This is a genomic window from Caballeronia sp. LZ032, assembly GCF_031451315.1.
Lineage (GTDB): Bacteria > Pseudomonadota > Gammaproteobacteria > Burkholderiales > Burkholderiaceae > Caballeronia.
The window spans coordinates 563021-677912 of the sequence record NZ_JARUXP010000001.1 but is presented as its reverse complement, the minus strand read 5'-3'; the positions used below and the strand labels follow the sequence as shown (position 1 = coordinate 677912).

The 114892-nt window shown below is 64.8% G+C and carries 105 protein-coding genes, 1 tRNA gene, 1 other RNA gene, 1 pseudogene and 1 riboswitch (1 of these 109 only partly in view); of the genes and pseudogenes, 59 read left to right on the top strand and 49 right to left on the bottom strand.

The features are described from left to right. Positions 1–68 precede the first annotated feature (68 nt). Entirely contained in the window at positions 69–2669 is a 2601-nt protein-coding gene (locus QCE69_RS03140; protein WP_309929426.1) for a glycosyl hydrolase family 18 protein, read from the bottom strand. Positions 2670–3064: 395 nt separating this feature from the next. Here QCE69_RS03140 and QCE69_RS03135 point away from each other — a divergent pair, with 395 nt between their 5' ends. Next, complete coding sequence (locus QCE69_RS03135) at positions 3065–4201, top strand: winged helix-turn-helix domain-containing protein (RefSeq protein ID WP_309929425.1); 1137 nt, start codon at positions 3065–3067, stop codon at positions 4199–4201. 88 nt (positions 4202–4289) lie between these two features. Here QCE69_RS03135 and QCE69_RS03130 read toward each other — a convergent pair whose 3' ends face one another. From QCE69_RS03130 to apbC, 4 genes are all read right to left on the bottom strand, one after another. After that, positions 4290–6575: an arginine/lysine/ornithine decarboxylase gene (locus QCE69_RS03130; protein ID WP_309914367.1), complete on the bottom strand. Its 2286-nt coding sequence runs from the start codon at positions 6573–6575 to the stop codon at positions 4290–4292. A gap of 105 nt (positions 6576–6680) precedes the next feature. Further along, complete coding sequence (dcd, locus tag QCE69_RS03125; RefSeq protein WP_309914366.1) at positions 6681–7250, bottom strand: dCTP deaminase; 570 nt, start codon at positions 7248–7250, stop codon at positions 6681–6683. 168 nt (positions 7251–7418) lie between these two features. Then, on the bottom strand, positions 7419–7952 hold the full coding sequence (locus QCE69_RS03120) for a superoxide dismutase family protein (protein ID WP_309929424.1): 534 nt from the start codon (positions 7950–7952) through the stop codon (positions 7419–7421). A 118-nt stretch (positions 7953–8070) separates the two neighbouring features. Then, complete coding sequence (gene apbC, locus QCE69_RS03115; protein ID WP_309929423.1) at positions 8071–9159, bottom strand: iron-sulfur cluster carrier protein ApbC; 1089 nt, start codon at positions 9157–9159, stop codon at positions 8071–8073. A 263-nt stretch (positions 9160–9422) separates the two neighbouring features. Here apbC and QCE69_RS03110 point away from each other — a divergent pair, with 263 nt between their 5' ends. After that, positions 9423–10079 carry an OmpA family protein gene (locus QCE69_RS03110; RefSeq protein WP_309914358.1) on the top strand — a complete coding sequence of 219 codons (657 nt, stop codon included), beginning with the start codon at positions 9423–9425 and terminating at the stop codon, positions 10077–10079. Positions 10080–10314: 235 nt separating this feature from the next. Here QCE69_RS03110 and QCE69_RS03105 read toward each other — a convergent pair whose 3' ends face one another. Together QCE69_RS03105 and QCE69_RS03100 are read right to left on the bottom strand one after the other, a co-directional pair. Then, the gene (locus QCE69_RS03105; RefSeq protein ID WP_309929422.1) at positions 10315–10734 is read right to left on the bottom strand and encodes a type II toxin-antitoxin system HicB family antitoxin; all 420 of its coding nucleotides are present in this window, start codon (positions 10732–10734) and stop codon (positions 10315–10317) included. Between the two features lie 35 nt (positions 10735–10769). Continuing rightward, positions 10770–10949: a type II toxin-antitoxin system HicA family toxin gene (locus QCE69_RS03100; RefSeq protein WP_309929419.1), complete on the bottom strand. Its 180-nt coding sequence runs from the start codon at positions 10947–10949 to the stop codon at positions 10770–10772. Between the two features lie 220 nt (positions 10950–11169). Here QCE69_RS03100 and metG point away from each other — a divergent pair, with 220 nt between their 5' ends. After that, on the top strand, positions 11170–13335 hold the full coding sequence (gene metG, locus QCE69_RS03095; protein WP_309929418.1) for a methionine--tRNA ligase: 2166 nt from the start codon (positions 11170–11172) through the stop codon (positions 13333–13335). Between the two features lie 89 nt (positions 13336–13424). On the opposite strand, the gene QCE69_RS03090 is transcribed toward metG, so the two are convergent. Next, positions 13425–17570 (bottom strand): translocation/assembly module TamB domain-containing protein, encoded by a 4146-nt coding sequence (locus tag QCE69_RS03090; RefSeq protein ID WP_309929414.1) that lies wholly within the window; start codon positions 17568–17570, stop codon positions 13425–13427. 37 nt (positions 17571–17607) lie between these two features. After that, positions 17608–19413, bottom strand: coding sequence for an autotransporter assembly complex family protein (locus tag QCE69_RS03085; protein ID WP_309929413.1), 1806 nt, complete (start codon positions 19411–19413; stop codon positions 17608–17610). 418 nt (positions 19414–19831) lie between these two features. On the opposite strand from QCE69_RS03085, the gene QCE69_RS03080 reads away from it, so the two are divergent. From QCE69_RS03080 to panD, 4 genes are all read left to right on the top strand, one after another. Next, positions 19832–20020 carry a DUF3460 family protein gene (locus tag QCE69_RS03080; protein WP_309811417.1) on the top strand — a complete coding sequence of 63 codons (189 nt, stop codon included), beginning with the start codon at positions 19832–19834 and terminating at the stop codon, positions 20018–20020. A gap of 116 nt (positions 20021–20136) precedes the next feature. Then, positions 20137–20922, top strand: coding sequence for a ScpA family protein (locus tag QCE69_RS03075; RefSeq protein ID WP_309919587.1), 786 nt, complete (start codon positions 20137–20139; stop codon positions 20920–20922). Positions 20923–20991: 69 nt separating this feature from the next. After that, positions 20992–21825 carry a pantoate--beta-alanine ligase gene (panC, locus tag QCE69_RS03070; RefSeq protein ID WP_309914340.1) on the top strand — a complete coding sequence of 278 codons (834 nt, stop codon included), beginning with the start codon at positions 20992–20994 and terminating at the stop codon, positions 21823–21825. 38 nt (positions 21826–21863) lie between these two features. Continuing rightward, entirely contained in the window at positions 21864–22250 is a 387-nt protein-coding gene (panD, locus tag QCE69_RS03065; protein WP_309929409.1) for an aspartate 1-decarboxylase, read from the top strand. Between the two features lie 170 nt (positions 22251–22420). Here the strand turns inward: panD and QCE69_RS03060 are convergent, their stop codons facing one another. Continuing rightward, positions 22421–23047: a ParA family protein gene (locus tag QCE69_RS03060; protein ID WP_309914332.1), complete on the bottom strand. Its 627-nt coding sequence runs from the start codon at positions 23045–23047 to the stop codon at positions 22421–22423. Between the two features lie 222 nt (positions 23048–23269). On the opposite strand from QCE69_RS03060, the gene QCE69_RS03055 reads away from it, so the two are divergent. Beyond that, the gene (locus QCE69_RS03055; RefSeq protein WP_309914330.1) at positions 23270–23689 is read left to right on the top strand and encodes a PaaI family thioesterase; all 420 of its coding nucleotides are present in this window, start codon (positions 23270–23272) and stop codon (positions 23687–23689) included. Here the strand turns inward: QCE69_RS03055 and QCE69_RS03050 are convergent. After that, a complete protein-coding gene (locus QCE69_RS03050; RefSeq protein WP_309929405.1) occupies positions 23683–25179 on the bottom strand; it encodes a cobyric acid synthase in 1497 nt (498 codons plus the stop codon). The two genes, QCE69_RS03055 and QCE69_RS03050, sit on opposite strands and share 7 nt — an antisense overlap. A gap of 58 nt (positions 25180–25237) precedes the next feature. On the opposite strand from QCE69_RS03050, the gene cobU reads away from it, so the two are divergent. Genes cobU through QCE69_RS03030 form a run of 4 tightly spaced genes read left to right on the top strand, consistent with a single transcriptional unit; the run spans position 25238 to position 28661 of the window. Further along, positions 25238–25786, top strand: coding sequence for a bifunctional adenosylcobinamide kinase/adenosylcobinamide-phosphate guanylyltransferase (gene cobU / locus QCE69_RS03045; RefSeq protein WP_309929402.1), 549 nt, complete (start codon positions 25238–25240; stop codon positions 25784–25786). A gap of 16 nt (positions 25787–25802) precedes the next feature. Continuing rightward, a complete protein-coding gene (cbiB, locus tag QCE69_RS03040) occupies positions 25803–26744 on the top strand; it encodes an adenosylcobinamide-phosphate synthase CbiB (protein ID WP_309807520.1) in 942 nt (313 codons plus the stop codon). 1 nt (position 26745) lies between these two features. Then, positions 26746–27768, top strand: a complete 1023-nt coding sequence (cobD, locus tag QCE69_RS03035; RefSeq protein WP_309929400.1) for a threonine-phosphate decarboxylase CobD — start codon at positions 26746–26748, stop codon at positions 27766–27768. Continuing rightward, positions 27765–28661: a cobalamin-binding protein gene (locus QCE69_RS03030; protein ID WP_309914321.1), complete on the top strand. Its 897-nt coding sequence runs from the start codon at positions 27765–27767 to the stop codon at positions 28659–28661. The genes cobD and QCE69_RS03030 overlap by 4 nt, the downstream gene beginning before the upstream one ends. Here the strand turns inward: QCE69_RS03030 and QCE69_RS03025 are convergent, their stop codons facing one another. Genes QCE69_RS03025 through QCE69_RS03000 form a run of 6 tightly spaced genes read right to left on the bottom strand, consistent with a single transcriptional unit; the run spans position 28662 to position 34789 of the window. Beyond that, positions 28662–29237: a histidine phosphatase family protein gene (locus QCE69_RS03025; RefSeq protein ID WP_309929397.1), complete on the bottom strand. Its 576-nt coding sequence runs from the start codon at positions 29235–29237 to the stop codon at positions 28662–28664. Continuing rightward, a complete protein-coding gene (locus QCE69_RS03020) occupies positions 29222–29983 on the bottom strand; it encodes an adenosylcobinamide-GDP ribazoletransferase (protein ID WP_309914315.1) in 762 nt (253 codons plus the stop codon). Before QCE69_RS03020 ends, QCE69_RS03025 begins: the two co-directional genes overlap by 16 nt. A 1-nt stretch (position 29984) precedes the next feature. Beyond that, the gene (gene cobT / locus QCE69_RS03015) at positions 29985–31052 is read right to left on the bottom strand and encodes a nicotinate-nucleotide--dimethylbenzimidazole phosphoribosyltransferase (protein ID WP_309929396.1); all 1068 of its coding nucleotides are present in this window, start codon (positions 31050–31052) and stop codon (positions 29985–29987) included. 10 nt (positions 31053–31062) lie between these two features. Continuing rightward, the gene (locus QCE69_RS03010) at positions 31063–31857 is read right to left on the bottom strand and encodes an ABC transporter ATP-binding protein (RefSeq protein ID WP_309929395.1); all 795 of its coding nucleotides are present in this window, start codon (positions 31855–31857) and stop codon (positions 31063–31065) included. Continuing rightward, on the bottom strand, positions 31854–32876 hold the full coding sequence (locus QCE69_RS03005) for an iron ABC transporter permease (protein WP_309931534.1): 1023 nt from the start codon (positions 32874–32876) through the stop codon (positions 31854–31856). Before QCE69_RS03005 ends, QCE69_RS03010 begins: the two co-directional genes overlap by 4 nt. Before the next feature lie 26 nt (positions 32877–32902). After that, positions 32903–34789, bottom strand: a complete 1887-nt coding sequence (locus tag QCE69_RS03000; protein ID WP_309929394.1) for a TonB-dependent receptor domain-containing protein — start codon at positions 34787–34789, stop codon at positions 32903–32905. 110 nt (positions 34790–34899) lie between these two features. After that, positions 34900–35234, bottom strand: a riboswitch (cobalamin riboswitch). Positions 35235–35518: 284 nt separating this feature from the next. On the opposite strand from QCE69_RS03000, the gene QCE69_RS02995 reads away from it, so the two are divergent. The 5 genes from QCE69_RS02995 (at position 35519) to QCE69_RS02975 (ending at position 37898) form a co-directional block, all read left to right on the top strand. Next, positions 35519–35905 carry an ATPase gene (locus QCE69_RS02995; RefSeq protein WP_309914303.1) on the top strand — a complete coding sequence of 129 codons (387 nt, stop codon included), beginning with the start codon at positions 35519–35521 and terminating at the stop codon, positions 35903–35905. Next, complete coding sequence (locus QCE69_RS02990) at positions 35902–36216, top strand: cell division protein ZapA (RefSeq protein WP_035508245.1); 315 nt, start codon at positions 35902–35904, stop codon at positions 36214–36216. The genes QCE69_RS02995 and QCE69_RS02990 overlap by 4 nt, the downstream gene beginning before the upstream one ends. Before the next feature lie 128 nt (positions 36217–36344). After that, a non-coding RNA gene (gene ssrS / locus QCE69_RS02985) (6S RNA) lies at positions 36345–36526 on the top strand. A gap of 95 nt (positions 36527–36621) precedes the next feature. Then, positions 36622–37080 (top strand): EVE domain-containing protein, encoded by a 459-nt coding sequence (locus QCE69_RS02980; RefSeq protein ID WP_309929392.1) that lies wholly within the window; start codon positions 36622–36624, stop codon positions 37078–37080. An 89-nt stretch (positions 37081–37169) separates the two neighbouring features. Then, positions 37170–37898, top strand: a complete 729-nt coding sequence (locus QCE69_RS02975) for an SIMPL domain-containing protein (RefSeq protein ID WP_309929390.1) — start codon at positions 37170–37172, stop codon at positions 37896–37898. 34 nt (positions 37899–37932) lie between these two features. On the opposite strand, the gene lgt is transcribed toward QCE69_RS02975, so the two are convergent. Both lgt and QCE69_RS02965 read right to left on the bottom strand, forming a co-directional pair. Continuing rightward, positions 37933–38835 (bottom strand): prolipoprotein diacylglyceryl transferase, encoded by a 903-nt coding sequence (lgt, locus tag QCE69_RS02970; RefSeq protein WP_309914295.1) that lies wholly within the window; start codon positions 38833–38835, stop codon positions 37933–37935. A gap of 58 nt (positions 38836–38893) precedes the next feature. Next, positions 38894–39853, bottom strand: a complete 960-nt coding sequence (locus QCE69_RS02965; RefSeq protein ID WP_309914292.1) for a LysR family transcriptional regulator — start codon at positions 39851–39853, stop codon at positions 38894–38896. Between the two features lie 108 nt (positions 39854–39961). On the opposite strand from QCE69_RS02965, the gene ilvD reads away from it, so the two are divergent. Beyond that, entirely contained in the window at positions 39962–41635 is a 1674-nt protein-coding gene (gene ilvD / locus QCE69_RS02960) for a dihydroxy-acid dehydratase (protein WP_309914289.1), read from the top strand. A 135-nt stretch (positions 41636–41770) separates the two neighbouring features. Continuing rightward, entirely contained in the window at positions 41771–42103 is a 333-nt protein-coding gene (locus tag QCE69_RS02955) for a c-type cytochrome (RefSeq protein WP_309914287.1), read from the top strand. A gap of 16 nt (positions 42104–42119) precedes the next feature. Here QCE69_RS02955 and QCE69_RS02950 read toward each other — a convergent pair whose 3' ends face one another. The 3 genes from QCE69_RS02950 to QCE69_RS02940 all read right to left on the bottom strand — a co-directional run bounded on the left by QCE69_RS02950 (position 42120) and on the right by QCE69_RS02940 (position 44535). Then, entirely contained in the window at positions 42120–42458 is a 339-nt protein-coding gene (locus QCE69_RS02950; protein WP_309929386.1) for a DUF2486 family protein, read from the bottom strand. A gap of 103 nt (positions 42459–42561) precedes the next feature. After that, positions 42562–42987, bottom strand: a complete 426-nt coding sequence (locus tag QCE69_RS02945) for a DNA polymerase III subunit chi (RefSeq protein WP_309929383.1) — start codon at positions 42985–42987, stop codon at positions 42562–42564. A gap of 18 nt (positions 42988–43005) precedes the next feature. Next, positions 43006–44535 carry a leucyl aminopeptidase gene (locus QCE69_RS02940; protein ID WP_309929382.1) on the bottom strand — a complete coding sequence of 510 codons (1530 nt, stop codon included), beginning with the start codon at positions 44533–44535 and terminating at the stop codon, positions 43006–43008. 169 nt (positions 44536–44704) lie between these two features. Here QCE69_RS02940 and lptF point away from each other — a divergent pair, with 169 nt between their 5' ends. The 5 genes from lptF (at position 44705) to QCE69_RS02915 (ending at position 48702) form a co-directional block, all read left to right on the top strand. Further along, a complete protein-coding gene (gene lptF / locus QCE69_RS02935) occupies positions 44705–45802 on the top strand; it encodes an LPS export ABC transporter permease LptF (RefSeq protein WP_309929381.1) in 1098 nt (365 codons plus the stop codon). A 4-nt stretch (positions 45803–45806) separates the two neighbouring features. Beyond that, a complete protein-coding gene (gene lptG / locus QCE69_RS02930; protein WP_309807497.1) occupies positions 45807–46955 on the top strand; it encodes an LPS export ABC transporter permease LptG in 1149 nt (382 codons plus the stop codon). Positions 46956–46981: 26 nt separating this feature from the next. Next, on the top strand, positions 46982–47353 hold the full coding sequence (locus QCE69_RS02925) for a CbiX/SirB N-terminal domain-containing protein (protein WP_309914270.1): 372 nt from the start codon (positions 46982–46984) through the stop codon (positions 47351–47353). Positions 47354–48034: 681 nt separating this feature from the next. After that, entirely contained in the window at positions 48035–48280 is a 246-nt protein-coding gene (locus QCE69_RS02920) for an AbrB/MazE/SpoVT family DNA-binding domain-containing protein (RefSeq protein WP_309914267.1), read from the top strand. Next, positions 48280–48702, top strand: coding sequence for a type II toxin-antitoxin system VapC family toxin (locus QCE69_RS02915; protein WP_309914263.1), 423 nt, complete (start codon positions 48280–48282; stop codon positions 48700–48702). Before QCE69_RS02920 ends, QCE69_RS02915 begins: the two co-directional genes overlap by 1 nt. Positions 48703–48771: 69 nt before the next feature. Here the strand turns inward: QCE69_RS02915 and cobA are convergent, their stop codons facing one another. From cobA to QCE69_RS02885, 6 genes are all read right to left on the bottom strand, one after another. Then, on the bottom strand, positions 48772–49527 hold the full coding sequence (gene cobA, locus QCE69_RS02910; RefSeq protein WP_309931532.1) for a uroporphyrinogen-III C-methyltransferase: 756 nt from the start codon (positions 49525–49527) through the stop codon (positions 48772–48774). A 34-nt stretch (positions 49528–49561) separates the two neighbouring features. Continuing rightward, the gene (locus QCE69_RS02905; RefSeq protein ID WP_409021160.1) at positions 49562–50875 is read right to left on the bottom strand and encodes a sulfate adenylyltransferase subunit 1; all 1314 of its coding nucleotides are present in this window, start codon (positions 50873–50875) and stop codon (positions 49562–49564) included. 27 nt (positions 50876–50902) lie between these two features. Next, complete coding sequence (gene cysD / locus QCE69_RS02900; RefSeq protein ID WP_309914259.1) at positions 50903–51865, bottom strand: sulfate adenylyltransferase subunit CysD; 963 nt, start codon at positions 51863–51865, stop codon at positions 50903–50905. A gap of 84 nt (positions 51866–51949) precedes the next feature. Continuing rightward, entirely contained in the window at positions 51950–52681 is a 732-nt protein-coding gene (locus QCE69_RS02895; RefSeq protein ID WP_309929378.1) for a phosphoadenylyl-sulfate reductase, read from the bottom strand. 3 nt (positions 52682–52684) lie between these two features. Then, positions 52685–53224 carry a DUF934 domain-containing protein gene (locus tag QCE69_RS02890; RefSeq protein ID WP_309914254.1) on the bottom strand — a complete coding sequence of 180 codons (540 nt, stop codon included), beginning with the start codon at positions 53222–53224 and terminating at the stop codon, positions 52685–52687. A gap of 10 nt (positions 53225–53234) precedes the next feature. Further along, positions 53235–54911 (bottom strand): nitrite/sulfite reductase, encoded by a 1677-nt coding sequence (locus tag QCE69_RS02885; protein WP_309929375.1) that lies wholly within the window; start codon positions 54909–54911, stop codon positions 53235–53237. A gap of 227 nt (positions 54912–55138) precedes the next feature. Between QCE69_RS02885 and QCE69_RS02880 the strand changes: the two genes are divergently transcribed. The 3 genes from QCE69_RS02880 to QCE69_RS02870 all read left to right on the top strand — a co-directional run bounded on the left by QCE69_RS02880 (position 55139) and on the right by QCE69_RS02870 (position 57536). Next, a complete protein-coding gene (locus tag QCE69_RS02880) occupies positions 55139–56080 on the top strand; it encodes a CysB family HTH-type transcriptional regulator (protein WP_309807489.1) in 942 nt (313 codons plus the stop codon). Between the two features lie 70 nt (positions 56081–56150). Next, positions 56151–57311: an ABC transporter substrate-binding protein gene (locus tag QCE69_RS02875; protein WP_309929372.1), complete on the top strand. Its 1161-nt coding sequence runs from the start codon at positions 56151–56153 to the stop codon at positions 57309–57311. A gap of 140 nt (positions 57312–57451) precedes the next feature. Further along, positions 57452–57536 (top strand) — tRNA-Leu (locus QCE69_RS02870). A gap of 144 nt (positions 57537–57680) precedes the next feature. Here the strand turns inward: QCE69_RS02870 and QCE69_RS02865 are convergent. Next, entirely contained in the window at positions 57681–57887 is a 207-nt protein-coding gene (locus QCE69_RS02865; RefSeq protein ID WP_309929370.1) for a hypothetical protein, read from the bottom strand. Then, positions 57881–58309, bottom strand: coding sequence for a hypothetical protein (locus QCE69_RS02860; protein WP_309929368.1), 429 nt, complete (start codon positions 58307–58309; stop codon positions 57881–57883). Before QCE69_RS02860 ends, QCE69_RS02865 begins: the two co-directional genes overlap by 7 nt. 331 nt (positions 58310–58640) lie before the next feature. Between QCE69_RS02860 and QCE69_RS02855 the strand changes: the two genes are divergently transcribed. The 5 genes and pseudogenes from QCE69_RS02855 to QCE69_RS02835 all read left to right on the top strand — a co-directional run bounded on the left by QCE69_RS02855 (position 58641) and on the right by QCE69_RS02835 (position 63004). Continuing rightward, positions 58641–60542, top strand: coding sequence for a hypothetical protein (locus QCE69_RS02855; protein WP_309929365.1), 1902 nt, complete (start codon positions 58641–58643; stop codon positions 60540–60542). Between the two features lie 122 nt (positions 60543–60664). Beyond that, a pseudogene (locus QCE69_RS02850) lies at positions 60665–60940 on the top strand (TIGR03118 family protein); the annotation flags it as partial. A 111-nt stretch (positions 60941–61051) separates the two neighbouring features. Further along, on the top strand, positions 61052–61774 hold the full coding sequence (locus QCE69_RS02845; RefSeq protein ID WP_309929363.1) for a 16S rRNA pseudouridine(516) synthase: 723 nt from the start codon (positions 61052–61054) through the stop codon (positions 61772–61774). Between the two features lie 84 nt (positions 61775–61858). Next, positions 61859–62722: an alpha/beta hydrolase gene (locus QCE69_RS02840; protein WP_309929361.1), complete on the top strand. Its 864-nt coding sequence runs from the start codon at positions 61859–61861 to the stop codon at positions 62720–62722. A 105-nt stretch (positions 62723–62827) separates the two neighbouring features. Beyond that, complete coding sequence (locus QCE69_RS02835) at positions 62828–63004, top strand: hypothetical protein (RefSeq protein ID WP_309929359.1); 177 nt, start codon at positions 62828–62830, stop codon at positions 63002–63004. Between the two features lie 13 nt (positions 63005–63017). Here QCE69_RS02835 and QCE69_RS02830 read toward each other — a convergent pair whose 3' ends face one another. After that, a complete protein-coding gene (locus QCE69_RS02830; protein ID WP_309929356.1) occupies positions 63018–64037 on the bottom strand; it encodes an NAD-dependent epimerase/dehydratase family protein in 1020 nt (339 codons plus the stop codon). A gap of 84 nt (positions 64038–64121) precedes the next feature. On the opposite strand from QCE69_RS02830, the gene QCE69_RS02825 reads away from it, so the two are divergent. The 3 genes from QCE69_RS02825 (at position 64122) to QCE69_RS02815 (ending at position 67044) form a co-directional block, all read left to right on the top strand. After that, positions 64122–65153: a CDP-6-deoxy-delta-3,4-glucoseen reductase gene (locus QCE69_RS02825; RefSeq protein WP_309914227.1), complete on the top strand. Its 1032-nt coding sequence runs from the start codon at positions 64122–64124 to the stop codon at positions 65151–65153. 287 nt (positions 65154–65440) lie between these two features. Next, on the top strand, positions 65441–66625 hold the full coding sequence (locus QCE69_RS02820) for an acetylornithine transaminase (RefSeq protein ID WP_309914224.1): 1185 nt from the start codon (positions 65441–65443) through the stop codon (positions 66623–66625). Continuing rightward, positions 66622–67044: a GNAT family acetyltransferase gene (locus QCE69_RS02815; RefSeq protein WP_309914221.1), complete on the top strand. Its 423-nt coding sequence runs from the start codon at positions 66622–66624 to the stop codon at positions 67042–67044. The genes QCE69_RS02820 and QCE69_RS02815 overlap by 4 nt, the downstream gene beginning before the upstream one ends. A 54-nt stretch (positions 67045–67098) precedes the next feature. Here the strand turns inward: QCE69_RS02815 and QCE69_RS02810 are convergent, their stop codons facing one another. The 7 genes from QCE69_RS02810 to QCE69_RS02780 form a co-directional block, all read right to left on the bottom strand. Further along, positions 67099–67803, bottom strand: coding sequence for an ABC transporter ATP-binding protein (locus QCE69_RS02810; protein ID WP_404984706.1), 705 nt, complete (start codon positions 67801–67803; stop codon positions 67099–67101). An 18-nt stretch (positions 67804–67821) separates the two neighbouring features. Next, entirely contained in the window at positions 67822–68598 is a 777-nt protein-coding gene (locus QCE69_RS02805) for an ABC transporter ATP-binding protein (protein ID WP_309914219.1), read from the bottom strand. A gap of 15 nt (positions 68599–68613) precedes the next feature. After that, complete coding sequence (locus QCE69_RS02800) at positions 68614–69783, bottom strand: ABC transporter permease subunit (protein ID WP_309914218.1); 1170 nt, start codon at positions 69781–69783, stop codon at positions 68614–68616. 24 nt (positions 69784–69807) lie between these two features. After that, complete coding sequence (locus QCE69_RS02795) at positions 69808–70758, bottom strand: branched-chain amino acid ABC transporter permease (RefSeq protein ID WP_309914216.1); 951 nt, start codon at positions 70756–70758, stop codon at positions 69808–69810. A gap of 225 nt (positions 70759–70983) precedes the next feature. Beyond that, positions 70984–72201, bottom strand: coding sequence for a branched-chain amino acid ABC transporter substrate-binding protein (locus QCE69_RS02790; protein ID WP_309929355.1), 1218 nt, complete (start codon positions 72199–72201; stop codon positions 70984–70986). A gap of 429 nt (positions 72202–72630) precedes the next feature. After that, on the bottom strand, positions 72631–73599 hold the full coding sequence (gene ispH, locus QCE69_RS02785) for a 4-hydroxy-3-methylbut-2-enyl diphosphate reductase (protein WP_309914212.1): 969 nt from the start codon (positions 73597–73599) through the stop codon (positions 72631–72633). A gap of 3 nt (positions 73600–73602) precedes the next feature. Then, on the bottom strand, positions 73603–74058 hold the full coding sequence (locus tag QCE69_RS02780; protein WP_309830868.1) for a peptidylprolyl isomerase: 456 nt from the start codon (positions 74056–74058) through the stop codon (positions 73603–73605). Between the two features lie 294 nt (positions 74059–74352). Between QCE69_RS02780 and radC the strand changes: the two genes are divergently transcribed. From radC to nadB, 4 genes are all read left to right on the top strand, one after another. Beyond that, positions 74353–75120 (top strand): RadC family protein, encoded by a 768-nt coding sequence (radC, locus tag QCE69_RS02775; RefSeq protein ID WP_404987233.1) that lies wholly within the window; start codon positions 74353–74355, stop codon positions 75118–75120. 271 nt (positions 75121–75391) lie between these two features. Next, entirely contained in the window at positions 75392–75625 is a 234-nt protein-coding gene (rpmB, locus tag QCE69_RS02770; protein WP_008351171.1) for a 50S ribosomal protein L28, read from the top strand. 11 nt (positions 75626–75636) lie between these two features. Then, positions 75637–75804: a 50S ribosomal protein L33 gene (rpmG, locus tag QCE69_RS02765; RefSeq protein ID WP_006478046.1), complete on the top strand. Its 168-nt coding sequence runs from the start codon at positions 75637–75639 to the stop codon at positions 75802–75804. Positions 75805–75997: 193 nt separating this feature from the next. Further along, the gene (gene nadB, locus QCE69_RS02760; RefSeq protein ID WP_309929354.1) at positions 75998–77596 is read left to right on the top strand and encodes an L-aspartate oxidase; all 1599 of its coding nucleotides are present in this window, start codon (positions 75998–76000) and stop codon (positions 77594–77596) included. On the opposite strand, the gene nadC is transcribed toward nadB, so the two are convergent. The 6 genes from nadC to purN form a co-directional block, all read right to left on the bottom strand. Then, on the bottom strand, positions 77593–78465 hold the full coding sequence (nadC, locus tag QCE69_RS02755; RefSeq protein ID WP_309929351.1) for a carboxylating nicotinate-nucleotide diphosphorylase: 873 nt from the start codon (positions 78463–78465) through the stop codon (positions 77593–77595). The genes nadB and nadC overlap by 4 nt on opposite strands. After that, positions 78465–79592 (bottom strand): quinolinate synthase NadA, encoded by a 1128-nt coding sequence (gene nadA / locus QCE69_RS02750; protein ID WP_309929348.1) that lies wholly within the window; start codon positions 79590–79592, stop codon positions 78465–78467. The genes nadC and nadA overlap by 1 nt, the downstream gene beginning before the upstream one ends. 118 nt (positions 79593–79710) lie before the next feature. Then, positions 79711–80907, bottom strand: a complete 1197-nt coding sequence (locus QCE69_RS02745; protein WP_309914203.1) for an acyl-CoA desaturase — start codon at positions 80905–80907, stop codon at positions 79711–79713. 263 nt (positions 80908–81170) lie between these two features. Further along, positions 81171–82535 carry a mechanosensitive ion channel domain-containing protein gene (locus QCE69_RS02740; RefSeq protein WP_309929345.1) on the bottom strand — a complete coding sequence of 455 codons (1365 nt, stop codon included), beginning with the start codon at positions 82533–82535 and terminating at the stop codon, positions 81171–81173. 12 nt (positions 82536–82547) lie between these two features. Next, complete coding sequence (locus QCE69_RS02735) at positions 82548–83849, bottom strand: RsmB/NOP family class I SAM-dependent RNA methyltransferase (protein ID WP_309914198.1); 1302 nt, start codon at positions 83847–83849, stop codon at positions 82548–82550. Next, on the bottom strand, positions 83846–84496 hold the full coding sequence (purN, locus tag QCE69_RS02730) for a phosphoribosylglycinamide formyltransferase (RefSeq protein WP_309914195.1): 651 nt from the start codon (positions 84494–84496) through the stop codon (positions 83846–83848). Before purN ends, QCE69_RS02735 begins: the two co-directional genes overlap by 4 nt. A 183-nt stretch (positions 84497–84679) precedes the next feature. Between purN and QCE69_RS02725 the strand changes: the two genes are divergently transcribed. From QCE69_RS02725 to QCE69_RS02695, 7 genes are all read left to right on the top strand, one after another. Then, entirely contained in the window at positions 84680–85675 is a 996-nt protein-coding gene (locus QCE69_RS02725) for a bifunctional riboflavin kinase/FAD synthetase (RefSeq protein ID WP_309807450.1), read from the top strand. A gap of 104 nt (positions 85676–85779) precedes the next feature. Further along, positions 85780–88611, top strand: a complete 2832-nt coding sequence (gene ileS, locus QCE69_RS02720; protein WP_309929343.1) for an isoleucine--tRNA ligase — start codon at positions 85780–85782, stop codon at positions 88609–88611. Next, complete coding sequence (gene lspA / locus QCE69_RS02715) at positions 88611–89117, top strand: signal peptidase II (protein ID WP_309807447.1); 507 nt, start codon at positions 88611–88613, stop codon at positions 89115–89117. Before ileS ends, lspA begins: the two co-directional genes overlap by 1 nt. A gap of 70 nt (positions 89118–89187) precedes the next feature. After that, entirely contained in the window at positions 89188–90399 is a 1212-nt protein-coding gene (coaBC, locus tag QCE69_RS02710) for a bifunctional phosphopantothenoylcysteine decarboxylase/phosphopantothenate--cysteine ligase CoaBC (RefSeq protein WP_309929341.1), read from the top strand. A 4-nt stretch (positions 90400–90403) separates the two neighbouring features. After that, positions 90404–91405: an LLM class flavin-dependent oxidoreductase gene (locus QCE69_RS02705; RefSeq protein ID WP_309914186.1), complete on the top strand. Its 1002-nt coding sequence runs from the start codon at positions 90404–90406 to the stop codon at positions 91403–91405. Positions 91406–91416: 11 nt separating this feature from the next. Continuing rightward, a complete protein-coding gene (gene dut, locus QCE69_RS02700; RefSeq protein ID WP_309929339.1) occupies positions 91417–91863 on the top strand; it encodes a dUTP diphosphatase in 447 nt (148 codons plus the stop codon). Positions 91864–92182: 319 nt separating this feature from the next. Then, the gene (locus QCE69_RS02695) at positions 92183–94696 is read left to right on the top strand and encodes a hypothetical protein (protein WP_309929337.1); all 2514 of its coding nucleotides are present in this window, start codon (positions 92183–92185) and stop codon (positions 94694–94696) included. An 89-nt stretch (positions 94697–94785) separates the two neighbouring features. Here QCE69_RS02695 and clpA read toward each other — a convergent pair whose 3' ends face one another. Together clpA and clpS are read right to left on the bottom strand one after the other, a co-directional pair. Further along, positions 94786–97089, bottom strand: coding sequence for an ATP-dependent Clp protease ATP-binding subunit ClpA (clpA, locus tag QCE69_RS02690; protein WP_309807442.1), 2304 nt, complete (start codon positions 97087–97089; stop codon positions 94786–94788). Continuing rightward, positions 97086–97400 carry an ATP-dependent Clp protease adapter ClpS gene (clpS, locus tag QCE69_RS02685; RefSeq protein ID WP_016344488.1) on the bottom strand — a complete coding sequence of 105 codons (315 nt, stop codon included), beginning with the start codon at positions 97398–97400 and terminating at the stop codon, positions 97086–97088. Before clpS ends, clpA begins: the two co-directional genes overlap by 4 nt. Positions 97401–97926: 526 nt before the next feature. Here clpS and cspD point away from each other — a divergent pair. Further along, on the top strand, positions 97927–98133 hold the full coding sequence (cspD, locus tag QCE69_RS02680) for a cold shock domain-containing protein CspD (protein WP_008351201.1): 207 nt from the start codon (positions 97927–97929) through the stop codon (positions 98131–98133). 169 nt (positions 98134–98302) lie between these two features. Here cspD and icd read toward each other — a convergent pair whose 3' ends face one another. Beyond that, positions 98303–99559 carry an NADP-dependent isocitrate dehydrogenase gene (gene icd / locus QCE69_RS02675; protein ID WP_309914180.1) on the bottom strand — a complete coding sequence of 419 codons (1257 nt, stop codon included), beginning with the start codon at positions 99557–99559 and terminating at the stop codon, positions 98303–98305. Between the two features lie 232 nt (positions 99560–99791). On the opposite strand from icd, the gene QCE69_RS02670 reads away from it, so the two are divergent. The 10 genes from QCE69_RS02670 to QCE69_RS02625 all read left to right on the top strand — a co-directional run bounded on the left by QCE69_RS02670 (position 99792) and on the right by QCE69_RS02625 (position 110946). Continuing rightward, positions 99792–100367, top strand: a complete 576-nt coding sequence (locus tag QCE69_RS02670; protein WP_309914178.1) for a pseudouridine synthase — start codon at positions 99792–99794, stop codon at positions 100365–100367. A gap of 396 nt (positions 100368–100763) precedes the next feature. After that, entirely contained in the window at positions 100764–100967 is a 204-nt protein-coding gene (locus QCE69_RS02665) for a hypothetical protein (RefSeq protein ID WP_309807438.1), read from the top strand. A 264-nt stretch (positions 100968–101231) separates the two neighbouring features. Beyond that, positions 101232–101711 carry a DUF192 domain-containing protein gene (locus QCE69_RS02660; protein WP_404987349.1) on the top strand — a complete coding sequence of 160 codons (480 nt, stop codon included), beginning with the start codon at positions 101232–101234 and terminating at the stop codon, positions 101709–101711. Positions 101712–101909: 198 nt separating this feature from the next. Then, positions 101910–104015: an elongation factor G gene (fusA, locus tag QCE69_RS02655; RefSeq protein ID WP_309929335.1), complete on the top strand. Its 2106-nt coding sequence runs from the start codon at positions 101910–101912 to the stop codon at positions 104013–104015. Positions 104016–104149: 134 nt separating this feature from the next. Continuing rightward, positions 104150–104632, top strand: coding sequence for a cupin domain-containing protein (locus QCE69_RS02650; protein WP_309807436.1), 483 nt, complete (start codon positions 104150–104152; stop codon positions 104630–104632). 138 nt (positions 104633–104770) lie between these two features. Further along, entirely contained in the window at positions 104771–106435 is a 1665-nt protein-coding gene (locus tag QCE69_RS02645; protein ID WP_309929332.1) for an ABC transporter substrate-binding protein, read from the top strand. Between the two features lie 22 nt (positions 106436–106457). Next, on the top strand, positions 106458–107489 hold the full coding sequence (locus tag QCE69_RS02640; RefSeq protein ID WP_309914172.1) for an ABC transporter permease: 1032 nt from the start codon (positions 106458–106460) through the stop codon (positions 107487–107489). Next, positions 107486–108352: an ABC transporter permease gene (locus QCE69_RS02635; protein WP_309914169.1), complete on the top strand. Its 867-nt coding sequence runs from the start codon at positions 107486–107488 to the stop codon at positions 108350–108352. Before QCE69_RS02640 ends, QCE69_RS02635 begins: the two co-directional genes overlap by 4 nt. Next, the gene (locus QCE69_RS02630; RefSeq protein ID WP_309929330.1) at positions 108349–110415 is read left to right on the top strand and encodes an ABC transporter ATP-binding protein; all 2067 of its coding nucleotides are present in this window, start codon (positions 108349–108351) and stop codon (positions 110413–110415) included. The genes QCE69_RS02635 and QCE69_RS02630 overlap by 4 nt, the downstream gene beginning before the upstream one ends. 99 nt (positions 110416–110514) lie before the next feature. After that, the gene (locus tag QCE69_RS02625; protein WP_309914164.1) at positions 110515–110946 is read left to right on the top strand and encodes a hypothetical protein; all 432 of its coding nucleotides are present in this window, start codon (positions 110515–110517) and stop codon (positions 110944–110946) included. Positions 110947–110970: 24 nt separating this feature from the next. Here QCE69_RS02625 and QCE69_RS02620 read toward each other — a convergent pair whose 3' ends face one another. Beyond that, positions 110971–111816, bottom strand: coding sequence for an aldo/keto reductase (locus QCE69_RS02620; protein WP_309929328.1), 846 nt, complete (start codon positions 111814–111816; stop codon positions 110971–110973). 510 nt (positions 111817–112326) lie between these two features. Here QCE69_RS02620 and QCE69_RS02615 point away from each other — a divergent pair. Further along, positions 112327–113379: a LysR family transcriptional regulator gene (locus tag QCE69_RS02615; RefSeq protein ID WP_309931526.1), complete on the top strand. Its 1053-nt coding sequence runs from the start codon at positions 112327–112329 to the stop codon at positions 113377–113379. An 82-nt stretch (positions 113380–113461) separates the two neighbouring features. Here QCE69_RS02615 and QCE69_RS02610 read toward each other — a convergent pair whose 3' ends face one another. Next, positions 113462–113959, bottom strand: coding sequence for a plasmid fertility inhibition factor family protein (locus QCE69_RS02610; RefSeq protein ID WP_309914158.1), 498 nt, complete (start codon positions 113957–113959; stop codon positions 113462–113464). 264 nt (positions 113960–114223) lie between these two features. Here QCE69_RS02610 and QCE69_RS02605 point away from each other — a divergent pair, with 264 nt between their 5' ends. Continuing rightward, on the top strand, positions 114224–114892 hold the 5' portion of the coding sequence (locus tag QCE69_RS02605) for a ligase-associated DNA damage response exonuclease (RefSeq protein ID WP_309914155.1). 387 nt of this gene lie beyond the right edge of the window; 669 of the gene's 1056 nt are visible here — the first part of the coding sequence; it begins with the start codon at positions 114224–114226; its stop codon lies off the right edge, out of view.

Here is a 114892-nt window from a genome sequence, read left to right as displayed (position 1 = left end):
CTCTTGAAGACGCCGCCGCGCGGCCGCTCCGGGACAGCGTCAGCCGCCCCGCCCGGCCGGACCGCGCGTCAGACCGCGCCCTTGTCGATCCACGGCTTGGCGTCCGCCGCGGTCTTGCCCGTGCAGGCCGGATTGCCCGGCTCGTCGTACGACGTGGCCCACCACTGCGTCACGTAGGTGTGCAGCCCCTGGCCTTTGTAGTTGTGCGTCACGGTCGAACCGCCCGGATAGTCCTGCGGCACCCAGGTGCCTGTGTCGCCCGCCGGCGCGACGGTCACGGTCGTCGTGGCGGTCGAAGCCGGACCGCTGCCGCCGTTGCCCGTTACCGTGAGCTGGACCGGATACGCGGTCGTGCTGCTGACCGCCGGCGCCGTCACGTTCACGCTCATGCCGCGCGACTGGTCGAACGGCAAGCCCGGTGCGCTCCACAGATAGGTCAGCACACCCGGACCCGTCGATGCCGCGCCCGACAAGGCCAGCGGTCCGCCCGCCTGGACGTTGGTCGTCCCGGTGATCACGGCAGTGACCGGCGTGGACACCGGCTTCGCTTCGAGGCACACCGTCTCGCTCGCGCTCGACGTGCCGTCGCTCACCGAAAGCTGCACGAGATAGTCGGTCACCTCGGTGACAGCCGGCATCGACGCCGCGACGCTCACCTGCGTGGAGCCGTCGAACGGCAGGCCGGGCGCGTTCCACAAGCAGGTCAGCGCATCGCCGTCAGGGTCGGACGACTGCGCACCCGACAGTTTGAACGGCGTACCCGCATCGAGCTGCACCAGCAGCTTCGCGACTGGCGGATGATCGCTGTCCGACTGCACGTCGAGTTCGAGCTTCGCGGTATCCGTGCCGCCTCGGCCGTCGTCGACCGTCAGGCTGACCGTGTACTTCGGCGCAGCGTTCGCCGGCACGGCGCCGCTCACTTCCATCGTGGTCGCGCCATCGAACGACAGGCCCGGCGCCGACCAGCGGAACGTGAGCGCGTCGCCGTCGGCATCGCTGGAACGCGCGCCCGTATAGGTCACGGTCGCGCCCGCCGCGGCCGTGGCCGGACCGTCGATGACGGCGACCGGCGGATGATTCTCGCCCGTCACGTTGATGCCCTTGAAGTAGAACGGCTCCATGTCGACATGCTCCACCTCGATCTCGTTGCCGAGACCCTCGCGCGCCGCATTGACGAGCAGGCCGTTATCCAGGTCGATGGTCCACGTGAACAGTCCGGCCAGCCCGCGCTCGCGCACGTACTCGCCCTTGGCCTTCACGGTGCGAGGCGTATCGACGGACAGGAACAGCCGCGAGTCCGGGCTGTAGAGATAGTCGGCATCGGCGATTTCGTCGGTGTAGACGTTGTAGCCGTTGATGCCCGCCTGGTTCTCGAGATCGACATAGTTGTAGATCAGGTCGTACCACTCGGTGACGCCCGACTCGAAGCTGCCGGTGGTCGTGCCCTGGCCCGGATCGTAGCTGCCCTGGAGCGGTGAGAAGCTCGCGATGTTCGCATTGCGCCCGCTGCGGCTGTAGGCGGCGTAGCCCAGCGCGACCCGCTCGAGCGGAATGCCGACGGTCTGTTCAAGATAATCGACGGCGGCATCGATGCTGAAGCCGTCGGCGTTGAACGGATGCAGGTTCGTGTGATGCGCGAGTCCCTCCGACCACGGCGTGCCGAAGAAGTCATAGGTCATCAGATTGAAGCCGTAGACGCCGGCCTCCAGCATCTTGTCCAGATGAGCGGCCTTCATCTTGTCGACGTCCGCCGACACCGCGATGCTGATCTTCACGTCCTCGCGGCCGGCCTGCTTCAGCGCCGCGCTCAGTTCGCTCACGAGGGTCGCGAAATTCGGCGCGTCGCTGGCGTCGTAGGTGTTGCCCGTGTTGCCTTCCGCGCCCGGGTATTCCCAGTCGAGATCCAGTTCGGTGAACATCGGGAAGCGCGACAGGATGTCCAGCACGCTACTGATGAACGTCTTGCGCTTGCCGGCGTCGGCGGCGACCCAGTGGAACGCCTCGCTCATGGTCCAGCCGCCGATGCTGAGCGCCATCACGAGATCCGGGTTCTTCTCGTGCAGCTTGCGCAGCCCGCCGAGCACGCCCTGCGCCTTGTTCTGATAGAACAGCTCCGTGTAACTGCCGCTGGCGGGCGTCGAGAAACCGCAGTCGATATACGAGCTCACGTCGCCCCATGCATCGACGAAGGTGGCTTCGTTCGGGCTGCACGCGAAGTCCTGCGCGGCCTGCTGGATGGGCGCGCAGTTCTCGCCCTTGTCACCGACGATCCCCAGGAAGCCGATGATGAGCTTGTCGTAGGCGAACGGATCGAGCGCCATCAGGTCGATGCCGCGGCCGCAATCCGCGTCGCCGAAATCGCCGAGGTAGCGGCCGTCGTACTGCGACCAGTCCGTGTAGTAGCCGGACACCTTCTTGTCGTTCGACTTGTAGCGGTTGTACACGCGCTTCGCCACGCGGCCGGACGTATAGCTGAAATCCTGTGTTTCCGTTTTCGGATCGTAGGCGTTCATGCCGTACTTCTTTTCGGTCGCGCCCTTCGCGCCATAGGTGTTGCCGGGATCGCCGTTGTAGACGAGCTTGCTGTTCGGGCGGCCGCCTTCGACATTGCGGTTCGTCATGACCTCGTTCGATACGGCGTGGTTCGTTGTCTTGCATGTGTTGCTCATTGCATTCCTCCTGATCCAGTATGAAAAGGTTCGTCTGCCCGGTGCGCTTCGTGCCCCGGGGTGACAGGACCATGTTCAGGAATGCAGGCGAACAATGACATGGGAAACGTGTGGAAGACTCAATGTCCGCCGCGCGTCGCCGTCGTCCACATCGACAGGCCCGTGCAGGCGGCCTGATTTCATTCGGGAACTGCAACCGCGCCTGGTCAAGCCCTGCTCGACGCCTTGAAGACACGTCTGTCGAAATGCATGCGGGTCTTCAACGCCAGGACAGCGCCATCGCCTTGGGTGTGTCCCTCCTATGTCCGTCCCTCGTGCGCAAACGTGTCAGTTCTTCCATGGTCTCCGACCCGCCTCTGTTGCTACGGTAAGCGTCTTCAACGCACGAGGACATGATGGACAACGCAAGGAGCAGCACACGATTCGACTGGCAACACGACCGCGTCTGCAGCGGTCAGGTCGCCGCCCGCATATCGGGTCAGGAAAAAGAAGTCCTGCGGCTGCTGGTGACGGCGCAGGGACGCGTGTGCGAACGCGAGGAACTGATGGATGCCATCTGGGGGCCGCGCGCCGCCTACATGGACGATCTCTATCTCACGCAGTTGGTGTATCGCGTGCGCAAGGCGCTGAAGCCCTTGGGCCTGTGCGAGCGCATCGTGACCATGCCGCGCATGGGCTATCGCTTCGATGCGGAGGGCTTGCAGCTGCAGGACCTGCCCGGTGCGGAAGGCATGGACGAGCCGCCCGCGCACCAACTGCGTGGATGGCGCGCGCTGCTGGAGAGATGTCGCCCGGCGCGGCGCGATGCCGGTGCGAACCGCGTATTGCAAGCCGCACCGTCCGTACCGGGCGGCCTGCCGGTCATTCACGCCCGGCTCGGGACCGTGACGTTCGCGGGCACGACCGGCCATCTCACCGGCTTCGAACGCGCACTGCTGGAAGCCTTCGTCGAGCAGCCCGACGTCACGCTGCGGCGTCAGGAGTTGATCGTGCGCATCTGGGGCAACGAGGAGAACATCGACGTGCACCGGCTCACGCGTCTCGTGTCCCGCTTGCGACGCTCGCTCGAACCACTGGGTCTTGCTCATCGCATCGTTCACGTGCCGGGCGTCGGCTATCGCTTCTGCGCGATGGAGCCCGCAGCGGAAGCGCACTCCGCGACGCACGGGATGGCGCGCGACGAAACATCCTGTACGCCGTCGTTGTCGGGACGGGCCGGCGTGCGGCTGCCCGGATTACCCGCGTCGGCCACACTGGCCATGGCGGTTCTGCTGACGCTCTCCAACAGCCATCCGACACCCGCGCACCAACGCGCCCTGCGCCCGGTCAGCCTGACGCGATGCGACCGGCAGGTCGTGCACGATGTCTTCGTTCGCGACGTGGCCGCGTCACTGTCGATCAAACCGCATGGCTCGATGACCGAAGCCGTGGACGACGCCTGGTGCGACGTCATCAAGGACCTGCACGCGGCCGGCTGCCGCAGCGTCAGCGACATGCCCGCGTCCTATTCCGCACACAGGCTGGGCAGCTGACATGGCGCTGCGACACTCATAAAAAAAGCCCGCGCAGGCTGTCGGGCCTGCGCGGGCGCCAGATGCCAGACCTGCGACGCGCTATGGATCAGCCGCGCACGCAGTCGACGAAGTATTCGACCCGGCCGTTGATCATCTCGCCGACCAGCCCGTGGATGTCCGTATGGAAACCGGGGAAGCGCTCGTTGAACTCGCGCGCGAAGCGCAGGTAATCGACGATCGTGCGGTTGAAGCGCTCGCCCGGGATCAGCAGCGGAATGCCCGGCGGATACGGCGTCAGCAGGATGGAGGTCACGCGCCCTTCGAGTTCGTCGATGGGCACCCGGTCGATCTCGCGGTGCGCGAGCTTGGCGAACGCTTCGGACGGCTTCATCGCCGGCTCCATGCTCGACAGGTACATCTCGGTGGTGAGGCGCGCGATGTTGTTGGCGCGGTACACGCTGTGAATCTGCTCGCACAAATCACGCAGGCCGATGCGCTCATACGACGGATGCTGCGCGACGAACTCGGGCAGCACGCGCCACAGCGGCTGGTTGTTGTCGTAGTCGTCCTTGAACTGCTGGAGTTCGGTGACCATCGAGTTCCAGCGGCCCTTGGTGATGCCGATCGTGAACATGATGAAGAACGAATACAGCCCGGTCTTCTCCACGATGATGCCGTGCTCGGCCAGATACTTCGTGACGATCGCGGCCGGAATGCCGGTCTCGCCGAATTCGCCGTCCACGTCGAGCCCCGGCGTGATGATCGTCGCCTTGATGGGGTCGAGCATGTTGAAGTTCTCGGCGAGCGCGCCGAAGCCGTGCCAGCGGTCGTTCGGCTTGAGCATCCACTCCTCGCGGTCGCCGATGCCCTCTTCCGTCAGCGCCTCGGGGCCCCAGACGGTGAAGAACCAGTCGTCGCCGTATTCGGCGTCGACCTTGCGCATCGCGCGGCGGAAGTCGATCGCCTCCGCAATCGATTCTTCCACCAGCGCCGTGCCGCCGGGCGCTTCCATCATCGCGGCGGCCACGTCGCAGGACGCGATGATCGCGTATTGCGGCGACGTGGACGTGTGCATCAGGTACGCCTCGTTGAAACGATGGCGGTCGAACGTGCTGTTCTCGCTGTCCTGCACGAGGATCTGCGACGCCTGCGAGATGCCGGCGAGCAGCTTGTGCGTGGAGTGGGTCGCGAACACGAGCGCGCCGGTGCGCGGACGGCCCGCGCCGATCGCGTGCATGTCCTGGTAGAACGAGTGGAACTCGGCGTGCGGCAGCCAGGCTTCGTCGAAATGGAGCGTGTCGAGCATGTCGCCGAGCAGGTCCTTGATCATCTCGACGTTGTAGATCACGCCGTCATAGGTGCTCTGCGTGATCGTCAGGATGCGCGGCTTGATCTTCGGGTTCTTCGCCAGCGCCTCGCGCGCGAACGGATTTGCCTCGATCTTCTTGCGGATGTTCTCCGGCTTGAACTCGTCGCGCGGAATGGGCCCGATGATGCCGAAGTGATTGCGCGTCGGCGTGAGGAACACCGGAATCGCGCCGGTCATCGTGATGGCGTGCAGGATCGACTTGTGGCAGTTGCGGTCCACCAGCACGATGTCGTCGGGCGCGACCGTCGCATGCCAGACGATCTTGTTCGACGTGGACGTGCCGTTGGTCACGAAGAACAGGTGGTCCGCGCCGAAGATGCGCGCCGCGTTGCGCTCCGAGGCCGCGACCGGGCCGGTGTGGTCGAGCAGCTGGCCCAGTTCCTCCACCGCGTTGCAGACGTCCGCGCGCAACATGTTCTCGCCGAAGAACTGGTGGAACATCTGCCCCAGCGGATTCTTCAGGAACGCGACGCCGCCCGAGTGCCCGGGACAGTGCCACGAGTACGAGCCTTCGTCCGCGTACTGCACCAGTTCCTTGAAGAACGGCGGCGCCAGCGCATCGAGATAAACCTTCGCCTCGCGGATCACGTGGCGCGCGACGAACTCCGGCGTGTCCTCGAACATGTGGATGAAGCCATGCAGTTCGCGCAGGATGTCGTTCGGCAGATGGCGCGAGGTGCGCGTTTCGCCGTACAGGAAGATGGGGATGTCGGCGTTGCGGCGGCGCACCGCCTCGATGAACGCCCGCAGCGCGACGATGGCCGAGGCCAGCTCGGGCGTGTCGCCTTCCACGACGACGTTGTCGGCGTAAGGCAGCAGTTCGTCGTCGTCGATGGACAGGATGAAGCACGACGCGCGGCTCGACTGCTGCGCGAACGCGGCCAGGTCGCCGTAGCTCGTCAGGCCGAGGACTTCGACGCCTTCCTTCTCGATCGCCTCGGCGAGCGCCCGGATGCCGGAACCCGAGATGTTCTCGGAGCGAAAGTCTTCGTCAATGATGACGACGGGAAAGCGAAACTTCATGAGGCGATTCTCCAAATGGAACGACCGCTGTCCGGGAAGCAATCCCGAAGCCAGCGGTCTTCGACCAAACGTCTGCCGTGTGCGTCTCGAAACGCGCGGCGATGATCAGGTTTTCGGCAGCGTCACGCCGTGCTGCCCTTGATATTTCCCGCCGCGATCCGCGTACGAGGTCTCGCACATTTCGTCGCTCTCGAAGAACAGGACCTGCGCGACACCTTCGTTCGCGTAGATTTTGGCAGGCAAAGGTGTCGTATTCGAGAATTCGAGCGTCACATAGCCTTCCCATTCCGGCTCGAACGGCGTCACGTTCACGATGATGCCGCAACGCGCGTAGGTGGACTTGCCGAGGCACACGGTCAGGCACGAGCGCGGAATGCGGAAATATTCCACCGTGCGGGCCAGCGCGAACGAATTCGGCGGGATGATGCAGACATCGCCCTTGAAGTCCACGAACGATTTTTCGTCGAAGGCCTTCGGGTCGACGATGGTCGAATTGATGTTGGTGAAGATCTTGAATTCGTCGGCGACGCGGATGTCGTAGCCGTAGCTCGACGTGCCGTAGCTCACGATCTTGCGGCCGTCCTCGGAGACCCGCACCTGATCGGGCACGAACGGCTCGATCATCTTGTGCTCTTCGGCCATGCGGCGAATCCACTTGTCGGACTTGATGCTCATAGGGGACGCTACTCAACGGTGAACGGCTCCGGTCTGGCGACCGCCGCCTGCTGTCAAACGAAGCCTGGCGCGCGGCGGCCTGTCCTGCCCCTGCCGCACCCGCCAGACGAAAGCGCGTATTTTACGCGATCGGGGCGCGGCGCCCGAGACACCGCGCGAGGCGCGCGCCTAGCGGCGAATCACGCCGCAGGCGAGCGCCGGTCCCACGTTGTGCGGCGCGCTCGCGTACGGGTCCATGGCCTCGCGGTGCAGCATGATGGCGCGGGAAATGACCGAGCGCACGCCGTCGAGCGAGACGTCCGTCGCCACGATGAAACCGGTTGCCGCGCCGTTCGCATCCGCGTGAATGTTGCCGAGTTCTCCCTCGAGACGGCTCGACGCGCGCCTGCGCTCCGAGGGCAGCGCGAATACCGGGCTGGTGTCCTGGTCGTTGACGGCGATGCAGTCGCCGCGCTCATGCACGGTCAGCGCGTGGTCGCTGTTGGGCGGCATGTCGGTGAGGCTGTAGGAGACTTGCACGCCGTCGGCGCGCTCGATCAGCGTGATGGTGCCGCGCGCGGCATTGCCGGGCGTCGGCTGGAGCACCGCGTCCGCGCGTTTTTCGTGGTTCTGGAAGATGAGGCCGCAGCCGCTCAGCATGAAGCTGCACGCGGCCGTCGCGATCAAGGCGTGGAGCGCCTTCCCGTCGAATCTGATTCTCATGCGATCCTCTCGGCGGCCCGCTGACGCCCTGTGCATCCACGCTGCCGCGCATCGAAGGCGACATGATACCGCGAGCCGCACCGCACAAGGCTCGCGGTGATCCGTTGCTGCGCTCCGCTCAGGTGTTCTGCACCACGATGCTCGGGAACTTCGAGCTCATGTCGCGCTGCCGGTCGGCCACCGCGATCGCGACGCGCCGTGCAATCGCGCGATACGTCTCCGCAATGCGGCTCTCCGGCTGCGACACGACAGTCGGCTGCCCGGCGTCGGTGCGTTCGCGGATGGCGATATCGAGCGGCAGCTGCCCCAGGATCTCGACGCCGTATTCCTTCGCCATGCGCTCGCCGCCGCCCGCGCCGAAGATGTGCTCTTCATGGCCGCAGTTCGAACAGATGTGCGTGCTCATGTTCTCGACGATACCGAGAATCGGAATGCCGACTTTCTCGAACATCTTCAAGCCCTTCTTGGCGTCCAGCAACGCGATGTCCTGCGGCGTCGTGACGATCACCGCGCCCGTCACCGGCACCTTCTGCGCGAGCGTCAGCTGGATGTCGCCGGTTCCGGGCGGCATGTCGATGACCAGATAATCCAGGTCCTGCCAGTTGGTCTGCCGCAGCAATTGTTCGAGCGCGGACGTGACCATCGGACCGCGCCAGACCATCGGGTTGTCCTGCTCGATCAGAAAGCCGATGGAGTTCGCCTGGATGCCGTGGCCGATCAGCGGGTTCATCGTCTGGTTGTCGGGCGACTCCGGGCGGCCCGTGATGCCGAGCATCATGGGCAGCGAGGGACCGTAGATGTCGGCGTCCAGCATGCCGACCGATGCGCCTTCCGCTGCGAGCGCCAGCGCGAGGTTCGCAGCCGTCGTGCTCTTGCCGACGCCGCCCTTGCCCGATGCCACTGCAATGATGTTCTTGACGCCCGGCAGCAGTTTCACACCGCGCTGCACGGTATGCGCCACTACCTGCGACGAAACGTCCACCTTCACGTCCGACACGCCGGCAATCTGCCGCAGCGCGCCCGCCACCTGCTCGCGGATGGTGTCGAACTGCGACTTCGCCGGATAGCCGAGCACCACGCTCACCGCGACCGTCGAGCCTTCGACGGACACGCTGCGAAAACTTTTCGTATCGACGAACTTGCGATGGGTAATCGGATCGGTCAGTGTGGCGAGTGCGGTGTCGATCTGCGCGCGATCAATGCTCATTGGGACTCCATGGAACGCTTGTTGCTCTCCGCTTGCGGCGCATTGCAACAAACTGACGAAATTGAAAGTAATTGTTATGAGCCGTTGCGCGTGGCTCGCGTGCGCTGCACTATCCCGCAGCAATTGTTTCCGGGGACGCATCGTACGGGACGCTCGGACAGCTTCCTCGTTATTGTAGAGGCTCGTCCGGAGGCCCGTTTGAAGACCCTCCCGCACTGTCGGCGCCTGCCGCCGAATGCTTGTCGATTCAAAGGAGATCAAAGATGAATACGAAGTTGATGACTCGCCTGTCCGTGCTCGCCATCGCGGGCTCCATCCTTGCCGGCTGCCAGACGCAGCAGGGCACCAACACGGCAGTCGGCACCGGCGCGGGCGCCGCGACCGGCGCGGCGATCGGCGCGATCTTCGGCGGCGGCAAGGGCGCGGCGATCGGCGCGGGCGCCGGCGCGGCGGCGGGCGGCATCGTCGGCTACAACTGGCAGGCCATCCGCAACAAGATTTCCGGCGACTCGAAGGGCACGGGCACGCAGGTGACCGAGCAGCAGGACGGTTCGCTGAAGGTGAACATTCCGAATTCGATCTCGTTCGATACGAACAGCTATGCCATCAAGCCTTCGTTCGATCCGGTGCTGAACTCGGTCACGCAGACGCTGCAGCAGCATCCGGAACTGGTGGCCAACGTCATCGGCCATACGGACAACACCGGCCAGCCGGCCTACAACCAGACGCTGTCGCAGAATCGCGCGCAGAGTGTCGCGTCGTACATCGCGACGCACGGCGTGGCGGCGCAACGTTTGTCGTCGCAGGGCATGGGCCAGAACCAGCCGATCGCCGACAACTCGACGGAAGCCGGCCGTGCCCAGAATCGTCGCGTGGAGATTTATCTGCGCGCAACGGCACAGCCGGGACAGGTACAGTAATTGGTTGATCTGAAAGGAGAATTCGCCGCGCCGAGGGCGTTGCGGCGAGGGTTGCGGCACGAATGCGCAAGCGTCTGAAAAAAATTTGAAACTTGAACGCGCGGCGCATGTCTGTCTTTACGGTAGGTGGATGGCCACGCCATCGCCTGCCATTCTCCTCTTGTCGTTGTTGCTCCGGGGCCCAATTGGACCCCGGTTTTTTTTGTGCGTACGGTTTGTGAACGCACCGGACTGATCACGCCACCGAGATTTTGAGACGCTTGCCGAGCGACAGGAACGCCGCTTCGATGGTCTCCAGCTTCGACGAATGACGCGGGTTCAGCAGGCGGTCCACTTGCGGCATGTGGACGTTGAGCCGACGCGCGAGTTCGGCCTTGCGAACGCCCTGGCGAAGCATTTCGTTCTGCAAGAGCACCTTCGAGACGACGAGCGCCGACAAGGATACGACTGGCTGGCCCTTTCCTGCCTTGGATGGCATGGGCACTTCGCGTTTTTCGTCGAAGTAAGCCTCGATTACCGTTTCGAGCGCGTCCAGTGCGTTCAAGAGGGCCTCGTCCTCGTCGTCACCGACTGAAACCGCCTCTGGAATATCCGGAAACGTGACCAGATAAGTGTTGTTGGTGTCGAGTTCCAGATTGACTGGATAAGACAGCATGATGGTGGATTCTCCGAAGAACATGGCAACCCCGCTTATTTCAATCCAAGTTGTTTCTTGATCTGCTGAACCAGCCCCGTTCCGATTTCCTTGCTGCCGTGATCGGGGAAGGAGCTGATCCTGCCGTTGAGGGTCAAGCGAAAATGGCTGCCTTTTCCCGGCTTGATTTCTACCCCTTGCTCGCGCAGCCACCTCCTGAACTCACTGTACTTCATACACTTCGATCTCCAACGTGTTCAATCGGAGCGCTGAAGATACAACACGAATGTTATCCCTCGCTAAGCGAAAAATGCAACTTTTTTGATGTACTTTGTCGATGCTGGAAAGCATCAAATCAAGGCTTGCGAGGCATGAGGCGTCTGCCCATCATCGCCCTGCTAGAATCGATCTTTCGCCGATTTGATAATCCTTGCACTTCCTCCAGGCCGCGCCTCCATGTCAGCACCGATTCCAGCCACCGCCGCCGCCGCGCCCGCCGCTTCAACGCCCGATAGCGGCCGCCGCCAGGTCCTCGTCACGTCCGCGCTCCCTTACGCGAACGGTCAGATCCACATCGGCCATATGGTCGAGTACATTCAGACGGACATCTGGGTTCGCACGCTGCGCATGCATGGCCATGAGGTCTATTACGTCGGCGCCGACGACACCCACGGCACGCCCATCATGCTGCGCGCCGAGAAGGAAGGCATCACGCCGAAACAGCTGATCGAGCGCGTGTGGAAGGAACACAAGCGCGATTTCGACAGCTTCGGCATCTCCTTCGACAACTACTACTCCACCGACGCCGAGGAAAACCGCACGCTCTGCAATTCGATCTACGCCGCGCTGCAACAGGCCGGCCTGATCGAAGCACGCGACATCGAGCAGGCCTACGATCCGGTCAAGGAAATGTTCCTGCCGGACCGCTTCATCAAGGGCCAGTGCCCGAAGTGCGGCGCCAAGGACCAGTACGGCGACAACTGCGAAGTGTGCGGTTCGACCTACCAGCCCACCGAGCTCATCAATCCGTATTCGGTCGTCTCGGGCGCCACGCCGGTCCGCAAGACCTCGACCCATTACTTCTTCCGCCTGTCCGACCCGCGCTGCGAATCGTTCCTGCGCGGCTGGGTCAGCGGGCTCGCGCAGCCGGAAGCGACCAACAAGATGCGCGAATGGCTCGGCGACAAGGGCGAGGCCAAGCTCGCCGACTGGGACATCTCGCGCGACTCGCCCTACTTCGGCTTCGAAATTCCGGGCGCGCCGGGCAAGTACTTCTACGTGTGGGTGGACGCGCCGGTCGGCTATTACGCGAGCTTCAGGAATCTTGCGGACCGTCTCGGCCTCGCGTTCGACGACTGGGTGAAGCCCGGCTCCACGACCGAGCAGTATCACTTCATCGGCAAGGACATCCTGTATTTCCACACGCTGTTCTGGCCGGCCATGCTCGAATTCTCCGGCCATCGCACGCCCACGAACGTGTTCGCGCACGGCTTCCTGACCGTCGACGGCGCCAAGATGTCGAAGTCGCGCGGCACCTTCATCACGGCGCAGAGCGTGATCGACACGGGCATCAACCCCGAGTGGCTGCGCTACTACTTCGCGGCGAAGCTGAACAGCACGATGGAAGACATCGACCTGAACCTGGAGGACTTCCAGGCGCGCGTGAACAGCGATCTGGTCGGCAAGTACGTGAACATCGCGAGCCGGGCAGCCGGCTTCCTGATCAAGCGCTTCGAAGGCCGCGTGCAGGACAGCGCGATGAACCATCCGCTGCTCGGCCAGTTGCGTGCGGCCATTCCGCAGATCGCCGGGTTCTACGAAGCCCGCGAATATGGCCGCGCGCTGCGCACGACCATGGAACTGGCTGACGCCGTCAACGCCTACGTCGATACCGCGAAGCCCTGGGATCAGGCAAAGGACCCGGCCAACAGCGTCGCGCTGCATGAAACCTGCAGCGTGAGTCTCGAAGCGTTCCGCCTGCTGTCGCTGGCGCTGAAGCCGGTGTTGCCGAAGCTCATCGAGGCCGTGGAAGCGTTCCTCGGCATCGCGCCGCTGGTGTGGACGGACGCGGCGCGGCCGCTGTCGTCGGCGAATCCGATCAACGCGTACAAGCACCTGACCACGCGCGTCGATCCGAAGCAGATCGAGGCCTTGCTCGCGGCCAACCGCGAATCGCTGCAGCCGGGCGCGGAAGCGGCCACAGCGGCGGCCGCACCGGCATCGACCGCCAAGAAGGACGCCAAGCCGAAGCAGGACCAGACGGCCCAGACGGACGAGAGCGGCATCATCTCCATCGACGATTTCGCGAAGATCGACCTGCGCATCGCGAAGATCGTCGACTGCAAGGCGGTGGAAGGCTCCGACAAGCTGCTGCAACTCACGCTCGACATCGGCGAGGAGAAGACGCGCAACGTGTTCTCCGGCATCAAGTCGGCGTATCAGCCGCAGGATCTGATCGGCAAGCTCACGGTCATGGTCGCCAATCTCGCGCCGCGCAAGATGAAGTTCGGCCTGTCCGAAGGGATGGTGCTGGCGGCGTCGGCGGCTAACGAGAAGGCGGAGCCGGGCCTCTACATCCTCGAGCCGCACAGCGGCGCGAAGCCCGGCATGCGCGTGAAGTAAGCGCGCCGCAAGGCATCGCTGCAAAGACAAAGGGCACGCGAATCGCGTGCCCTTCTTTCTTCCAGCCACGCGCTTGTGCCTGAAGAAGCTCAGTCCGCGTCTCCCGGCGGCGAGGCCTCAGTTGACGACGCCCCGGAAGCCGCCGCAGCCGAGTCCGCGGCAGACGCGACCGCCCGCGAAGACGCCCCCGACCACAACCGCGCCCACGAACTGAACCTGCGCGTGTAGGACAGATCGACGCCCTGATACGTGCCGCCATACACCGTCACGGCCCAGAAGCGCGACAGGTTGAGCGTCGCCTTGACCGCGTTGGCCGCCGATTGCAGCCCTTGCTCGTAGCCGATCACGAGGCGCTCGTTGATCGCCTTCGAGAGCAGCACGACTTGCGGATCGGTCAGGCCCACTTCGCTCGACCCCACCGTGAACTCGTCCAGCCCGACCGTCTGCGCGATCTTCGCGCCGCCCTTGCTGCCGAGCAGCGCGAGCGCGCTCGTCATCGCGCTCTGCTGGCCGACGTTGTTGCCCTGATCCGTACCGTGCCCGAACAGCAGCCACGAGAGCTTCTCGTTGTCGGGCACGCTCGGCTCGGAGATCAGCCGCGCGACCGGCGCCTGCACGGTGCCGGTCACCTGCACGCCGGCCTCGACTTCCTGATTGCGCCGCATCGCCAGGATGTTGATGCCCGGATTCGCCACCGGCCCGTTGAAGGTGAAGAAGCCGTTCTCGATGTTCAGCTTGCGCCCGAACGCGGTGTACGACGAGCCGGGCGTCGTCACGCGCACGTTGCCGACGGCGCGCAGCGGCATGTTCGGCGCGCTCGTCGCCGTGATCGAGCCGGCCAGCCCGAGATCCGCGCCCGCGCCCTTGAAGCGGAAGCGCTGGCCCAGATTGATCTCGATGTTCGCGCGCGGCGTGAACGGCCCCACCGGCTTGCCGGTCGCGGCCGTGAGCTGCTGGTTCTCGCCCTTGATGGTGCCGTCGGGGCGTTCGATCACCACGTCGTCGCCGAGCTTCGGCGCGGACGACTCCGGCAAGTCGATCAGCGCGTGATCGACGGTGAACTTGCCGTCGATCGCCATGCCGCCCTCCAGCCCCGCGTTGGCGATCTTCGCCTCGCCCGAGAGGGTGAGTTCGCGGTCCGGCGAGGCGAACAGCTCCAGCTTGTCCGCGATGATGCTCGCCGTCAGATCGGGCTGCTGCTGGTCGAGCCGCACCTTGCCGGTTGCGCGCAGCGTGCCGCTCGCGCCATGAAACTCGACGCGCTGGAAATCCACCAGATTCTCCGCCAGCGCGATCCGGATGATGCCGTCCTTCAGCTGCACGCCCTGATCGACGACCGTCGCGGAGAGGTTGTCGCCCGTCAGCGAGCCCGACAGCGTCGGCTTCGCGACGATACCCGCGATCACCAGCTTCAGCGCCATCCGGCCGCCAAGCAGATAGTTCGCGCCGAGCAGGCCGCCGGTCGTGCGCAGTTCGGGAATATTGGCGTCGACGGCGCCGGTGAGCGGCGCGTTGTCGTCGACGGTGAGCATGCCGTCGCGATTCACGAGCGGCGTGTGCACGTTCGCGTCGATCACGCCGATGCGGCTCGCCTGCGCGTGCAGCGACGCGTTGAGCCGGTTGCCGCCGGAGAAGTCCGCGCGCGCCGTGATGTCCGAGACGCCGAGCGCGGCCACGCCGCGCGTCCCGTCGATGGTCACGTCGCCGGCGCGCCGCTTGATCTGTACGTGGCCCGTCGCCGTGGTGCCGAGCGAGAAGTCCCAGTCGCCGTCGAAGACGAGGTCGGTGCGGATCGGCGGCTCCGCGCCCGTCAGTTCCTGACGCACTTCGAGCAGATGCGGCACCGACAGATTCGTCAGCGTGCCCGCCGACTGGATCCGGCCATGCTCCATCGCGAAGGACTTGAGGCTCAGCACCGCGCCTTCGGCAACCAGCCGCGTCGCGCCGAGCACGAGCCGCTGCGGCCCGTAGCTCACGGTCAGCGGCGTTTCGAGATTGACCGAGGGCGTGCCCTTGTTCGACAGCTTCGTGATCGTGCCGTCCCAGTGCGGACCGTCGGGCGCGTCGGTGAACTTGCCGTTCGCGCCGAGCGCGAGATTGACCGGCTGGCCGCGCACCTTGCCGGTCGCGGTCACGTCGAGCGTGTGATGCGCGCGCGTGCCGTTCAGGCTGGCGTCGAGATTCGCGACCTCGATGCCGTCCGTGCTCGCGTCGCGCGCCTTCAGCGTGAAGACGAGCGCGCCGTTCGCGCCGTCGCGGATATCGGCGCGGCCTTCCGCGTGGCCCAGCCGGTTGGCGCCGAACACGAGGCCATCGGCCTGATAATTCGCCGCGACGTTCGGATGCGCGATCGAGCCGGTCAGGTCGCCGTCCGCCTTGACCGTGCCGGCGATGCCGAAGCCGAGCCGTTCGAGCGCGGGCGCATCGACACGAAAGCGCAGCCGGTCGCCGGGCGCACCGAAGCTGCCGTTCAGATCGACATCGTTGCCCGCCACCGACAGCGACGCCTTGCTCGGCAACAGGCGCGTGCCCGCGACCTGCACGGTGCCCTCGCCGGTCAGCGGCAGGTTGTCGTACATGCTGTCGTTGAGCTTGAACGTGGCTTTTGCTGTCAGCGTCGGCGCGAGCGTGCCGGCGGCGGCAAGCGTGCCGTTCACGCGCGCTTCCACTGGCCGCGCGGCCGGCACGGGTTTCTTCGCGGCGCCCTTCTTCACCGGCGCGGGCTTCTGCGCGATCAGTTGCTGTTGCAGCAGCAGCGGATTGAAGTCGACGAACTTCGCCTTCAGGTCATAGCTGGAGTTCGCGTCCTTCTTCAGCACGCCGTTCGCCTCGACGCGGCCACGGCCCACCGTCAGCTTCACTTCGTCGAGCGTGGTTTGCTGCGGGTCGAGCCTGACCTTGGCCTGGGCGCGAATGGTCGCTTTCGGATCGTTGAGGTCGGCGCTGATGCTCTGCTTGTCGCCGTCCAGCACGATGCCGATGGGACCGGAGAAATCGGTGGGACGCAGGGTCGGTTCGATCGCGTTGAGGTCGAGCTTCGCCACTTTCAGGTCGAACTTGCCCTTGCCGCCCGCCAGCGATCCGCTGCCGGTCACGGTCGCGTTCTTCAGGAGCCGCACGTCAAGGTTCGTGATGGTCTGCGCGGAGGCGTCGAGCCGGACGTCGGCGTGCGCGTCGATGAGCGGCAGCAGCTTCTTGTCGATGGAACCCGGCTTCGCGTTGACGATCGACACCGGGCCGCTCACGACGAAGCCCTTCGCATCCGCGCCTTCGACCGGTTTCACTTCGGCGCGCACGGCCAGGTCCGCCTCGGGCGCCGCCGGGCTGAAGGCCTGCGGATTCACGTGATCGAAGGTGACAAGCGCGGACTTGAGCGGCACGTCGGCGAACGGCAGCGCTTCGACGTGCGCCCGGCCGTTCAGCTTCATGCCGCTGGCGTCGACATCGGCGATCAGGTCTTCGAGCGAGCCCGACAGCCGCGCGCTGACCGTCACCGCCTCATTGGCGACCTTGCCGGAATACCCGGCGTCGCCCGACAGCGGGAAAGGCCGCGCGCCGCCGTCGAGCTTGAGCGCCGCCGTCACCGCGCCGAACGGGGTATCGAGCCGCTGCACAGTCGCCTGGTGATGCTGGCCGTCGCTGCGGCCGCTGACGAGCAGGCGCGAGAACTCGGTGGTCGTCGTGCCCTGGTGCAGGCGCAGCTTATCCAGCGACACATCGTTGATGACGAGCTGGATCGGAATGCGCAGATCCTTCGGCAATTCCGTCTTCTTGCTGGGCTCATTCGACGGCGCAATGCGCGCATCGACCGTCCCCACGTGCAGATAATCGATCGTGAAACGCAGCGGCTCGCGCGTCAGCGCCCAGCGGCCCGAGACGCTGTCCACCGCGATGTCCGTCCCCTTGCCGTCCCTCCAGTGGACGTCGCGCAGGCGCAGGCCGGTGGCGATCGCGCCGCCGTCGAGCGTGCCGGTCAGTTGCCCCTTGAGCAGCGACGTGGCCGCGTTCCATGCATAGCGCGTACCGCGCTCGGTGTTCAGCACGTACAGGACCGTGCCGATCGCCAGCCCCGCGATCAGCAGCACGACCAGCACCAGCACGCCGAGCCAGCGCGCGAGCCGCCGCGCGGCGCTACCGCGAGGCGGAGGCGGAGGCGGCGGCGCAGAAGCGCCCGCGCCGGCTTCGTTGCCGGGCGGCGGGGCTTCAGCGTCGCGGTGCGGGGTCGGCTCGGTCATGCGGGTTCACGGTTCCGTATCAAGGTTCTCATGCGCGTCAGAAGGCGATGCCGAGCGTCAGGTACGGCTTGATGCTCTTGTTCTTCAGGCCATATGCCAGATCGACATTGACCGGCCCGACCGGACTGCGCCAGCGCACGCCGACGCCCACACCCGGCTCGAACACGCGCTCGCTCCAGGTATCGGCGGCCGCGCCGATATCGAAAAACATCGCGCCGCCCCAGTCATGCGTGAACCAGTGCTGATATTCACTGCTGCCCGTCATCATGTATTTGGTGGGCAGGATCGAACCGGCCACGTTGTTGCCGATGCTCAGATAGCTGTAGCCACGGACCGAGTTCGCGCCGCCCGCGCGGAACAGCAGCGACGCCGGCACGCCGCTCGACGGCCCGCTCGTGAAGACGCAGCCGAACTCCGCGCGGAACACCAGCAGATCGTTCTTGCCGAGCGGCACGAACTGGAGCGCGTTGGTATAGAGCCGTGCGAAGGTCTGGTCGGTCATCGCGCCCTTCACCGCAAAGCCCGCTTCGGCGCGAATGATGTTGCCGCGGCGGGGAAACAGCGGATCGTCGACATTGCGGCGCACCCAGCTCCACGCCGGCACGAGCGCGCGCGCCGTCGACGGGTTGGGCTCGTTCTGCGTCAGGCGGTCGTCGTAGAAGGTGAGCGAGAAAGTCGTGTCGATGTTCTGCCGCGAACGCGAGCGCTGCACGCCCACCCGGCCGCTGTAGATGTTCGTGCTGGAGACATCGGTGATCGTGTACGAGCCGAACACGGCGTTGACCCAGCCATGTCCGTCGGGCGGCATCGCGAGCTGCACGCGTCCATACTGCTGCGTCTGATCCAGGCGGCCGGAAATGGTGAACGGATACGCGGCGTTGAAGGTGTTCAGGTAGCTGTAGGCGCCCTGGATGTGGAAACCGGTGTCGGTCGCGTAGCCGACGCCATAGCGAATGCTGTTGTACGGATACTCGGACACCTTCAGGTGCAGCGGCGTGTCCTGGGGCTTGTTCACGTCATTGTCGACGTCGATGGCCACGCTCGCGTAGTACGGCGTGTTCTGCACCTGGCGCTGGAGTTCGTTGATGCGGGCGACGTCGTAGACTTCGCCGGGCTGGATCGGATTCACGTGATCGACGATCCACGCCGGATACCGCCGCGTGCCGCTCACGTCAAGCTTGCCGAGCGTGAAGGTCGGACCGCTGTCGAAGGTGACGGAGAGATCGGCGAGATGCGCGCGCGGATTGATGCGCGCCTGCGAACGCACGATCTTCGCGCCGAGGTAGCGTTTCGATTGCAGCGCGCGCAGCGCGGCGTTCTTCGCGTCGTCCCAGCCGCCCTGCGTGAACGGATCGCCTTCGTTGACCGAGAACGCGAAGCGCGCCGCGTTCTCCTGCGCGCGGTCCTCGGTGGTCACCGCGCCCTTGAAGATGAGCTGCACCGAAGCCACCCGCGTGCGCGGCCCGGGATCGACGCTGATCTTGACGCTGCGCTTGCCGTCCTCGCTCGCGACGTCGGTGCGCACGACCGGCGAGAAATAGCCTTCCGTCGCGACGAGATCGCGTACATCCTTCGGCGCGGCCGTGATGAGGAACTGGATCTGGTCGTCGCTGACGTCGTCGCGCTTGGCGAAGCGGGACAGGTCGAGATTGTCCTTGAGCAGCTTCTTGATGCTGCGCGGCGCGTCGATATCGACGTCGTATTTCGCGAAAGCCGGAGTCGCAAAGCCAAACACGCCCAGCACGCCGCACGCGAGGAACGCGGCGAGCACGGCGGGAAAGCGCCTCGGGCACAACGGCTTGACGCGCAGCGCGCGCAGCGGATCAAACGAACGCCCCGCCAAACGTGACCTCCGGCATCGGGATGACTTGGATTTGAAAGGATGGCAACCGAGCGTGCAGCCTCCGCGTCGTCAGGCTTGCGCGGCGCGGCGGCAGGTTCCGGCGGCGCAGGCGCTATTTCACCACACTGGCGCAGGCCGGCGGCGCATTGCGGGCGGCGAAACGGCACGGACGAGCGCGTTCCGCCTGCCGTTCCACCTGCCGTTTCGCCTGACAGGCGCGCCGGTTGGACGGCACACGGCGCGCGGGGTTCCGCGAATCACGTACGGACGTGCATCTTTCAGCGAGCGGCGTCGGCAGCGCAGGCTTGCGGTAAAATTGCGGCGCGCGGGCAGGAGCGGGCCACAGAGCCGCTTCAAGGAAGGCCACACCGCACCGCGCATCGAACCCCGCATCGACTCAACGGACAACGGAAGCCGGATCATGTACCAGTCGGACATCACCCAGTTCATCAATCAGCTGAAAGAGCAGAAGCCCACGCTGGAAGCCGAGCAACGCCGCGGCCGCGCGCTTTTGTGGGACAAGCAGCCGATCGACCTCGACGAGCGCGGCGAGCAGCAGCAATCGCGCGTGCAGCAGACGCCCTACGTCTACTACCAGAACTTCTGAACGTGAGCGCAGCCGGCCACGAGCCGCCTTCGGCGCCCGAAGCGCGCCGTGAAGGCGCACGGGAAGACCGGGCGGTCGCGCTCGCCGCCCCCGCCACCGATTCGACGCCCGACACCATCGACGGCGTCGCGATCGCGCATCTGTACGGCGAACCGCTGTGGAAGCTCCCCACGGATCTCTACATCCCGCCCGATGCGCTCGAAATCTTCCTCGAAGCCTTCGAAGGCCCGCTGGACCTGCTGCTCTACCTGATCCGCAAGCAGAATTTCAACGTGCTCGACATCCCGATGACGGATGTCACCGCGCAATACCTGGGCTACGTCGACCAGATCCGCGAATCGAATCTGGAGCTTGCCTCCGAATACCTGCTGATGGCCGCGATGCTGATCGAGATCAAGTCGCGCATGCTGCTGCCGGTCAAGAAGGCCGACACCGGCGAGGAAGCCGAGGATCCGCGCGCCGAACTCGTGCGGCGCCTGCTCGAATACGAGCAGATGAAACTCGCGGCGCAGCGCATTGACCAGTTGCCGCAGCTCGGGCGCGACTTCCTGCGTGCCGACATTCATATCGAACAGGCGGCGGAGCAGCGCTTCCCGGACGTCGACATGAACGACCTGCGCGCCGCCTGGGCCGACGTCATCAAGCGCGCGAAACTCGTCCAGCATCACAAGATCTCGCGCGAGGAGCTGTCCGTGCGCGAGCACATGAGCGTGATCCTGCGACGCCTGCAGACCGCGCGCTTCATGGAGTTCACGGAACTCTTCGACACCTCCCGCGGCGTGCCGGTGGTCGTGGTGAACTTCATCGCGATGCTGGAGCTGTCGCGCGAATCCTTGATCGAGATCACGCAGGCCGAGCCGTATGCGCCGATCTACGTCAGACTCGCGTACGCTCCCGCCTGACACCGCTCACCCCTTGGCTTGTTCAGACGCGGCCGCATCGAGGCCGTGCCGACAGGAGACACCCGCTCGATGAAAGTCATCAGCTCCATTCATGAACTGCGCGACCAGTTGCGCGGCCAGAACCGCACCGCCTTCGTGCCGACGATGGGCAACCTCCACGAAGGCCATCTCTCGCTGATGCGTCTCGCGCGCCAGCACGGCGACCCGGTCGTGGCCAGCATCTTCGTGAACCGCCTGCAGTTCGGCCCGAACGAGGACTTCGACAAGTATCCGCGCACGCTGCAGGACGACATCGAAAAGCTGCAGAAGGAAAACGTCTACGTGCTCTTCGCGCCGACCGAGAAGGACATGTATCCGCAGCCGCAGGAGTATCGCGTGCATCCGCCGCACAATCTCGGCGACATTCTCGAAGGCGAATTCCGCCCCGGCTTCTTCACCGGCGTGTGCACGGTGGTGATGAAGCTGATGTCGTGCGTGCAGCCGCGCGTCGCGGTGTTCGGCAAGAAGGACTATCAGCAGTTGATGATCGTGCGCGCCATGTGCAACCAGTTCGCGCTGCCCACGGAAATTGTCGCGGCCGAGACCGTGCGCGAGGACAACGGGCTGGCGCTCAGTTCGCGCAACCGCTTTCTCTCGGACGCCGAGCGCGCCGAGGCGCCGCAGCTCGCCGCGCAGTTGCAGCGCGTGCGCGAGGCCGTGCTGTCGGGCAATCGCGATATCGCCGCGCTCGAGCGCGAAGCGATGAACGCGCTCGCCGGACGCGGCTGGAAGCCCGACTACATCAGCGTGCGCAAGCGCGTCGACCTGCTGCCGCCGGGCGAGGCGGACGCGGATGCGCCGCTCGTCGTGCTGGCGGCGGCGAAGCTCGGCGCGACGCGTCTGATCGACAATCTGGAAATCTGAAGTATTTCAAGCATCTGAAGGAAGAGGAAAGAAGCACCATGCAGCGCACCTTGCTGAAATCGAAAATCCACCGCGCGACGGTCACGCATTGCGAGCTTCACTACGAAGGTTCGTGCGCGATCGACGAAGACCTGCTCGACGCCGCCAACCTGATGGAGAACGAGCAGATCGACATCTGGAACGTGAACAACGGCGAGCGCCTGACCACGTATGCGATCAAGGGCGAACGCGGCAGCGGCATGATTTCGCTGAACGGCTCGGCCGCGCGGCGGGCGCAACTGGGCGATCTGGTGATCATCGCGGCGTTCGCGCAGGTGGACGAGGAAGAGATCAAGGCAGGCTGGAAACCGGATCTCGTGTTCGTCGACGAGAAGAACTGCATCAAGGGCAGCCGGGATCACGTGCCGGTGCAGAGCTGGACGTAGGGGAAGCGCGTCTCCGCGCCTTGCTGGCGGGGCGCAACGCCGAAATAGCCGTATAGCAGCTAAAACGGATTGAGCTGCTATGCGGCTAAATCCGGGCAAACGGGCCGATTTGATCGCATTCGCCGTTGCCCCGCCCTGAAAAACCTCCGACCGCTAATCAGGCTCGCCTCCTACTTCTTCCCCGCCCACTCCACGATCGGCGCCCACTGCTCCAGATCCTTCTCGACCCGGCTCTTCGCCACGTCCCACACCGTCAAGCCGTGCGCGGCGAGCTGCACGTAGTTCTGCGTGTCGCGCAGGAAGCCGAGCACCGGCAGCTCCAGCCCCTCGACGAAACGATGCAGTTGCTCCGCCGAGCGCGTGCGTGCATCGACCCGCATGCCCACCACGCCAATCTCGATCGCGCCCTTGCGCACCGCCTTTTCCTTCGCCAGACGGGTGAGGAAGTCCTGGGTGGCGAGGATGTCGAACATCGACGGCTGCAGCGGCACGATCACCTTGTCCGCCAGTTCCAGCGCCAGCGCGAGGCGGTTGCCGTGCACGCCGGCGGGCGTATCGACGACGGCTTTTTCCAGACCTTTGGGCGGCTTCGCCGGGGAATCGACATCGACGCCCCATTCCTCGATCTTCGGCAAGGTGTCCACCCGTAGCGAAAGCCACGCGTGGGAGGAGCGCTGCTTGTCGAGATCGGCGAGCGCCACCCATTCGCCCTGCGCTGCGAAATAGCCTGCCAGATTGGTCGCGAGCGTACTCTTGCCTACGCCGCCCTTCGGATTTGCCACCACGATCACGGTCATGAAAGGTCCCGGAGAAAGTTCGGCGCGCCGCCCGGACGAGGCCGGACGACACGCGTTTTCGTCTTTATTGAATGAAATTCCTGGCGGATGCCTGTTTCGAGCGTTGATATTATCGGCAAAAGCGCGACATCCAGCATGTCGTCCGAACGGCCGGGACGATGACTCCCGTCTGTCGTCCCGCTTCCGACCTTCCCATCACCCTCACCGGAACCGCCCACGCCCATGACTTCGCTCCGCCCCGATGTGACGCTCGACTACCTGCGCAATCGTCAGAAAGGCCGCCTGCCCGATCTGCTGGGCGTGCAACTGCTTTCCCTCGATCAGGGCCGCCTGAGCGGAGAACTCGCCATCCGGCCGGAACTGCTCGCGCCCAATGGCTTCCTGCACGCCGCGACCGTGGTCGGCCTCGCGGACACCTGCTGCGGCTATGCGTGCATCGCGCATTTGCCCGAGAACGCGCAGAACTTCACCACGCTCGAATTGAAGAGCAATCATGTCTCGACGGCGCGCGAAGGCAAGATCGTCGCGGCCGCCACGGCGGTGCACCTCGGGCGCAGCACGCAGGTCTGGGACGCAACGGTGACGAACGGCGACGGCAAGCTCATCGCCCTGTTCCGCTGCACGCAGATGATTCTCTACTGATGCCGAGGCCGATGCGGCGGCCCGAACGCCGCCTGTAGCGCGCCCAGGTCGAGCGCCTGGGCGAACGAATCGGCCAGACGATCCAGCGACGCCTCGCGCAGCGCCGGATAGTCGAGCGCCTGCGCGTCCTGCACACCCGCCCACGCGAGCAGGGCCGCGCAGGCTTTGGGGGTATCGAACACGCCGTGCAGGTAGGTTGCGGCGATCTGGCCATCGGCGGACACAGCGCCGTCGCAGCGCCCGCCCTCGAGGGCGACCAGCGGCCGGGCCAGCGCCGCGCCGTGCGTGCGGCCCATGTGGATCTCGTAGCCGCGCACGGGCGCGTCCGCCGCGCCGACCGTCAACTGCCCGGTCACGTTCTCCAGTTGCTTGTGCGGCGTCAGCACGGTGGCGAGTTCGAGCAAGCCGAGCCCGTCCACACATCCGGCGGCGCCTTCCACGCCGTCCGGATCGTCGATTTGCCGTCCGAGCATCTGCATCCCGCCGCAGATGCCGAGCACCTTGCCGCCGTAGCGCAGATGCCGCTCGATCGCGCGGTCCCAGCCGTGTTCGCGCAACCAGGCGAGATCGCGCTGCACGCTCTTCGAGCCGGGCAACACGATGAGATCCGCCGGCGGCGGCGCGACGCCCGCGCGAATGTAGCTGAAATCGACCTGCGGGTGCGCCCGCAGCGCATCGAAGTCCGTGTGATTGCTGATGCGCGGCAACGCCGGCACGATCACCTTCAGCGCCGGCGCACTGCCGCGCGCGTGCGGCTGGCTCGGCAGCATGTCTTCGGCATCGAGCGTGAGGCCGTGCAGAAACGGCAGCACGCCGAACACCGGCTTGCCCGTCTGCGCTTCGAGCCAGTCGAGGCCGGGCTGCAGCAAGCCGATATCGCCGCGAAACCGGTTGATGACGAAGCCGCGCACGCGCGCGCGCTCGCTCTCCGAAAGACACGCGAGCGTGCCGACGAGATGCGCGAACACGCCGCCGCGATCGATGTCGGCCACCAGCACGACCGGGCAGTCGACCCGCTCCGCAAAGCCCATGTTGGCGATGTCGTTGTCGCGCAGGTTGATTTCCGCCGGGCTGCCCGCGCCTTCGACGATCACCGCGTCGAACTCGTTGCACAGGCGCGCGTGGGAAGCGAGCACCGCGTCCAGCGCGATGCGCTTGAAGTCGTGATAGGCGCGCGCGTCGAGATTGGCGTGCGCATGGCCGTGGATGATGACCTGCGCGCCCCGGTCGCTGGTCGGCTTGAGCAGCACCGGATTGAAGTCGATGCGCGCCGGCACGCCCGCCGCGATGGCCTGCAACGCCTGCGCGCGGCCGATCTCGCCGCCGTCCACCGTGACCGCGCTGTTCAGCGCCATGTTCTGCGGCTTGAACGGCGCGACCCGCACGCCCCCACGCCGGGCGAGACGGCACAGGCCCGCAACGAGCGTGCTCTTGCCGGCATCGGAGGTGGTGCCCTGGATCATCAGCGTGCCGCGAGGCGTGAAAGACATACCGGCTACATCCTGTGACGAATGACGCGCTATCTTAGCCCGTCAGTACAATGGCGCGATGACCCCGGATCTCACTTTCATCCTCGGCGGCGCGCGCTCCGGCAAGAGCGCGCACGCCGAACGCCTCGCCGACGGCAGCGGACTGCCGGTCACCTATATCGCGACCGCGCGCATCGGCGACGCCGAGTTCGAGCAACGCGTGCAACTGCATCGCGAACGCCGGCCGGCGCACTGGCCGCTGGTCGAAGCGCCGTTCGATCTGGCGCGCGCGCTGCGCAAGGCGGATCGCGCGGATGGCTGCGTGCTGATCGATTGCCTCACGTTGTGGCTTGCCAACCTGCTGTTCTCGTCCGACAACGACGGCGACGACATCGCCGTATTACCCGAGCGCGCCCAGGCCGCCCTCGCCGACTTCGACGCCGCATTGGCCGAGGTGCGCGGCAAGGTCATCGTCGTCAGCAACGAGATCGGGCTGGGCGTCGTGCCGCTCGGCTCGGTCACGCGTCTCTATGTGGACGAGCTGGGGCGGCTGAACCAGCGCGTCGCCGCCGCCAGCACACGCGCCGTGCTGATGGCCGCGGGCTTGCCGCTCGTGCTCAAGGGCTGACGGAGGAATCGCTACGATGTTGCTGCTCTCCGTCTACGCCATGGCCTTGCTGGCGGTGCTTGGCGTGATCGTCGACCGGTTGTTCGGCGAACCGCGTGCGCGGCATCCGCTGGTCGGCTTCGGCCAGCTCGCGACGAAGCTCGAAGCGCGCATGAACACCGGTTTCCGCGCCCGGCCCGCGGGCATGCTCGCGTGGTTCGCGCTGGTGGCGCCGCCGGTTGCCGTCGCGTGGCTGCTGGTCAGCGTGCTGCCGTTCGCCTACGCGAGTCTCGTGCACGTGCTGCTGCTCTGGTTCGCGCTCGGCGCAAAGAGTCTGCGCCAGCACATCGCGCCGATTGCACGCGCGCTGAGTTTCGGCGACCTCGACCGCGCCCGCGCGCTGACGGCGCGCATCGTGTCGCGCGATACCTCGCAGGCCGATGAAAACGCCCTCTCGCGCGCGGCGGTCGAATCGGCGCTGGAAAACGGCAACGATGCGATCTTCGGCGCGCTGTTCTGGTTCGCGGTCGCGGGCGGACCGGGCGCGCTGATGTTCCGGCTCGCCAATACGCTCGACGCGATGTGGGGCTATCGCACGCCGCGCTTCCTGCGCTTCGGCTGGGCGGCCGCACGCTTCGACGACGTGCTCAACTTCATTCCCGCGCGCCTGACGGCCGCGAGCTATGCGCTCGCCGGCGACACGCACATGGCCTGGCACTGCTGGCGCACCCAGGCGCGTTCCTGGGACAGCCCGAACGCCGGCCCGGTGATGGCCGCGGGCGCGGGCAGCCTGAACGTGCTGATCGGCGGCGCGGCGGTGTATCACGGCAAGCTGGAGGCGCGGCCGACGCTCGGCGCGGGGCACAGCGCGAATCCGAAGCATGTGGTCGCGGCATTGCGGCTGGTCGAGCGGGCGACCTTGATGTGGCTCGCGGTGCTGCTGGTGCTCGCCGTCGCGAGCGTGACGACGGGCGGCTGACATGACTCACACCACGCAACCTGAAGACGCCGACGCCCCGGTGCGCCACGGCGGCAACCTGCGCGAAGCCGCGCGCCGCTATGACATTCCGTTCGAAGACTGGCTCGATCTCTCGACCGGCATCAATCCTCACGGCTATCCGGTGCCGCCGGTGCCGCCCGATGCCTGGCGCCGTCTGCCCGAAGACGACGACGGTCTCGCCGACATCGCAGCGCTCTACTACGGCGCTCCGCGCGCGTTGCCGGTCGCGGGTTCACAGGCCGCGATCCGCGCGCTGCCGGCGCTGTTGCGGCCGGGCGTCGTGGGCGTCGCGCCGCTGACCTACGGCGAGTACGCGCCCGCATTCCGCCGCGGCGGCCATACGGTCGTGACGCTCGACATTCATACGCAGGCTTTGCCGGATGCGCTCGATCACGTCATCGTCGCGAATCCGAACAACCCGACCGCCGAACTCCTCCCGCGCGACACGCTGCGGCGCTGGCATGAACGGCTGGCTTCGCGCGGCGGCACGCTGATCGTCGATGAAGCGTTCGCCGATGTCGATCCCTCTGCCTCGCTGGCAAGTGACACCGTACGCGAAGGTCTGGTCGTGCTGCGCTCGGTGGGCAAGTTCTTCGGGCTTGCGGGCATCCGCGCGGGCTTCGTGCTGTCCTCGCCTGCCGTCGCCGAGCCATTGCGCGCGATGCTCGGCGCCTGGACCGTGAGCGGCCCGGCGCGGCATGCGGTCGAAGCCGCGTTCGCCGACCGCGCCTGGCAACGCGACACTCGCGCCCGCCTGCATCGCGACGGCGGGCGTCTCGCCGCCTTGCTCGCGGACCACGGCCTCGACGCGCGCGGCACGCCGCTGTTCGCATGGATGCCCGTACCGGACGCGGCGGCGCTCCAGCACGAACTCGCGCTGTGCGGCATCTGGACGCGTCTCTTCGACCTGCCCGGCATGAAGCCGAGCCTGCGCGTCGGCCTGCCGGGCGCCGAGGGCGACTGGGTGCGTCTGGCGCGCGCGCTGGCGGAGATTCGCGGATGATCGCGCGTGCGCTGCTTGCAAGCGTGCTGATGGCGGTCTGCGTGAATCTGCACGCCGCCATCACCGTCACCGACGACAGCGGCGCCGCCGTCACGCTCGCGCAGCCGGCGCGGCGCGTCGTCAGCCTCGCGCCGCACGTCACCGAACTGCTGTTCGCGGCGGGCGGCGGCGCGCGGGTAGTCGGCGCGGTGAGCTACAGCGACTACCCGAAGGAAGCGCAGGCGATTCCCCGCGTCGGCGACAACAAGGCGCTCGATCTGGAACGCATCGTCGCGCTGCATCCGGACCTGATCGTGGTCTGGCGGCATGGCAATGCGGCGCGTCAGCTGGAGCGGCTGAAAGCGCTCGGCGTGCCGATCTATTTCAACGAGCCGAAGCATCTCGCCGATATCGCGACGAGCCTGACCAAGCTCGGCGCGCTGCTCGGCACGCAGGCCACCGCGCGCGCCGCCGCCGATGCCTTCACGAACGACATCGCGCAACTGCGTGAGCGCTATGCCCGGCGACCGCCCGTGAGCGTGTTCTATCAAGTCTGGGACGAGCCGCTGATGACGCTCAATCGCGACAATGTGTTCGATGAAGTGATCACGCTGTGCGGCGGCGTGAACGTGTTCGCGGCCGAGCCGCTGCGCGTGCCGACGGTCTCGGCGGAAGCGGTGCTCGCGGCGAATCCCGAAGCCATCGTCACCGCGACGGCCGGCGCGACGCCGCCGGACCGGCCCTTGCCGGCGTTCGACCGCTGGCGGCGCTGGACCGCGCTGACCGCTGTGGCGCGCGGCAATCTGTTCGGCATCGACGGCGATCTCATCAACCGGCCGACACCCCGCCTCGCGCTGGGCGCGGCGCAACTGTGCCGCGATCTCGACGACGCCCGCGCACGCCGGACCCGCTAGTCACGCGTTCCAGCGCACCAGCAGCCACTGTCCGCGCACGCGCCTGAACCATGCGATGCCGTTGAAATCGAGCGGCCATTGCAGCGCGTGCTCATTCGCGATGCCCAGCACGTGCGCCGCCAGCAGCCGCATCACGCCCGCATGCGCGACGACGTGCACCGTCTGCTCGCCGGCGCAGGTGTCGTCGAACCACGCGATCACGCGGCGCGCGAACTGCACCAGATTCTCGCCGCCATGTGGACGCGCATGCTCGATGTCGGCCGCCCAGGCATCGATGAGCGCGCGCTCGATGCCGTCCCACGCACGCCCTTCCCACGCGCCGAAGTTCATCTCGGCGAGGCGAGGATCGAGATGGACCGGGCCATCCGGCAAAAGCGCACGGGCGAGCGATGCGCAGCGAAGCAACGGACTGGCGTGCCAGCCCGCGACGCAGCCAGGCACCTTCAGCGCCTGCATGCGCGCCGCCAAGTCGAGCGCCGACTCAGCGACGTCGCGCAGCAAGGGCACATCCGTCTGCCCGTAGCAGACGCCTGCTTCAATGGCCACTTCCGGATGGCGGATCAGAACGAGATCCATGCGAGCCCGACGAGATAGATCGTGATTTCGAACACTTGCTGCGCGAAGCCGAGGCAGTCGCCCGTATAGCCGCCGATGCGCCGCACGAAGTACCGGCCGATCAGCCAGCGCAGCACGCACAGCACGGCAATCGTCACGCCCGCCAGCTTCCAGTCCAGCGCGAACAGCCAGGGCACGCCGAACAGCAGCGCCCAGCCGAACGATGCCCGACTCATGCGCTGCGCGACCGGCCGGGCCTTGCCTTCGGCGCGCACGTAGTCGAGGGTGACGAGATAACTGATCGCAAAGGCGCGGCTCGCGGCGTGCGCGCCGATCATCGTCCATGCGACGCGATACGGCGGCAACGCGGCCAATGCCTGCCACTTGAGCGCCAGCGCGATCACGAGCGCGATCGCCCCAAAAGCGCCGATGCGCGAATCGTGCATGATGCGCAGCGCATCGTCCTTCGTGTACGCGCCGCCGAAGGCATCGACGCAATCGGCCAAGCCGTCTTCGTGGAATGCGCCGGTCAGCACGAGCGTTGCGGCCATCGACAGGAGCACGGCGACGCCCGCCGGAAACACCCGCCACGCAGCCAGCCAGACCAGCGCCGCAACGGCGCCCACCAGCACGCCCACCAGCGGAAAATAGCGCGCCGCCGCGTTCAGATAGTCGCGCTCGAAACCGACCCAGCGCGGCACCGGCACGCGCGTGAAGTAGCCGAGCGCGGTGAAGAAGTAACGCAGTTCGTCGAGCGGGCGCGGCATCTCAGCCGGCCTGATCCGACACGCCCGCCGACTCGAAGCTCGCCATTTCATCGAGGAAGGCGACGGCCGCGCGCAAAACCGGCAGCGCGAGCGCCGCGCCGGTGCCTTCGCCCAGACGCAGGTCGAGTTGCAGCAGCGGCGCAGCCCCGAGATGCGCGAGCATGCGCCGATGACCGGTCTCGTCCGATGCATGCGCGAACACGCAGTAGTCGAGCACCTCCGGCGCGAGCGTCGCGGCGACCAGCAGCGCCGACGTCGCGATGAAGCCATCGACGAGGATCGTCATGCCCGCACGCGCGGCTTCGAGACACGCGCCGGTCATCATCGCGATCTCGAAGCCGCCGAAGGTCGCGAGGGTATCGACGGCATCGCCGGTATCGGCATGCAGCGCCAGCGCGCGGCCCAGCACCTCGCGCTTGTGCGCGAGACCGCGATCGTCGAGACCCGTGCCGCGGCCGACACAGTCGTCGATCGGCACGCCGCACAGGCGGCTCATCAGGCACGCCGCCGCCGACGTGTTCGCGATCCCCATCTCCCCGAAGCCGATCACGTTCGTGCCCAACGCCGCATGCCGGCGCACGCACGCCGCGCCGCGCGCGATGGCGTCCAGCGCGGTCGCGCGGGACATCGCGGGCTCGCGCGCGAAGTTGCGCGTGCCGGGGCCGAGCGACTCGCGTTCATAGCCCACGTCCGGACCTGCCTGCACAGCCGGAATCGGCGTCGCGACGCCCGCATCGACGATCTCCAGCGTCATGCCCACCGAGCGCGACAGCGCATTGATCGCCGCGCCGCCCGCCAGAAAATTCGCGACCATCTGCGCGGTCACTTCCTGCGGATACGAACTCACTTGCTCAGCGGCGATCCCGTGATCGGCGGCAAACACGATCATCGCCGGACGCACGATGCGCGGCTTCGTCGTGCGCTGGATCAGTCCTGTTTGCAGCGCGAGCGCTTCGAGCCGCCCGAGGCTGCCGCGCGGCTTGGTCTTCATGTCGATGACGCGGCGCAGTTCGGCTTCGAGCGAACGGTCGAGTGCGGGCGGGAGCGGGACGTCGTTGAGCGTGGACATCGATGTTCCTTCAGAAACGTGGGATGGAAGGCACGAGCGCCTCGTGATCGCCGTCGCGCAGCAGCGCCAACGGATAGCCGAACGCCGCGCTGGCGCGTTCCGGCGTCAGCACCTCGGCGACCGGGCCCGCACAGGCGTGGCCGCGGCCATCGAGCAGCAAGGCATGCGTCGCGAAGCGGCGCGCGAGATTCAGGTCATGGCACGAGAACACGACGGTGCGGGCGGGGCCCGCTGGATGAGCAGTCGCACTCGCCGCCGCGCGTAACGCATGCAGGCACGCGATCTGATGATGCAGGTCCAGATGCGCCAGGGGTTCGTCCAGCAGCAGCAGCGGCGCGTTCTGGCACAGCACGGCCGCGAGCGCGACCCGCTGCCGTTCGCCGCCCGACAGCGTGAGCACGTCGCGCGTCGCGAACGGCGCGAGGCCGAGCGCGTCGAGCGCCGCGTGCGCGGCGGCGCGATCGTCGGCGCTTTCCCAGCCCCAGCCGGTCAGATACGGAAAGCGGTTGAGCAGCACGGTGTCCAGCACACTGGCGCTGAAGGCGTCGTGGGTCGCCTGCGGCATCAGCGCGCGCACGCGTGCAAGCTCCGCGGCACGCCACGACGCAAGCGCGCGGCCATCGAGCGACACGCGGCCCGCCACCGGTGCGCTCAATCCGGCGAGCACGTGAATGAGCGTCGTCTTGCCCGCGCCGTTCGGGCCCGCGATGCACCACATCTCGCCGGGCGCGAAGGTCTGCGTCAGGCCGTCGATCAATGTGCGCTCGCCGGCCCGCAGCGCGATGGCGTCGAGATGCAGGTTCATCGCGGTCTCCGCAGCAGCATCCAGAGGAACATCGGCACGCCGGCCAGCGCCGTCACCACGCCCACCGGCAACTGCGCGGGCGCGATCACGGTGCGCGCGGCGAGGTCGGCGGCCATCACCGCGAGACCGCCCGCCAGCGCGGCGGCGGGCATCAGCATGCGTTGATCGTTGCCGAACGCGAGCCGCAGCAGATGCGGCACGACCAGTCCGACGAAGCCGAGCGTGCCCGCCGTGGTCACGGCCGCCGCAGCCGCCAGCGATGCGACCAGGTAGGTACGCAGACGCAGCCGCGCCACCGGCACGCCGAGCGCCTGCGCGGCGCTGTCGCCGCGCAGCAGCACGTTCAGCTGCGGCGCTACGGGGAGAATCAGCAACAGCGCGAACACCAGCGCCAGCAGTGCGGGCCACGGCGTGGCGGCGCCGTCGAGATCGCCGGTCAGCCAGAAGATCATGCCGCGCAGGCGGTTTTCGGGCGCGACGCTCAGCATCAGCGTGATGAGCGCACCCCAGCCCGATGCAATCACGACGCCCGTCAGCAAGAGCCGCGGCGATGCGTCCTGCGTGCCGCGCCACAGATCACGGCGCGCCAGTCCAAGTACGAGGACGATCGATGCGAACGCGCCGGCGCAGGCGGCAAGATCGACGCCCCACCACGGCAGCGAGACCAGCATTGCCGCCAGCGCGAAGCTGGCCGCGCCGCCCGAGACGCCGAGCACGTAGGGTTCCGCCAGCGGGTTGCGCAGCAGCACCTGCAACAGCGCCCCGGCCAGCGCGAGCAGCGCGCCCGACGCAAAGCCCGCGAGGGCGCGCGGCAGGCGCAGCGTGAGCACGATGTCGTCGGCGATATCGGGCACGGCGGCGCGCGCATTGAAAAGCGCATGAGGCAGCGCATGAAGCAGCGCCGCGAACGCGCGCGACGGCGGCAGCGCGACGCTGCCCAGCGCGAGCGAGGCGATCAGCACCGCGCACGCCGCGGCGGCGAGACAGGCCCAAATCGCGGCGGCGCGCGCGCCGTTCATGCCGCGCAACCGCTCAGGCGCGCGGCTCACGACGGATGCCAGCCCAGCGTGAGATAAACGCCGCGTCGCGGCGTGTTGTAGGCATACGCAAGCTCATAGTCCTTGTCGAAGAGATTGTCGACGCGCGCCGTGACGGTCCACGACTTCGAGATGTCATAGCGCGCCGACAGGTTCACGATGCCGTAGCCCGCCAGCGTCGAATCGTAATCGCTGCGCTGGCCGCTCACGAGCCACTCGCCGCCTACGCGCCAGCGCCCGATCGTGCGATGCGCGCTCAGCGTCGCGAAATGCCGCGCGCGTCGCGTCAGGTCCTGGTGATTCGTTTCATCGACGGGATTCTGGAACGTGACGCCCGCGCGCACATCCGTTCTGCCGACATGCCCCGCCCACGATCCCTCGATGCCCTGCACCTTCGCCCGCCCGACATTCTGCGCGGTGTAGTAGAAGCCGCCGTCGGACACGTAGTCGATCAGGTTCGAGTAGCGCGTCTGGAACAGCGTGACGCGCAATACCCCGAGTCCGCTCGACGCATACTGCAACGCCGCTTCGACCGAATGGCTGCGCTCCGGTTGAATCGACGGATTGCCGCTGGACGGATAGTAGAGATCGTCGAAGCTCGGCGCGCGGAACGAGGCCGCATAGCTCGCGCTCGCCTTCCAGTGCGCGTCGATGTTGTACGCGTAGCCGAGATAGTAGCTGTTCGCGCCGCCGAAATCGGAATACTGGTCGTGACGCAGGTTCGCCTGGAATTCGCTCGCGCCCAGATGGCCGACATAGCCCGCGAACACCGAGTTCACGTGGCGGTCGGGGGCGCTGAACTGATCGGAATCGAGCGTCTGGTCGAGGTGCTCGTAGCCGAAGAGGAACGTGTGCGCGTCGCTGATGCGGATGTCGTTCTGCCACGTGTACTGGCGGTTCTCGGAATTGAAGCGGCTCGTATAGACGCCGTTCTGCTCGATGTTCGCGCGGTCCTGGCCCTGCGCGATCGTGAAGTGCGTGGTCCAGTTGCCGGTGAGTTTGCCGTTGGCGAACACCGACGCCGAACGCACGCGGTTATGCGATTCGTTGAGATCGGTCGGCTGGCCGTAGGCATCGTCGAAGCTGTTGATGCCGTTCGACTGCAGGAAGCGCACGCCCGCATCCCATTGCTCGTTAAACCTGTGGCGCAAGGTCGCAGCGACGCTCTCGTTCAAATAGCCGTTCGCGTTGGGATTCGCGCCGGGCGCGAGGTTCGGATCGATCGACGAAAAGCCGTCGGTCTTTTCGCGCGACACGTTCAGGCTGAAGGTGGTGCGCCCGTCCTGGTCCAGCGCGCCGTTCACGCCGGCGGACTGGCGCTGCGTGTGATAGCTGCCGAGCTCGGTTTCGAAGCTGAAGCGCGGCGGATGCGGCTCGCCCTCCTTCGTGAAGATCTGCACGACCCCGCCGATCGCGCTGGAACCATACAGCGCCGAGACATTGCCATTCACCACCTCGACGCGGCCGATCTGGTCGAGCATCACTTGCGACAGTTGCGCCGCGCCGAGCGATGCCGATTCGACCCGGACGCCGTCGATCAGCACGAGCGACTGCGACGACGATGCACCGCGAATGAAGAGTCCCGAGTTCGCGCCCGGTCCGCCGTTGCGCGTGACCTGCACGCCGGGCGCGAGCGCGATGAGGCCGAGTGCGTCGTCGGCGTTGCTGTCGGCAATGTCCTGTGCATCGAACAACGAGGTCTGCGGAATGGAATCGGCGAGCGGCTGCGCTGCACGCGTGGCAGTAATAACGACAGGCGCAAGCGTTTGCGAAGCGTCATCCGTGGCGGTGGTCGTCGCTGCTTGCGCGACGCCGGCGAGCGGCAGGAGAAACGTGGCAGCGGCGAGGCCGCGACTGGAGAGGCCGTCCCGGACGGAGGCCCATGGCGATTGCATGACGAGTGTTCCCGTGGAGGATGAGCGCGGCCCCGCTCCCCGCGAGGTTCGATGCGCGACGAACGCGCCATGCCGTTCGGGATCATGCAGTGATCGTGCGATGACCGGCGGCAGGCGCGTGGCACTCTGGCCGGTATCCGGGCTGGCGACGCATCGTCCCGCCTTCCCGCGCATCATGCGCAGTGGCGTCGACACGTTTCTTGCAGAGGCCGACGAGCGGCCCGGCGTATGGATGGATCCATGCGCCCGCACTGCAAAAACGCGTATGAGACGACTTGCAACTTGCGTTGCGGTCGCTTACCGTTGCGGGGGCAGCACAGGTTGGCTCCGTCCTGTCCGGCCGCCGTTCACTTGTTCGGCTGCTTCGAGGACTTCGCTCCCTGTTTCCCGTTTGACTGCATGCGCGAGAGCCGCGCATGCGAGCACCAGAAGTGCGGCAAGTGTAGGAGCGCGGGTGGGGACCGTCAAGAAACGGCGAACCCTGGCGCGAAGGACAGCAGGCGGCGCGTGAAGATGCAAAGAACAAACGAACTCAGCGAGCGAGAATCAGCCTGACTGCATGCACGAGCAAATCAACGCTCGTGTTTTCTGCACACGAATGCATTGCGAGATGCGCGAGAACCCGGGGTTTGCGCGCAAGATCGCGTGCTGTTACGTCTCGAAACGAGACAATTATCGGTAGCTCCGTTGAACCGCGCTAAAATGCGAGGTCTTTAGAGGACGCAGCACATGCTCAACGAACTCGAATCACTGTCAGGAAACATCGGCCGGCTGATCCAGATCAGCGAGCGCCACAATCAGGCGCGTGCCGCGCTGCAAGAACAACTCGAGCAACTGCGCACCGAGTACGCCAATCTCCAGGCCGACCTCGCGCAAGTCCGCGAAGAACGCGACACGCTGCAGTCCGAACGCGATTCCCTCTCCGCCAAGATCGACGACGCGCAGGTCCGCCTCAACGCGATCCTCGAAAAGCTGCCGCGCGCAAAGTCCGCGCAGCACGGCGAAGCCGACAATCAACTCGATCTCCTCGAAGCCGATTCGCCGGAAGCGCATGAACATGCCCATGCGTCCGAAGCGGAATTGCACGGCGAGCATCATCAAGGAGAGAAGGCATGACGACCACGCAAATCGAAGTCTCCATTCTCGGGCAGCCCTATCGCCTCGCCTGCTCGCCTGAGACGGAAGGTGCGTTGCGCGAAGCCGTCGCACGCGTCGATGCCGAGATGAACAAGGTGCGCAACGCGAGCAACGTGCGCGGCACGGATCGCATCGCGGTGATGGCGGCGTTGTCGCTGGCGTCGGAATTGCTCAAGTTGCAGGACAGCGTGCGTCACGGCGAAGCCTTCCCCGCCGAGGAAATCCGTCGCACGATGCACTCGATGAACGAGCAGCTCGGCGCCGTCATTGCACAATACGAAGTGCAATAAAGCGCGTTGATGCGGTTGATCAAGCCGTGTTTGTGAAGGCTTGGCAAAGGCACAATCAGCGCGCCACGTCGATCGAAAAAAGAAACCGCACCGGGGCTGCAGAAGGCAAACGATTGGTGTAGAGTGACGTTTCCCTGCCTGGTACGCCAAGGTCATATATTCCTTGAACCAATGCTACATTGGCACGGTTGCGGAACCTTGCAACATGGGCGCGCGCGTCGCTAGTCCGATGTACCCGAAGTGTTGCTTACCGCGACCAATCTTGAACCCAGGTTCAGGATGCCGGCCTAGCGGCTATGGCGGGGACCTCATCTCAAACGGCATCGGTTTTCCCGATGCCGTTTTCATTTGCAGCAGTGCTTCTGCATTCCTCATTCCATCGTCGATCACGCATAACGAACAACCATGCGCTACTGGCTGATGAAGTCCGAACCGGACGAAGCGAGCATCGATCACCTGGCGCACGCGCCGAAGAAAACCCTGCCGTGGACGGGCGTGCGCAACTATCAGGCGCGCAACTTCATGCGCGACCAGATGCAGGTCGGCGACGGCGTGCTGTTCTATCATTCGAGCTGTCCGGAGCCGGGCATCGCGGGTATCGCGAAGGTCTGCTCTACTGCCTATCCGGACCCCACGCAGTTCGATTCCAACAGCCACTACTACGATCCGAAGTCCACGCAGGAAACGCCGCGCTGGATGCTGGTCGACGTGAAGTTCGTCAAGAAGACGCCGCTGATTCCGCTCGCCACGTTGCGCGAGCATGCTGAACTCGCGGACATGCAGCTACTCGCACGCGGCAATCGTCTTTCGATCACGCCCGTCACCGATGCGCAATGGCGCTTCATTACCGAGCGTCTCGTCTAACAAGGAACTTACGACGCACGGGTGCCGCCTAAAGGCCGTCGCACATCATGCGACGCAATACGTGATTGCCTTTGCGTCTGGAGCCTTCGATGACCTACAAGAAAACTGCCGCCGCCCTCGCCCTGTTCGCGATGTCCGGCGCCGCGTTCACCTTCTCTCAATCCGCCGCCGCGCAGACGGTGATCAATCAGCAGCCCGCGGGCGTGCTGTCACTGTCGGCGCAATCGAGCGCGCAGGTGGCGCAGGATGTCGTGACCATCACGCTGTTCTACGAACAGGAAGCCGCCGATCCCTCCTCCCTCACCAACACGCTCAATCAGCGCGCCGAGTCGGCCTTGCGCGAGGCGCGGGGCGTCGACGGCGTGACGGCCAGGAGCGGTTCGTTCACCGTGTATCCGTCCACCGATCGCGACGGCAAGATTTCCGCCTGGCGCGGCCGCACGGAAGTCGTGCTCGAATCGCATGACTTCGCGGCGGCCTCGAAGCTCGCCGGCCGGATGAGTGCGTCGATGCAAGTGGGCAGCGTGGCCTTCTCGCTGTCGCCGGAAGCACAGCGCGCGGCCGAGCAGAAACTCGTGACGCAGGCCATCGACTCGTTCCGCAAGCAGGCGCAAACCGCCGCGCAGTCGTTCGGCTACAGCAACTACTCGATCAGGGAAGTGAACATCGGACACAGCGGCGTTCAGCCACGCCCGGTCATGATGATGCAGTCACGCGCGATGAGCGCCGATGCCAAGATGGCCGCGCCCATCGCGATGGAAGCCGGCACGACGACCGTGACCGTCGATGTGAACGGCTCCGTGCAGATGGGGCGGTAAGCGGTACGCGGGGCGCTCGCGCCCCGCATCTCAGTCAGGCCTGCGCGGATTCGGGCGGCAGGCGCAGATTGCGCTTGTACGCCCACACCATCATCAGCACGCCGGCGATGATCATCGGCAGCGAGAGCCACTGGCCCATCGAGAGATTGAATGCGAGCAAGCCGAGATAGTCGTCCGGCTCGCGCGCGAATTCCACCGTGAAGCGCGCCAGTCCATAGCCGATCAGAAACAGCGCGGACACGGCGCCGACAGGCCGCTGCTTGCGCGAGAACGTCCAGATCAGGATGAACAGCACCAGCCCTTCCAGCGCGATCTCGTACAGTTGCGACGGATGACGCGGCAGCATGTGATAGCGCTGGAAAATCTCGGTGAGATGGTATTGCGCGTCCAGTTGCGGATTCTTCGAGAGCCACACGGCGTCGTCGTTGGTCGAATTCTGGAACAGCATCGCCCACGGCGCGTTCGGGTCCGTCACGCGGCCCCACAGTTCACCGTTGATGAAGTTGCCGAGACGACCCGCCGCGAGTCCGAGCGGCACCATCGGCGCGACGAAATCGGTCACTTGCAGCCAGGTGCGCTTGCGCTGCCACGCGAACAGCACCATGGCGAGCGTCACGCCGAGGAAGCCGCCGTGGAACGACATGCCACCTTCCCACACCTTGAAGATGTCGAGCGGATGCGCGGCGTAGTAACTCGCCTTGTAGAAAATCACATAACCGATGCGGCCGCCGAGAATCGTGCCGAGCACGCCGTAGAACAGCATGTCGTCGATGTCTTTCGCGGTCCAGCCCTGGCGCGACACATAGGGCAGGCGCAGACGCAGCCGCCCGATGACAATGGCCGACACGAAGGCCACGAGATACATGAGGCCATACCAGCGTACGGCGAGCGGTCCGAGATGGATGGCGACGGGATCGAAATTGGGATGTATGAGCATGCTGATGTCAAAGAGCTGACGGACTTCGAGGGGGCCTCGAGCGAACCTCAAGGCCGCATCATACAGAACCGGCGCCCTGCGCCCGCGAACGGACGATGTCGATGAAGCCGGCCAGCACCGGGCTCACTTCCGCCGCGCGCCACACGAGCCCGGTTTCGACGAGCATCGCCGGGTCCTCCGGCGCGCGCAACGGCCGGTACACGACGCCCGTGCGCCGCAGATGCCGCAGCGAACGCGGCACGAGCGCGACCCCCATGCCCGCCGAGACCAGGCTCACGATGGTCTGCATCTGAATGGCCTCCTGGCCGATGCGCGGCGTCAGGCCGGCAGCGCCGTAGCAGCCCATGATGCTGTCGTACAGGCCGGGCGCAAGCCGCCGCGGAAACACGATGAGCGGCGCGGCGGCCAGCGCGCCCAGCTCGACGCGCGTGTCCGCCCACTCCAGCTCGCCCTGCCCGAGTTCGCGCGCGGTCGCGGCGGGCATCGCGACGACCAGCGGCTCGCGCGCCACCGGCAGATACGACAGCGCGCCCGCATGGCGCGCCGGCAGCGGCGGAATGACGAGTCCGGCGTCGATGCGGCCGGCGACCAGTTCCTCGATCTGCACGTCGCTGGTGGCTTCGGTGAGTTGCAGCCGGACGCCCGGATGGCGCGCGCCGAACGCGTGCAGCAGCGCGGGCAGCAAGCCGTAGTCGGCCGTGGAGACGAACGCGAGCGACAGCACGCCCGCCTCGCCGCGCGCCAGCGACTGCGCCAGCGGCCGCAGCGCATCCGCCGACGCGAGCAGGCGCCGCACCTCGGGCAGCAGATCCTTCCCGACCGGCGTCAGTTCCACGCTCCGTTTCGTCCGCACGAACAAGGCGACGCCAAGCGCCTCCTCCAGCCCGCGGATCGCCTGCGAGAGCGGCGGCTGGGTCATGGCCAGGCGCGCGGCGGCGCGGCCGAAGTGCATCTCCTCGGCGACCGTGACGAAGTAGCGCAAGAGGCGCAAGTCGAAAGACGGGGTGCGCGGGTCCATTGATATGTTTTGCGACCTTATCAGCCGTGAATAATATATTGGACAGATACATCGCGCGAGTCGCATGCTTGCCGGACTAGACCAAAAAGTCCCCCTCAGGAGCACACCATGGCCTTCAATCGCCGCTCGAAGAACATCACCCAGGGCGTCGCGCGCTCGCCCAACCGTTCGATGTATTACGCCCTCGGCTATCAGGAAGCCGACTTCGACAAGCCGATGATCGGCGTCGCCAACGGGCATTCCACCATCACACCGTGCAATGCCGGCCTGCAACCGCTGGCCGACGCGGCCATCGAGGCGATCCGCAAGGCCGACGCCAATCCGCAGATTTTCGGCACGCCGACCATTTCGGACGGCATGTCGATGGGCACCGAAGGCATGAAGTACTCGCTGGTGTCGCGCGAGGTGATCGCCGACTGCGTCGAGACCGCCGTGCAGGGACAGTGGATGGACGGCGTCGTGGTGATCGGCGGGTGCGACAAGAACATGCCGGGCGGCATGATCGGCATGGCGCGCATGAACGTGCCGTCCATCTATGTGTACGGCGGCACCATCCGCCCGGGCAACTGGAAGGGTCGCGACCTGACCATCGTGTCGTCGTTCGAGGCGGTCGGCGAATTCACCGCGGGCCGCATGAGCGAGGAAGACTTCAAGGGCGTCGAGAAAAACGCGTGCCCGTCCACGGGCTCGTGCGGCGGCATGTACACGGCCAACACGATGAGCTCGTCGTTCGAGGCCCTCGGCATGTCGCTGATGTATTCATCGACGATGGCAAATCCCGATCAGGAAAAGGTCGACTCCGCCGCTGAATCGGCGCGCGTGCTGGTCGAGGCCGTGAAGAAGGATCTGAAGCCGCGCGACATCATCACGAAGCAGTCGATCGAGAACGCCGTCGCGCTCATCATGGCGACGGGCGGCTCCACCAATGCCGTGCTGCACTATCTGGCGATTGCGCACGCGGCGGAGGTGGAATGGAGCATCGACGACTTCGAGCGCATGCGCAAGAAAGTGCCGGTGATCTGCGATCTGAAGCCGTCGGGCCAGTATGTCGCGACCGATCTCCACAAGGCCGGCGGCATTCCGCAAGTGTTGAAGATCCTGCTCGATGCCGGTCTCCTGCACGGCGAGTGCATGACGATCACGGGCCGCACGATCGCCGAAGAGCTGAAAGACGTGCCGGCCAAGCCGCGCGCCGACCAGAAGGTCATCTTCCCGATCGCGCAGGCGCTCTACAAGCAAGGCCACCTGGCGATCCTGCGCGGCAATCTCGCGGAAGACGGCGCGGTCGCGAAGATCACGGGCCTCAAGAATCCGGTCATCACCGGTCCCGCGCGCGTGTTCGACGACGAGCAGAGCGCCATGGACGCGATCCTCGCCGACCGGATCACGGCCGGCGACATCCTCGTGCTGCGCTATCTCGGGCCGGTGGGCGGGCCGGGCATGCCGGAGATGCTCGCGCCGACCTCGGCGATCATCGGCAAGGGACTGGGCGAGTCAGTGGGCTTCATCACCGACGGCCGTTTCTCCGGCGGCACGTGGGGCATGGTGGTCGGGCACGTGGCGCCGGAAGCGTATGCCGGCGGGACCATCGCGCTGGTGCAGGAAGGCGATTCGATCACCATCGACGCGCACCAGCTGCTGCTGCAACTGAACGTGGACGATGCCGAACTCGCGCGCCGCCGCGCCGCCTGGAAGCAGCCGGCGCCGAAGTACACGCGCGGTGTGCTGGCGAAGTTCGCGGCGCTGGCGCAGCCGGCCAACAAGGGCGCAGTGACGGGCTGATACGCGCGTCGAAACGCCCGGATGGATCATGCACAAGGGGCGCAGCGGCGCCCCTTGTGCATTCCGCGTGCCGCGCGCCATGTCTCCTATAATGCGCGACAACGTGAAGCGTGCGCGTGCATCGGGGGAGACCACATGAAAGCACAGCTCAGGGGCGTCGTTGCGGGACTGGTGTGGTGGAGCGTGTGCGGCGTGGCCTGCGCGCAGAACGACAGCGCCTCGATGCTCGCGTTCGCGCAAAGCCACAACTGCATGAGCTGCCATTCGGTCTCGCGCAGCTTCATGGGGCCGTCGTTCGACAGCGTGGCGCACAAGTATGCGCAAGTCGAAGGCGCGCGCGGCATGCTCGCGCGCCGCATCATGGAAGGCGGCGTGGGCGTGTGGGGCCCGGTGCCGATGCCCGCCAACACGCAGATTTCACCGGATCAGGCGGCGGCGCTCGCCGACTGGATCCTCTCGCTGCGCTGACCGGCGCGTGCGCCCTTCACTCGCCGTGCTGACGGCGCAACTCGATTTCCACCGCCTCGCGCACCCATTCGCTCATGTGGCTCTCGAGCGCCGTCGCCACTTCGCGCGTGATGGCGGAGACGAGCTGGACCGAGTGCTCGCGCAGCACTTCGCGGCAGCGCTCCTCGATCAGCGCGCGGGCATCGCCCGTCAGGAAGTTCGTGAAGCGCCCGCGCAATTGTCCGGCGATCTGCTCCGCGTCGTATTCGATGGCGAGATTGGCCGACGGCGCGCGCGCGTACTCCGGCTTGCCGGGCACGACGACATCGGTGAGGACCGGAATGGAGGGATCGAAGGAATGCGGCTTGTCCGTCATGGGAAGGGGTCTCCTGTCGAGCGCGGCGGGCGGGCCGCGTCGGTGTGCAAGGCGTGGTGGTTCGAACAGAGCTTAGCCAGCCACGCCCGGCCGCTCTGTTCGCTCAACCGCCCTGATTGGCTTGATTGTGCGTTTCGATGGCATAGCCCCGGTCGCGATAGAAGCGATAACGCTCACGCCCCGCCGCCAGTTCCCCGCCCTCGCTGACTACGATCTCCACCAGCCGCTCGAAGCGCGCGAACTGCGCCGACATCGGCGCGCCGAGATTCACCAGCACCTGATGATGCGGCGCTTCGTCGAGACTGGAAGTCAGCACGACCGGCGTGTCCTGCGCGAGCGGACTCTTCGCCATGCAGTGCGGCACGAATTCGAGCGGCTGGAAGGTCCACAACTGCTCGTCGAAGGCGGCGAGCCGCGCGGGCTCCGCGAGCACGACGAGCGGCTTGCCGCTCAGGTACGCCTTGCGCGCGAGGCGGCAGGCGTACGCGAGCGGATCGCCCACGTTCGTATGGAAGTCGATGCGCGTCATACGTGCGTCATGCCCGCATCACGCGCCGGCGCGGTCGATCAGGAACTGCGCGAGCAACGGCACCGGCCGGCCCGTCGCGCCCTTCGCGGCACCGCTCTTCCACGCGGTCCCGGCGATATCGAGATGCGCCCACGGATAGTTCGACGCGAAACGCGACAGGAAGCATGCCGCCGTCACGCTGCCCGCGGGACGTCCGCCGATGTTCGCCAGATCCGCGAAGTTGGACTTCAGCTGATCCTGGTACTCGTCGTCGAGCGGCAGGCGCCAGGCCGGATCGACCGCCTCGCGCGACGCGTCGAGCAGTTCGCCGGCGAGCGCGTCGTCCTTCGCGAACAGGCCCGTGTTGTGATGGCCAAGCGCGATGATGCACGCGCCCGTCAACGTCGCGATGTCGATCACGGCGGACGGCTTGAAGCGTTCCGCATAGGTGAGCGCGTCGCACAGGATCAGGCGGCCTTCGGCGTCGGTGTTGAGCACTTCGATGGTCGTGCCGTTCATCGCGGTGACGATGTCGCCCGGCTTGAGCGCATTGCCCGCGGGCATGTTCTCGCAGGTCGGCACCACGCCGATCACATTGAGCTTGAGGCCCATCTCGGCCACGGCGCGCATGGTGCCGAACACCGAACCCGCGCCGCACATGTCATATTTCATTTCGTCCATGGCTTCGCCGGGCTTGATCGAGATGCCGCCCGAATCGAACGTGATGCCCTTGCCGACCAGCACGATGGGCGCGTTCTTGCCCTTTGCCTTGGCGGTGTCGCCCGCGCCTTGGTAATGCATGACGATGAACTGCGGCGGCTCGACCGAACCCTTCGCCACCGAGAGAAACGACCCCATGCCGAGCGCCTCGATCTGCTTCTGGCCGAGCACCTCGACCTTGAGCTTCCAGTCGCGGCCGAGTTTCTTCGCGGTCTGGCCGAGATACGTGGGCGTGCAGACGTTGGGCGGCAGGTTGCCGAGATCGCGCGTGAGATCCATGCCGTTGGCGATGGCCACGCCCTGCTTCAACGCGGCCTTGGCGGCCTTCTCGTCGGCGCTGAAGACGCTGAAGACAATCTTCTTGAGCGCGCGCGGCGTGGTGTCCGGCTTGCTCTTCATCTGCGTGAACTTGTAGGTCAGTTCGCGCAGCGCAAGGATGGCGGCGCGCACGGCCCAGTCGCCGCTGCGTTCCTGGATCGGCAATTGCGCGAGCGTGAAGGTGGCCTGGCCGATCTTCGCGCCGAGCAGCACGCGCCATGCGGCGCGCACGGCTTCGCCGTAGGCTTTCTGCGTGAAGGCGTCCTGCTTGCCGAGGCCTACGAGCAAGACGCGCGAGGCGCCGATGCCCGTCACTTCGGGCACGAGCAGCGTGGTGCCTGCGCGGCCGCTCATGTCGCCGGCCTTGACGATGCGCGAAATCAGGCCCTTGGTCGCGACATCCATGTCGCGCGCGGCGCCCGTGAGCGACTGCGCTTCGAAGATGCCGAGGACGATGACATCCGACTTTCCGGTAAGGAAACCATTTGCCTCGCCTTCGCTCCAATCACAGGCTTTTATGCTAAAGTCCATCGCGCTTATCCTCGGATAAAATCTTGGCTGAAGGATGAAAGCCGCAATTATCCGCTATTTTTTCCGCGGCAGTCACCGGTTTGCGGCGTGAGGGTAAGCAAGACCCCTCCCGTCTGCCGAAGAGGTGCGTGCGTGATTCCGCATCGCCGCCAGTCTTAAGCAAAATTCAATGATCTTCGAACGCTCCCTGCAGCGCGAACTCGCGTACACGGCCGGCGCCGTGTTCATGGTGCTGCTCACGATCATGCTCACGACGATGATGATCCGCATCGTCGGCTTCGCGGCGCAAGGTCAGATCGACCCGAAGGACGTGGTCGTGCTGATCGGGCTGACCGTCATCGGCTACCTCGCGGTCATGCTGATCGTGACGCTGTTCGTCTCCATCCTGTTCGTGCTGACGCGCTGGTATCGCGATTCCGAAATGGTCGTGTGGCTCGCCTCGGGCGTGAGCCAGACCCAGCTCATCAAGCCGGTCGCCGTGTTCTCCACGCCGATCATCATCCTCATCATGTTCTTCGCGTTCGTCGGCTGGCCCTGGTCCAACCAGCAGAGCAAGCTGATCAAGGCGCGCTTCCAGCAACGCGACGAAGTGTCCTTGCTGGCGCCCGGCCAGTTCCGCGAATCGCCGTCGAGCCACCGCGTGTTCTTCATCGAGAAGATGTCGCCGGACCAGGCCCAGGTGCAGAACGTGTTCGTCACCAGCACGGAAGGCGGCAAGGTCAACGTGATCGTTTCGCAGACGGGTCACACGGAAACGCGCGGCGACGGCGATCGTTTCATCGTGCTGGACAACGGCCGCCGCTATGACGGCGAACCCGGCCAGCCGAACTTCCGCATCATGGAGTTCGAGCGCTACGGCGTGAAGATCATGGGCCACCAGGTCGTCAACACGCCGAGCACCACCGGCATCTCGACACCCGACCTGCTGGCCGCGCCCACCAAGGACAATCTCGCGGAATTCGCCTGGCGCGCGGGGCTGCCGCTCATCGCCATCAACCTGATGCTGCTCGCCATTCCGCTTTCCTACCAGAATCCTCGCCGCAGCCGCACCATCAACCTCGTGATGGCCGTGCTCATCTACCTCACTTATTCGAACCTGCTGAACGTCGTGCAATCGTGGATCGAGCAGGGCAAGGTGTCCTTCGGCGTGGGGCTGGTGGGCTTGCACGTGATCGTGGGCGCGCTGGTCGCGTTCATCTTCTGGCTGCGGATCCGCAACCGGCCGCTCTTCAGGCTGTCGTCCCTGACGCGTTCGAAGGGAGCCTGAACCCATGCGCATCTACGAACGATACTTCGCGCGCCAGATCTACCTCGCGTTCATCTTCATCCTGTTCGCGTTTTCCGGCCTGTTCTTCTTCTTCGACCTGATCAACGAGCTGAACACGGTCGGCCACGGCAACTACAAGTTTCCGCTCGCGGTGCTGCGCGTCGCGTTGCAGACGCCCTCGCGCTTCTACGAAATCATTCCGGTCGCCGCGCTCATCTCGGCCATCTACGTCTTCGCGCAGATGGCGGCGGCATCCGAGTTCACGATCTTCCGCGTCTCCGGGCTCTCGACCGGCGCCGCGCTGCGTTCGCTGCTGAAGATCGGCATACCGCTCGTGCTCGTCACGTATCTGATCGGCGAAGTGGTGGGACCGTACACCGACCAGTTGTCCGAGCGCGTGCGGCTCGAGGCGCTCGGTTCGTCGGTATCGTCGAACTTCCAGTCCGGCGTGTGGGTGAAGGACACGCTGACCGCCAAGGAAAACGGCGAACAGGTCACGCGCTTCGTCAACGTCGGCACGCTGAATCCGGATACGTCCATCGCCAATGTGCGCATCTACGAGTTCGACGGCAAGTTCCGCCTGACCAACGTGCGCATCGCGAAGACCGGTGTGTACGAGCCGCCGGGCCACTGGAAACTGACCGGCGTGACCGACACGCAACTCTCCGCCGCGCCGCCTCAGGCCGTGAATCCCGGCGATACGCTGAACCCGGTGTATCGCGCGGTCCAGACGACGCTGCCCGAATACTCGCTGCGCTCGGAACTGACGCCGCAGATCCTGTCGGTGCTGCTGGTGTCGCCGGACCGCATGTCGATGTTCAACCTGTTCCGCTATATCCAGCACTTGACGGAAAATCATCAGGACACGCAGCGCTATCAGATCGCGTTCTGGCGCAAGATCCTTTATCCGTTCGCCGTGTTCGTGATGCTGATCCTGTCGTTGCCGTTTGCCTACCTGCATACGCGTGCCGGCGTGGTCGGCGTGAAGGTGTTCGGCGGCATCATGATCGGCATGAGCTTCCAGCTGTTCAACACGCTGTTCTCGCACATCGGCAATCTGAATACCTGGCCCGCGCCGATCACAGCGGCCGTGCCCGCCCTCGCCTATCTGGCCGTCGGATTGCTTGGCTTGAAGTGGGTGGAGCGGCACTGACCGCTCGGTTTCCTCGGGAGCGCACGATGGACAAGCACGGCATCATCCTGTTCGGTCACGGCGCGCGCGATCCGCGCTGGGCCGAGCCGTTCGAGCGGCTCGCGGCGAAGCTGCGCGCGGCGCGTGGCGAGCCGGTCGCGCTCGCTTACCTCGAACTGATGACGCCGGACTTGCCGGCGGCGGTGGCGTCGCAGGTGGCTGACGGCTGCGATGCGATCACCGTCGTGCCGGTGTTCTTCGGGCAAGGCGGGCATGTGCGCAAGGATCTGCCGGAAATCGTCGCGCGGTGTCAGGCGGCGCATCCCGATGTGACCATTGCATGCGCGACGGCTGTCGGTGAGGACGATGCCGTGCTGGACGCGGTCGCCGGATATTGCTTGAGGCAGGTGGGGCAGTAAGCCGGCCGTCCTCGCAACGAGGCGGCAACTGGGCGGACAACGCAGAAACATAATTTCAAGACGGAAGGATCGGATTGATCCAGTGGGCTTGAGGAAGCGTCCGGTTTAGCATGGCATTCATTCACAGGCAGTGCCTTTTCTGACAGGCTTGGTTGCTTGAATGACGCGGTTTGTCTATCAGGCTCGGCGCGTTCGGGTGACTGGGCATCGGGCCTGATCGAACTGAAACGGCTGACGACGTGGCTTCCCTCATCTTCTTTCTGCAAGACAACTATGGCCTCCTGGTCCTTGCGGCGATCACATTCGCATTGGTGCAATCGCTCGCTTACCTCTATCGGTGAGAGCTCGCGCGTTTGAGCCAGGCGGGGGTTTCAGTGCACAACGGCCACGACGAGGCTGGCTGCTTGAGTCGGCAGTCGGAAGACATGGTGCGAATGCAAGAAGACATCCGGCAATTGCGACGTGGATTGAGGCGGGTCGAAGCGCGGCTGACTGAACGGCCTGCTCACGCAAGACCGCTGGCTGCTTCGGCGCTTGCTCGGCATCACGCTGGAAGTAAAAGGCGCAAGCGCGGCCAGATGACGGATGAGTGCTACAGCACTGGCCATTCGGCCGAATTCTCGCCTTGCATCGTCGCGGCTACAGTCAAGGTACTTATCGGTACACCAAGGAGAACTCGACATGAACCTGCTCATTGCCAGATGGGGCGATAGCCTCGCCGTGCGTATCCCCGCTGAATACCTTCACCATGCCGGGATGTCTGAAGGCGATCACATTCAGGCGAATCTGACCGTCGACGGTGGCATCTGCCTCCACCCCGGTAACTGGGATCGCGAGGCCTTCATAAGAGAAATCGCGCAAACACGCGATCGCATGCCGATGACTGAATCGGTCATCGACGAACTTCGGCGTGAGGCGCGCTACTGATGGTTTATGTCGATACCAGTGTTCTAGTCGCGCTTTGCGCGATAGAACGCATGACTGCTGCGGTTTCGAATTGGTACTTCTCTGTCAAGGACAGCCTGATTTCTGGAGCCTGGTGCGCAACCGAGTTTGCCAGTGCGCTGGGCATCAAACGGCGGACCGGTCAGATCACTGATGAGGAATCATCTGCCGCATGGCATGCTTTTGAACGGCTGTGCGCGAAGGACCTACGACTGACTCCCATCAAGCCGTCTGTATTTCGTCATGCGGCCGTTCTGGCGCTCGACGCGTCCACCCGCTTGCGTGCGGGCGATGCACTGCATCTCGCGACAGCGCTGGATTGCAACGCGAGATCAATCGCCACCCTCGACATCCTTCTCGCCGACAACGCAAAGAGGAAGCAACTCGAACTAGTGCAACTCTGACCTCCCCGCCCAACAAAAAAGCGCACCGTCTCCAGTGCGCTTCTGTTCCCTGCTCGACCAACAACTGCATCAAGCCGCCGCCTGCATCCCCTTCAAATGCACCTTCGGCTTCACCGCCGTCCGTTCGCGAAACGCCTCGCCAATCATCAGCAAACTCGGCTGCGACGGATCCAGCCATTCCTGCGCTTCACCCAACGCCATCTGCGCGAGCGTCAACGTCAGCGTGCGTTCACGCGCCGTGCTGCACGCCTCGACGATCGCCACCGGCGTCGCGCCCGGACGCCCCGCATCGATCAATTGCTGGGCGATTTCCGGCGCGCTGTCGCGGCCCATATAGAACACCAGCGAATCCGCCTGCGCCTGCTCGCGGATATCCTCGCTGTCCGCGGCGCGCGAGTGCGTCGCCAAGGCCACGCTGCGCGACACGCCGCGCAAGGTCAGCGAGCGCTTCAGCGACGCCGCGCTCGCCAGGGCCGCCGTGATGCCCGGCACCACCTCATACTCGACACCGGCCGCCTCCAGCGCGCGCATTTCCTCGTCGGCGCGGCCGAAAAGCATTGGATCGCCGCCCTTCAGGCGCACGACCAGACCATGCTCCAGCGCGGCATCGACGATCTGCTTGTTGATGAAATGCTGGGCCGTCGAACGCTGGCCGCAGCGCTTGCCGACGGCGATCTTCTTCGCGTTGGGCGCATAGTCAAGCATCGCCGACTCGATCAGCGCGTCGTGCAGCACGACATCCGCTTGTTCGAGCAGACGCATGCCGCGCACGGTGATGAGATCCGCCGCCCCCGGCCCTGCTCCGATCAGATAGACCTTACCCATAGCTTTCATCGTTGAACTCACGCGTTCAGCATCCTCATGCGGAAATCGCACGAATCATACCGGCCGCGACCGTGTGATGCGTCGCTTCGTCGATCAGCACGAACGCGCCGGTGCCCTGATGCGTATCGTACTCGTCCGCGACGAGCGGCTTCTGCAACGTCAGCGCCACGCGGCCGATATCGTTCATCGCGAGCGTGCCGCGATCCACCGAATGCGACAGCGTATGCACGTCCAGCACCTGCTTCACCGCGCCGATGCGCGTGAACACCGTGTTGGTCGTCTGCTTCAGCAAGTATTTGCGCTGCAACGAGAGGGGTTCTTCGTCGAACCAGCAAAGATCGGCTTCGAGCTTCTTCGCCGGCTCGACCTTCTGCGTCAGCGGGACGAAGGTATCGCCGCGCGACACGTCGACGTCTTCCGCCAGTCGGATCGTCACCGTCTGGCCCGCGAACGCGCGATCCACCGGCGCCACGCCGCCCGGCACCGGGGCGATGATCTCGGCGACCGTCGCTTCGCGGTTGGCCGGCAGCACGGCGAGCGCATCGCCCACGCGCACCTCGCCCGCCTCGACCCGGCCCATGTAGCCGCGGAAGTCGTCGGCCTGCGAGCCGTCCTGGCGCGCGACCCACTGCACCGGGAAACGCAGCGCCTGATCGCTCGCTTGCGCGACCGGCAGCGACTCCAGCAGGTCGAGCAGCGGCTCGCCCGCATACCAGGGCATGCGCTCGCTCGCCGACACGATGTTGTCGCCCTTCAGCGCCGAGACGGGCACGAAGCGCACGTCAGCGATACCGAGCTGGCGCGCGAGCGCGACGTAGGCATCGCGGATCTCGTTGAAACGGGCTTCGCTGTATTCGATCAGGTCCATCTTGTTGATCGCGACGATCACATGCTGCAGGCCGAGCAGCTTGACGATCGCGCTGTGACGCTTGGTCTGCGGCAGCAGTTGCGCGACGCCGTTCTCGAGCGTGACGCGCGTTGCGTCGACGAGAATGATCGCCGCATGCGCGGTCGATGCGCCCGTCACCATGTTGCGCGTGTACTGCTCGTGGCCGGGGGTATCGGCGATGATGAACTTGCGCTTGGCCGTCGCGAAATAGCGGTATGCGACATCGATGGTGATGCCCTGCTCGCGCTCGGCTTCGAGCCCGTCCGTCAGCAGCGACAGATCGATCTCATCGCCGACCGTGCGCTTGTTCTTAGCGCGCGAAATCGCCGAAAGCTGGTCCGACAATACCGCCTTGCTGTCGTACAGCAGGCGGCCGATCAGCGTGCTCTTGCCGTCGTCCACGCTGCCCGCCGTGATGAAGCGCAACACGCCCAGGTCTTCTGCTTGATAGATGCTCATGATTCGTTCGTCCTTGGGGCGTGTCGCTTAGAAATAACCTTGCTTCTTGCGCTGTTCCATCGCGGCTTCCGACGCCTGGTCGTCCATCCGTGTCGCGCCGCGTTCCGTGATTTCCGTCACGGCCGTTTCCGCGATGATCTTCTCGACGTCATCGGCGTCGCTCGCCACCGGGCAGGTGCAGCTGATGTCGCCGACGGTGCGGAAGCGGACTTGCGCGACCTCGGCCGTTTCGCCGTCGCGCACCGGCGTGAGCGGCGTCACCGGCACGAGCAGGCCGTTGCGGCGCACGATCTCGCGGTCATGCGCGTAGTAGATCGACGGCAGTTCGAGCTTTTCGCGCGCGATGTATTGCCAGATGTCGAGTTCGGTCCAGTTCGAAATCGGGAACACGCGCAGATGCTCGCCCGCATGCAGGCGCGCGTTATAGATGCTCCACAGTTCCGGGCGCTGCGCCTTCGGATCCCACTGGCCGAATTCGTCGCGGAACGAGAAGATGCGCTCTTTCGCGCGGGCCTTCTCTTCGTCGCGGCGCGCGCCGCCGATCATCGCCGTGTAGCCGTATTCCTCGATGGTCTCGAGCAGCGTCACCGCTTGCGCGGCATTGCGCGAATCGGTCTCGCGGCGCAGGCGCACGGTGCCCTTCTTGATGGAATCCTCGACGTGGCCCACCACCAGCTCGGCGCCGATCTCGGCTGCACGGCGGTCGCGGAAGTCGATCACTTCCTGGAAGTTGTGGCCGGTGTCGATATGCACGAGCGGGAACGGCAGCGACGTCTTGCGGTTCGCGCCGAGTCCGAATGCCTTCAGCGCGAGCGCCAGCACGACCACCGAATCCTTGCCGCCCGAGAACAGCAGCGCGGGCTTGCTGCATTCGGCGACCAGTTCGCGAATGATGTGGATCGACTCGGCTTCGAGCCAATCCAGGTGATCCATGCGCGTCGCCTGGTTGACGACCGGCGCGTTGACGGTTGAGTCGAGCGTCGTGCTCATGTTATCGATCCTTGTTTTGGCGGCGCTTGAGCTTCCTTGAAGCGCTGCGTTCGGTGACTGGGTTTGATGCGGCGTCTTGTTGACTTACGCGCCTTGGATCGCCGAGCTCGGTGCTTCCTCGACGATCTTGATGTTCGTGATGTGCAGACCGCATTCCTTCGTATCGCGTGACTCCCACCACCAGCGGCCCGCCCGGCTGTCCTCGCCGGGACGCACGGCGCGCGTGCAGGGTTCGCAGCCGATGCTCGGATAACCACGCGCATGCAGCGGATTCACCGGCACGTCGAAGGCATTCAGGTAATCCCACACATCGCTTTCGGTCCAGTCCGCGAGCGGATTGAACTTCGTGATGTTGCGCGGTTCGTCGTGCTCTTCCTCATGCAGTTCGGCGCGCGTGACCGACTGCTCGCGGCGCTGACCCGTTACCCATGCGGACACGTCAGACAGCGCACGATTGAGCGGCTCGACCTTGCGGATATGGCAGCAGCTCTTGCGCAAATCAATGCTTTCGTAGAAAGCATTAAGGCCGTGATCGCGCACATAGGCATCGACGGCGTCCTGTTGCGGCAGGAACTGTTCGATGCCGTAACCATAGCGCTGCTTGACGGTATCGAGCATGCCGAGCGTCTCCGCATGCAGGCGGCCCGTGTTCAACGAGAAGATGCCGATCTTCACGCCGCGCGACAGGATGGCGTGCGTTAGCACCATATCTTCGGCGGCGAGACTGCTGGCTAGCTTGACGCGCTCGTGGCGCGCTGCGATCGAATCGAGCAGCGCGTCGAGGCGTTCAACCTTGGCTTGCAATTCAGGGGTCATGCCTTACGCTCCGAGAGTCGCGATCAATGCCGCGCGACGGCGAAACAGCGGTTCGGGATTGTCGGTTGCGCCCTGATACAGCTCCGTGAATTCGCCGAACGCATTGAGCGCGTCGTGAATGTCCTTGTCGGCGCGCACGGCGAAGGCGTCGAAGCCGCAGCGCGCGTGAAACGCGACCTGATCCCGCAACACATCGCCGATCGCGCGCAGTTCGCCGGTCCACTGATAGCGCTCGCGCAGCAAGCGACCGATGGAGAAACCACGGCCATCGCGGAACACGGGGAAATCCACCGCGATCACGTTCAACTGGCCGAAGTCCGCGACGAGGTCGGCGGGTTCGTCGTCCGGCGCGAGCCACACGCCGATGTCATCCTTGGCACGCGTCGCGACGATCGCCGCCTTGTGTTCCTTCCACAGCGCGAACGGCACGATGATCTTGCCGGCCGGCAGCGCATCGACGGCGGGCAGCGTGCCGTCTTCCGCCGCGCGCACGACGACAAAGGCGTCTTCGACAATGGCGCGGTTCTTGATAATCAAGGTCATGTGCGAATCCTTAAGCGTGAGCCTGGCGCGATGCGTACACGCGCTCCTTGAACGGCGCGATGCCGATGCGGTTGAACGTCTCGATGAAGCGTTCGCCCTCGCCGCGGTTGTCGACGAAGGTGTCGATCACCTGCGAGATCACATCGGGCATTTCCTCGGCCGAGAACGACGGGCCGATCACCTTGCCGAGATGCGCGCCGGTCGCGCCCGAGCTCTGCTCGCCGCCGAGCGTCACCTGGTACCACTCGGAACCGTCCTTGTCGACGCCCAGAATGCCGATGTTGCCCACGTGATGGTGACCGCACGCGTTGATGCAGCCCGAGATGTTCAGCGACAGGTCGCCCAGGTCGTACACGTAGTCCAGATCGTTGAAGCGGTCCTGGATGGCCAGTGCAATCGGGATTGACTTCGCATTCGCGAGCGAGCAGAAATCGCCGCCCGGGCACGCAATGATGTCGGTCAGCAGACCCACGTTCGCCGTTGCGAAACCCAGCGCCTTCGCACGTTCCCACACGGTGTGCAGGTCGTGCTTCTTCACGTTCGCAAGGATCAGGTTCTGCTCGTGCGACACGCGGATTTCGCCGAACGAGAACTCCTCGGCGAGTGTGGCGACGTCGTCCATCTGCTGATCGGTGGCGTCGCCCGGCGCGATGTGCTGTGGCTTGAGCGACAGCGTCACCGACGCATAGCCCGGCACCTTGTGCGGACGCACGTTGCGTTCGACCCAGCGCGCGAACGGCTTGCTTTCGATCAGATGCTTTTCATAAGAGGCGTCGGTGTCCGCGAGCTTTTCGTAGGCGGGCGGCGCGAAGAACGCCGACACGCGCGTCACTTCGTCCTGCGTGAGCGTCGACGGGCCGTCCTTCAGGTGCTGCCACTCTTCCTCGACCTGCTTCGAGAACTTCTCCGGCGACAGCGCCTTCACCAGGATCTTGATGCGCGCCTTGTACATGTTGTCGCGGCGGCCATAGCGGTTGTACACACGCAGTACGGCTTCGCAATAGGTGAGCAGATGCTGCCACGGCAGATCGCGCTTGATGATCGCGCCGACGATCGGCGTACGGCCAAGTCCGCCGCCCGCGAGGATGTCCATCACGACTTCGCCCTGCGCGTTCAGCTTCAGATAGACGCCCATGTCGTGGATCTGCACGGCCGCGCGATCTTCCGTCGAGCCGTTCACCGCGATCTTGAACTTGCGCGGCAGCCAAGCGAATTCCGGATGGAACGTGGACCACTGGCGCAGGATTTCCGCCCACGGACGCGGATCGACTTGTTCGTCATGCGCGACGCCCGCGAATTGATCGGCGGTGATGTTGCGGATGCAGTTGCCCGAGGTCTGGATGGCATGCATCTGCACCGAGGCGAGCTTGCGCAGGATTTCCGGCGTTTCTTCGAGCTCGACCCAGTTGAACTGGATGTTGGTGCGCGTGGAGAAGTGACCGTAGCCGCGGTCGTGTTCTCGCGCGATGGTCGCGAGCATGCGGAGCTGGTCGCTGCGCAGGTTGCCGTATGGAATCGCGATCCGGTGCATGTACGCGTGACGCTGGTAGTACAGGCCGTTCTGCAGACGCAGCGGACGGAATTCTTCCTCGCTCAATTCGCCCGACAGACGGCGACGAACCTGGTCAGCGTACTGCTCGACACGTTCGTCGACGATGCGTTGGTCGATCTGATCGTATTGGTACATTCGGGGACCCCATGTTCTTGTCAAAGACGCTGCGGCCTAGGTTTCCGCAGCGCGTCTCATCCATCGAATATCCATTGAGTTCCTGTCGCGGCCGTCGTTCAGACGGTTCACTCATTTGCAAATGACGAAAACAGATATGGATATTGGAAAAATTGGACTGATAGTAAAGAACCTGCTATATATTGCAAACGACTGAAAAATTACTTTGATATGCGGCTGGGTTATAAATGAATCTGCATCAGTTCCGCTTCGTGCGCGAGGCCGTCCGGCAGAACTTCAACCTCACGGAAGCCGCAAAGGCGCTGTATACGTCACAGCCCGGCGTCTCCAAGGCGATCATCGAGCTGGAAGACGAGCTTGGCGTGGAGATCTTCACGCGCCACGGGAAGCGCGTCCGGTCGCTGACCGAGCCCGGGCGGATCATCCTGGCGTCGGTCGAACGTATCCTGCAGGAAGTGGAGAGCCTGAAGCGCGTCGGTAAGGATTACGCGGCGCAGGATCAGGGCAACCTGGTGATCGCCGCGACCCACACGCAGGCGCGCTATTCACTTCCCGCTGCCATCGCCGAGTTCAAGAAGCGTTTTCCGAAAGTCCACCTTTCGATTCTGCAAGGCAGCCCGACCCAGGTCGCCGAAATGGTGATTCGCGATCAGGCGGACATCGCCATCGCCACCGAGGCGATCGCGAGCTACAAGGAACTCGTGTCGCTGCCTTGCTTCCAGTGGCAGCATCTCGCCGTCATGCAGCCGGATCATCCGCTGCTGGAGCGCAAGCTCCTCTCGCTCGACGATCTCGCGCAATATCCGATCATCACCTACGAAGCGTCCTTCGCCGGGCGCACCAAGATCAATCAGGCGTTCCAGCTGCGCGGCCTCACGCCCGACATCGTGCTCGAAGCCATCGACGCCGATGTCATCAAGACCTATGTCGAACTGGGACTGGGCGTGGGCATCATGGCGGACATCGCGTTCAATCCGGAGCGTGACCGGCATCTGCGCGCGATGCCGGTCGGTCATCTGTTCGGCACCAACGTCACGCGGCTCGCGCTCAAGCAGGGCGCGTATCTGCGCAGCTATGTGTACACGCTGGTGGAACTGCTGTCGCCGTCGCTCAACCGCAAGCTGATCGAGCAGGCGCTCTCGGGCGATCACGAAAGCTACGAACTGTGACGAACGCTGTATAAAGCGGCGGCCGCCTGCCGCCGACAAAAATCATTGCCACTTCCCTGGAGACCTTCCGATGACGTTGTCGAAGTTCATGCGCCGGCTGATTGCGGGCGCCGCCGTTTCGGCCGTTGCCGCCGCCGCGCATGCGCAATTGAAAGTGGGTATCGACCTGTCGAGCACCGGCCCCGCCGCCGCGATCGGCATCACGAGCAAGAACGCGATGCTGATGTGGCCGAAGACCATCGCCGGGCAGAACGCGGAATACATCATTCTCGACGACGGCTCGGACCCGGGCGCGGCCGTGCGCAACATCCGCAAGCTGATCACCGAAGACAAGGTCGATGTGATCGTCGGGCCGAACATCACGCCGGCGGCGCTCGCGGCGCTCGACCCGGTCGCGGAGTATGAAACGCCGATGATCACGCTGATCGGCTCGGCGTCGGTCGTGGAGCCGCAGGAAGGCAAGAAGGTCTGGGCGTTCAAGATGGCCCAGACCGATCGCGCGATGGCCGACGTCATGACCCGCTACATGGCGAACCACGGGGTGAAGACGGTGGGCTTCATTGGTTTCGCGGACAGTTATGGCGACAGCTGGCTCAGCGAATTCACCAAGTTCGCCGAGCTGCGACATATCAGGATTGTGGCGAGCGAGCGCTTCAACCGCACGGACGCCAGTGTCACCGGGCAAATCCTCAAGCTGATGTCCGCGAAGCCGGATGCGGTGCTGATCGCCGGCGCCGGCACGCCGACCGTGCTGCCGCAGCGCACGCTGGTCGAACGCGGCTACAAGGGCGCGATCTACCAGACCCATGGCATCGCGACGCCGGAGTTCATCAAGCTCGGCGGCAAGGACGTGGAGGGCACGCTGTTCCCGACGCAGCCGGTGGTCGTCGCGCGGACGCTGCCGGCGGATCATCCGTCGAAGAAGGCGGCGCTGGCTTTCGTCACGGCCTATGAGGAGAAGTACGGCAAGGGTTCGGTGACACAGTTCGCGGGCGACGCGGCGGGGGTGTATCCGCGCCTGCAGGACGCCGTGGCGCGGGCGTTGAAGGCCGGCAAGCCGGGCACGAAGGAATTCCGCGTGGCGCTGCGCTCGGAACTCGAGCACGCGCATGAACTGGTGGTGCCGAACGGCGTCGTGAACACGAGCGCGACGGATCATGTGGGACTGGATCAGCGTGCGAGTGTCATGGGCGTCATCAGGAACGGCGCGTTTGTTTATCTGGCGCAGTGATCGATTCAGCAGGGACGGCGCACGGCAGCGCCGATCCTGCTTGCCCGCGACGGTGTTTTCGGTCATAATCGCCGACTCGATTGGCCTGCGTTCGCGTTGAAGTTCCGTGAGGCGTTCAAGGCTGATGAAGTCCGAAGCAAGCCCAGGTGGTGAAATTGGTAGACGCAGGGGACTCAAAATCCCCCGCCGCAAGGCGTGCCGGTTCGATTCCGGCCCTGGGCACCACGAATCCTGCAAAAAGCCGCTCCTCTTGGGAGCGGCTTTTTGCATTGAGGCCTCGGGTTCAAGACCATTTCGAGACAGCAGACCGAGCCCGCTACGGCAGACGACTCCGTCTCGATGACCACGCATCAGCGTTCGAGCGCTCCCTCACCCGGTGCAGTGCCTCGCGAAGACCTCATTGAGGACGCAATGACACCCCTCGATGGCTTGCCCCTTCGCCGCGGCGTTGGGCTCGTCCGGAAACACGATGCGAGAAAGCCAGTCCACCCGTCCCGGCACGCAGAACTGCATGAAGGCGCAGCCAAAGATGACTGGCGCATATTCCCGGAAGAAGCCCAGCGCGATGTTCAACATGTTGTGTTCCTTGCTTTGAATTCGCTCAAGGCGAATGACAGTACGTAGTAGGCCGTAGATTTCCGCCAAGGCCGCACGAGCAGGATTTCTCTGACCTCCTGACTAAACGAGGCCACGAGCAAGTATCTCCACAGCAGTACGTCAAACAGAGACGCGAAAACTCCCAGATTGGCGACAACGATGGCGCGCCTGACGAGTGCGTCTGACGTTCGTCCGGAATCCGGACCAGGCATCCCGCTCAAGCTTGTCAATCCGACGTTCGGACTGACGCCCGAAGCCACCAGCGAGATGGGAAAGAAGTCATTCTGGCCAGGCTGCTTCAGGGCCAACCGCAGCAGGTATTCGATCGCGCCCATGAAGAAGGGCAAGCCAACGAGCAGCCGTCGCGCTGCCATGTTCAAACCGTCCGTGCTCATCTTCATTACCCCGTCATGTCCGATGAGGAAGTGTCATGCGTCGCCCATGGTTCCGACAGTCGTCCAGATGGCCAATCGGTTCGGCACGACTCCTGTCTTGCGTGTTTCCCCTAGGTCCATCGCCATACAAATGTGCGCAATCGCGTAGACGGTCATTGCAGCGATCGAAACAATGAGCTTTCGAGCGGCCTTCACCAGGCGTCAGGAAGCCTTCGCGCGCGGGGCATGTCGAGGATGCCCGCCCGCGCGGCACCCGAAATTCGGGTTGCTCAGGACCTGCCGATGTCGTGGCTCGCTCGCGCGACGCATCGAACCCACATTCGAACAGGGGTGCGGCATGAATCGAACCGAATACTCGCTGTCGCTCGACTCCGTCATCTGCCTTCGCTGCAACACCCTCTCGCGTGCCGACGAGGACATGTGCCCGCAGTGCGGCGCCGATCGCCAGGGAGCGATCTTCACTTCCGCCGCCGAAACCGCGCCGGCCGCCGCCACGGACGAGCCCGCGGACTCGCCCGAACAGCTCGATATCGTCGACCTGCGCGACACGCACTGGCTCAAGCGCGCCGTGCGCCGCAAGATGGTGACGTCCTATCCGAGCGTCGCCGAGCCGGGCGACGAGCCGCGCACCTCGGCTCGCAAGCCCGCGCGGACGAGCATGGCGGTGCTGGTCGGCGGCGTCGTGGCCGGACTGGCGGCCGGAGGATATTGGTATGTCCATTCGGACGATGACGCCGATCCGGCGCAAGCCCGCCCGACGCTCAGCGCCGCTGGAACGATTCACTCCGGCGATCCGGTAACGGACCGGGCTGGCGACGCCCGGCAAGCTTCGCTGTCCCGCTCCCGATCCGATTCGACGCCGGCGTCTGTGCCGGCGGCCTCCGCGGCTCAGGCGACAGTGGGCCGCCCCCCGGCTACGCGAAAACCGGACACGACGCAGGCGCTCGCACAGGCTGGAAAGACTCCGGGACAGGCCGCATCCGCACCGACGGCCGTGGCGCGCAACTCGGTGCCGTCGGCGATGGCGCGCAGCGAGGTAGCCGTTGCAGCGACGGCCGCAAGCGCGCCGGCGGCGCTGACTGCAGGCGGCGCGTCGTCAGTTATGGCAAGCGCAGCCGGTTCTTCGCTCCGGGAAGTTGCGGCCGTGAAGCCGCCGGTCGGCGCGACCGCTGCGGCAAGTGCGCCGGTCGGGGCTGTCATCGCATCGACCACGACGTCAGCAGGCGAGCCTGTGACAAAGCCGTCGGCCGGCGCAACGAGCGCGGCGCGTCCGTCGACTCAACAGGTTGCAGCAGCGAAGTCGGTGCCCGGCGCGAACGCGTCGGCAAGTGCGCCGGGCACTCCCGGCACAACCAGTGCCGCGCGTCCGTCGCCTCAACAAGTTGCCGCCGCGAAGCCGCTGTCAACGCCGGTCGCGCCCGCAATTGCAGCAACAAACCCATCGTCCGACACGACCAACACCGCGCGCCCAGCGCCTCGGGAAGTCGCGGCCTTAACCCTGCTGCCCGGCGCAAACACTTCGGCAAGCGGTCCGGTCACGCCCGCGACGACCACGACCACGACCGCAGCCACGGCAGCGCCAAAGCCGGCGCCCATCGTGAACGCGGCGAAAGCGCCGAACACCGCCACCCTCACCGCCCGCCCCGCCGGCCCGACCCAACCCGAAGCCACTCCACCCAAAGCGCCCTCGATCGCCGCCCAGACCCCGCCCGCGCAACCCGCGAAGCCCGTCGCGTCGGCTCCATCGCCGTCCATCGCGCGCAATATCATCGCGGTGCAGCAAGCGCTCGCCAGCCGCGATCTCGCCTCAGCGCGCAAGCATCTGCGCACCCTCGACGCGAACCAGCCGCGCAGTCCCGAGATCCAGCAACTCTCGGCCGACCTGTCGCGTCAGGAACGCGCACGCGACAGCGCCATCGCGACCGCGCGCACCTGCGCTGCCAACAAGGAACCGTCGTGCGCGCTGCGCAACGCGCGCCGCGCCGTGTCGCTCGATCCGCGCAACGGGCAGGCGCAGGCCAGTCTGCGGCGCGCGCTCGCGGTGCAGAACGAGAGCAATACGGAGTACTTCCAGCAGGCCAGCGGCATCCCGAAGCCGGTCGTTCCCGCCATGACCTTCGACGGCCGCTGGAGCGTCGGCGCCCACCGCGCCGCCGCGCCGATCGCCACCGACACGCATCTGACGCTGTTCGGCTGGGGCGTGCCGACGGTATCGAAAGGACGTGGCGACGCTCACTGATCCGCGCCGCGCGGTTCGGACGACGCGCCGATTGCGAACCACAACGCCGGAATAGCGCTTCGCGCTCATCCGTTTGAAGGTGACGAAACCACTGACGGCGTCATGCCGAAGGAGTCACCATCATGCTGAACGGATTGCGGAGTCGTATCGCCGTGTGCGCGACGGGGCTCGTCATGCTGACGGCCCTAGTCTCGTGCGGCGGGTCCGACGACAACATGCCGGCGCCCACTCGCTTCAAGGCGTCGATCGTCGTGTCAGACGGCGCCATCGCCGCGCAGCACGCCGATCCGAATCTGAAAAACAGCTGGGGCGTCGCGTTCAATCCGAACGGCTTCGTCTGGGTCGCCAACAACGGCACGCAGACGGCCACGCTTTATGATGGCAACGGCGTCGTCCAGTAACTGCCCTTGCGCCGTCCCGCCGGGGGACGGCGCTTTCCGTCCCGCGCCCCACCCGGACTGAACGAAAGCGCACCTTGCTAGAATGCGCGCTTCAACTCAGCTCATCCGATGGACCTCGAAACCCTCCTCTTTTCCCAAGGCTTCGGGTCGCGCCGCCAGTGCCGCGGCATCGTGGCCGAAGGCCGCGTGCGCATCGGCGGCGTGGTGCGCGACGATCCGCGCGACGAACTCCCCGCCACACCCGGGCTCGCATTCGAAGTCGATGCAGAGCGCTGGATCTATCGCGAGAAAGCCTATATCGCGCTCAACAAGCCCGCGGGCTACGAATGCTCGCGCGATCCGCAACATCATCTGAGCATCTTCCACCTGCTGCCGGCGCAGTTCGCCGAACGCGGCGTGCAGGCGGTCGGCCGGCTGGATCAGGACACGACCGGCCTGCTGCTGCTCTCCGATGACGGCCCGTTCGTGCATGCGTTCACGTCGCCGAAACGCAAGGTGCCAAAGGTCTACCTGGCGACGCTGCGTTATCCGCTCGACGACCTGCAGCTCACGAAACTGCGCGAAGGTGTGCTGCTGCACGGCGAGACCCGGCCGAGCCCGGCGCTGGCAGCCGTCCGGCGCGACGAGCGGCTGCTGGAACTCACCGTGCTCGAAGGCAAGTATCACCAGGTGAAGCGCATGGTGGCGGCCGCGGGCAACCGGGTCGAGAAACTGCACCGCGAAAGGGTGGGCGGTTATGCTTTGCCGTCGACACTCGCGGAAGGCGCCTGGCGCTGGCTTGAAGACGCCGACCTGGCCGCCCTGCGCGGCGACCCGCTGAAGACGTCCTGAATTCACGGTCAGCCGCTCCTCGTCTGTTACGTGCTGCCGTGGTTCGCTCTGATTCTCCCGGCAATCGAATCGCGAGGACACACCATGCCCATTCTGGCCAGACGGCGGTTCATGTCGCTCTCGCTCGCCGTGCTCGCGGCCGGCCTCGGCAGCGGCGCGTCCGCAGCCGACGCGCAGGAAGACGAGCGCGCTGACGGGCTCGCCTATGGCGCGGCGCCGCGCCAGCGCCTCGATGTCTACGCGCCGGACCTCCGCAGCGGCGCCGGCCGTCCCGTCGTGGTGTATTTCTACGGCGGAAGCTGGCAGGCGGGCCAGCGCGCCGATGCACGCGGCATCGGCGAAACCCTGGCGATGCAGGGAATCGTCGCCATCGCGCCCGACTATCGCGTGTATCCGGAGACCATCTTCCCCGGCTTCGTCGATGACGCCGCCAGCGCCGTCCGCTGGGCCCGCGATCACGCCGGCGAATACGGCGGCGACCCGCGGCGCATCTTCGTCATGGGGCACTCGGCGGGCGCGCACATCGCCGCACTGATCGCCACCGATCCGCGCTATCTCGCGGCGCAGGGACTCTCGAAGGCTTCGCTGAGCGGCATGATCGGGCTTGCCGGGCCGTACTCGGCCATTCCGCCGCGCGAGCCGCACATGGCGGACATCTTCCCGGCGGCATTGCGCGCGCAGGCGCTGCCGATCGACTTCGTTTCCGGCAACGAACCCCCGATGCTCCTCGCCACCGGCACCGCCGACACGGTGGTCGAGCCGTCCAACAGCCTGCGTTTCGCCGACGCATTGCGCACCCACGACGTGCCCGTCGAGCTGAAAACCTATGCGGGATATGGCCACGGGCAGATCATCGACGCCCTTGCGCCCGGGCGCCAGACGGATTCGCCGGTGCTCGCCGACGTCACCGCGTTTATCCGCACGCATTGCGCATGCAAATCGGTGTAAGCACTAAAAGGCCGGCGCTGCAGCGCAGCATGCCTTCCGCGATCGACCCTCTTATACTGGTCTTACGGATACCAATAATGACTATCAAAAAAGCAGGAGGGCATCATGGTCTCCCACATGACTGTTGCGCTGATCGCGTTCGTCGCGCTGGGCGCTGTCCTCATCGGGGCATTGGCTGTCGTCATGCACGTGCGGCACCGATACTCCCCGAATCTGATCGGAGCGCTGATCGGCGCGCTGATGTGCTTTGTCCTGCTTGAAGCGCTTCCCGCGCTGATCTGACTCCAGCGACGCGCTAGCGCCGGGCCTCGGCGCGCAGGAAATCGTCGACGGTCGGATGCCGCAGCGCGATGCCCAGTTCGCGCTTCAGCCGCGCATTGCCGAGCCGCCGTGATTCGCGCATGAACGACAGCGTGACGGGTTCCAGTTGCGTCTCCGCTTCCTGCCGCGAGATGCGCGGCACGCGTGGCAGGCCGTGGGCATCGGCGACGCGGTCGAAATAATCCGCCATCCGCAGATCCGTGTCGTCCGACGCATTGAACACCCGTTGCGCCCAGCCGCGCGCCAGAGCACGCACGAGGATGGCGGCGAGATCGTCGGCATGGATGTGATTCGTGAAGACATCATCTTGCTCGATCAGCGCGGGCATGCGCCGTTCGATGCGCGCAAGCGGCAGGCGATCGGCGGCGTAAATGCCGGGAATGCGCACGATCGACACCCGCCAGCCGCTTTGCACACCCGCCGCGCGCAACTGCCGCTCCGCCGAAACGCGTCGCCGCGCGCGTTCGTTGGCGGGTCGCGCAGGCCAGGTTTCATCGATCTGCGCGCCGCCGCAATCGCCGTAGACGCCCGTCGTGCTGGCATACACGAAGCGCAGCCGCGCAGCGCGGCGCGCCTTGCGGATCATGGCCGCGCGCAGACCCTCGGGTACAATGAATGAGGTTTTTCCTGCGCGATCCGCATGCAGCCAGCGTCCACCCCCGCCGCGCGCCACCGAACGGCGCGGCGCGCGCAAGGCGGCGATCAGCGCACGGGTGCGGCGGTCCGTTGCGCCGTCGCGCGGCGGCGGCGCCAGATGAACCACGCGGCGCGCAAGCCCCGCGAGCCGCCCGAGGCTGCGGCGCCGGTCGAGGTCGCCGACCAGCGGCATCGCGCCGGCCGCGCGCAGTTCGCCGGCGCGCTCGGGATGATGCGTCAGCGCGAGAATGCGCGGCGCCGCAGCCTGCGCGTGAAAGAGCGGCAGCGTGCGCATGCCGACATCGCCGCAGCCGACAATCAGCACACGCGCACGGCGCAGAGTTCGAGTAGCAATCATCCGGGCATTCTATCCGCCGCCTGCCACACGCGTGCGGCGCGGCAAGGACACACGAGACAATTCACCCCTCGCAGAAATCGATCTATGGCTTTCAACGTAACGCTCCGGCAAAGCGGCCGGCAGTTTCAAGTAGAACCCGACGAACCGGTCCTGACGGCCGCGCTGCGCCAGGGCATCGGCCTGCCGTACGGCTGCAAGAACGGTGCGTGCGGTTCGTGCAAGGGTGCGGTCGTCAGCGGCGAAGTCGAACAGGCGCCGCATTCGTCGTCGGCGTTGTCGAACGATGAAAAAACCCGCGGCATGGCCCTGTTCTGCTGCGCGACGGCGCAAACGGACCTCGAGATCGACGTGCGCGAGGTGGCGGGCGTCGGCGACGTGCAGGTGAAGAAGCTGCCCTGCCGCGTGAACGCGCTCGAACGGAAAGCCGACGACGTCATCGAACTGAAACTGCAGTTGCCCGCCAACGAACGGCTGCAGTATCTCGCGGGGCAATACATCGAGTTCATCCTGAAGGACGGCAAGCGCCGCAGCTATTCGATGGCGAGCCCGCCGCATCACGAAGGTCCGCTCGAACTGCACATCCGCCACATGCCCGGCGGCACCTTCACGGACCACGTCTTCGGTGCAATGAAAGAGCGCGACATCCTGCGTTTCGAAGGCCCGCTCGGCACCTTCTTCCTGCGTGACGAATCGGACAAGCCCATCGTGCTGCTGGCATCGGGCACGGGCTTCGCGCCGATCAAGGCGATCATCGAGCACGCGGCGTTCAAGAACCTGAACCGTCCGATGACGCTCTACTGGGGCGGCCGCCGCGCCCGCGACCTGTACATGATGACGCTCGCCGAACAATGGGCGCGCGAGATCCCGAACTTCAAGTTCGTCCCGGTGCTCTCCGAACCCGATCCGGGCGACAACTGGAACGGCCGCACGGGCTTCGTTCATCGCGCTGTCATCGAGGATCTGCCAGACTTGAGCGGCTATCAGGTCTACGCGTGCGGCGCGCCCGTGATGGTGGAGTCGGCGCAGCGCGATTTCACGCTGCATCATCGCCTGCCGGAAGACGAGTTCTACGCGGACTCGTTCACCAGCGCAGCGGATCTCGCTCATCCCGTCTGACTTGCGGCATCGCCGGCACGCGGACAAAAAATCCGCGTGCACGGTTTACAGGCGGGAACGTCATAACGTATCCTTCGCGAATGATCAGAATCCTGAACGCACTTCGACGTCGCCGCTCGCCGCTCCCCTAGGGATGCCGCTGGCTCGTCAATCATCTGCGCTCTCGGTCTGATTTGCTCGAAGCGTACGAAATGAAGCCACGGAATTCCGTGGCTTTTGTTTTTTTCGCGCCGTCTTTTCTTTCGGTTTTTCTTCGTCTCGCACCCGCCTTCGTGGAGCCCGCTGTCATGAATTTCAATGAGTACCCCGTTGATTCGCTGATGTACATCACGAACCGTCCCGAGATCGTGTTCACGCACGGCAAAGGGTCCTGGCTCTACGACAACACGGGCAAGCGCTATCTCGACTTCATCCAGGGCTGGGCCGTCAACTCGCTCGGCCACTGCAACGAAGGCATGATCGAGGCGCTGGAGAAACAGGCGCGCACGCTGATCAATCCGTCGCCGGCCTTCTACAACGGTCCGATGGCCCAGCTCGCGGGCCTGCTCACCCAGCACAGCTGCTTCGACAAGGTGTTCTTCGCCAACAGCGGCGCCGAAGCCAACGAAGGCGCGATCAAGCTCGCGCGCAAGTGGGGCAGGAAGTTCAAGAACGGCGCGTACGAGATCATCACCTTCGATCACAGCTTCCACGGCCGCACGCTCGCCACCATGTCCGCCAGCGGCAAGCCCGGCTGGGACACCATCTATGCGCCGCAAGTGCCGGGCTTTCCGAAGGCCGATTTGAACGACATCGCGTCGGTCGAGAAGCTCATCAACGAGAAGACCGTCGCCGTGATGCTCGAGCCCATTCAGGGCGAAGGCGGCGTGATCCCGGCCACGCGCGAATTCATGCAGCAGCTGCGCGCGCTGACGAAGCAGCACAACCTGCTGCTGATCGTCGATGAAGTGCAGAGCGGCTGCGGCCGTGCGGGCACGCTGTTCGCCTACGAACTGTCGGACATCGAGCCGGACATCATGACGCTCGGCAAGGGCATCGGCGGCGGCGTGCCGCTCGCAGCGCTGCTCTCGAAGGCCGACGTCGCGTGCTTCGAACCGGGCGACCAGGGCGGCACCTACAACGGCAATCCGCTGATGTCGGCGGTCGGCCATTCGGTGATCTCGCAACTCGTCGCGCCGGGCTTCCTGGAAGGCGTGCGCGAAAAGGGCGAGTACCTGAAGCAGGAACTGCTGAAGCTGTCGGATGAGCGCGGCTTCAAGGGCGAGCGCGGCGAAGGCCTGCTGCGCGCGTTGCTGCTCGACAGCGACAAGGGTCCGCAGATCGTCGACAAGGCGCGCCTGATGCAGCCCGACGGCCTGCTGCTGAACGCAGCGCGTCCGAATCTGCTGCGCTTCATGCCCGCGCTCAACGTCACGAAGGACGAGATCGACCAGATGATGACGATGCTGCGCTCGGTGCTCGATTCGCTGTGATCATCCGCACGTTCGATGCAGGCGATCGCGAGACCGTGATCGCCCTGTGGCGCGAGGTATTTCCGGAGTACGCGGACGCCTCGCGCCCGCAGCGCAGTCCCGCGCTCTCCATCGACAACAAGCTGAAGACGCAGCCGGAACTGTTCTTCGTCGGCACGCTGGACGATGTGGTGATCGGCACGGTCATGTGCGGCTACGACGGGCATCGCGGCTGGGTGTATTCGCTGGCGGTCGCGCCCGCGCATCAGGGACGCGGCTTCGGCCGCGCGCTGATGCAGCATGTGGAGCACACGCTGGGCGCGCTCGGCTGTCCGAAGGTGAACCTGCAGATCATGGCCTTCAAGACCGACCTGCGCGGCTTCTATGAAAAGCTCGGGTACCGGATGGATGAAGTCGTGAGCTTGGGCAAGCGGTTATGAAAAAAGCCGGCTCTGAACTGCAAGAGCCGGCTTCTCTTCTTCAGCAACGAAGCGTCACTCGCCCAGATACGCGGCGCGCACCTTCGGATCGTCGAGCATGGTCTTCGCGTCGCCGGTCATCGTCACCGTACCCGAATCCATCACGTAGCCGCGGTTCGCCGCCTGCAACGCCAGACGCGCGTTCTGCTCCACCAGCAGCACCGTCAGGCCTTCCTTCGAGATCTCCCGCACCACTTCGAAGATCTTCTCGACCATGATCGGCGACAGACCCATCGACGGCTCGTCCAGCAGCAGCAGCTTCGGACGCGAGAGCAGCGCGCGGGCCATCGCCAGCATCTGCTGTTCGCCGCCCGAGAGCGTGCCCGCATACTGCGACGCACGTTCCTTCAGCCGCGGGAAGAAGCCGAACATGCGCTCGGTGTCCTTCTGAATGGCGTCCGTATCGTTACGCAGATAGGCGCCCATCTGCATGTTCTCGAGAATCGACATGCGCGCAAAGATGCCGCGGCCTTCCGGCACCATCGCGAGACCGCGCTTCAGCAGCTCGTGCGTCGGCACGCCCTTGATCGACTGGCCCATGTACTCGATATCGCCGCCCGAGTATGGCTTGAGACCCGTGATGGCCTTCATCGTCGTGGTCTTGCCCGCGCCGTTCGCGCCGATCAGCGTAACCAGTTCGCCCTGCCCCACTTCGAGATCGACACCCTTCACCGCCTGGATGCCGCCGTAATTCACCTGCAGACCCTTGACCTTCAACATCGCGCTTGTGGTCGCCATTTAGTGCACCCCCGCACCCAGATATGCCTCGATCACCTTCGGGTCCTTCTGCACGTCCTGCGGCAGACCCTCGGCGATCACCTTGCCGTAATCGAGCACCGTCATGCGGTTGCACAATCCCATCACCAGCTTCACATCGTGTTCGATGAGAAGAATCGTCTTGCCGTCCGAGCGGATCTTGTCGAGCAGACGCGTCAGTTCGACCTTCTCCGTCGCGTTCATGCCGGCGGCCGGTTCGTCGAGCGCGAGCAGCTTCGGATCGGTCGCGAGCGCGCGGGCAATCTCCAGACGGCGCTGGTGGCCATACGACAGGTTGCGCGACGTGTAGTCCGCGTATTGCAGCACGCCGACGTACTCGAGCAGTTCGAGCGCGCGTTCCTTGATCTCGCGCTCTTCACGGCGCTCGGCCGGCGTCTGGAACACCGCGCCGATCAGCCCGTGCCTGGTGCGCACGTGACGGCCGACCATCACGTTCTCCAGCGCGGTCATGCCGCCGAACAGACGGATGTTCTGGAACGTCCGCGCGATGCCCGCCTTCGCCACCTGATAGACGGCGGTCGGCGTGTAGGCCTGGCCGTCGAGCTTGAATTCGCCCGAATCAGGCGTGTACAGGCCGGTGATGACGTTGAAGAACGTCGTCTTGCCCGCGCCGTTCGGACCGATCAGGCCATAGATCTCGCCTTCCTTGATCTGGAGGCGCACATCGGACAGCGCCTGCAGGCCGCCGAAGCGCTTGTTGACGCCCGTGACGGACAGTCGTGTTTGCTTGTCGCTCATGTTCTTTCCCCCGCCTTAGGCACGCACCGGCTTCTTGCCGTTGCGCTTCGCGATCTTCGCGATCTTGTCTTCGTGTTTCGCGGCCGGCCACAGGCCTTCCGAGCGATACAGCATGATCAGCACCATCGCCAGGCCGTAGAGCAGCTGGCGGATGACTTCGGTATCCACAATCTGATGACCGAAGATCGCGTTCTGCAACGGACCCATGGTCGAACGCAGGAACTCGGGGAACACGGCGAGCAGCACCGCGCCGAGAATCACGCCCGGGATGTGGCCCATGCCGCCCAGCACCACGCACGCCAGCACGACGATCGATTCCCAGAAGGTAAACGATTCCGGCGACACGAAGCCCTGGAACGCGCCGAACATCGCGCCCGACAGGCCGCCGAACGACGCGCCCATCGCGAACGCGAGCAGCTTCACGTTGCGGGTGTTGATGCCCATCGCCTTGGCGGCGATTTCGTCTTCGCGAATCGCGGCCCATGCGCGGCCGATGCGCGAGTGCTGCAGACGCGTACACACCCAGATCACGATCAGCGCGCCGATCACGAACAGGTAGTAGTACATGTACACCGACGGGAACTTCAGGCCGAAGAACTCGTGTGTCTGCGACAGGTTGAAGCCTGCGATCGTCACCGGATCGATGCCCGTGATGCCCTTCGGACCGTTCGTGATGTTGATCGGACGATCGAGATTGTTCATGAAGATCCGGACGATTTCCCCGAAGCCCAGGGTCACGATCGCGAGATAGTCGCCGCGCAGACGCAGTGTCGGCGCGCCGAGCAGCACGCCGAAGGTCGCGGCGAGCGCCATCGCGCAGGGCACGATGATGAGGAACGGCACGTGCAGTCCGTTCGGCGCGAGATGCGCGATCCATTCGAACTGGGTCGTCAGCTGCGGCGAGGACAGCAATGCCGCCACATACGCGCCGACCGCATAGAACGCGATGTAGCCCAGGTCGAGCAGGCCGGCGAAGCCGACCACCACGTTGAGGCCTAGCGCGAGCATCACGTACAGCATCGCGAAGTCGAGCACGCGGACCCAGTAGTTGCCGCCAGCCGCGCCGATCACCATCGGCGCCGCAATGACGAATACGGCGGTGAGAATGCCGACGACGAGCGTCTTCGTCGTGTTCTTTTCGGGGATGAGCGTCGTGGACGGCTCAATCGGTTGAATCGAAGTCATTTTTCTGAGCTCCTCACACGAGGTTTAAGCGCGGTCCGCGACACGTTCGCCAAGCAGACCCGACGGACGGAACACGAGCACGATGATCAGCACGATGAAGGCGAACACGTCCTGGTAGTTGGACCCGAAGACGCCACCTGTCAGATTGCCGATATAGCCGGCGCCCAGCTGTTCGATGAGACCGAGCAGCACGCCGCCCACCATCGCGCCGCCGAGGTTGCCGATACCGCCCAGCACCGCCGCCGTGAACGCCTTCAGGCCGGGAATGAAGCCCATGTAGAAGTGCGCGTTGCCGTATTCCGACGCGATCATCACGCCCGCCAGCGCCGCCAGCGCCGAGCCGATCATGAAGGTCGCGGAGATCACGAAGTTCGGGTTCACGCCCATCAGCGAGGCGACGCCCGGGTTCTCGGCGATCGCGCGCATCGCGCGGCCGAGCTTGGTCTTGTGCACGAGGAGCAGCAGGCCCGCCATCACGAGGAACGCGGTCACGATGATGACGATTTCGGTCATCGAGATCACCGCGCCCGGACGGGTTTCGTCGGCGGCGATGACGTTGATCGGGTCGGTCGGCAGGAGCTGCGGGAAGGCCAGCGGATTGCGGCCCCAGATCATCATCGCGACGGTCTGCAGAAGAATCGAGACGCCGATCGCGGTGATCAGCGGCGCGAGACGCGGCGCCTTGCGCAACGGCCGGTATGCGACCTTTTCGATGGTGTAGCCGACGAGCGCGCAGACCACCGCGGCGACGACCAGCGCAATGGCCAGCATGATCGGTCCGGGCAGGCCGGGCATGTGGTTCTGCATGACCCCGATGGCCGACAAGGCGACCATCGCGCCGACCATCAGCACGTCGCCGTGCGCGAAGTTGATGATGCCGAGAATCCCGTACACCATCGTATAGCCCAGCGCGATGATGGCGTAGACGCTGCCAAGCACCAGACCGTTGATGATCTGCTGGATGAAAATATCCATTTAAAGCTCCTTAGCCCCGTGCGTTTCGATTCCGCCTTTATCGCCGGCCGATAAACCGGTGGGAAGCAAAATCTGAAGCGGCACTGCGCGTACTTTGAAAAAACCGATAAAGGTTGGTCGGTCGGTTGTCCAGCCGCGGCCGGATAAGGCGGCAGCCGTTCCCGAACGGATGCAAAAACGGCGCTGTCGGTGAAGCGCCGCCGGAACTGCCCACGCTTGCTGCTGCTACTGCTTGACGACGTCGAGCACGTCTTTCTTCTTGTCCTTGAAGTCGTAAAGCGTAATGGTCCCCGCCTTCAGGTCGCCCCGGTCGTCGAATGCGATATGCCCCGTCAGACCGTTGAAGTCGGTCGTGGCGATCGCCGCGAGCACCTTGGGCGCTTCGATGGAATTGGCGCGCTTCATTGCGTCGACGATCACGTACATCGCGTCATACGTGAACGGCGCGTAAATCTGCACCGGGGTGTGAAAGCGGGCTTCGTACTTCTTTTCGAAATCCGCTCCCTTGTCCATCTTCGAAAGCGCGAGTCCCGCTTCCGAACAGACGAGGTTCTGCACGGCGTCGCCCGCGAGCTCGGCCACCTTGTCGGTGCAGACGCCGTCGCCCGCCAGAATCTTCGCCTTGATGCCGAGCGCCGCCGCTTCCTTCGCGAAAGGGCCGCCCGTCACGTCCATGCCGCCGTACATCACCACGTCCGGCTGGATGCGCTTGATCTTTGTGAGAATCGCCTTGAAATTGCGCGCCTTCTCGGTGGTCTGCTCGCGCGCCGCGATCTTCACGCCGCCGGCCTGCACGGTCTTCGCGAATTCGTCCGCGAGGCCCCGGCCGTAGGCAGAGGCATCGTCCACCACCACGACCCTCTTCGCGTGCAGCGTCTTCATCGCATAGCCGGCCAGCACGGGGCCCTGCAGCGCATCGGTGGAAACGAGCCGGAAGGTCGTCTTGTAGCCCTGCTTCGTGTATTCCGGATTGGTCGTCGACGGCGAGATCTGCGCAATGCCGGCATCGCTGTAGATCTTCGACGCCGGAATCGACACGCCCGAATTCATATGGCCGATCACCGCGACCACGTGGTCATCGACCAGCTTCTGCGCCGCTTCCGTGCCCGTACGCGGGTCGGCGGCGTCATCCTGGCTGTCGAGTTCGAGGCGAATCGAATGCCCGTCGATCGTCAGCCCTTGTGCGCTGATCTCTTCCAGCGCGAGCCGCGCGCCGTTTTCGTTGTCGCGGCCGAGATGCGCCTGCAATCCCGTCAAAGGCGCGACATGACCGATCTTCACGACAGTTGTTTCAGCCGGAGCCGGCGCGGACGCAGCCGCCAATGCCGCGGCACTCGCTGCCGACGCCGCCGTGCTCGCCCCGCCTTCGTCCTTCTTGCCGCATGCGGTTGCCATTGCAACCGCAGCCGCGATGGACACGGCGTGAGCAAACTTGAATCGCATCAATAAGGTCTCCCGCGCCTTCAAAAAACAGTGGTCCGGAACCCTTAGGCCTCAAGACGCGCGCATTGTAACGCTAAATATGAGACGAGCAATATTCTTGCGTGGCGGGGTTTTCCAGCATTGCAACCGCCTCTTGCGTGCGACTTTCCATGTATGGCGCAACCGGGTTGCAATTGCATTTTTTGCAGCAGTTGCACCATTACGCGACGAGGGGTTTTTCAGTGGGTGAAGATGGCTTCGTCCGGTTATCGGATCTGCGGGCAAACCCTTAAGGGATTTAGAAGGAAGCATTGGATCCGCAGCAGGGCCGGAGAAGGAATTTACGCTTGGTTCCAGATCGGCTAGCAGGGTTCCGTGTTCTTTGGCAATCTTTGATGCACGCGAAAAAAAACGCCCGGAGGCGCTTTTTTCTTGTTCGGCTTCGCTGCTTTACTGCGGCAACGACAGACCGCGCGGCAGCGGGAAAGCGATAGTTTCCTCGATGCCCTCCAGCGAACGCACGCTGCGCACGCCGAGTTCGCGCAAGCGCGCGATCACCGCCTGCGCCAGCACTTCCGGCGCCGACGCGCCCGCCGTCACGCCGATACGCTTCTTGCCTTCCACCCAAGCCGGGTCGATCTGCGTCGGCGAATCGACCATATAGGAAGGAATGCCGCGCTTCTCGGCCACTTCGCGCAGACGGCTGGAATTCGAGCTGTTCGGGCTGCCGACCACGATCACGACATCGCATTGCGGCGCGAGGAACTTGACCGCATCCTGGCGATTCTGCGTCGCATAGCAAATGTCCTGCTTCTTCGGTTCCTTGATGTCGGGATACTTGCTCTTCAGCGCGTCGATGATGGCCGAGGCGTCGTCGACGGAGAGCGTCGTCTGCGTGACATAGGCGATGCGCTTCGGATCGGGCAACTCGAGCTTCCGCACGTCCTCGATATCCTCGACGAGATGCATGCCCTCGCCGGACTGCCCCATCGTGCCTTCGACCTCGGGATGCCCCTTGTGGCCGATCATCACGATGTCGAAGCCTTCCTGGCGCATCTTCGCCACTTCCATGTGCACCTTGGTGACGAGCGGACAGGTGGCGTCGAACACTCGCAGACCGCGCGCTTCGGCTTCGCCGCGCACGGCCTTCGAGACGCCGTGCGCGCTGAAGATCAGCGTGGCGCCTTCGGGGACGTCGGCGAGATCCTCGATGAAGATCGCGCCCTTCTTGCGCAGATCCGCGACCACATAGGCGTTGTGCACGATCTCATGGCGCACGTAGATGGGCGCGCCGAACAGCTTGATGGCGCGCTCGACGATCTCGATCGCGCGGTCCACGCCCGCGCAGAAGCCGCGCGGCTGCGCGAGCAGGATTTCGACGTCGGTCTGAACTTCGTTGAGGCTTTCGGTCAGGCTCATGGCTTACAGGATTCCGATGATTTTCACTTCGAAGACGAGCGCCTGGCCCGCCAGCGGGTGATTGAAATCGAACAGCGCGGCCGTCTCGCTCACTTCCTTCAGCACGCCCGCGTAGCGCCCGCCGTTGGGCGCGTTGAATTCGACGAGATCGCCGGGCGAAAAATGCTCGCCGATCATGCTGTTCTCGCGCAGGGTCGCGAGCGACACCCACTGGACGAGTTCCGGATTGCGCGGGCCGAATGCCTGCTCCGGCGCTAGCTGAAAGGTCGAATGGTGGCCGACCTTCAGGCCCAGCAAAATCTCTTCCAGTGGCTCGGCGAGTTGCCCGGCGCCCAGCAGCAGCGTGGCGGGCTTGTCGGAGAAGGTGTTGACGACGTCCGCACCATCGGCAAGCGCGAGCCGGTAATGAAGCGTGACGTGCGAACCGGGTTTCACCTGGGAGATATCGATGATGCTCATGAGTATTGGATCTAGCCGTTCAGTCGGATGCGGACGGCGGCCCCCGCTTGCGGCGGCACGCCGGCGCGAAGCGGCGAACCGCGCGGCGCCGGGGCATTGCGGGCGCCAAAACCGCCATTGTAAGACAGAGTTGTGTCGGGACGCGTCACGCGGCTTCGGCTTGCGTGCGCTCACGCGCGTGACAAAAGGTCTCGACACAGGTCTTGCCGGGCGTTCCCGCCGCATCGGTGTCGCGGTACGCGGTGTTTTCCGGTGAGCGCCGCCAAATTGCGGCTTGTCCGCACGCAGCCTCGCTTGCAGCCGGCAGACGGGCCAGCAGCGGAACCAGCGGCGGAGCCAGCAGCGGGGCCAGCAGCCCGGCCGGAGCACGATCCGCTGCCGGCCGTCACGCCCATTCGCACCTGGGCCCGTGCCGACCGGCCGCGCGAACGCCTGCTCGACGCCGGCCCGACCTCGCTGTCGGACGCGGAATTGTTCGCATTGTTCCTGCGTTCCGGCGTGCCGGGATCGACTGCCATCGATCTCGCCCGCCGGCTCCTGCGCCGCTTCGGTTCGCTGCGCGGCGTGCTGGACGCGTCCGCCGGCGAACTCTGCGAGGAACGCGGCATCGGGCCGGCGCGCGCCGCCACGCTGCTCGCGGTCTCCGAACTGTGCCGCCGGGCGCTGGCGGAGCGAACCCGCGAGCGCGAAGTGCTGAATTCGCCGGGCATCGTCGAGGATTACCTGCGGCTGTCCATCGGCACGAAGCCTTACGAAGTCTTCGTCTGCCTCTATCTGGATGCGCGCCATAAGCTGCTGCTCGCCGAGGAATCGGCGCGCGGTTCGCTCACGCGTGTCGCGGTGTATCCGCGCGAGATCGTGCGGCGGGCGCTGACGCTCAACGCCGCGGGCCTGATCGTCGCGCATAATCACCCGTCCGGCGGCGTCGAGCCCAGCGCCAACGACCGCGCCCTGACCCGCACGCTGCACGACGCGCTCGCCCTGGTCGACGTGCGCCTGCTCGATCATCTCGTGGTCGCGACCAACGAAGTGCTTTCGTTCGCGCGCCACGGCTGGCTGTGACGGCGCTCCACCGCGCCGGCGAGTCCAAAAGGTTTGATAATGCAGCGTTTTTTCTGCTAGAATCCTCGTTTGCTTTTTTCCACCAGCCTGTTCTGAGTAACGGTGAACTGAGCGCAGTCCTCATTGGCATAACCGTGCTGCCAAATCCCCGATGGGCAAATCGGGCGATCAGAGGCATCGAGAGGTAGAGGAAGAAGAGGAAACAGTTTCCTCGAAACCCATTATCAATCGGGCGTTCGACTCAGACTTAACGTGTATTAGGAGTGTCCTCATGGCACGCGTATGCCAAGTAACTGGGAAAGGCCCGATGTCGGGCAACAACGTTTCCCACGCAAACAACAAGACCAAGCGTCGTTTCCTGCCGAACCTGCAGAACCGCCGTTTCTTCGTTGAAAGCGAAAATCGCTGGGTCCGTCTGCGCGTCTCGAACGCCGGTCTGCGCCTGATCGACAAGAACGGTATTGACGCCGTGCTCGCAGACCTGCGCGCACGCGGTGAAATCTAAGGAGCACGCACATGGCCAAGGGCGCACGCGACAAGATCAAGCTGGAATCGACCGCAGGCACGGGTCACTTCTACACGACGACCAAGAACAAGCGCAACATGCCGGAAAAGATGGCGATCAAGAAGTTCGATCCCGTCGTCCGCAAGCACGTTGAGTACAAGGAAACCAAGATCAAGTAAATCTTGATGTTGAGAGCCTGAACGAAGACACCGGAAAGCCCCGCCATCGCGGGGCTTTTTGTCGTTCTGACGCCTGCTTTTCATCCGTTTTTCACACACTCGTACGCGGGTTTTCGCTGTCCCTCATTCTTCCCGCGCGCTATGCTTCCCGGCTATCGATCGGCGACCAGTAATCGGACGGAGAAGCGGCAGCATGAATTTCGATGTAGTGATCGTAGGGAGCGGACTCGCGGGCCTGAGCGTCGCGTTGAATCTGGCCGAAACGCGGCGCGTCGCGATCCTCGCCAAGCGCGCGGCGAACGTGGGCGCGAGCGACTGGGCGCAAGGCGGCATCGCGGCGGTGCTCGATTCGGGCGATAGCGTCGACGAACACGTCGGCGACACGCTCATCGCCGGCGGCGGCCTGTGCGACGAAGCCGCTACCCGCTTCATCGTCGAGAACGGGCGCGCGGCGATCGAATGGCTGATCGAGGAAGGCGTGCCCTTCACCCGCGACCTGTCCGCGGAACTCGGCTTCCATCTGACGCGCGAAGGCGGCCACAGCCATCGCCGCATCATCCACGCCGCCGACGCCACCGGCCACGCCGTCGTCACCACACTCGGCGAACGCGTGCGGCGCCATCCGAACATCACCATTCTCGAAGATCATCACGCGATCGACCTGATCACGTCCGACCGGCTCGGCCTTCCCGGGCATCGCTGCCACGGCCTGTACGCGCTGGACGTGAACACCGGCCGCACCGTGACCCTGCAGGCGCCGCACACGGTGCTCGCCGCCGGCGGCGCGGGCAAGGTCTATCTCTACACGACCAATCCGGACACCGCCACCGGCGACGGCATCGCGATGGCATGGCGCGCGGGCTGTCGCGTTGCGAACATGGAGTTCATCCAGTTCCATCCGACTTGCCTCTTCCATCCGTACGCCAAGTCGTTCCTGATCTCCGAAGCCGTGCGCGGCGAAGGCGGCATCCTGCGGCTGCCGGACGGCACGCGCTTCATGCCGGCCCACGACGAGCGCGCCGAGCTCGCGCCGCGCGATATCGTCGCGCGAGCGATCGACTTCGAAATCAAGAAGCGCGGCATCGATTGCGTCTATCTCGACATCAGCCACCAGCCGCGCGCCTTCCTCGAAGAACATTTCCCGACGATCCTCGCGCGCTGCCAGGAATTCGGCATCGATATCGCCAAGGAGCCGATTCCCGTCGTGCCTGCCGCGCATTACACCTGCGGCGGCGTCGTGACCGATCTCGCGGGGCGCACCGACCGGCCGGGGCTCTATGCGGTCGGCGAAACCTCGTACACGGGCCTGCACGGCGCGAACCGGCTGGCGAGCAATTCGCTGCTCGAGTGCCTCGTGGTGGGCCGCGCGGCGGCGCAGGCCATCGAAGCCGAAGGCTTTTCCAACGGCTGTCACGCCGAATTGCCCGACTGGGACGAAAGCCGCGTGTCGGACCCGGACGAGGAAGTGGTCGTCGCGCACAACTGGGACGAATTGCGGCGCCTGATGTGGAATTACGTCGGCATCGTGCGCACGGACAAGCGTCTGGCACGCGCGCAGCATCGCATTGCCCTGCTGCGCGACGAGATCCACGAGTATTACGCGAACTTCAAGGTGAGCCGCGACTTGCTGGAACTGCGCAACCTGGTGGACGTGGCGTCGTTGATCGTGGAAAGCGCGTGTTCGCGACGCGAGAGCCGCGGCCTGCACTACAGCCGCGACTGGCCGGAAACGCTGCCGAAGGCGCTGCCGACCGTGCTCACGCCGCCGGCCGCCCGCCGCACGAGTCTTTAAACGAGGCGCATGGAGAAATCGGCCGCGCGCACGTCCTTCGTGAGCGCGCCGACGGAAATACGGTCGACGCCCGTTTCGGCAATCGCGCGCACCGTCTCGAAGTTCACCCCGCCCGACACTTCCAGCAGCGCGCGCCCGGCCGTGATGCGCACGGCGTCGCGCATGGCGTCGAGCGTGAAGTTGTCGAGCAGGATCGATTCCGCGCGATGCGCCAGCGCCGTCTCGAGCTGCTCCAGCGTTTCCACTTCGATCTGGATCGGCACGCCGGCCTGCAGCGCGAGCGCCGCGTCCATCGCCGCGCCCACGCCGCCCGCCGCCGCGATGTGGTTTTCCTTGATCAGAATGCCGTCGTACAGCGCGAGCCGCTGATTCGCGCCGCCGCCCACGCGCACCGCGTATTTCTGCGCGAGCCGCAGGCCCGGCAGCGTCTTGCGCGTGTCGAGAATGCGTGCGCGCGTGCCCGCGATGGCATCGACGTAACGGCTCGTCGCCGTCGCCACGCCCGACAGCAGTTGCAGAAAGTTGAGACCGTTGCGCTCGGCGGTCAGCAGCGAGCGCGCCGCGCCATGCAGCAGGACGACCGGCGTGTTCGCCGCCATCCGTTCGCCTTCGCGATACTGCCATTCGACCTCGATGGCCGGATCGACGCGGCGCATCACTTCGTCGAACCAGGGCACGCCGCACAACACCGCGTCCTCACGCACGATGATGCGTGCCGTGCGGCGCGCGCCGGCCGGCACGAGACGGCCGGTGTGATCGCCGCTGCCGACGTCCTCCTCCAGCGCATCGACGACATTGCGGGCCAGCGCCGCCTGTAACACCTCGCCGTACTGCGCGCGGATTTCTTCGAAGATCGGGGACACGGACATCAGGCAGCTCCTACCTGGGTGTACAGCGACGCGTCTTTCGCGAGGTCGCCGCTGGCCTGCACGCGCTTCTTGTGGCGCGCCGCGAAGTCGAGCATGCGGTCGATCGGCACGCGCGCGCGCACGCCGATGGCCGCATCGACGTGAATCTCGTTGTGACCGCGTTCGAGGACATCGGCGAGATTCGCCAGGCCGTTCATCGCCATCCACGGGCAGTGCGCGCAGCTCTTGCAGGTGGCGCTGTTGCCGGCAGTGGGCGCTTCGATGAAGGTCTTGCCCCGCGCGGCCAGTCGCATCTTGTGCAGGATGCCGAGATCCGTCGCGACGATGAAACGCTGCGCGTCCATACGCACGGCGGCGTCGATCAGCTGCGTGGTCGAGCCGACGACGTCCGCGAGCGCCACGACGCCTTCCGGCGATTCGGGATGCACGAGGATCTTCGCGTCCGGATACTCGCGGCGCAGCAGATCCAGTTCGATGCCCTTGAACTCGTCGTGGACCAGACACGAGCCCTGCCACAGCAGCATGTCCGCGCCCGTCTTCTTCTGGATGTAACCGCCCAGATGGCGGTCCGGCGCCCAAAGGATCTTTTCGCCGCGCGCGTGAAGGTCGGCGACGATTTCGAGCCCGATCGACGAAGTCACCATCCAGTCCGCGCGCGCTTTCACCGCGGCGCTGGTGTTCGCATAGACGACGACGGTGCGGTCCGGATGGGCGTCGCAGAAGGCGGAGAATTCATCGGCGGGACAGCCGAGGTCGAGGGAACAGGTGGCGTCGAGATCCGGCATCAGCACGCGCTTGTCCGGGCTCAGGATCTTGGCGGTCTCGCCCATGAAGCGCACGCCCGCTACCACCAGCGTCTTCGCCGCATGATCGCGCCCGAAGCGCGCCATTTCGAGTGAATCGGCGACGCAACCGCCGGTTTCGTCAGCGAGTTCCTGGAGTTCGGCGTCGACATAATAGTGCGCCACCAGCACCGCTTCTTCCCGCTTCAGGAGGGCGCGAATGCGTTCCTTCAAGCGGCGCCTTTCTTCCGGCGACGGCGCTTCGGCCACCCGCGCCCAAGCTTCGCCCACACCGCAGGTCAGGCCTTGCGGCCGGTCATACTCGATGCTTCTGATCGCTTCCATGTCTCCGATCCCCACGCGCAACGGCTGCACGATTCGCTGCAAATCCGACCGCACAAAAACAAAGACCCCGCCAGAGCGGGGTCATGTGACGTCACGGAATTTTAACGGATAACGCGCGTCAGGCGTAGCGGCGCAGGCGCAGCGCGAAGTCTTGCAGAGCCTTGATGCCGCTCTCTTCCGCGCGATGGCACCAGTCCTGCAACTGGGTCACGAGCTGTTCGCGGGAAGCGTTCGAGCGATCCCAGATGGCCGAGAGATCCTTGCGCAATTCGATGAAGGTGCGCAGGCGCTGATTGTCCGAGGTCAGCTCCGGAAGCTGCTTGAGCTGCGGCTCGTTCAGGCCATCTTCTTCCTTGTGGAACCACTTGCGGGCGCCGCGCATCAGCTGATACTTCTCGCGCGCGCCGGCTTCCTTCAGCTTGGCGAGTTCCTGCGCGTACGCGCGCTTGAGCGCCTTGCCATAACGCGCCATCACTTCATAACGGTTCGACAGCACCGCCTGCAGCGTGTCCTGGTCGACCACGGCCTTGCTTGCGGCGAGCTTCGGCGTGGGCGCAACCTTCTTGACCTTGGCGAGACGCAGCGCCGACATGATGCGGATATACATCCAGCCGATGTCGAACTCGTACCACTTGCTCGAGAGCTTCGCCGACGTTGCGAAGGTGTGATGGTTGTTATGCAGTTCCTCGCCGCCGATCAGGATGCCGATCGGGAAGATGTTGGTGGACGCATCCGACGAATTGAAATTGCGATAGCCCCAGAAGTGCGCGAGACCGTTGACGACGCCGGCTGCCCAGAAGGGGATCCAGATCATCTGCACGGCCCACACCGACAGCCCGACGATGCCGAACAGCGCGACGTCGATCACCATCATGACGCTGATGCCGAGAATCGGATAACGCGTGTACAGATTGCGCTCGAGCCAGTCGTTCGGCGTGCCGTGGCTGAACTTGCGCATCGTTTCCTCGTTCTTGGCCTCGGTGCGATACAGTTCGGCGCCTTCGAGCAGCACCTTCCAGATGCCGCGCGTCTGCGGGCTGTGCGGATCTTCTTCGGTCTCGCACTTCGCGTGGTGCTTGCGGTGAATGGCGGCCCATTGGCCGGTGAGCATGCCTGTGGTCATCCACAGCCAGGCACGGAAGAAGTGGCTCGCGGCGGGATGCAGGTCCAGCGCGCGGTGCGCTTGGCAGCGGTGCAGATAGACCGTGACGCCCACAATAGTGATGTGCGTCATCACCAGCGTGAACAACAGAATCTGCCACCAGGAGAAGTCCAGCAATCCGTTGGCGAGAAAATCGAGGGAAGAATTCAGCAAGGCAATTTACCTGTGTAGCTGTGAAATTCGGAAAAAACGGCCGGACAAACAGGCTTAAATCTGACGCTAAGCAGCCTGTTGGCCACGTGAAAGGATCCTTCGCAAGTTCGATCGCATTCTACTGCAAGCGTTCCAAGTCTTTGTCCTAAAGGTGAATTTTTTTGCATGTTAGCAAAACAAGAAAAAACTCACGCCTCGAACTGATGTTGTTTCCGGCTCCAGATCGACGATTCAGCCGCCAAGCGGTACATCCGGACCGGGGATCACACCGTCGGCGAAGCGCCCGTACCGCGGCCGGCGGTATTAAGTACCGAATCGCCCGTGGCCGGCGCCGCACCGTCGATAATCCGTATCTCGCGCTGCGCGTACGGGATTTCAATGCCGTGCTCACAGAATAAACGCCAAACCGCGCGATTCACCTGTGACCTTACGCCGCCCGTGCCCTTTGCGGCGTCGACAATCCAGAAATTCAGCTCCAGATTGATGCCGTCCGCGCCGAAGCTCGCCAGTAGCGCCGCCGGCGCCGGATCCTGCAACACGCGCTCGATACCCAGCGTGGCTTCCTCGAGAAGGCGCATCACGCGTTCCACGTCGCTCCGATAGCTCACCTGCACCGCAATTTTCGCATTGCCGCGCGTAAGGTACGACGAATGGTTCTGCACGACATCGGTGATCAGCTTCTCGTTCGGAATCAGCGTTTCGATGCCGTCCAGCCCGCGCACCACCGTATAGCGCGTGCGGATCTGCGTCACCGTGCCCTGGCTGCCGCTCACGTTGATCATGTCGCCGAGTCGCAGCGAGCGGTCCAGCAGGATGATGAAGCCCGACACGTAATTGCTCGCGATCTTCTGCAAGCCGAAGCCCAGTCCCACGCCCAGCGCGCCGCCGAACACCCCGAGCACCGTGATGTCGATGCCGACGATCGACAGGCTCACCAGAATGGCGGCGAGGATCATCAGCGCGCGGCCGACCCGCGCCAGCACCACTTTCAGATTGGCGTCGAGCGAGCGGGCGCGCATCAGGCGGTCGTCGAGCAGCGCGCCGGCCCACATCGCGACGATCAGCGTCACGCACACCCACAACACGCCCGACGCGAGCGACAGCAGTGTCATGTGCGCATTCGCGACGTTGAAGCGCACACTCGCCATCCACTCGACGACATCGTCCTGAATGCCCATCACGGTGAGCACCATCACGACCCAGACGATCACCGTAACAAGTTTCTCGAACAGATAGAGCAGCGCGCCGGCGTCGTCCTCCGTCTCGCCGCGCCGGAACACGCGTCGCACGACATAGAACATCGAATAGATGACGGCGATGCCGCACAGCGGCACCAGCGCGAGACGCAGGAACGCCGTGTGGATGAACGGCGCGAGCGCCACCTGCGCGATGGACACGAACACCGCGCCGAGCAGCGGGAACAGCGCCTTGTTGAGGCTCTCGGCGCCGAAGCGCACCGCCTCGAAGCGCGACTGACGGCGCGCATCGAGCTTCTTGCGCAGGATGCGCGCGCACCACCACGCCACCGCCAACAGCCCGGCCAGCGCCGCGACCTGCCAGATCACCTGCGGCTCGCCGAAATCGCGCGACAGCCGCGCGGTCAGCTCGGGCAGGAAGCGGGGGTCCATGCGCGCGGCGGCTTACGCCGGCTCTTCTTCAGCCGGCTTTTGCTTCTTCGACGCGTCCGGCACGCGTTCCAGCACGGCGGCGAAAAAGCCGTCGGTGCCGTGCTTGTGCGGCCACAGCGACAGATAGTCGCCCGTGTCCAGGTCGATGCGCTGCTCCGCGAGCACGTCGCGCGCGGGCACGACGCGGAAGTTCGGATGCGTCTCGAGGAACTGCTTGACGACGCCTTCGTTTTCCGCGTCGAGCATCGAGCAGGTGGCGTAGACGAGACGGCCGCCGTTCTTCACGAGGCGCGCGGCGCTGGTGAGAATCGACAGCTGCTTGGGCGTCAGTTCCGCAACCGAATCCGGCGACTGGCGCCACTTGAGATCCGGATTGCGGCGCAGCGTGCCGAGTCCGGAACACGGGGCGTCGACGAGCACGCGGTCGATCTTGCCCGCGAGACGCTTGATCTTCGCGTCCTGCTCGCTGTCGATCAGCACGGGATTCACGTTGGACAAGCCGCTGCGCGCGAGCCGCGGCTTGAGCTTGGCGAGACGCCGGTCCGAGACATCGAACGCGTAGAGCCGGCCGGTCGAGCGCATCATCGCGCCGAGCGCCAGCGTCTTGCCGCCCGCGCCCGCGCAAAAATCGACGATCATCTCGCCGCGGCGTGGCGCCATCAGCGAGCAGAGCAGCTGGCTGCCTTCGTCCTGCACCTCGATCCAGCCTTCCTGGAACGGCGCAAGACGCGTCAGCGCGGGCTTGCCGCCCACCCGTACGCCAAACGGCGCGAACGGCATCTCGCCCGCGTCGATACCGGCGGCGGCCAGCGCCTTCAGCACCTCTTCACGGCTTGCCTTGATCGGGTTCGAGCGCAAATCGAGCGGCGCCGGATAGTTCAGCGCGGCGGCGAGCTGCGCGAGCTCCTCGGGCTCGAAGCGCTTGCCGAGCGCCTCGAAGATCCACTGCGGCAGATTCGTGCGCACGCGCACCGGCAAACTGGCAGGGTCGATCTTCGACACTTGCGCGAGCCATTGATATTCATCCGCCGACACGAACGGCTTCAGCGCCGACAAACCGGCCGTCTGCATCAGGCCGAGCAGCGCGAGGCGGCGCGCCTGGTTGCCGCTGCCGCTTTCCGCGAGATGCGAAAACTCCATTTTCCGGCGCAGCACGGCGAACACCGCTTCGGCGATCACGCCGCGCTCGCTATGTCCAAGCTTAGGATGCGCGCGGAAGAAGCGGCTGGTCGCGGCATCGGCGGGGCCGGAGAAGCGCAGCACATCCGCCAGCAGCGTTTCGGTTTGTCCAATCAGAAATCCATGCAGCCTCATACGCCCTCCCCGGCAATGTCGGCAAAGAGCCATTGCGGCTCAGACGGCGTGAGGGCGACGCGTTCGCCCTCGATAGAAAGACGCCCCTCGATGAACCAGCGCACCGCGCGCGGGTAGATGACGTGTTCGACGGCCAGCACGCGCGCGGCGAGCGCCGCGGCGTCGTCGCCGGCGAGCACCGGCACGGCGCCCTGCGCGACGATCGGCCCGTGATCCAGCGTCGGCGTCACGAAATGCACGCTTGCGCCATGCACGCGCACGCCGGCGTCGAGCGCCTGCTGATGCGTGCGCAGCCCCGCGAAGCACGGCAGCAGCGACGGATGCACATTGAGCATGCGCCCGGCATAGCGTTCGACGAAAGCGTCGGTCAGCACCCGCATGAAGCCCGCGAGCACGACGAGATCCGGCGCGAAGCGGTCGATTTCCCGGGCGAGCGCCGTGTCGAACGACGCCCGGCTTTCGAACTGACGATGATCTACCACGATGGTTTCAATGCCGTTCGCCTGGGCGAAACCCAGGCCGGCGGCATCAGGCCGGTTTGCAATGACCGCCTGGACCCGGGCCGGCCAGCCCTCGCGCGCGCAGGCGCGCACGACGGCCTCCATGTTGCTGCCCCGTCCGGAGATCAGAATGACGATTTTCTTCATCCGCCGATTTTATCATCCGGCCGGGGAGAAAATCGTGCCAAAGAGGCCGGCGCGGGCGGCCGCGCGCGCCTCGCACAGGACGCTCCACCGCCCCGCGCGCCCGTGCGCCGGCGCGAGCGTTTATAATCTAACGCTTTGCAGCATCTGCCCCTCATCGCTCAGCCTCACCGACCAACGCCTATCGTGAGAGTCTTTCGCGGCCTTCCCAATGCCGAAAGCCGGGCGCCCTGCGCACTGACCATCGGCAATTTCGACGGTGTCCATCGCGGCCACCAGGCGCTGCTCGCGCACGTCCGGGCTGCCGCCGACGCGCGCAACCTGCCCGTCTGCGTGATGACCTTCGAGCCGCATCCGCGCGAGTTCTTCAATCCGGCCGGCGCGCCGCCGCGCATCGCCATGCTGCGCGACAAGCTGGAGGCGCTGCGCACCAACGGCGTCGACCGCGTCGTGGTCGAGCACTTCAACAAGACCTTCGCGAGCCAGTCACCGGACACCTTCGTGAAGAACGTGATCGTCGACGGCCTGCACGCCCGCTGGGTCATGGTCGGCGACGACTTCTGCTACGGCGCGAAACGCGCGGGCGACTTCGCCTCGCTCAAGGCCGCCGGCGAGAAATACGGCTTCGAGGTCGAACGCATGGCAACCGTCGCGCATCCGAACGGCGCGCGCATTTCGTCGTCGTCGGTGCGGGCTTCGCTGGTCGCCGGCGATCTCGACGCGGCGCAAGTCGCGCTCGGACGTCCGTATGTCATCAGCGGGCACGTCGTGCACGGCGCGAAGCTCGGCCGCGATCTCGGCTTCCCCACGCTGAACCTGCCGATCGCGCACAAGCGCCCGGCGCTCGCGGGCATTTTCGTGGTGCGCGTGCATGGCCTCGCCGACGAACCGCTGCCCGCCGTTGCAAGCCTGGGCCTGCGCCCGACCGTCGACGACTCCGGCCGCGTGCTGCTCGAAGTCTTCGTGCTCGACTGGCACGGCGACGCCTACGGCAAGCTGGTGCGGGTCGAATTCCTGAAAAAGCTGCGTGACGAGGAAAAGTACGTGGACCTCGAAACGCTCTCGGCTGCAATCTCGCGCGACGTCGACAACGCCCGCGCGTATTTCGGCCTTCCGCCCGCCAGCAACGCGGGCAGCCGCGCCACGGGATTCGCCATTTCGGCGACTGACCGAATTAGGTGAGCGTGCGGCGCCCGCGTTGACCACGCCGGCGCCGCCCGCTGCCCCGCCTCCCGATTCATCGCGCGCGAGACAAGCGCCGCCTCACCGAATTCACCGAGTCACCCATGAGCGACAAGAAAGAGAAAGCCTCCGCGAAGTACCCCGTCAACCTGCTCGACACGCCCTTCCCGATGCGCGGCGACCTGCCCAGGCGCGAGCCCGCATGGGTCAAGGAATGGCAGGACAAGCAGATCTACGAGAAGATCCGGGCGGCCAGCCAGGGCCGCAAGAAGTTCATCCTGCACGACGGCCCGCCGTATGCGAACGGCGACATCCACCTCGGCCACGCGGTGAACAAGATCCTGAAGGACATGATCGTCAAGGCGCGCAATCTCGCGGGCTTCGACGCCGTCTATGTGCCGGGCTGGGACTGCCACGGCATGCCGATCGAGATCCAGATCGAAAAGCAGTTCGGCAAGACGCTGCCGGCCATCGAGGTGATGCAGAAGGCGCGTGCCTATGCCGGCGAGCAGATCGAGAAGCAGAAAGTCGGCTTCCGGCGTCTCGGCGTGCTGGGCGACTGGGACAATCCGTACAAGACCATGAACTTCACCAACGAGGCCGGCGAGATCCGCGCGCTCGGCAAGATCATGGAGAAAGGCTTCGTGTTCCGCGGCCTCAAGCCGGTGAACTGGTGCTTCGACTGCGGTTCGGCGCTGGCGGAAGCGGAAGTCGAGTACAAGGACAAGACCGATCCGACCATCGACGTGATGTTCGCCTTCGCCGAGCCGGAGAAGACCGCGCAGGCGTTCGGCCTGAACGCGCTGCCGAAGGCCGAGGGCGGCATCGTCATCTGGACGACGACGCCCTGGACCATTCCCGCCAACCAGGCGCTCAACGTGCATCCGGAGATCGTCTACGCGCTCGTCGATACCCCGCGCGGCCTGTTGATCCTCGCGCAGGAGCGCGTCGAGGAATGCCTGAAGAATTACGGGCTGAGCGGCGAAGTGATCGCCACGACGACCGGCGAGCAGCTCGCCAACCTGCGCTTCCATCATCCGCTGGCGGCGGCGCACCCGGGCTACAAGCGCACCGCGCCGGTCTATCTCGGCGACTACGTGACCACTGAAAGCGGCACGGGCGTCGTGCATTCGTCGCCGGCGTACGGCGTGGAAGACTTCGTGTCATGCAAGGCGCACGGCATGTCGGACTCGGACATCGTCAACCCGGTGATGGGCGACGGCCGCTATATCGAATCGCTGCCGCTGTTCGGCGGGCTCTCCATCTGGAAGGCCAATCCGCAGATCGTCGAGGCACTGGAGGCCGCGGGCTCGCTGCTCAAGACCGAGAAGTACACGCACAGCTACATGCATTGCTGGCGCCACAAGACGCCCATCATCTACCGCGCCACGTCGCAGTGGTTCGCGGGCATGGACGTCACGCCGAAGGACGGCGGCCGCACGCTGCGCGAGATCGCGCTGGAAGGCGTCGAGAACACGGCGTTCTATCCGTCGTGGGGCAAGCAGCGCCTCTACAGCATGATCGCCAACCGGCCGGACTGGACGCTCTCGCGCCAGCGTCAATGGGGCGTGCCGATGGCCTTCTTCGTCCACAAGGAAACCGGCGAACTGCATCCGCGCACGCTGGAATTGCTGGAAGAAGTGGCGCAGCGCGTCGAGCAAGGCGGTATCGAGACGTGGCAGTCGCTGGATCCGCGCGAACTGATCGGCGACGACGCAAACCTGTACGAGAAGAATCGCGACACGCTCGACGTCTGGTTCGACTCCGGCACCACGCACTGGCACGTGCTGCGCGGCTCGCACAAGGACTCGCTGCAGTTCCCGGCGGACCTCTACCTCGAAGGCTCGGACCAGCATCGCGGCTGGTTCCATTCGTCGCTGCTGACCGCCTCGATGCTCGACGGCCGCCCGCCCTACGAGGCGCTGCTGACGCACGGCTTCACCGTCGACGGCGAAGGCCGCAAGATGTCGAAGTCGCTCGGCAACGGCATCGATCCGCATGAAGTGGCGAACCGCCTCGGCGCGGAAATCATCCGCCTGTGGATCGCGTCGACCGATTATTCCGGCGAACTCGCGATCTCCGAGGAGATTCTCAAGCGCGTGACGGAAACCTATCGGCGCATTCGCAATACGTTGCGCTTCCTGCTCGCGAACCTGTCGGACTTCGATGTCGCCAGGGACGCGCTGCCGGTGGAAGACTGGCTGGAGATCGATCGCTATGCGGTCGCGCTCACCCGCAACCTGCAGGACGACGCCCTCTCGCACTACGAGAAGTACGAGTTCCATCCGGTAGTGGCCAAGATCGCGACCTTCTGCTCGGAAGATCTCGGCGGCTTTTATCTCGACGTGCTGAAAGACCGTCTCTACACCACCAAGCCCGATTCGCGCGAGCGCCGCAGCGCCCAGACCGCGCTCTTCCATATCGCGCACGGCCTGCTGCGCCTGGTCGCACCGTATCTGTCGTTCACGGCCGAGGAAGCGTACAAGGTGCTCAAGCCGGGTCAGGACACCATCTTCACCGAGGTCTATGCGACCTATCCGGACATCGCCAACGGCGGCGAGCTGCTCGACAAGTGGACCCTGATCCGCAGCGCGCGCGGCGACGTCACCAAGGCGCTCGAAGAAGCGCGCACGGCGAACCTGATCGGTTCGTCGCTGCAGGCGGAAGTCGTGGTGCGCGCGAGCGGGGCCCGCTACGACGCGCTGGCCAGCCTCGGCGACGCGTTGCGCTTCGTGCTGATCACGTCGTCGGCGCAGGTGGAGAAGGTGGCGGGCGAGGCGGAGGAAGGTGTCGATGTCACGGCATCGAAGTATCTGAAATGCGAGCGCTGCTGGCACTATTGCGCGGACGTCGGCGCTCACGCGGATCATCCGGGTCTGTGCGGCCGCTGCTTCTCGAATCTGTTCGGCGCCGGCGAATCGCGAGGCGCAGCATAATGGCAAGGACGATGGCAAAACAAAGCACAAGCAGTGGATCGCTGGCGCCGTGGCTCGGCGTCGCGCTGATCGTGATCCTGTTCGACCAGCTGACGAAGATCGCGGTGCAAAAGGTGTTCGCCTATGGCGACCCGCACGCGCTCACCCCGTTCTTCAACCTGCTGCTGGTCTATAACCGCGGCGCGGCCTTCAGCTTCCTCGCCATGGCCGGCGGCTGGCAGCGCTGGGCCTTCACGGCGCTGGGCGTGGTCGCGGCCATCGTGATCTGCTATCTGCTCAAGCGCCATTCGGGCCAGCGGCTGTTCTGCACGGCGCTGTCGCTCATCATGGGCGGCGCGATCGGCAATGTGATCGACCGCCTCGCCTATGGCCATGTCATCGACTTCCTGGACTTCCATGTGAACACGTGGCACTGGCCCGCGTTCAATCTCGCCGACAGCGCCATCACCGTCGGCGCGGTGCTGCTGATCTTCGACGAACTGCGGCGCGTACGCGGTTCGAAGTGACGTAAAGTGAAGTGAAGTGTGCAGCGCGGCTCCTTTCAAGGAGCCGCGCGTTCATTGCGACGGAGGCAAATTGGAACTCGCAGGCAAACATCTCGTACTGGGCCTGACCGGCGGCATTGCCTGCTACAAGATCGCCGAGCTCACGCGCCTGTTGATCAAGGCCGGCGCGACCGTGCAGATCGTGATGACCGAAGCGGCGACGCAGTTCATCACGCCCGTCACGATGCAGGCATTGTCGGGCCGTCCCGTGTACACGTCGCAATGGGACGCGCGCATGCCGAACAACATGCCGCATATCGATCTCTCGCGCGAAGCCGATGCCATCGTCATCGCACCTGCTTCCACCGACTTCATGGCCAAGCTCGCGCACGGCCGGTGCGACGACCTCCTGTCCACGCTGTGCATCGCGCGCGACTGTCCGCTGCTCGTCGTGCCCGCGATGAACCGCCAGATGTGGCAAAACCCCGCGACGCAACGCAACGTCGCGCAACTGCGTGCGGACGGCGTTGCAGTGCTCGGGCCGGACTCGGGCTCGCAGGCGTGCGGCGAAGTCGGCGACGGCCGCATGATCGAGCCGGAAGCGGCCTTCGAAGCCATCTGCGCGTTCTTCCAGCCGAAGATCCTGCGCGGCCAGCGCGTGCTGATCACTGCGGGCCCGACCTTCGAGCCGCTCGATCCGGTGCGCGGCCTGACCAACCGTTCCTCCGGCAAGATGGGCTTCGCGCTGGCGCGCGCAGCGGCGCAGGCGGGCGCGGACGTGCATCTGGTGGCGGGTCCCGTCGCGCTGGAGACGCCGTGGGGCGTGTTCCGCGAAGACGTGCAGACGGCGCAGCAGATGCACGACGCCGTCATGCAGGCCACGCCTGACGCCGACATCTTCATCGCGGTGGCGGCGGTCGCCGACTGGCGCGCGGAGCAGGTCAGCGAACACAAGATCAAGAAGGTGCCGGGCGCGCCGCAGCCGAGCTTCACGTTCGTCGAGAATCCGGACATTCTCGCCACGGTCGCGCGGCTGCCGAATCCGCCGTATTGCGTCGGCTTCGCGGCCGAAAGCGGCGACCTGGACGTCAACGGCGCCGAGAAGCGCAAGCGCAAGGGCATTCCACTGCTCATCGGCAATATTGCGCAGCTGGCGTTTGGCCAGCATGACAATGAAGTCGTGCTCTTCGAGGAAAGCGGCACGACGCCGCTGCCGCGCGCCGACAAACAGCAACTCGCCCGCACGCTGATTGCGGAGATTGCCCGACGCGCGCCGAAGACCGGCGGCGCGCTGCTCTCCTGACGCGATGACGAAGCTCTCCATCCTCGACCAGACGCCCGTCATCCACGGCCACACGGCGGCCGACGCCATCGCCGCCACGCTCGATCTCGCGCAACTCGCCGACGACCTCGGCTTCACCCGCTTCTGGTGCGCGGAGCATCACGGGCTGCATGGCGTATCGAATCCGTGTCCGGAAGTGATGCTGGCGCGCATCGGCAGTCTGACGAAGCGCATCCGCATTGGTTCGGGCGGGGTCATGTTGCCTTATTACTCGTCGTTCAAGGTCGCCGAGCAGTTCCAGATGCTCGAAGCCTTGTTCCCGGGACGCGTGGATCTCGGTGTCGGGCGCGCGCCGGGCGGCGACATGCGCACGGCGCAGGCGGTCGCGGCGGGCGCCTATAACCGTGGCGATGTCTTCCCGCAGCAGGTCGCGGAACTCATCGCGCTGTTCGACGGCACCGTGCCGGACGATGCCCTCGCGCACGGCGTGCTGCTGCAGCCGCGCATCGACACGCGTCCGGAACTGTGGATGCTCGGCTCCAGCGATTTCGGCGGGCTGCTTGCCGCGCAATTGGGCATCCGTTTCGCCTTCGCGAGCTTCATCAATCCGCGCATCGGCGAACACGTGGCGCAGGCGTATCGCGAGCGCTTCGTGGCCGCACACGAAGCGCAACCCTATCTCGCGGCGGCGGTATTCGCGATCTGCGCCGATACCGAGCAGGAAGCCGAGGCGCTCGAAAAGGCCGTCGACCTGCGCCGCGTGCAGATGGCCTATGGCCTGAACCAGCCGATTCCATCGATCGAGCAGGGCATCGCGCAACGCTATGGCGAGCGCGAACTCGCCGTGATCGCGCATGAGAAGGCGCGCAGCATCATCGGTACGCCGGAGCGCGTCACGGAACAACTGCACGCGTTGCAGGAACAGTATGCCGCCGACGAGCTGATCATCCTGACGGTCGCCGGCAGCTACGCCGCGCGCACGCGGTCCTATCAACTCCTGGCCGACGCCTTCGAGCTCGGCCGCTGACACCCGATTCCATGAAACTCGACGTCAAGATTCTCGACGCGCGCATGCGCGATTTCCTGCCTGCCTACGCCACGCCCGGCAGCGCCGGCCTCGACCTGCGCGCGTGTCTCGACGAAGCGCTCGTGATCGAAGCGCATCAGACGGTGCTCGTGCCGACCGGTCTCGCGATCCATCTTGCCGATCCCGGTTATGCCGCGATGATCCTGCCGCGCTCGGGACTCGGCCACAAGCATGGCATCGTGCTGGGCAATCTGGTGGGCCTGATCGACTCGGACTACCAGGGCCAGCTGATGGTTTCCACGTGGAATCGCGGTGACACGGCCTTCACGCTCAACCCGATGGAGCGTCTGGCGCAGATGGTGATCGTGCCGGTGGTGCAGGCGCAATTCAATATCGTCGATGACTTCGATGCCAGCGCGCGCGGCGCCGGCGGCTTCGGCAGTACCGGCAAGCACTGAAGCAAGCATCAACAAGCAGGCGGCGGCCGCCGCCTGACATCGCGGTCCCCTACCATCTTCTATACAAAAGTAGCGCGTCCTCTCTGCCGCTTTTGCTCCCGGCTTCCTATTCTGATCGGCAAGTGACGGCTCATTCAAACCCTCTTCCGGGTTGAACCGTCACGACGCCGTCGCTCCGTCAGGGGCCGCGCCCTTCCCTTCAATCTGTTTCGTTAGCCGAAACAGAATTTATTCAGTTATCCAGACAAGCGTGATCGCATCGGCCGATTTGCTTCGCGCCGTCGATCGATTCGTTTTTTATTTTTCAGGAAACCACACTATGAACATCCAATATGACGCCGTCGTCGCCCCGGGAGCGGGCCAGTGGTATGGCCAGATCATCGTCTCGAACCTCCGTTATGAAGACGGCAGCCAGGTTCAGGTCAACAAGTATCTCGCGCTGAACTTTTCGTCGCCGGTGGCCGTGAGCGCCACCGACGTCTGGCCGAGCTTCACTTCGTGGGTGTCGACGTCGAATCAGGTGCAATCGACTTCGATCGGCGACAACCTGTACTCCATTGCGCTGGAGATGGACTTCAATGCGCCGCACCTGATCGATCACAAGGATCAGATCACCATTTCGATCAACGGCGACCTGACCGCCGCTCCCGACACGTATCTGAACTCGTTCGTCATCGCAGCGGACCAGGCTCCGGCGGTCAACGCGACGGTCAAGATCGACTGCGACGCCGCACCCGATGCCGCGCTGCAAGACGTGTCGCCGGTCATCACGCTGTTGCGCGGCTCGCAGGCCACGCCGGTCACACTCGTCTATGGTGAAGCGACCTCGGTGACGCTCGAACAAGGCGACTACACCGTGCAGTCCGGCGACGTGCATACGGCCGACGAGACCGTCGCGGCGCCGCTGATCGTCACGCCGATGCAGCTCACGCTCGCGGCCGGCGCGACGGTTGCCATGGACGTGACCTTCGGCGCAGTGGAGCGCACGGCGGCGCTCGATATCGTGATCGACGAACTTCGGGGTCTCGACGACGAAACCCTCTCGGTCACGGTGACCGACAAGAAAAGCGGCGCGACGCTGGCTGCGTTCGACACCACGACCGGCACCACGACATCGCTGCGCTCGCTGCCGGTTTCGGACAACGTGCGTATTGCGATCGACGCCATCAACGTCAACAACGCGCAATACACGTTCGACATCCACGACGTGAAGCTCGACAACGCGTTGCAGACAGTGACGGTCGGCCAGTCGCAGGTGAAGACGAAGAAGGTTGATACCACCGGCTTCGTCCATCTGCCCATTCACGTCACCGCCGATAAGCCGCTGTCACAGAGCATCGTGCTGCGTCTGCAAGGCGCCGACATGAACTACTCGCAGACGATCACGGCCACGATCCAGACGACCTCCTTCACGGCGCCGGTCAAGCCTGGCACGTACACGGTCATCGCGCCGGCGTTCGTGTCGGGCGGGATCGTTCGCGTCGTCGATGCGCCCGCCTCGCTGGCTGTTGCCGCTAACGGTTCAAGCGTGCTCGACGTGTCGATCGAGGCGTCCGCGAACCTCAACGTGCGCGGCTTCCCGTCGTACCTGAGCTTCGGCGGCTGCGTGGACCTGACGCCCGGTAACAAGGCCGATCTCGCCGCGGCGCGCGCCACGTCGATCTTCGTCTATGCCGGCACCGACGGTGCGGGCGACTCGAACGTCTATCTGTCGGACGATCCGCAAACCCGCGCGTTGATCAAGCTCGCACGCGACACGGAAAGCGCGCTGGGCAATACGCAAAACGTGCTGCCGGTCGCGATCTCGTACACGTGCAATCTGTCGCTCGGCAACACGCCCGGCATTCTCGCGAACGCCGACGCCCACGCGCACAGCTTCGCGAACTACATCCTCGCGTTGAATATCGCGATGAGCAATGCGGACGCGCAGCACGACGTGCCGGCGGGCTTCATCGTCAATCCCGACTTCCTCGGCGCCTGCCAGCAGGCCGACTTCGGCGCGAGCTACGCGATGCCGGTGATCGAACCGCTGAAGACTGCGCTCGCGCACTGGAACATTCAGGCTGCGGTGCCTTCGTCCATCACCAATACGATCGCGGGTTACGTGCTGGCGGTGAACTGGCTGACGCGCAAGGTGGCACCCAAGGTGACCTTCGGCTGGCAGATCAATCTGTGGGGCGTCGGCTATTCGGAGTGGATCTACAAGGACGTCGATACGGCCTCGATGGCGCAGCAGACCGCTGATTACGTAAAGAGCCTCGGTGCCTGCGACGGCCCGTATGCGCCGGACTTCCTGGCGATCGATCGCTATGAAGCCGACGACTTCACCCAGCGCGCCTACGTGAACGGCTACTGCTACGGTCCGCGTGAATGGCAGCGTTACTTCGACTTCTGCGAGAACGTGAGCCGCGCGTTGCGCGTGCCGGTCATGCCGTGGCAGATTCCGGCGAGCCGCACGCCGAACACGAACGATCAGGTCAATGCGGACTTCGACAGCCAGCACTGGGGCACGGGCGGCAGCTGCATCATGGGCGATGCGGCGATTGGCAGCGACTACCACAACGTGAACCCGACGATCCTCGCGTTGCCGTTCTCGTCGTCGTTCCCGGATATGGGGGCGAACGCTGAGGCCATGTTCGTCCGCTCGGAGCCGTTCGACCTCTCCACGCCCTTGTACGGCGACTTCCCGCTGCGCGGCATCTTCGCGGTGCTGCTGGGCGGTGGTTCGACGACCGGCATCGTGTCGTCGATCGGCAATCCGGAGTCGTGGACGCGCGACAAGCTGAGCGCCTACATGGAGGCTCCGCTGGCCTTCGATACGCCGCGCGACTGATCGACTGATCGATTGACTAGCTGACGCAGCAAACAAAAACGGCGCGAGGGTCACTCGCGCCGTTTTCTCATCGCCCAGAACCTTCAGGCTTATTCGACTTCGATCGTCTCCGGATTCGGATTGCGCGGCGGCGCCGAATTCTCGTCGAAGGTGATCTGCACCTTGTCCTCGGCGTCGACATCCACCGTGACGCGGCCGCCGTTCATCAGCTTGCCGAACAGCAGCTCGTCGGCCAGCGCACGACGGATCGTGTCCTGGATCAGACGCTGCATCGGCCGCGCGCCCATCAGCGGGTCGAAGCCATGCTTGGCCAGATGCTTGCGCAGCGCGTCGGTGAAGACGGCGTCGACCTTCTTCTCATGCAACTGATCTTCCAGCTGCATCAGGAACTTGTCGACCACACGCAGGATGATTTCTTCATCGAGCGAACGGAAGCTGATGATCGAATCCAGACGGTTGCGGAACTCCGGCGTGAACATGCGCTTGATGTCGTTCATCTCGTCGCCCGACTCGCGGCGCGAAGTGAAGCCGATCACCGACTTGCCCATGGCCTCGGCGCCCGCGTTCGTCGTCATGATGATGATGACGTTGCGGAAATCCGCCTTGCGGCCGTTGTTGTCCGTCAGCGTGCCGTGATCCATCACCTGCAGCAGCACGTTGTAGATGTCCGGATGCGCCTTCTCGATTTCATCCAGCAGCAACACGCAGTGCGGCTTCTTCGTGACGGCTTCGGTCAAGAGGCCGCCCTGGTCGAAACCGACATAGCCCGGCGGCGCGCCGATCAACCGGCTGACCGCATGACGCTCCATATATTCCGACATGTCGAAGCGCAGCAGCTCGATGCCCAGCGTGAACGCCAGCTGCTTCGCCACTTCGGTCTTGCCGACACCCGTGGGGCCGGAGAACAGGAACGCGCCAATCGGCTTGTCCGTCTTGCCGAGACCCGCGCGCGCCATCTTGATGGAGGCCGACAGCGCATCGATGGCCGGATCCTGGCCGAACACGACGGCCTTCAGGTCGCGATCGAGCGTCTGGAGCTTGCTGCGATCATCCTGCGACACGCTTTGCGGCGGGACGCGCGCGATCTTCGAGATGATCTCTTCGATCTCGCTCTTGCCGATGGTCTTCTTCTGCTTCGACTTCGGCAGGATGCGTTGCGCCGCGCCCGCTTCGTCGATGACGTCGATCGCCTTGTCAGGCAGATGACGGTCCGTGATGAAACGCGCCGACAGTTCCGCCGCCGCCGAGAGCGCACCCGACGAATACTTCACGCCATGATGTTCTTCGAAACGCGTCTTGAGACCGCGCAGGATGGCGACGGTCTGCTCGACCGACGGCTCCGTGACATCGACCTTCTGGAACCGGCGGGAAAGCGCCGCGTCCTTCTCGAAGATGCCGCGGTATTCGGTGAACGTAGTCGCGCCGATGCACTTCAGCTGTCCCGACGACAACGCCGGCTTCAGCAGGTTCGATGCGTCGAGCGTGCCGCCCGAAGCCGCGCCTGCGCCAATCAGCGTGTGAATCTCGTCGATGAACAGGATGGCGTGCGGACGCTCCTTCAATTCCTTTAGCACCGTCTTCAGGCGCTGTTCGAAATCACCGCGATACTTGGTGCCCGCGAGCAACGCGCCCATGTCCAGCGAATAGACCTGCGCATCCGCCAGGATGTCCGGCACTTCGCCGCGCGTGATGCGCCAAGCGAGACCTTCCGCGATGGCCGTCTTGCCGACGCCGGCTTCGCCGACCAGCAGCGGATTGTTCTTGCGCCGGCGGCACAGCACCTGCACCACGCGCTCGACTTCGAGTTCGCGGCCGATCAGCGGATCGATCTTGCCGTCCTTGGCGAGCTGATTGAGGTTCTGCGTGAATTGCGCGAGCGGCGTTTCCTTCTGCGCGGCAGCGTCTTCCGATTCAGGATTGGCCTCGCTGCTCGCCTTGGCGGACTCGCCGCCGTTCGTCTTGGCGATGCCGTGGGAAATGAAGTTCACCACGTCGAGCCGCGTCACCCCCTGCTGCTGCAGGTAGTACACCGCGTGCGAATCCTTCTCGCCGAAGATCGCCACCAGCACGTTCGCGCCGGTCACTTCCTTCTTGCCGTTCGAGGTCGATTGCACATGCATGATCGCGCGCTGGATCACGCGCTGGAAACCAAGCGTCGGCTGAGTATCGACGTCGTCCGTGCCCGGCACGGTCGGCGTGTTGTCATGAATGAAATTGCGCAGGTTCTGCCGCAAATCTTCAATGTTGGCTGCGCAGGCGCGCAACACCTCAGCCGCGGTCGGATTGTCCAACAGGGCAAGCAACAGATGCTCGACCGTTATGAACTCATGCCGCGCCTGACGTGCTTCCATAAACGCCATGTGCAGACTGACTTCCAGTTCCTGGGCAATCATGCTTCCTCCATCACGCACTGCAGCGGATGCCCCGCCTGCCGTGCATGGCTAACGACTTGCTCAACTTTGGTCGACGCAATATCTCGCGTGTAGACCCCACAAACTCCCCTGCCTTCGCGATGAACCTTCAGCATGATCTGCGTCGCAGTCTCGCGATCCTTATTGAAGTATTCCTGCACGACCATCACGACGAATTCCATCGGCGTGAAGTCGTCATTCAGCAGCACCACTTTGTACATGGCCGGCTTCTTGAGCTTCTGCTCCTGCCGCTCCAGTACCGTGCCGTCCTGCTTGTTGGGATTGGTCGCCATACACCCATTCTAAACAACACGGACATCCCCGCAATCGCCGCTCCAGCACCGGCCTGAAGACCCGGAATAAATGACTGGAAACGTGCTCGCGCAGCGAAGGTCCATCGAATCCTGCCGCGGCCCCTGTGGTCCGGCGCGGCCCGCTTGCACCTCGTCGAACCCAGTATCGCACAGCTTCGCAAAAACCGGCTGTGCCGCCCGCCGCGAGTGCTGGCCGTATCACACAAGTGAGTCGATTATGCGTCTTTTCAAGGTGCCCTGCTTGGACGGCGCCGCACACGCAAAGCAGGAATTACCCCTACAAATGTGCTCTTTGCAACGAGCTTATCGGCCATCCCAAAAATTCCTTGACACCCGATTTAAGAGATTCAACAATCAAACTGGCACTTTTTTCCGGGGGCCACTCCACGGATAAGAAATGCCCGAGGTGAGCCAGTGAAGAAAAGAGGGCACTCGCAATGAGGGGTGGGTTCCAATCTTTTCCAAGGGCTCTTGGGATGCGACGAGAGTTAGAGGGGAAGTACGAATGTCTACAGGTACGGTCAAATGGTTCAACGACGCGAAAGGCTATGGATTCATCACGCCCGATGAAGGCGGCGAGGATCTGTTCGCACATTTCTCGGCGATTCAAATGAATGGGTTCAAGACGCTCAAGGAAGGCCAGAAGGTCAGCTTTGAGATTGTCCAGGGACCGAAAGGCAAACAAGCTTCGAACATCCAGGACGCTGCCTGACCGTTCGATCAGAACCTGCCTCGTGAACCCGGCCTTCGCGCCGGGTTTTTTTATGTCCGGTCCGAACCGTTGGATGACTCACATATTGAGCGCATTCGCCAAATTAAAACCCCGAAAGGCATAAGCCTTTCGGGGTTTTTAAAATGCGCGCTCGAATAACGGTGAGCTGTCACATATTCTCGATCATCACCTCGCCGAAACCCGAGCAGGAAACCTGAATCGCGCCTTCCATGAGACGGGCGAAATCGTAAGTGACGCGTTTCGACAATATGGACTGTTCCATCGAATGAATGATGCGGTCCGCGGCTTCAAACCATCCCAGATGACGCAGCATCATTTCGGCTGAAAGAATTTCCGAGCCGGGATTCACGTAATCCTTGCCGGCATATTTCGGCGCGGTGCCGTGCGTCGCCTCGAACATCGCGACCGAATCCGACATGTTCGCTCCCGGCGCAATGCCAATGCCGCCCACCTGCGCCGCGAGTGCATCCGAGATGTAGTCGCCGTTCAGGTTGAGCGTGGCGATGACGTCGTATTCGGCAGGACGCAGAAGGATCTGCTGCAGAAAGGCATCGGCGATCACGTCCTTCACGACGATGTCGTTACCCGTCTTCGGGCTCTTGACCTTCATCCACGGACCGCCGTCGATCAGCTCGGCGCCGAATTCCTTCTGCGCGAGCGCATAGCCGTAGTCACGGAAGGCGCCTTCCGTGAACTTCATGATGTTGCCCTTGTGCACCAGCGTGACCGAGCGGCGGTCGTTGTCGATGGCGTACTGGATCGCCTTGCGCACCAGACGCTCAGTGCCCTCGCGCGACACCGGCTTGATGCCCAGGCCGGACGAATCCGGAAAGCGGATCTTCTTCACGCCCATTTCGTCGCGCAGGAACTGGATGACCTTCTTCGCCTCGGGCGACTCCGCCGGCCACTCGACGCCCGCATAGATGTCTTCCGAGTTCTCGCGGAAGATCACCATGTCGATTTTCTCCGGCTCGCGCACCGGCGACGGCACGCCCTTGAAGTAACGCACCGGACGCAGGCACACGTAGAGATCGAGTTGCTGGCGCAGCGCGACGTTCAGCGAGCGGATACCGCCGCCGACCGGCGTCGTCAGCGGGCCTTTGATGGACACGATGTAGTCCTTCACCGCGTCGAGCGTCTCGTCCGGCAGCCAGACATCCGGGCCGTAGACGCGGGTGGCCTTCTCGCCCGCGTAGATCTCCATCCAGTGAATCTTGCGCTTGCCGCCGTAGGCCTTCTCCACCGCCGCATCGACGACCTTGATCATGACCGGCGTGATATCGACGCCCGTGCCATCGCCTTCGATGAACGGAATGATCGGCTGGTCCGATACGTTGAGCGAGAAATCCGCGTTGACAGTGATCTTGTCACCGTCCGCCGGAACCTTGATGTGCTGATACGGCATGGTCGACTCCAGAGAAGGCCGGGCTGAATGGAAGCAAACTGGATGGAGAGCGCGCCTTCAGGCATGCGCGCGCGTGTGCATGCCAGCATGGCGAGACCGTCATTCTAACCACGCCGGACGGCCTGCGGGCGGCGTGGAGACCGCGAGCAGCGTGAGCCGCGCGGTGTTACGCATGCTTTAAGATGCCGGATTCTCCGGGCCGAACCCATCACTTTAGCCGCGCGCGCTTCGCATGCCATTGATCGCCCTCAACAAACCCTTCGGCACCATCTGCCAGTTCTCCGCGCATGAAACGCGCGCGTCGCTCGCGGACTGGGTCAGCACGCCGGGCGTCTATCCGGCGGGACGGCTCGACGCCGACAGCGAGGGCCTGCTGCTGCTCACCGATGACGGCGCCCTGCAGGCGCGCATCGCGGAGCCACGCCACAAGCTCGTCAAGCGCTACTGGGCGCAGGTGGAAGGCGCGCCGGATGACGCGGCGCTCGCGCATCTCGCCCGTGGCGTCGATCTCGGCGACTATGTGACGCGTCCATGCCGCGCCCGCTTCGTCGCGGACGAGGCCTCGCAGGCGCTCTGGCCTCGCACGCCGCCGGTCCGCTATCGCGCGGCGATTCCGACGACGTGGATCGAACTCGCCATCAGCGAGGGCAAGAACCGTCAGGTGAGGCGCATGACGGCGGCGGTCGGCTTTCCGACGCTGCGGCTGGTGCGCATTGCCGTCGGCGCCCTCGACATCTTCACGCTCGGACTTGCGCCGGGTCAGTCCGTCGATGTACCGCCGGCCGCGCCCTGGCAACGCCTTCGGTGAATCCCATTCATCGTTCGCAAAAATTCTTCGCGAAGTGAGCTTCGATGCGCACATGAATACGCGTGTCATGAAGATCGGCTAATGCAGTTCGCGGCGTTTCGCGCCGGCCAGATTTTTTTCGGTTCTGCTGTGCAATTTCCTGAAATCCGCGTCAACCGACTCTTCGCGCGCTGCGTTAAGGGCCCCAGATGCCGCGAAAAGCTATCCGGCATGAGCGAATAACCGATTACAGCACGCTGTGTGCTCCAGGGTGTTTGAAAGGTTCAACGTTCACAGGCGTGTCGTCTTTAAATCAATCGATACGGCTGTCAACCGAAAGGTAGGTGGCTCGTTTACCGACATGACTCCATGACCGGGTCGTCTTGGTTAAATCAACTCAAGCTGAGGATTTACAGAATGAACAAACTGATCGCTGCTCTCGTCGCTGGCCTGTTCGCAACCGCTGCTTTCGCACAAGACGCATCGGCTCCGGCCGCTGCTGCTCCGGCAGCTGCTTCGTCGGCTCACAAGTCGTCGGCTCACAAGAAGTCGCACAAGTCGTCGAAGAAGTCGCACAAGAAGGCAGCTTCGGCTCCGGAAGCCGCTTCGGCAGCTCAGTAAGTTTGCTGCAACACGCCGTATAGCTGTAAAGAACGAGTCTTACCGCCGTCCTTACGGCGTTGCAGGGCAGACCGCCGCAAGGCGTCTGCCCTTTTGTTTTGTACTGCCGCATCGAGTAACATGCGCGGGGTTTGCCCGGTTCGCGCTCGAAGAGAATGTGAGCAACAGTGGGCAACAGAGTTGCAATCGAATGAATAAGGGAGCTTTGCCGTGAATCTCGTCTTGCGTGCCGTCGCGCGTTTCCGGAATCAACGACTCAACCTCATCAAGCTGGTGCGCGCGTGCGTGATCGCGCTCGCCCTGCCGTGCGCGGCGCTGCCGCTCGCGCAGACGGCCCAGGCGCAGACCATGCCGCCCGGCGCCAAGCAGCCCTCCGATTTCCCGCGCGCCAAGCTGACCGCCGGCATGTTCGTGATCGATGCAGCGGTCGCCGCCAACGACGCCGATCGCGAGCAAGGCCTCATGTACCGCAGCCAGCTTGCGCCGAATGAAGGCATGCTTTTCGTGTTCAACGAAAACGCCGTGCATTGCTTCTGGATGAAGAACACGTTGATTCCGCTGTCGATCGCCTTCATCCGCGCGGACGGCACGATCACCGACATCGACGAGATGCAGGCCGAAACCGAGAACAATCACTGCCCGCGCAACAACGGCGTGTATGCGCTCGAAATGAGCAAGGGCTGGTTCGCCGCGAAGGGCATCAAGCCGGGCATGCAGATCAAGGGACTGCCGCGCGCGCAGTGAAACGACGCGTCAGAACAGACGACCTCCGATGATCAAAACCGGCGCCTCCCGCCGGTTTTTTTTCGACTGCCGAACCTGCCGCGCGCCTTCCGTGATTCCTGCAAAAAGCCTGCCGACGCGCTATTCTTCAAAGATTCGCATGGGCCGGAACGGGCTTTGCACTGCCTGTTCGGGTCGTTTCATCCACAGGAGGTTCACGTGCCCCGCAAGACTCCCATCGAGCGCTATCGGAACATCGGAATCAGCGCTCACATCGATGCCGGCAAGACCACGACTACCGAGCGCATCCTTTTCTACACCGGCGTGACGCACAAGATCGGCGAGGTTCACGACGGCGCGGCCACGATGGACTGGATGGAACAAGAGCAGGAACGCGGCATCACGATCACTTCCGCCGCCACCACGGCCTTCTGGAAAGGCATGGCAGGCAACTATCCGGAACACCGCATCAACATCATCGACACGCCGGGACACGTCGACTTCACCATCGAAGTCGAGCGTTCGATGCGCGTGCTCGACGGCGCCTGCATGGTGTACGACTCGGTCGGCGGCGTGCAGCCGCAGTCCGAAACCGTGTGGCGCCAGGCGAACAAGTACAAGGTGCCGCGCATTGCGTTCGTCAACAAGATGGACCGCGTCGGCGCGGACTTCTTCCGCGTGCAGCGGCAGATCGGCGAGCGCCTGAAGGGCGTGGCCGTGCCCATCCAGATTCCGATCGGCGCGGAAGAGCATTTCCAGGGCGTGGTCGACCTCGTGAAGATGAAGGCGATCGTCTGGGACGACGAAAGCCAGGGCATCAAGTTCAGCTACGAGGAGATTCCCGACAATCTCAGGGAACTCGCCCACGAGTGGCGCGAGAAGATGGTCGAGGCCGCGGCCGAGTCCAGCGAGGAGTTGCTCGAGAAATATCTGGAAGATCACGAGAGTCTGACCGAGGACGAAATCAAGGCGGCGCTGAGAAAGCGCTGCGTCGCCAATGAAATCGTGCCGATGCTGTGCGGCAGCGCGTTCAAGAACAAGGGCGTGCAGGCGATGCTCGACGCCGTGATCGACTACCTGCCCTCGCCGGTCGACGTCCCCGCCATTCTCGGTCACACCGAAGACGACCAGGAAGCCGAGCGTCATCCGAGCGACGACGAGCCGTTCTCCGCGCTCGCCTTCAAGATCATGACGGACCCGTTCGTGGGTCAGCTGATCTTCTTCCGCGTGTATTCCGGCGTGGTGAATTCGGGCGACACGGTCTACAACCCGGTCAAGGAAAAGAAGGAGCGTCTCGGCCGGATCCTGCAGATGCACGCCAACGAGCGCAAGGAAATCAAGGAAGTGCGTGCGGGCGACATCGCCGCGGCGGTCGGCCTGAAGGAAGCGACGACCGGCGACACGCTGTGCGATCCGAACAAGGTCATCATTCTCGAACGGATGATCTTCCCGGAGCCGGTGATCTCGCAGGCCGTCGAGCCGAAGACGAAGGCCGACCAGGAAAAGATGGGCATCGCGCTGAACCGGCTCGCGCAGGAAGATCCGTCGTTCCGCGTGACCAGCGACGAGGAATCCGGCCAGACCATCATCTCCGGCATGGGCGAGCTGCACCTCGAAATTCTCGTCGACCGGATGCGGCGCGAGTTCAACGTCGAGGCAACCGTCGGCAAGCCGCAGGTCGCGTATCGCGAGACGGTGCGCAACAAGGTCGAGGACGTCGAAGGCAAGTTCGTCAAGCAGTCGGGCGGACGCGGCCAGTACGGCCACGTGGTGATCGCGCTGGAACCGGACGCGGGCAAGGGTTACGCGTTCGTCGACCAGATCAAGGGCGGCGTGATTCCGCGCGAATACATCCCGGCCGTGGACAAGGGCATCCAGGAAACGCTGAAGGCCGGCGTGCTCGCGGGCTATCCGGTGGTCGACGTGAAAGTGCGGCTGACCTTCGGTTCCTACCATGACGTGGACTCGAACGAAAACGCGTTCCGCATGGCCGGCTCGATGGCCTTCAAGGAAGCCATGCGCCGCGCGCGGCCCGTGCTGCTCGAACCGATGATGGCCGTCGAGGTCGAGACGCCCGAGGACTTCATGGGCAACGTGATGGGCGATTTGTCCGGCCGGCGCGGCATCGTGCAGGGCATGGAGGACATCGCGGGCGGCGGCGGCAAGCTGGTGCGCGCCGAGGTACCGCTCGCCGAGATGTTCGGCTATTCCACGTCGCTGCGCTCGCTGACCCAGGGCCGCGCCACCTACACGATGGAGTTCAAGCACTACGCGGAGACGCCGTCGAACGTCTCCGAGGCGATCATCAACTCGAAGTCGAAGTAGAAACGCAAGCCGGGCGCGCGCGCAAATGCGTGTAGCATGCCTGTAGCCTCGAGGTCCGTTGCCGGCGCAGGGTTGGCCGCAACGGACTTCTTCTATCCGCAGACGATACAACCCAACCGCGACACAACCGCGACATGAGCGACGCACATCAGCATATCGATTGGCGCGAACACGGCGTCAAGGTCATCCGGGGCGATCAGCTCGACACCAACACCGCGCAGACGCCCGGCATGAACCGCGCCGCCGCGATCAACGCCGCGCGCGTCGGGGCCCAGAAGATCTGGGCCGGCACCGTCACCATCCATCCGAATGCGAAGACCGGCGCGCATCATCATGGCGCACTCGAGAGCGTCATCTATGTCGTGCGCGGCCAGGCGCGCATGCGCTGGGGCGAACATCTCGAATTCACGGCCGAAGCGGGTCCGGGCGACTTCATCTTCGTGCCGCCCTATGTGCCGCATCAGGAAATCAACGCCAGGACCGACGAGCCGCTCGAATGCGTGCTCGTGCGCAGCGACAACGAAGCGGTCGTCGTGAACCTGAATATCGATGCCGTTGAGCAGCCCGAGGAAGTCTATTGGGTCGATCCGATTCACAAGCATCCGCACGACCATTGAGGGCGGCACGCTGAGGACGGCGGCGCGGCGCGTATCTTGCTACCCAGGCCAGACGCGGCGGCGCTTTCGACGCGGCTCAACTGATCGCCCGCCCGGCGCAACCCGGCGCGGGCGCGACAACTACAACATCCGCACACGATGAAGACATCTTCCACCGACGCGCCTCTCCTCGACCTCGCCCGCCCGCATGCGGGAGAACTGGGCAATCATGCGATCGACGAATTCATGGCCGGGCGCCTCACGCGCCGCGAGCTGCTGCGCCATGCGAGTGTGCTCGGCTTCGCGCTCGCGGCGGGCGGCTTGTTCGGCATGCCGTCGGCGCGTGCGCAGGGCACGGCCAAGCCGGGCGGCACGATCCGCGTCGCGCATCTGACGCCGGCGGGCGCGGTGGATCCACTCACCGTCACCGACGCCGCCGGTCTCGCGCTGATCAACCAGACCGGCGAATTCCTGATCGACGATGACAGCGAGCACCTGACGCTGCGCCCGGCGCTCGCGCTCTCGTGGAAGTCGAACGACAAGGGCGACGTCTGGACCTTCAAGCTGCGCCCGAACGTGAAGTTCCACGACGGCCAGCCGATGAGCGCGAAAGACGTGGTCGCGACCTTCAACCGGCTGTCGGATCCGGGCGCGGGCTCGGCGGCGCTGTCGGTGCTGAAGGGCGTGCTGTCGAAGGATTCGGCGAAGGCCGTCGACGATCACACGGTCGAATTCCACCTCGACGCCCCCAACGGCAATTTTCCGTATTACGTGTCCTCGAATACGTACAACGCGGTGATCCTGCCGGCGAACTTCACCGGCCCGTACGAAAAAAGCTTCATGGGCACGGGCGCGCTGAAGCTGGAGAAGTACACGCCAAAGGTCGGCGCCTCGTTCGTGCGCAATCCCGACTACTGGGGTGAGAAGTCGCTGCCGGATCGTGTCAGCTTTTCGTTCTATGCGGATCAGCAGGCGCAACTGCTCGCGATGCAGGGCCGCCAGGCCGACGTGATGGGCGACTTCACGGTGCAGGGCGGCGTCTCGATGCTGACCAATCCGCAGTTCAAGGTGCTTGGCACGAAGTCGAGTTCGCACCGGCAGATTCACATGCGCTGCGACATGGGCGCGTTCAGGGACAAGCGCGTGCGCCAGGCGCTGGCGCTCGCGATCAATCGCGAAGTGATCGTCAAGGGGCTGTTCCGCGGACGCGCGCAGGTCGGCAACGACAGTCCGTTCGCGCCGGTGTTTCCGTCGAGCGACCTGAGCGTGCCGCAGCGCAAGTTCGATATCGCGAAGGCGAAGCAGTTGATGGGCGAAGCGGGCGTGGCGAACGGCTTCGACATCACGCTGACCACCGAGAAATACATGGAGATTCCCGATCTCGCGGTGGTCGTGCAGAACGCGGCGAAGGCGATCGGCATCCGCATCACGCTCAAGGTGGAAAGCCAGGACCTGTACTACGGCTCGGGCACTTTCGGCAAGTCGGACTGGCTCGATTCGCCGCTCGGCATCACGGACTACGGTCATCGCGGCGTGCCGAACGTGTTCCTGAATGCGCCGCTGACGAGCGGCGGCACCTGGAACGCGGCGCACTTCAAGAACCCGGAGTACGACAAGCTGGTCACGCAGTTCGTGGCTGCGCTGGATGTCGCGTCGCAGAAGAAGCTGTCCGGGCAGATCCAGCGCCTGCTGCTCGACGAAACGCCGGTCGTGATTCCCTATTTCTACGACCAGTTGATCGTCACGCGCGCGACCGTCTCGGGCGTGCGCTTCAACGCGATTTCGCAAATGTGGTTCGACCGCGCGACGGTGGCGGCCGGTTGAGCGCGGCTAGGAGGTTCACGCGATGAGCACCCTCACGCCCACCACGCGCGTGGCCACGACGGGCAACGGCGCCGCGAAACTGCGCCGCATCGCGCGCTTCGTCGGCGTGCGGCTGCTGCTCGCGCTCATCACGCTCTGGCTGCTGTCGATGATCGTCTTCGCGGGCGGCCAGTTGCTGCCGGGCGATGTCGGCCGCGCGATCCTCGGCCCGCTCGCGGACGCCCGCGCGGTCGCGGCGCTCAATCATCAGCTGGGCGTCGACCGGCCGCTGCTCACGCAATACAGCGGCTGGATCAGCCATTTCCTGCGCGGCGACATGGGCGAATCCTATGCGTTCCGCGCGCCGGTCGCGCCGTTCATCGCGGGCGCGCTGTGGAACTCGGCGAAGCTCGGCGCGCTGGCGTTCGTCGTCGTGGTGCCGCTCGGCATCGCGGGCGGCGTGTACGCGGCGCTCCACGCGGGCCGCTGGATCGACCGGCTCATCAGCATCGGCGGACTGACGGCGACGGTCGTGCCGGAATTCGTATCGTCGATCGTGCTGATCCTGATCTTCGGCGTGTGGCTGCAATGGCTGCCGATCGAAGCCACCGCGCCCGCCGGCGCAGGCTTCTTCACGCAGCTCGAACACCTGGTCCTGCCGGTGCTGCCGCTCGTCTTCGTGTTCTTCGGCTATATCGCGCGGATGGCGCGCGCCGGCACGGTCGAGGCGCTCGACGCCGACTACACCCGCACCGCGATCCTGAAAGGCCTGCCGCAGCGCGTCGTGATCCTGCGGCATGTGCTGCGCAACGCGTTGCTGCCGACCATCACCGTGGCCGCCACGCAGCTCGGCTACATGATCGGCGGCCTCGTGGTGGTGGAGACGCTGTTTCACTATCAGGGCATCGGCTCGCTGATCTACACCGCCGCTCAGGGCAAGGACTTTCCGATGCTCGAAGCCGGCGTGCTGACCATCGGCGTGATCTACACCGGGGCGAACCTGATCGCGGACGCGTTGTATGTGGTGCTGAATCCGCGCCTGCGCACGTCCGAATCCAGCGGAGACGCACCATGAGCACGACCGCCGCCCCGGCCTCCCCGCCCGTCAAGCCGCGCCGCTATGAGGCGCTCGGCGCGCTCGCGCGTTCGGGCAGCTTCGACCTCGGCGTATTGATCCTGCTGTTCTGGGTGCTGTGCGCGCTGTTCGGCCACTGGCTCGTGCCGCAGGACCCGTTCGCCTCCGACCCGCTCAATTCGCTCGCGCCGCCTTCCGCCGAACACTGGTTCGGCACCGATCAGCTCGGCCGCGACGTGTTCGCGCGGGTGATCGTCGGCTCGCGCGACATCCTCACCATCGCGCCGCTCGCCACGCTGCTCGGCACCGCGGCGGGCACGGCGATCGGCCTGATGGTCGGCTACTTCGGCGGCTGGGTCGACGCCGTGATCGGCCGCGCCATCGACGCGCTGCTGGCCCTGCCGCTCGTGATCGTCGCGCTGCTGGCGCTGGCGGCGGTGGGCGCGAGCAATACCACGGTGATCCTCGTCATCGGCCTGACCTTCGCGCCGATCACCGCGCGCACGGTGCGCGCCGCCGTGCTCGGCGAGCGTCATCTGGACTACGTGCTCGCGGCGCAACTGCGCGGCGAGAACGCGCTGTACATCATGTTCGCGGAGATCCTGCCGAACGTGCTGCCGCCGATCATCGTCGAAGCAACCGTACGGCTTGGCTACGCGATCTTCGCGGTCGCGACGCTTTCCTTTCTCGGCTTCGGCATCCAGCCGCCGTCCGCCGACTGGGGTCTCGCGCTCTCCGAGTGCTACACGCTGATGGCCGGCGGCGCGTGGTGGACGGTCGTGTTCGATGCCGCCGCGATCGCCACGCTGGTGGTCGCGGTGAATCTGGTCGCCGACGCCGTGCAGGGAGTGCTCGACCGATGAACGGCCCGCCGCCCTCTGCCTTCCCCACCTTCGGCGCCGCGAAAGGCGATCAGGCCGACGCACTGACCGTCGTCGGGCTGACGGTCGCCTACCGGTCGCGCGGACGCGAACGCGATGTGCTGCAGGACATCACCCTGCGCGTGAAGCGCGGCGAGGCGTACGGGCTCGTCGGCGAATCGGGCTGCGGCAAGTCGACGGCCGCACTCGCGGTGCTGCGCTATCTGCCGCGCAACGGCCGCGTGAAGGCGGGCAAGATCACGATTGCCGGCAGCGATGTCGCCGGGCTCAGCGCCGATGCGCTGCGCGGCATGCGCGCCAACGCCGTCTCGATGGTCTATCAGGATCCGGGGCGCGCGCTGAATCCGTCGCTGACGATCGCGCGGCAAGTCTCCGAAGCGTTCGAAGTCACGGGCGCCTCCGCCGGCGAAGCCCTCGCCCGCACCGCCGACATGCTCCGCCGCGTGCGCATCGCGTCGCCGGAACGCGTGATGGAGAGCTACCCGCATCAGCTGTCCGGCGGCATGCAACAGCGCGTCGTCATCGCGATGGCGCTGGCCTGCAATCCCGAACTGCTGATCCTCGACGAACCCACCACCGGGCTCGACGCCACCGTCGAGGCCGAAGTGCTCGATCTGATCGCGCAGCTGCGCGCCGAGCTGGGCACGGCCGTGCTCTTCATCAGCCACAACCTCGCGGTGATCGGGCGCATGTGCGAGCGTGTCGGCGTGCTCTATGCCGGCAAGCTCGTCGAGGAAGGCGCGACCGCCGACGTGTTCGCGCAGCCGCGTCATCCGTACACGGTGGGTCTGCTGCGCTGCCTGCCGCGCGCGGGACGCAGCAAGGAAACCGGTCGGCTCGACACCATTCCCGGCTCGCTGCCGCTGCCGGGCGCGATCGCGCAGGGCTGCATCTTCGCGCCGCGCTGCAAGCTCGCCGACGAGCGCTGTCTGAAGGACGCGCCGCCACCCTACCGCGTGGCCGCCGCGCACGGCGACCAGATGGCGCGCTGCCATTATCACGAGCGTGCGCAAGACCTGCCGCGCGCCACCGACGAAGCGCCGGTGCCCGTCGCGAACGGCACGGGACAGCCGGCGTTGTCGGCGCGCAATCTGTCGAAGACCTTCCGGGTCGGCGATGAAGACGTGCGCGCCGTCCACGATGTCTCGCTCGACCTCGTGCAGGGCGAAACGCTCGGGCTGGTGGGCGAATCGGGCAGCGGCAAGACGACGCTCGCCAAGCTGTTGCTCGGGCTCGTCTCGCCCGACAAGGGCGCCACGCTCGAACTCGACGGCGCCAGCCTGCCCGAGCGCGTCACCCAGCGCAGCGACGAGCAGGTGAAGTCGTTGCAGATCGTCTTTCAGAATCCGGACTCGGCGCTCAATCGCGCGCATTCGGTGCGGCAGCTGATCGCGCGCTCGCTGTCGAAGCTCGCCGCGCTGCATGGCCCGGCGAAAGAGGCGCGACTGCACAAGCTGACCGAAGCCGTGCGGCTGCCGGCGCGCTATCTCGGCGCGCGCACCCGGCAATTGTCGGGCGGCCTGAAGCAGCGCGTGGCGATCGCACGGGCGTTCGCGGGCGACCCGCGCGTGGTCGTGTGCGACGAACCGACCTCCGCGCTCGACGTGTCCGTGCAGGCCGCCATCCTCAACCTGCTCGCCGACCTGCAGCGCGAACGCAGCGTCAGCTACGTGTTCATTTCGCACGATCTGCATGTCGTGAGGTATCTGTCGGACCGCATCGCGGTGCTGTATCTCGGCCGCATCATGGAGATCGGCCGCGCCGCCGATGTCTTCGGCGGGCCGCAGCATCCCTATACCGAAGCGTTGCTGTCGTCGGCGCCGTCACTCGACGGCACGCATGCGAAGCGCATTCGTTTGTCGGGCGACCTGCCGAGCGCGGCCCATCCGCCGTCGGGCTGCGTGTTCCATACGCGCTGCCCGCGCAAGATCGGTGCGGTGTGCGAAACCGAAACGCCGCCCTGCCGCGCCGCCGGCAACGACCACGCGATTCATTGCCACATTCCGGTGGAAGAGTTGCGAGCGTTGCAGCGCCGGGAGAGTTGATTGCACGGCGGGCCGCCCGGCGCAAGCATTGGCCGGAACCAAAGCGGTCCGCCACGTCTCTCATCGGTTCGACGTTCAACAACAATGAGGATTCAACCGATGAAACCCGCCCGTTCCATGGCCCGCGCATCGCTCGTCGCCGGCGCTGCTTTCGCCGTCACCTTCGCCGCCCAGGCACAGACCACCGCGCCCGCCCCAACGCCCGGCGCCTCCGACCCGACCTTCTCCGCCTACACGCTCGCGCAGCAGTGCGCCAACAAGTCGGATAACGCCGCACTGGCGCAGTGCCTGGGCGCGGTACGCGGCATCGTGCGCGGCTATCAGTACGGCGTACTGTTCCTGTCGCAACGCATGTCGCTGCCGGAGGCCGAGACCAGGCGCGTATCGCTGTGCCTGATGGACACGAAGGTGTCGTCGATCATCGATGATTTCGTCGCTGACGCGAAGCAGGTCAACGAAGACGACCTGAAGCGCACGCCCGCCGAAGTGGCGGTGCTGGGCTCGGTGCACGCGCATCACGCCTGCAGTTGAGCAGGCGCGGCTTCACAGCAATTGCTACAGCATTTCGAGCGGTCGCTTCGACTGGGGCGGCCTGAACTGCTGATCGATGTCGGCGAGTTCGTCCGCCGACAGTTCCAGGTCGAGCGCCGCGCGGTTCTCACGGACATGCGCGACGTCCGCCGCCTTTGGAATGGCGAATACCGCCGGTTGCTTCAGCACCCACGCCAGCGCCACCTGGAACGCCGACACCCCGCGCGCCGCCGCGATCTTTGCCAGCGCGCCGCCGCGCGGCAGGCGCGCGTGATCCACGGGGCTGTACGCCATGGCCGGCATGCGGCGTTCGCGCAGCCACGGCAGCAGGTCGAATTCCGCCCCGCGCCGCGCGACGTTATAGAGAATCTGATTGGTCGCGCAGGCGTTGCCGCCGTCCAGGGAGAAGAGCTCTTCCATGTCGTCGGTGTCGAAGTTGCTCACGCCCCAGTGGCGGATTTTGCCGTCGCGCTGTAATTTTTCGAAGCCGGCCAGCACGCCTTCCAGATCCTCGCCGCCGCGCCAATGCAACAGATACAGATCGATGCGGTCGGTCTTCAGGCGTTTTAGGCTGCGTTCACAAGCGGCCTGAACGCCGCCCTCGCTGCCATTGTGCGGATACACCTTGCTGACGATGAACAACGCGTCGCGCCGGTCGCCGAGCGCTTCGGCGATCAATTGCTCGCTCGCGCCGTCGCCGTACATCTCAGCAGTATCGATGAGCGTCATGCCCAACTCGACGCCCTCACGCAAGGCTGCAATTTCCTTGGCACGCGCATTCGGGCGGTCGCCCATTTCCCAGGTGCCCTGTCCGAGTTTCGGAAGAGTTTCGCCGCTCGGCAGCGTGACGGTTGATTCGGCAAGGGTCATTCGAGCCTCCTGATAAGCCAGCCGATCACAAAGCACGGAACACGCCCGCAGCGCCTGGTGAAGACGCCTTGGCAAGTCATTCATTGCGAGCCCGATACCGAACGCGTGAACGAAGAAAGTGATTCGCATGCGAAAGACCGACTCCAGTGGTCATTCAGAGTATTGACTACACATACTTCCACGCGCTCGCTTATGACTCCCGGAGTTAATTCCAGCGTCCGCTTCAGTTAATGCAAACGTCGGTAAATGAATGCAACATACGGTTTCGAATTCGATGAAATATAAATTCGCTGCGGTCGAACATTCATCTTCTTATCCCCTGATCGGTTTCATTTTTCGTACCAAAAAACGCGTTCCGGCGATTCCTCATAAAAGAATATTCGAAAATGACGAAAATATCAGAAACTGGTAGCAAAACTTTAAAGAATTGGATATTGCAATTCGCGTCGGCGATCAATATTATTTCCACAAGAAACGGGGGTGTTCAAATACTGGACGCATGCCTGGGATATGACGCAGGCGGGTGCGAGCCTGTATGACTCCAACAGTGAGAGGGCAACAATGAACCAGATCCATGCAATGCGGGTTTTCGTGCGGGTGGCAGATACTGAAAGCTTTCGCCGGGCTGCTCAACAACTCGATGTATCGAATGCACTGGTTACGCGAGCCATCGCGATGCTGGAAGCGCATTTGAAAACCCGGTTAATCAATCGAACCACACGGAATCTTTCGCTGACTGAAGCCGGCACCCGTTATCTCGAAGGTTGCCGCGCGTTACTCGAAGAACTCGATCATCTCGAATCCGCCATTACCCATACCGAGGGTGAACCGAGCGGCACGCTGCGTGTCGTGGCATCGAGCGCGCTGTCGCTGCTGACGCTCACGCCGCTCATCGACGGCTTCCGCAGGCTGCATCCGAAGGTCAATGTGCGTCTGACGCTCGCCGAGCGCCACGTCGATCTCGTCGAGGACGGCTACGACGTCGGCATCGTCACGGCTTACATGGTGTCGAGCACGGCGCTGGTCGAACGGCCCGTGGGCACCAACGCCTTCGTTCCGGTCGCCACGCCCGAGTTCATCGCGCAGCACGGCGCGCCCGTCGCGCCCGCCGATCTCCTTGGACTGCCCGCGGTCGCGTTGCCGAACGAGATGCGCAATCTGACCTGGCATTTCCGCCATCACCTCGGCGCCGCCGACCAGATCACGCTCGCGCCGGTCTATACGGTGAACAACGGCCTGATGGTGCGGTTGGGCACGCTGAAGGGCATCGGCTTCGCGATCCTGCCGGAGGGCATCGTGAATGCGGACCTGAAGGAAGGCACGCTGGTCCGCCTGCTGCCCGATTACGCCATCGACGACCCGGACATCAAGATGTCGATCGTCTATCCGGGACGCCAGTACTTGCCGGCCAAGACGCGCTTCTTCGTTGACTACGCGCTGGACTATCTCAGCCAGCGTTTCGCGACGTCCACGAGCATGCCGGACGAGGGTTTCCGTGCGCCGCACCTGGCGCTCAAGCCGATGCCGGCCTCGGTCAACGCCGTGCCGGCCGCCGCGAACTGAAGCGGCGTTCCGGTTGCATCGGCGGACGGCGCGATCGCGGTCCGTCCCGCCCTGCCTGCGCGGCGCGCGGAGCGCGCCGTGCTCAGGTCTCGCCGTATTCAGCGCTGGTCACATCCGGCGCTGCGCACATCTCGTGCAGCAGCGGCGCTTCGCGCTCGTGCACTTCCACGGGCATGCACAACGCGCCCGCATAAGCCATGTAGCGCGCGCGATGCTGCCCGTTGCGAAAGGCCACGACCCCTTCCCGATGCACGCCGAGCAACCCGAGCAAGCCGGGCGAACGCCGCACGCTGATCGTCACGTACGGCATCTCCGGCACACGCGGATTGTCCGGGTCGAGAAACTCGCGGATGCCGCGCACCTTGCCGGCATGCCAGTCGTCGACGGCCTTGAGCACGTAGTCGGTGTCGTCGCGATCGGCGCACGCGAGCAACTTCCTCACGTCGACGAGCACGACCCGGTGGCGCGAGTCACGGCCAGTGAAGACCCGCTTCAGACGCACGAAGTCATACTGCGGATGGCTCTGGAGCCTGACGATCCAGACCGCTTCTGCGGCGGTCGGCGTAACCATCGTGTCCATGTCGGTATCTGATGAAGACTGCGGCGCGCGCGCCCCGTGCGCGCGTGTTTCGCATCCATGCTTCGCTTGAACATTCCGCTTGATCTGCCTCGCGGTTCTCTCTCGGCGAACCTCGGGCCCAGCTAAACTTTTACACCCTAGACGCGATTCATGAAAGCGCCGTGACGGGCACGTGGCGTGCTTTTGTTGCCAGAATTGAACAGACTGGCGAAAGCGGCGGCGCGGCTGTCACGCGGCCGTCATACACGCCTCGTGGACGCTCAAGTGGATAACGCTTCCGATCTCATCGTCGCGCGGCCCGAAGGTCTCTTCTGTGCTCCGGGCAACTTTTATATTGACCCATGGCGGCCGGTCGAACGGGCTGTCATCACGCATGCTCATGCCGATCACGCGCGTTTCGGGCACGCCCGCTATCTCGCCGCCGAACCGGGCGTCGGCGTGCTGCTGTCGCGGCTGCCGGGCATCGACGTGCAAGGACTGCCGTACGGCGAAGCCATCGACGTGAACGGCGTGCGCGTGTCGCTGCATCCCGCGGGACACGTGCTCGGCTCGGCGCAGGTGCGCGTCGAGTACAAGGGGCGCGTCTGGGTGGCGTCCGGCGATTACAAGGTCGAGCCCGATCCCACCTGCGCGCCCTTCGAGCCGGTCCGCTGCGACACCTTCATCACCGAGTCCACCTTCGGCCTGCCGATCTATCGCTGGGATCACCCGCGCGTGCTCTTCGACGGCATCGATTCCTGGTGGCGCCACAACGCGGCGCAGGGACGCGCGTCGGTGCTGTTCTGCTATTCGTTCGGCAAGGCGCAGCGCGTGCTGGCCGGCGTCGATGCCGCCATCGGCCCGATCTTCTGTCACGGCGCGGTCGAGCCGCTCAATCGCGCCTATGCGCAAGCGGGCGTGGCGCTGCCGCCGACGCGCCCGGTCAGCGAGATC

Excerpts from the sequence above, each read along its gene's own strand:
- QCE69_RS03140 (WP_309929426.1), bottom strand. The coding sequence starts at position 2,669 with ATGAGCAACACATGCAAGACAACGAACCACGCCGTATCGAACGAGGTC.
- QCE69_RS03135 (WP_309929425.1), top strand. The coding sequence starts at position 3,065 with ATGGACAACGCAAGGAGCAGCACACGATTCGACTGGCAACACGACCGC.
- QCE69_RS03130 (WP_309914367.1), bottom strand. The coding sequence starts at position 6,575 with ATGAAGTTTCGCTTTCCCGTCGTCATCATTGACGAAGACTTTCGCTCC.
- dcd (WP_309914366.1), bottom strand. The coding sequence starts at position 7,250 with ATGAGCATCAAGTCCGACAAGTGGATTCGCCGCATGGCCGAAGAGCAC.
- QCE69_RS03120 (WP_309929424.1), bottom strand. The coding sequence starts at position 7,952 with ATGAGAATCAGATTCGACGGGAAGGCGCTCCACGCCTTGATCGCGACG.
- apbC (WP_309929423.1), bottom strand. The coding sequence starts at position 9,159 with ATGAGCATTGATCGCGCGCAGATCGACACCGCACTCGCCACACTGACC.
- QCE69_RS03110 (WP_309914358.1), top strand. The coding sequence starts at position 9,423 with ATGAATACGAAGTTGATGACTCGCCTGTCCGTGCTCGCCATCGCGGGC.
- QCE69_RS03105 (WP_309929422.1), bottom strand. The coding sequence starts at position 10,734 with ATGCTGTCTTATCCAGTCAATCTGGAACTCGACACCAACAACACTTAT.
- QCE69_RS03100 (WP_309929419.1), bottom strand. The coding sequence starts at position 10,949 with ATGAAGTACAGTGAGTTCAGGAGGTGGCTGCGCGAGCAAGGGGTAGAA.
- metG (WP_309929418.1), top strand. The coding sequence starts at position 11,170 with ATGTCAGCACCGATTCCAGCCACCGCCGCCGCCGCGCCCGCCGCTTCA.
- QCE69_RS03090 (WP_309929414.1), bottom strand. The coding sequence starts at position 17,570 with ATGACCGAGCCGACCCCGCACCGCGACGCTGAAGCCCCGCCGCCCGGC.
- panC (WP_309914340.1), top strand. The coding sequence starts at position 20,992 with ATGAAAGTCATCAGCTCCATTCATGAACTGCGCGACCAGTTGCGCGGC.
- panD (WP_309929409.1), top strand. The coding sequence starts at position 21,864 with ATGCAGCGCACCTTGCTGAAATCGAAAATCCACCGCGCGACGGTCACG.
- QCE69_RS03060 (WP_309914332.1), bottom strand. The coding sequence starts at position 23,047 with ATGACCGTGATCGTGGTGGCAAATCCGAAGGGCGGCGTAGGCAAGAGT.
- QCE69_RS03055 (WP_309914330.1), top strand. The coding sequence starts at position 23,270 with ATGACTTCGCTCCGCCCCGATGTGACGCTCGACTACCTGCGCAATCGT.
- QCE69_RS03050 (WP_309929405.1), bottom strand. The coding sequence starts at position 25,179 with ATGTCTTTCACGCCTCGCGGCACGCTGATGATCCAGGGCACCACCTCC.
- cobU (WP_309929402.1), top strand. The coding sequence starts at position 25,238 with ATGACCCCGGATCTCACTTTCATCCTCGGCGGCGCGCGCTCCGGCAAG.
- cbiB (WP_309807520.1), top strand. The coding sequence starts at position 25,803 with ATGTTGCTGCTCTCCGTCTACGCCATGGCCTTGCTGGCGGTGCTTGGC.
- cobD (WP_309929400.1), top strand. The coding sequence starts at position 26,746 with ATGACTCACACCACGCAACCTGAAGACGCCGACGCCCCGGTGCGCCAC.
- QCE69_RS03030 (WP_309914321.1), top strand. The coding sequence starts at position 27,765 with ATGATCGCGCGTGCGCTGCTTGCAAGCGTGCTGATGGCGGTCTGCGTG.
- QCE69_RS03025 (WP_309929397.1), bottom strand. The coding sequence starts at position 29,237 with ATGGATCTCGTTCTGATCCGCCATCCGGAAGTGGCCATTGAAGCAGGC.
- QCE69_RS03020 (WP_309914315.1), bottom strand. The coding sequence starts at position 29,983 with ATGCCGCGCCCGCTCGACGAACTGCGTTACTTCTTCACCGCGCTCGGC.
- cobT (WP_309929396.1), bottom strand. The coding sequence starts at position 31,052 with ATGTCCACGCTCAACGACGTCCCGCTCCCGCCCGCACTCGACCGTTCG.
- QCE69_RS03010 (WP_309929395.1), bottom strand. The coding sequence starts at position 31,857 with ATGAACCTGCATCTCGACGCCATCGCGCTGCGGGCCGGCGAGCGCACA.
- QCE69_RS03005 (WP_309931534.1), bottom strand. The coding sequence starts at position 32,876 with ATGAACGGCGCGCGCGCCGCCGCGATTTGGGCCTGTCTCGCCGCCGCG.
- QCE69_RS03000 (WP_309929394.1), bottom strand. The coding sequence starts at position 34,789 with ATGCAATCGCCATGGGCCTCCGTCCGGGACGGCCTCTCCAGTCGCGGC.
- QCE69_RS02995 (WP_309914303.1), top strand. The coding sequence starts at position 35,519 with ATGCTCAACGAACTCGAATCACTGTCAGGAAACATCGGCCGGCTGATC.
- QCE69_RS02990 (WP_035508245.1), top strand. The coding sequence starts at position 35,902 with ATGACGACCACGCAAATCGAAGTCTCCATTCTCGGGCAGCCCTATCGC.
- QCE69_RS02980 (WP_309929392.1), top strand. The coding sequence starts at position 36,622 with ATGCGCTACTGGCTGATGAAGTCCGAACCGGACGAAGCGAGCATCGAT.
- QCE69_RS02975 (WP_309929390.1), top strand. The coding sequence starts at position 37,170 with ATGACCTACAAGAAAACTGCCGCCGCCCTCGCCCTGTTCGCGATGTCC.
- lgt (WP_309914295.1), bottom strand. The coding sequence starts at position 38,835 with ATGCTCATACATCCCAATTTCGATCCCGTCGCCATCCATCTCGGACCG.
- QCE69_RS02965 (WP_309914292.1), bottom strand. The coding sequence starts at position 39,853 with ATGGACCCGCGCACCCCGTCTTTCGACTTGCGCCTCTTGCGCTACTTC.
- ilvD (WP_309914289.1), top strand. The coding sequence starts at position 39,962 with ATGGCCTTCAATCGCCGCTCGAAGAACATCACCCAGGGCGTCGCGCGC.
- QCE69_RS02955 (WP_309914287.1), top strand. The coding sequence starts at position 41,771 with ATGAAAGCACAGCTCAGGGGCGTCGTTGCGGGACTGGTGTGGTGGAGC.
- QCE69_RS02950 (WP_309929386.1), bottom strand. The coding sequence starts at position 42,458 with ATGACGGACAAGCCGCATTCCTTCGATCCCTCCATTCCGGTCCTCACC.
- QCE69_RS02945 (WP_309929383.1), bottom strand. The coding sequence starts at position 42,987 with ATGACGCGCATCGACTTCCATACGAACGTGGGCGATCCGCTCGCGTAC.
- QCE69_RS02940 (WP_309929382.1), bottom strand. The coding sequence starts at position 44,535 with ATGGACTTTAGCATAAAAGCCTGTGATTGGAGCGAAGGCGAGGCAAAT.
- lptF (WP_309929381.1), top strand. The coding sequence starts at position 44,705 with ATGATCTTCGAACGCTCCCTGCAGCGCGAACTCGCGTACACGGCCGGC.
- lptG (WP_309807497.1), top strand. The coding sequence starts at position 45,807 with ATGCGCATCTACGAACGATACTTCGCGCGCCAGATCTACCTCGCGTTC.
- QCE69_RS02925 (WP_309914270.1), top strand. The coding sequence starts at position 46,982 with ATGGACAAGCACGGCATCATCCTGTTCGGTCACGGCGCGCGCGATCCG.
- QCE69_RS02920 (WP_309914267.1), top strand. The coding sequence starts at position 48,035 with ATGAACCTGCTCATTGCCAGATGGGGCGATAGCCTCGCCGTGCGTATC.
- QCE69_RS02915 (WP_309914263.1), top strand. The coding sequence starts at position 48,280 with ATGGTTTATGTCGATACCAGTGTTCTAGTCGCGCTTTGCGCGATAGAA.
- cobA (WP_309931532.1), bottom strand. The coding sequence starts at position 49,527 with ATGGGTAAGGTCTATCTGATCGGAGCAGGGCCGGGGGCGGCGGATCTC.
- QCE69_RS02905 (WP_409021160.1), bottom strand. The coding sequence starts at position 50,875 with ATGAGCATCTATCAAGCAGAAGACCTGGGCGTGTTGCGCTTCATCACG.
- cysD (WP_309914259.1), bottom strand. The coding sequence starts at position 51,865 with ATGAGCACGACGCTCGACTCAACCGTCAACGCGCCGGTCGTCAACCAG.
- QCE69_RS02895 (WP_309929378.1), bottom strand. The coding sequence starts at position 52,681 with ATGACCCCTGAATTGCAAGCCAAGGTTGAACGCCTCGACGCGCTGCTC.
- QCE69_RS02890 (WP_309914254.1), bottom strand. The coding sequence starts at position 53,224 with ATGACCTTGATTATCAAGAACCGCGCCATTGTCGAAGACGCCTTTGTC.
- QCE69_RS02885 (WP_309929375.1), bottom strand. The coding sequence starts at position 54,911 with ATGTACCAATACGATCAGATCGACCAACGCATCGTCGACGAACGTGTC.
- QCE69_RS02880 (WP_309807489.1), top strand. The coding sequence starts at position 55,139 with ATGAATCTGCATCAGTTCCGCTTCGTGCGCGAGGCCGTCCGGCAGAAC.
- QCE69_RS02875 (WP_309929372.1), top strand. The coding sequence starts at position 56,151 with ATGACGTTGTCGAAGTTCATGCGCCGGCTGATTGCGGGCGCCGCCGTT.
- QCE69_RS02865 (WP_309929370.1), bottom strand. The coding sequence starts at position 57,887 with ATGTTGAACATCGCGCTGGGCTTCTTCCGGGAATATGCGCCAGTCATC.
- QCE69_RS02860 (WP_309929368.1), bottom strand. The coding sequence starts at position 58,309 with ATGAAGATGAGCACGGACGGTTTGAACATGGCAGCGCGACGGCTGCTC.
- QCE69_RS02855 (WP_309929365.1), top strand. The coding sequence starts at position 58,641 with ATGAATCGAACCGAATACTCGCTGTCGCTCGACTCCGTCATCTGCCTT.
- QCE69_RS02845 (WP_309929363.1), top strand. The coding sequence starts at position 61,052 with ATGGACCTCGAAACCCTCCTCTTTTCCCAAGGCTTCGGGTCGCGCCGC.
- QCE69_RS02840 (WP_309929361.1), top strand. The coding sequence starts at position 61,859 with ATGCCCATTCTGGCCAGACGGCGGTTCATGTCGCTCTCGCTCGCCGTG.
- QCE69_RS02835 (WP_309929359.1), top strand. The coding sequence starts at position 62,828 with ATGGTCTCCCACATGACTGTTGCGCTGATCGCGTTCGTCGCGCTGGGC.
- QCE69_RS02830 (WP_309929356.1), bottom strand. The coding sequence starts at position 64,037 with ATGATTGCTACTCGAACTCTGCGCCGTGCGCGTGTGCTGATTGTCGGC.
- QCE69_RS02825 (WP_309914227.1), top strand. The coding sequence starts at position 64,122 with ATGGCTTTCAACGTAACGCTCCGGCAAAGCGGCCGGCAGTTTCAAGTA.
- QCE69_RS02820 (WP_309914224.1), top strand. The coding sequence starts at position 65,441 with ATGAATTTCAATGAGTACCCCGTTGATTCGCTGATGTACATCACGAAC.
- QCE69_RS02810 (WP_404984706.1), bottom strand. The coding sequence starts at position 67,803 with ATGTTGAAGGTCAAGGGTCTGCAGGTGAATTACGGCGGCATCCAGGCG.
- QCE69_RS02805 (WP_309914219.1), bottom strand. The coding sequence starts at position 68,598 with ATGAGCGACAAGCAAACACGACTGTCCGTCACGGGCGTCAACAAGCGC.
- QCE69_RS02800 (WP_309914218.1), bottom strand. The coding sequence starts at position 69,783 with ATGACTTCGATTCAACCGATTGAGCCGTCCACGACGCTCATCCCCGAA.
- QCE69_RS02795 (WP_309914216.1), bottom strand. The coding sequence starts at position 70,758 with ATGGATATTTTCATCCAGCAGATCATCAACGGTCTGGTGCTTGGCAGC.
- QCE69_RS02790 (WP_309929355.1), bottom strand. The coding sequence starts at position 72,201 with ATGCGATTCAAGTTTGCTCACGCCGTGTCCATCGCGGCTGCGGTTGCA.
- ispH (WP_309914212.1), bottom strand. The coding sequence starts at position 73,599 with ATGAGCCTGACCGAAAGCCTCAACGAAGTTCAGACCGACGTCGAAATC.
- QCE69_RS02780 (WP_309830868.1), bottom strand. The coding sequence starts at position 74,058 with ATGAGCATCATCGATATCTCCCAGGTGAAACCCGGTTCGCACGTCACG.
- rpmB (WP_008351171.1), top strand. The coding sequence starts at position 75,392 with ATGGCACGCGTATGCCAAGTAACTGGGAAAGGCCCGATGTCGGGCAAC.
- rpmG (WP_006478046.1), top strand. The coding sequence starts at position 75,637 with ATGGCCAAGGGCGCACGCGACAAGATCAAGCTGGAATCGACCGCAGGC.
- nadB (WP_309929354.1), top strand. The coding sequence starts at position 75,998 with ATGAATTTCGATGTAGTGATCGTAGGGAGCGGACTCGCGGGCCTGAGC.
- nadC (WP_309929351.1), bottom strand. The coding sequence starts at position 78,465 with ATGTCCGTGTCCCCGATCTTCGAAGAAATCCGCGCGCAGTACGGCGAG.
- nadA (WP_309929348.1), bottom strand. The coding sequence starts at position 79,592 with ATGGAAGCGATCAGAAGCATCGAGTATGACCGGCCGCAAGGCCTGACC.
- QCE69_RS02740 (WP_309929345.1), bottom strand. The coding sequence starts at position 82,535 with ATGGACCCCCGCTTCCTGCCCGAGCTGACCGCGCGGCTGTCGCGCGAT.
- QCE69_RS02735 (WP_309914198.1), bottom strand. The coding sequence starts at position 83,849 with ATGAGGCTGCATGGATTTCTGATTGGACAAACCGAAACGCTGCTGGCG.
- purN (WP_309914195.1), bottom strand. The coding sequence starts at position 84,496 with ATGAAGAAAATCGTCATTCTGATCTCCGGACGGGGCAGCAACATGGAG.
- ileS (WP_309929343.1), top strand. The coding sequence starts at position 85,780 with ATGAGCGACAAGAAAGAGAAAGCCTCCGCGAAGTACCCCGTCAACCTG.
- lspA (WP_309807447.1), top strand. The coding sequence starts at position 88,611 with ATGGCAAGGACGATGGCAAAACAAAGCACAAGCAGTGGATCGCTGGCG.
- QCE69_RS02705 (WP_309914186.1), top strand. The coding sequence starts at position 90,404 with ATGACGAAGCTCTCCATCCTCGACCAGACGCCCGTCATCCACGGCCAC.
- dut (WP_309929339.1), top strand. The coding sequence starts at position 91,417 with ATGAAACTCGACGTCAAGATTCTCGACGCGCGCATGCGCGATTTCCTG.
- QCE69_RS02695 (WP_309929337.1), top strand. The coding sequence starts at position 92,183 with ATGAACATCCAATATGACGCCGTCGTCGCCCCGGGAGCGGGCCAGTGG.
- clpA (WP_309807442.1), bottom strand. The coding sequence starts at position 97,089 with ATGATTGCCCAGGAACTGGAAGTCAGTCTGCACATGGCGTTTATGGAA.
- clpS (WP_016344488.1), bottom strand. The coding sequence starts at position 97,400 with ATGGCGACCAATCCCAACAAGCAGGACGGCACGGTACTGGAGCGGCAG.
- cspD (WP_008351201.1), top strand. The coding sequence starts at position 97,927 with ATGTCTACAGGTACGGTCAAATGGTTCAACGACGCGAAAGGCTATGGA.
- icd (WP_309914180.1), bottom strand. The coding sequence starts at position 99,559 with ATGCCGTATCAGCACATCAAGGTTCCGGCGGACGGTGACAAGATCACT.
- QCE69_RS02670 (WP_309914178.1), top strand. The coding sequence starts at position 99,792 with ATGCCATTGATCGCCCTCAACAAACCCTTCGGCACCATCTGCCAGTTC.
- QCE69_RS02665 (WP_309807438.1), top strand. The coding sequence starts at position 100,764 with ATGAACAAACTGATCGCTGCTCTCGTCGCTGGCCTGTTCGCAACCGCT.
- QCE69_RS02650 (WP_309807436.1), top strand. The coding sequence starts at position 104,150 with ATGAGCGACGCACATCAGCATATCGATTGGCGCGAACACGGCGTCAAG.
- QCE69_RS02645 (WP_309929332.1), top strand. The coding sequence starts at position 104,771 with ATGAAGACATCTTCCACCGACGCGCCTCTCCTCGACCTCGCCCGCCCG.
- QCE69_RS02640 (WP_309914172.1), top strand. The coding sequence starts at position 106,458 with ATGAGCACCCTCACGCCCACCACGCGCGTGGCCACGACGGGCAACGGC.
- QCE69_RS02635 (WP_309914169.1), top strand. The coding sequence starts at position 107,486 with ATGAGCACGACCGCCGCCCCGGCCTCCCCGCCCGTCAAGCCGCGCCGC.
- QCE69_RS02630 (WP_309929330.1), top strand. The coding sequence starts at position 108,349 with ATGAACGGCCCGCCGCCCTCTGCCTTCCCCACCTTCGGCGCCGCGAAA.
- QCE69_RS02625 (WP_309914164.1), top strand. The coding sequence starts at position 110,515 with ATGAAACCCGCCCGTTCCATGGCCCGCGCATCGCTCGTCGCCGGCGCT.
- QCE69_RS02620 (WP_309929328.1), bottom strand. The coding sequence starts at position 111,816 with ATGACCCTTGCCGAATCAACCGTCACGCTGCCGAGCGGCGAAACTCTT.
- QCE69_RS02615 (WP_309931526.1), top strand. The coding sequence starts at position 112,327 with ATGACGCAGGCGGGTGCGAGCCTGTATGACTCCAACAGTGAGAGGGCA.
- QCE69_RS02610 (WP_309914158.1), bottom strand. The coding sequence starts at position 113,959 with ATGGACACGATGGTTACGCCGACCGCCGCAGAAGCGGTCTGGATCGTC.